This window comes from Pimelobacter sp. 30-1 (assembly GCF_018831735.1).
GTDB lineage: Bacteria > Actinomycetota > Actinomycetes > Propionibacteriales > Nocardioidaceae > Nocardioides.
The window spans coordinates 110,478-221,947 of sequence record NZ_NHTS01000007.1 but is presented as its reverse complement, the minus strand read 5'-3'; the positions used below and the strand labels follow the sequence as shown (position 1 = coordinate 221,947).

The following is a 111,470-nucleotide window of genomic DNA, read 5'->3' as shown; positions in this document are numbered from 1 at the left end:
GTCTATTTATGTTTCGTTCCGCAACGCAATGTGAAGCGGATCACCCAGGAGCACGCGTGACACCTTCGTTCCCCCACGGCTCGGTCGCGGAGCTGCTGCTCGCGCGCGCCGAGGACGACCATCCTGCCCTCCTGTTCGGCGACGACACCCTGACGTGGCGGGATTTCGTCGCCGCGGCACAGGTCCGGGCCGGAGCCCTCACCGCGCTGCGGCGCCCCGGTCCCTGGCACGTCGGCGTGCTCATGGACAACGACCCGGAGTACCTCCTGCTCATCGCCGGCGCCGCGCTGTGCGGCGCCACCGTCGTCGGGGTCAACCCGACCCGGCGCGGGGCCGAGCTCGCCGCGGACATCCGCGCCACCGACTGCCAGACCCTCCTCGTCGGGCCCGAGCACCGCGCCCTCCTCGACGGTGTGGACACCGCCGGGGTCGACGTCCTCGACCTGCACGGCGAGCGCTACCGGGACGCGATCGCCGCAGCGGAGGAGCACCCCGTCGCCACCACCGCTCCCCCGGGCACCGAGCACGTGCTGCTCCTGCTCTTCACGTCCGGCTCGACGGGCGCGCCCAAGGCGGTCGTCTGCTCGTCGTTCCGGCTCGCGGTGATCGGTCAGCTCAACCGGCACGGGCTGACCCGCGAGGACGTCGCGTACAACGCGATGCCGCTCTTCCACGGCAACGCCCTCATGGCCGCATGGGCGCCGATCCTCGTCGTCGGCGGCACGCTGGCCATGCGCGATCGGTTCTCCGCCTCGGGCTTCCTGCCCGACGTCGAGCGCTTCGGGGCGACGTTCTTCAACTACGTCGGCCGGGCGCTGTCCTACGTCCTCGCCCAGCCCGAGGACCCGCGCGAGGGCCGCACCCGGCTCCGCTACGGCTTCGGGACCGAGGCGTCGACGCGGGACCGCGAGGAGTTCGTCCGGCGCTTCGGCTGCCGCGTCGTCGAGTCCTACGGCTCGTCCGAGGGCGTCTGCGCGATCCTGCGCAGCCCCGACACTCCCCCGGGTGCGCTCGGCCGGCCCGATCCCCAGATGGGCCTGGAGATCGTCGGCGCGTCCGGGACGGTGTGCCCGCCCGCCGCCTTCGGCCCGGACGGCCGGCTCCTCAACGCCGCCGAGGCGATCGGCGAGATCGTGGTGCGCGGCGGCGCGGCCCGCTTCGAGGGCTACTACAACAACCCCGCGGCCATGGCCGCCAAGGTGCGCGACGGCGACTTCTGGACCGGCGACCTCGCCTACGCCGATGCCGAGGGGCACTTCTGGTTCGCCGGGCGCAGCTCGGACTGGATCCGGGTCGACAGCGAGAACTTCGCGACCGCGCCGATCGAGCGGATCCTCGCTCGGCACCCGGCTGTCGCCACCGCGGTCGTGTACGGCGTACCGGACCCGCGCACGGGCGACGAGGTGATGGCGTCCCTCCTGCTCGTGCCCGGCGAGAGCCTGGAGGCCGCCGCGCTCGACCGCTTCCTCGACGAGCAGCCCGACCTCGGCACCAAGTGGCGTCCGCGCCTGGTGCGCGTGGTCGAGGACCTGCCCCTGACCGGCACCGGCAAGCTCGACAAGCAGGTGCTGCGCGGCGAGGCCTGGCTCACCGACGACCAGGTCCTGCACGCCACCCCCGACGGCTACCGCCCCTTCACCGCGGCCGACCGCACCGCCCGGGAGGCGTCCTTCGCCGCCCACGGCCGGCTCGCGCTCCACCCCACCGAAAGGCAGCACCCATGATCGAGCTCAACCGCAACCACCTCGTCGACCTCATCACCGAGCGGCTCGCGGCCACCGAGTCCCCGCGCCAGCGCACGATGCTGGAGCGGATGCGGGTCCACGCGGCCGCCGAGCGCGACGGCGACCTGGAGACGCTGGTCGGGACGCTCGGCGAGGCCACGAACTACCACTTCTGGGAGCTCTCGGGCGATGTCGGGCCCAAGACCCGCGAGGGCGTCGCGGCGTACTACCGCAACCTGGTCGAGCACAACGGCCACGTCCTGGAGTTCTTCTGCGAGCGGATGGTCGTCGACGACCACTGCATCGTCATCGAGGGCAACCTGACGATGATCCAGCCGGGCGCGCTCATGGTGCAGCACCCGATGGCGGGCGACTTCGCCGAGGCCGACAAGAACTACCTGATCCGGATGCGCAACGTGATCTTCTGGTCCTTCGACGAGGAGCTCATGATCATCGGCGAGGACTCCTACAGCGGCGGCCCGATCGAGATGCGCGTCCTCGAGGACCACGAGCTGCCCGCCGACTTCGCCGCGCTGGTCGGCGCCTGACCCCCGGTCGGCGATACTGCGCTGCATGAGCCAGCGCAGTGTCGTCGTCACCGGAGCCGCGGCCGGCATCGGCCGGGCCGTCGCCGAACGCTTCCACGCCGCCGGCTACCTCGTCGGCGCGTACGACGTGGACGCCGCCGGGCTCGCCACCCTTGCCGGCGAGCTCGACGGCATCGTCACCGGCGAGCTCGACGTCCGCGACGCCACGGCCTGGGAGCAGCGCCTCGCCGAGCTGACCGAGCGCACCGGCGGCACCCTCGACGTCCTCGTCAACAACGCGGGGATCCTGCGCAGCGGCCCGTTCGCCGAGATCCCCCTCGACGCCCAGCAGCGGATCGTCGACGTCAACGTCAAGGGCGTCCTCAACGGCTGCCACGTCGCCCATCCCTACCTGCGCGCCACCCCCGGCGCCCACGTGGTCAACCTGGCCTCGGCCAGCGCGATCTACGGCCAGCCCGAGCTGGCGACGTACTCGGCGACGAAGTTCGCGGTCCGCGGCCTGACCGAGGCGCTCGACCTGGAGTGGGCCGCCGACGACATCACCGTCCGCGCGGTCTGGCCGCTCTTCGTCAGCACCGAGATGACCAGCGACATGGACATCGCCTCCACCCGCGCCCTCGGCGTCCGGCTCACCGCGGACGACGTCGCCCGCGAGGTCCTCGACGTCGTCGGCGCCCACCGGCTCCCGCAGCCCGTGCACCGCGCGGTCGGGACGCAGGCCAAGGTGCTCATGGCGTCGTCGGGGCTGGCGCCGGCCTGGGTGCTGCGCCGGATCAACGCGCGGATCGCGGGCGGGCACCGGTGAGCGCGGGTCGGGTACGAGCGGCCGAGCTGGTCGCCGCGGGCTCGCGGGGCCGCGCTGTCCGTGCTCGCAGCGGCCTGGTCGCTGCTGACCTACCGGCCCGAACGTCGCCGCCGCGCGGTGGCCGTGGCCGCGGCGCTGGCCGCCGGTTTCGGCGCCTGGTGGTGCCTGGTCGCCGGTCTCGGTCTCTTCGGCGCGGGTCGGTCCGACGTGACCGTGGCGTCCGTCCGCTGGCTGGTGCTCGCGGCGCTCGCCCTCGGCGCGGCCGTGACCGCGGTGGCCGGCGGCCGCCGGGTCACAGCTCCCTGACGCGCGGCAGGGCCTGCTCGACCAGGTCGACCGCCCATCCCTCCGGGTCGTCGGTCGGCGGCATCATCGAGGTGAGCGTGACGCCGAGCGCGGCGTACTGCTCCATCTCGCGCGCGAACCGGTCCGGCTCGGCGACCGGGTCGCCGAACCACAGGATGGTCTTGCGGATCTCGTCGTAGTCGCGCCCGGCGTCGTCGCAGTGGCGGCGCAGGACGTCGAGCTTGTGGGCGACGCCGTCGGGGCCCTCGCCGGTGAAGAGGTTGCAGGCGTCGCCGTAGTGGGCGACCAGGCGCAGCGTCTTGCGCTCCCCGGAGCCGCCGATGACCACCGGCACCCGCCCCCGTACGGCGGGCGGCACGCAGATCGTCTCGGCCAGGCGGTAGTGCTCGCCCTCGAACGGGCCGTCGTCGTCGCTCCACATCTGCCGGCAGATGCGCAGCGTCTCCTCCAGGCGCTCGAAGCGCTCGGCCATCGGCGGGAACGGTACGCCGAGCCCGGCGTGCTCCCGGTCGTACCAGGCCGCGCCGATGCCGAGCCAGGCCCGCCCGTGCGAGAGGACGTCGAGGGTGGTGACGACCTTGGCCAGCAGGCCCGGGTGCCGGTAGGTGACGCCGGTGACGAACAGGCCCAGGTCGATGCGCTCGGTCAGCGCGGCGACGTACCCGAGGGTGGTGTAGCCCTCCAGCATCGGCTCGGCGGGACCGCCGGCCATCTCCATCTGGAAGTAGTGGTCCATCACGGTGAACAGGGCGATGCCGCCCTCGTCGGCGACCTTCGCGGTGGCGGCGATCCGGTCGGCGAGCGTGGTCTGCCACTGCGGGTGGGTGAAGGTGGCGTAGTGGATGCCGAGGTCCATGGAGCCAACGTAGCCCCGGAGCACTCAGGTCCGCTGCGTACGATGCGCCCCATGCGTTCTCGCCTGCTCGCCGGAGTCCCGGCCCTGTTGCTGCTCGCCACGCTCTCCGCCTGCGGGGAGGACGACTCGCCCAAGGCCGCGAAGGACCCCGAGAAGGGCACGTCCTGCAAGTACGTCGAGTCCGGCGACCCCGCGCGCGACGTCACCCCGCCGCCGGCGACCACCGACCTCACCGGCGAGGTCCCGGCCGTCCTCCAGACGTCGGTCGGCGAGCTCAAGGTGACCCTGGACGCCGACAAGGCGCCGTGCACCGTCGCGTCGTTCGCGTCGCTGGCCGAGCAGGGCTACTACGACAACACCTCGTGCCACCGCCAGGGCAACGACCCGGGCTTCGAGTTCCTCCAGTGCGGTGACCCGTACTTCGACCCGAAGGCCGCGCAGCCCGACGAGAAGACCGGCATGGGCGGTCCCGGCTACACGATCCCCGACGAGGTCGACGGCACCGAGACCTACCCGGCAGGCACGCTCGCGATGGCCAACACCGGGCAGCCGGACTCGGGTGGCGGGCAGTTCTTCATCGTCTTCGGCGACTCGCAGTTCCCGCCGTCGTACACGGTGTGGGGCCACCTCGACGCGGCGTCCCTCGAGACGCTCAAGAAGGCCACCGCGTCGGGCAACGACGGCTTCTGGGCCCAGAGCGGCGGCGGCCGCCCGAAGACCCCGGTGACCTTCGAGAGCATCAAGGTCGGCTGAGCTCGACCGAGCGCTCCCACAGCGCCTGCGCCAGCGCGGGGTCGTCGGCCTTCGGCGACATCCGCGCGGGCGCGGGCCAGCCCCACAGCTCGGTGACCCCGTGGGGGCCGATGTAGGTCCCGCTCGGGACGTCCATCGTCGCGGCGTAGACCGTGCACAGGGCGCCGCGCCAGGCGGGCATGCCGACGAGCTTCTGGCCGTAGTAGCCGATGGCGGTGACCACGGGGTTGCCCGAGCCGCCGGTGATCTTGGTGGCGGACGCTCCCGGGTGCGCGGCGACGGCACGCAACGCCGAGCCCTCCGCGGCGAAGCGGCGGTCGAGCTCGCGCATGAAGAGCAGGTCGGCGAGCTTGGAGTCGCCGTAAGCCTGGAACGGCCGGTACGGCCGCCGCTCCCAGCCGAGGTCGTCGAGGTCGAGCGCGCCCGAGCGGTGCTCGCGCGAGCTGACCATCACGACCCGGTCGGTGAGCAGCGGAAGGAGCTCCTGGGTGAGCAGGAAGTGCCCGAGGTAGTTGGTCGCCAGGTGCATCTCGACGCCCTCCGCCGAGCGCCCCAGCGGTACGCCGAGCACCCCGGCGTTGTTGACGAGCACGTCGACAGGACGCCCGTCCTCGCGCAGCCCCGCCGCGAACGCCCGGACCGACGCCAGGTCGCTGACGTCGACCTGGCGCACCTCGACCCGCCCCTTGTCGTGGCCGGGCACCGTCCGGGCCGCCGCCTCGCCCTTGTCGACGCTGCGGCAGGCCATCACGATCTCGGCGCCGCGCGAGCCCAGGATCCGGGCGGTCTCGAGGCCGAGACCGCCGTTCGAGCCGGTGATGACGAACCGCCGGCCCGGCTGGGGCGGCACCTGGGTCCACGGACGCATGGCCCGAACCCTCCCACAACCACCAGGCCCGCGGGCGGGTTCTAGGCTGGCGGGATGAGCCTCACCCGCGCCGAAGCCGAGCACCGCGCGAGCGTCCTCGACGTCGCCTCCTACGACGTCGACCTCGACCTCAGCGGAGCCGACGACGTCTTCGTCTCCCGCACCACCATCCGGTTCCGCAGCGAGACGAGCACCACGACGTTCGTCGACGTGAAGCCCACGGCGCTGCACGCCGTACGGCTCGACGGGGCGCCGCTCGACACCGGTCTCCTCGCCGACGGCCGGGTGCCGCTCGACCTGTCCGCGGGCGAGCACGAGCTCGTGGTCGAGGCGACCATGTCCTACCGCCACGACGGCGAGGGGCTGCACCGCTCGGTCGACCCGGCCGACGGGCGCGCCTACGTCTACGGCATGTCGTTCATGGACGCCGCGCCGTCGGTGTTCGCCTGCTTCGACCAGCCCGACCTCAAGGCGCCGTACACGATGCGGGTCACCGCGCCGGCCGACTGGCTCGTCGTCGGAAACGCGCCCGCCCGCGAGATCGGCAGCGAGGGGACGACGAAGCGCTGGGAGCTCGGCCCCACGCCGCCCCTGGCGACCTACTTCGTGACCGTCGTGGCCGGGCCGTACCACGTGCTGCGCGACGAGCACGACGGCATCCCGCTCGGCCTCAGCGCCCGCCAGAGCCTCGCCGCGACGCTCGACCGCGAGGCCGGCGAGCTGTTCACGCTGACCCGGCAGTCGTTCGACGAGCTGCACCGGCTGTTCGGCATCCGCTACCCGTTCGGCGACTACCACCAGGCGTTCGTGCCGGAGTTCAACGCGGGCGCGATGGAGAATCCCGGCTGCATCACCATCCGCGACCCCCTGCTGTTCGAGTCCAGCTCGACCCGGGCCGACCGCAGCTTCCGCGCCAACCTCATCGCCCACGAGATGGCCCACCAGTGGTTCGGCAATATCGTCACCCCGGCGTGGTGGGACGACCTGTGGCTCAACGAATCGTTCGCCGAGTACATGGGCCGTCGCGTCATCACCGACGCCACCGAGTACGCCGACGCGCCGGTCCACGACTCCTACGCCCGCCGCACGTGGGGCATCACCGCCGACCAGCGCCCCACCACCCACCCGGTCGCCGGCAACGCCGCCCCCGACGCGCTCTCGGCGCTCCAGAACTTCGACGGCATCTCCTACGCCCGCGGCGCCAACGTCCTGCGCCAGCTCGCGATCCGGCTCGGCGACGACGCCTTCCTCGGCGGCGTGCGCGAGCACTTCGAGCTGCACCGCTTCGGCAACGCCACCATGCACGATCTGTTCGCGAGCTGGGAGCGGGCCGCCGGTGGCGCGACCCTCGACGGCTTCGTCAAGGACTGGCTGCTGACGCCCGGAGCCGACCGGCTCGACCTCGACCGCAGCGCGGGCGTCGTCCGGCGGACCTCGCCGGCGGCCCACCCGGCCGAGCGCCGGCACCAGCTCCAGGTCGCCGTCCACGGTCCCGACGGGTGGACCCAGCAGGCGTTCGTCGTCGACGGTGCCGAGACCCCGCTCGCGGTGGGCGAGGCCCCGGTCCTGCTCGACGCGGCCGAGACCACCTGGGCGGTCTGCCCGCCCGACGCCCTGACCATGGCCGCCCTGCCGGCGCTCGCGCCCGGGATCACCGACCCCCAGCTGCGCGCGACGATGTGGAACAGCGTCCGGCTCGGCCTCTTCGAGGGCGCGCTGACGCTCCCCCAGGTCGCCGACCTGCTGGCGGCCGCGCCGCCGGTGGAGGACACCTCCGACGGCGCCCGCAACCTGCTCCCGTGGGTGCTCGAGACCGTGCTCCCCCTGGCGCCCGACGGCACCACCGAGCGCTTCCACGCCGCCGTCCGGGCCGCGGCCGAGGCCGCGCCCGAGGGCTCTGAGCTGCAGCTCTCGGCGTTCCGGGCGACCGTGCTCTCCGCGGGTGACGCGGCCGAGCTCGAGCGCTGGGCGGCCGGCGAGGACGTGCTCCCCGGCATCGCCGCCGACGTCGACCTGCGCTGGAAGGCCCGCCGCCGCCTCGCCGAGATCGGCGCCACCGACCAGGGCGCCCTCGACGCCGCCCTGGCCACCGAGCCGACGGGCGCGGCCAAGGTCCACCACGCGCGGGCCGTGGCCTCGCTGCCCGCCACCGAGGCCAAGGAGTTCGCCTGGGCCCGCGCGACCGGCGAGATCGAGGTGCCCAACTACGAGGTCAAGGCCGCGGGGGCGGGTCTGTGGCGCGCCGACCAGCGCGCGCTGACCGAGCACTACGCGCGCGCCTACTTCACCCAGCTCGGGACCCTCATCGAGGCGCACCAGGGCTGGGTCCAGGGCGACGTGATCGAAGCGTTCTTCCCCATCACCCACCTCGACGACGCGACCGAGGCGGCCGCGCTGGCCGCGCTCGACGGCGACCTGCCGGGCGCCGTGCGCCGGCGCCTGACCGACCGCCTCGACGAGCTGCGGCGACGCCGGGCGGTGCTGGCGTGATGAAGGCCCGGCGCCCCGGACCGACCGGGCGCCTGCGCGTCGCCGAGCACCTCGCCACCGGCGTACGCCGCCACGAGGACCGGGTCCTGACCGAGGAGCCGCTCGAGATCCGTCTCGCGTGGCCGGGCGCCGCGGCCCGCCGGGTGTGGACGACGCTGCGCACCCCCGGTCACGACTTCGAGCTGGCCGCCGGCTGGGTCCACCACGAGGGCCTGGGCCGGGCCTCGGGCGTGGCCTACTGCACCGACGTCGAGCTGCGCCCCGAGCAGGAGTTCAACGTCGTCACGGTGACCCTCGACGCCGTCCCGGCGCGGGTGCCGAGCCAGCTCGACGCGCTCAGCGCCGGGTCGGCCGCCTGCGGGGTGTGCGGGACCGACGAGGTCGACGAGGTGCTGGCCCGCCGGCCCTCGCTCCCCTGGTCGGGGCCGCTGCCCGCGGACGACCTGGTGCGGACGTTGCCCGACCTGATGCGGCCCCGGCAGGAGCTCTTCGCCAAGACCGGCAGTGCGCATGCGGCCGGGCTGTTCAGCGCGGCGGGCGAGCTGGTCGTCGTACGGGAGGACGTGGGGCGGCACAACGCCGTCGACAAGGTCGTCGGCGCGCGCCTGCTCACCGGCGCACCGTCGGCCGAGGCGGTCCTCGTGATCAGCGGCCGGGCCGGGTTCGAGCTGGTCCAGAAGGCCGTCGCGAGCGGGATCGGCGCCCTCGTCGCGGTCGGGGCCCCCACCGGGCTCTCGGTGCGGATGGCCGAGGCCGGCGGACTCGCGCTCTACGGCTGGACCCGCGCCGAGCGGACCGTCCGCTACGCCTGATCGGCCGCTCACCGGCGAGCCCCTCGGGGTTCTGTCGGGCCCTGCTGTTTGACTGCTCCCATGGCCGTTCTCCTCGCCCTCCTCGTCGGACTCCTGCTCGGTGCAGGGGTCGGCTGGCTGGTGCGCCAGGCCACCGCGCCGGCCGCCCCCGACGTCGCGCCCGGCGAGGCGCCCGAGGTGGTCGCCGAGCGGCACGAGGCGGCGCTGGCCCAGGTGCGGGCGACCCACGAGTCCGCGCTCGCGGCGCTGCGCCACGAGGTCGAGCGCGCCGAGATCCAGGGCGAGGCCCAGGTCGCGCGGGCCCGGGCCGAGGAGTCCGCGGCCCGGGCCGCCGTCCAGTCCGAGCTGACCGGGGCGCTGGCCACGGTCGACGAGCTGCGGGTCGCGGTCGACGAGGCGCGCGGCCAGTACCGCGCGCTCCTCGACCAGCAGCGCCAGGCCCAGCGCGAGCGCGAGGCCAACGAGGCCGGCCAGACCCAGGTCCTCAAGACGCTGACGCCGGTCGTCGAGCACCTGCGCTCGATGCAGCAGAAGGTCGACGACCTCGAGAAGGCGCGCGTCCAGCAGCACACCGAGCTCGCCACCCAGATCAAGCACACCCAGCGCTCCGTCGAGGACTCCCGCAAGGCCGCCGACACCCTGGCCTCGGTGCTCAAGAACAACGCCGTCCGCGGTGCCTGGGGCGAGACCCAGCTGCGCACGCTGGTCGAGACCGCGGGTCTGCTCAACCGGGTCGACTTCGAGCTCCAGCACTCCGTCGAGGCCGACTCCGGCCACCGCCGTCCCGACATGGTCATCAACCTGCCCGGCGGCAAGCAGATGGCGATCGACGCCAAGGTCCCCTACAACGCGTTCATGGACGCCCAGCGCGAGGGCATCGAGCCCGAGACCCGTCAGCGGCTCCTCGAGGACCACGCCCGCAAGGTCCGCGGCCACGTCGACACCCTGGCCCGCAAGGGCTACTGGACCGGCCTCAACGTGAGCCCCGAGTTCACCGTCGCGTTCATCCCCAACGAGCAGCTGCTCAACGCCGCGATCGACGTCGACCCCTCGCTGATGGAGCACGCCTTCGCCAGCGGCATCGTGCTGGCCACGCCCACCAACCTGTGGAGCATGCTCAAGACGGTCGCCTTCACCTGGAAGCAGGAGGCGCTCACCGAGGACGCCCAGGTCCTCTTCGAGCTCGGCCAGGTGCTCTACCGCCGCATCCTCAAGCTCTCCGAGCACGTCGACAAGCTCGGCCGCTCGCTCCAGCGCAGCGTCAAGGACTACAACGCCTTCACCGGCTCCCTGGAGCGCTCGGTGCTCCCCGCGGCACGCAAGCTCAACGCCGCCGACCCGGTCGCGACCATCGAGGCGCCCAAGGAGGTCGAGGAGGTCCCGCGCGCGCTGACCTCGTCGGAGTTCTCCGCGCTCGCCGACCTCGAGCGCGACGAGCTGACGTTCGACTTCGAGGCCCTCGGCTCCGACGACGCGGTCGACGCCGAGATCGTCGACGAGCAGACCGGCTGAGTCCTGCTCAGCCGCCGATGGCCGACATCGGCCGGTCGGGCTGCAGGAAGGCCGGGTCGTCGATGCCGTGCCCGGCGGCCTTGCCCCACATGGCGGTGCGCCAGCGCTCGGCGAGCTCGGCGTCGGACGCGCCGGCCCGCAGAGCGGTACGCAGATCCGACTCGGAGCGGGCGAAGAGGCAGTTGCGGACCTGGCCGTCGGCGGTGAGCCGGACCCGGTCGCAGTCGCCGCAGAACGGGCGGGTCACCGAGGCGATGACGCCGACGGTGGCGGGACCGCCGTCGACGAGGAAGAGCTCGGCGGGGGCGCTCCCCCGCGGCTCGTGCGCGGGAGCCAACGTGAAGCGCGAGGCCAGCGAGGCGAAGATCTCGTCGGCGGTGACCATCGCGTCGCGGTCCCAGCCGTGCTGGGCGTCGAGCGGCATCTGCTCGATGAAGCGCAGGTGGTAGCCGCGCTCGATGCACCAGGCGAGCAGCTCGGGCGCCTGGTCGTCGTTGACGCCGCGCAGCAGCACGGCGTTGACCTTGACCGGCCCGAGCCCGGCGGCCTCGGCGGCCGCCAGCCCCTCGACGACGTCGGCGAACCGGTCGCGGCGGGTGATCTCGTGGAAGGTGTCGGAGCGGACGGTGTCCATGCTGACGTTGACCCGGTTGAGCCCGGCCTCGGCGAGGGCCGACGCGGTACGGGCGAGGCCGAGCGCGTTGGTGGTGATCGACATCTCGACGCCCGCGTCGAGGGCGCGCACCTGGCGCACGATGTCGACCAGTCCCCGGCGCACGAGCGGCTCGCCGCCGGTGAAGCGGACCTCGGTGACGCCGAGCTCGCGCACCGCCACCCCGATGAGCCGGACGACCTCGTCGTCGGAGAGCTGGTCGTCGAGCGGCATCCAGTCCAGGCCCTCGGCCGGCATGCAGTAGGTGCAGCGCAGGTTGCAGCGATCGGTCAGCGAGACGCGGAGGTCGGTCGCGACACGGCCGTGCTGGTCGAGGAGAGGCTGCACACACCCAGCATAGGCCGGGGTCCAGTTGGCTTCCGGTTGGTCCTACCGTTGGGGGTGTGCGTTCCCTGCTGAGCTCCTGGCGGTTCCTGCTGAGCCGTCGCTGGGTCCTCTTCTTCCTGGCCATCATCCTGCTCGGCTACGGCACCTGGTGGCTCGGCGAGTGGCAGTTCGGCCGGCTGGAGGACCGCAAGGAGCGCAACGCCGTCGTCGTCGCCAACGAGGACCGGGATCCGGTCCCGGTCGACGAGGTGCTCGCGCCCGGCCGCCCGGTCGCCGAGACCGACGAGTGGCGGCTGATCACCGCCACCGGCGAGTACGACGCCGAGAACACCGTCGTGGTCCGTTACCGCACCCGCAAGAGCGCCCCGGGGGTCGAGGTGGTCGTCCCGCTGGTGACCGCCGACGGCACCGCGGTGCTGGTCGACCGGGGGTGGTTCGCCACCGACAACCCCGAGATCGGTCCCGACGAGCTCCCGGCCCCGCCCGAGGGCGAGGTGACGATCACCGGCTGGGTCCGCGCGGACGGCACCGGGGGCAGCACCCAGGTCAGCGGCCGCTCGACGCGGGCGATCGCGAGCGGACCGATCGGCAAGGCGACCGGGCTCGACGTGTTCACCGGGTTCGTCGCGCTCAAGGCCGAGGACCCCGAGCCGGCCGAGGCGCTGGAGCCGGTCGAGCTGCCCGAGCTGGGCGAGGGACCGCACTTCTTCTACGGGCTGCAGTGGTGGTTCTTCGGCGTCCTCGGGGTCGGCGGGTTCGGCTACCTCGCGTGGGACGAGCGCCGCAACGGGCCGCGGGGCGAGCGCAAGGGCACCAAGCGGCGCCAGGGCGGCCCGTTCTCGCGCCGTGAGGACGCCCGGGTTCAGAGCGGGCGCGACATCCCGCCGTCGACGGGCAGCATCACGCCGGTCAAGAAGGACGCGGCGGGCGAGAGCACGAACGCGGCGACCCGGCCGAACTCCTCGGGCCGGCCGTAGCGGCGCAGCGGGATCTGGGCGCGGGCGGCCGCGGCGGAGGCCTCCGGGTCGCCGGTGGCCGCGTCGAGCTCGGCGACGCGCTCGGTGCCGACCCGGCCCGGGAGCAGTCCGTTGACCCGGATGCCCTGGGGCCCGAGCTCGTCGGCGAGCGTCTTGGCGGTCATCGCCAGACCGGGACGCAGCCCGTTGGAGATCGCGAGATCCGCGATCGGCTGGATCACGCTAGTCGAGAGCACGAACGCCAGCGATCCGCCCTCGCCGAGCTCGGCGGCGACCTCGCGCGCCAGGCGTACGGCGCCGAGGAAGACCGAGCCGAACGCGGTGGTCCACTGCTCGTCGGTCATCGCGGTGACGGGCCCGGACGGCGGACCGCCGACGCTGATCAGGGCGCCGTCGAGGCGGCCCCAGGTGGCGCGCGCGGCGTCGATGAGGCGGGCGGGCGCCGCCGGGTCGGCGTTGTCGGCGACCACGCCCACGGCGCAGCCCGCTCCCCCGATCGCGGTGAGCGCGGCGACCGCGCTGTCGACCGACGCCGCGGTCCGTCCGGAGAGCACCACCCGGGCACCGTCGGCGACGAGCGCCTCGGCGGTGGCGCGGCCGAGGCCGCGGGTCGCGCCCGTGAGCACGTACACCCGGTCGGTGAGCTGCAGGTCCATCAGGAAGTCTCCGTCTCCATCTCGATCTCCTCGATCTCCTCGGCGATCCGGGAGACCGGTACGACGTCCGCCGCGCCCTTGCGCGCCGCGTCGGCCGTGTGGTCGTCGGGCTGGCGCTGCGACTCGCGCTCGGCCTCGACGCGCTTGAGGTAGTGCTCGACCTCGCGCTCGCGCTGGTCGGCGTCCCAGCGCAGGTGCCCGCGGACGAGCTCGGCGACGTGGGGCGCGGCGGCGACCCCGCGGTCGAAGGTCTCGAACGAGATCCGCATCCGGCGGGTCAGGATGTCGTCGAGGTGCCGGGCGCCCTCGTGGGTGACGGCGTAGACGGCCTCGACCTTGAGGTAGTCCTCGGCCCCCGGCAGCGGCTCGCCCAGCTCGGGCTCGGCGGCGACCAGGTCGAGGACCTCGAGCACCAGCGAGCCGTAGCGCTCCAGCAGGTGCTCGACGCGGTTGATCGCGAGCCCGGACTGGGTGGCGAGCGCGCGCCGCTGGTTCCAGAGGGCCTGGTAGCCGTCGGCGCCCACCAGCGGCACGCTCTCGGTCACGCACGCGCCGGCGGTGCGGCCCTGGACCGAGGCGAGCCCGTGCACGGCCTCGTCGACGGCGTCGGCCGCCATCACCCGGTAGGTCGTGTACTTGCCGCCCGCGACGACCACCAGGCCCGGGACGCTGTGGGCCACGGCGTGCTCGCGGGAGAGCTGGGAGGTCGCGTCGGACTCGCCGGCCAGCAGCGGGCGCAGGCCGGCGTAGACGCCCTCGACGTCGTCGCGGGTGAGCGGCACCTCCAGCACCCGGTTGACGTGCTCGAGCAGGTAGTCGATGTCGCTGCTGCTCGCCGCCGGGTGGTCCTTGGAGAGCGACCAGTCGGTGTCGGTGGTGCCGATGATCCAGTGCCGCTTCCAGGGGATCACGAAGAGCACGGACTTCTCGGTGCGCAGGATCAGCCCGGTCTCGCCGCGGATCCGGTCGCGCGGGACGACGAGGTGGATGCCCTTGCTCGCGCGCACCTTGAACTGACCGCGCTCGCGCGCCATCGACTGGGTCTCATCGGTCCACACGCCGGTGGCGTTGATGACCTGGGAGGCGCGGATGTCGAAGCGGTGGCCGGTCTCGAGGTCGATCACCTCGGCGCCGACGACGCGCTCGCTCTCCTTGATCAGGCCGACGACGCGGGTGCGCGAGGCGACCGCCGCGCCGTACGTCGCCGCGGTGCGCGCCAGGAACATCGTGTGCCGGGCGTCGTCGACCTGGGCGTCGTAGTAGCGGATCGCCCCGACGAGGGCGTCCTTGCGCAGCGACGGGAACGCCTTGCGGGCGCCATGGCGGGTGAGGTGCTTGTGCAGCGGCAGGCTGCTGCCGTAGCCGCTCGCCTTGGACATCGCGTCGTACATCGCGACGCCGGTACCGGCGTACCAGCGCTCCCAGCCGCGCCCGTTGAGCGGGTAGAGGAAGGGCACCGCCCGGACCAGGTGCGGGGCGAGCCGCTCCATCAGGAGACCGCGTTCCTTGAGCGCCTCGGCGACGAGGCGGAAGTCCATCATCTCCAGGTAGCGCAGGCCGCCGTGGATGAGCTTGGAGCTGCGGCTCGACGTACCGGAGGCGAAGTCGCGGGCCTCGACGAGGCCCACGGACAGGCCGCGGGTGGCGGCGTCGAGCGCGGCGCCGGAGCCGACCACGCCGCCGCCGATGACGAGGACGTCGAGGGGCTGCTCGGCCAGGCGCTTGAGCGCGGCGCTGCGGGCTCGGGGGGACAGGGCGGCGGGACTCATCCGGGCACCTCCACCCAGTCGAGCGTACGTTGCACGGCCTTCTTCCACTGCGCGTACCCGCTCGCGCGGCGGTCGTCGTCCCACTGGGGCTCCCAGCGGGTGTCCTCGCGCCAGTTCTGGCGCAGCTCGTCGGTGTCGCGCCAGTAGCCCACCGACAGCCCGGCCGCGTACGCCGCTCCGAGCGCGGTCGTCTCGGGCACCACCGGCCGGCTCACCGGGACGCCGAGCACGTCGGCCTGGATCTGCATGCACAGGCTGTTGAGCGTGACCCCGCCGTCGACCTTGAGCACCTCGACCGCGACCCCGGAGTCGGCGCACATCGCCTCGACGACGTCGCGCGACTGGTAGCAGATCGCCTCGAGCGTGGCGCGCGCGACGTGGGCGTTGGTGTTGAACCGGGACAGCCCGACGATCGCGCCGCGGGCGTCGGAGCGCCAGTAGGGGGCGAACAGCCCCGAGAAGGCCGGCACGAAGTAGACCCCGCCGTTGTCCTCGACCTGGCGGGCGAGCGACTCGGACTCCCCCGCGCCGCTGATGATGCCGAGCTGGTCGCGCAGCCACTGGACGGCCGAGCCGGTGACCGCGATCGAGCCCTCCAGCGCGTAGACGCACGGCTGGTCGCCGAGCTGGTAGGCCGGCGTGGTGAGCAGACCCGCCTGGGAGCGGACGATCTCGGTCCCGGTGTTGAGCAGCATGAAGTTGCCGGTGCCGTAGGTGTTCTTGGCCTCGCCGGGCGCGAAGCAGACCTGGCCGACGGTCGCGGCCTGCTGGTCGCCGAGGATGCCGGTGATCGGCACCTCGCCGCCGAACGGCCCCCAGGCGCGGGTGGTCCCGTAGGGCGTGACCGCCGAGGACTCCCGGATCTCGGGGAGCATCCGCCGCGGGACGCCGAAGAAGCCGAGCAGCTCGTCGTCCCAGTCGAGGGTCTCCAGGTCCATGAGCATGGTCCGGCTGGCGTTGGTCACGTCGGTGACGTGGACGCCGCCGTCGGTACCACCGGTGAGGTTCCACAGGATCCAGGTGTCCGGCGTCCCGAAGAGAGCGTCGCCGCGCTCGGCCGCCTCGCGCACACCGGGCACGTTGTCGAGGATCCACTGCAGCTTGCCGCCGGAGAAGTACGTCGCCGGGGGCAGCCCCGCCCGGTGCCGGATCACGTCGCCACGACCGCCCGAACCGTCGCGGTCGAGGGCGGCGGCGATCGCGTCGGTGCGGGTGTCCTGCCAGACGATGGCGTTGTAGAGCGGGCGCCCGGTACGCCGGTCCCACACGATGGTGGTCTCGCGCTGGTTGGTGATGCCGACGGCGGCGAGGTCCTCGGCCCCGAGCCGGGCCTTGCCGAGCGCGGTCTGGACGACGGCCGACGTCCGCTCCCAGATCTCGACCGGGTTGTGCTCGACCCAGCCCGCCCGCGGCAGGATCTGCTGGTGCTCCAGCTGGTGCCGGGCGACCTCGGTGCCCGCGTGGTCGAAGACCATGAACCGGGTGCTCGTGGTGCCCTGGTCGATCGCCCCCACGAAGCGTGCGTCAGCAGCCATGACCCGAAGCCTACGGATCTCCGGGGGCAGGCTCGGGGACATTCCGGATGCGGGTCGTCGGACCCTCCTGGCAGGGTGGGCCCATGACCTCCGGCAGCGCCTCGGCCCCGACCGCCCCGTCCCCCACCGCCGTCGCCGCGCGGGCGGTCGACCTGCGCAAGGTCTACGGGTCCGGCGACTCCGAGGTCCGCGCCCTCGACGGCGTGACGATCGACCTCGCCGCGGGTGAGTTCACCGCGATCATGGGCCCGTCCGGCTCCGGCAAGTCCACGCTCATGCACTGCCTCGCGGCGCTCGACAGCCCGACCGGCGGCGAGGTCTGGGTCGGCGACACGGCGCTGTCCCGGCTGCGCGACAAGGCGCTGACCGCGCTGCGCCGCGAGGAGATCGGGTTCGTCTTCCAGGCGTTCAACCTGATCCCCACCCTCAGCGCCCGCGAGAACATCCTGCTCCCGCTCAGCCTGGCCGGCCGCAAGCCCGACCAGGCCTGGTTCGACACCGTCGTCGACACCGTCGGCCTGCGCGACCGCCTCGGGCACCGCCCCGCCGAGATGTCCGGCGGCCAGCAGCAGCGCGTCGCCTGTGCCCGCGCCCTGGTCAGCAAGCCGTCCATCGTGTTCGCCGACGAGCCGACCGGCAACCTCGACAGCACCTCGGGCGCCGAGGTGCTCTCGTTCCTGCGCCGCAGCGTCGACGAGTTCGGCCAGACGATCGTGATGGTCACCCACGACGCCGTCGCCGCGTCCTACTGCGACCGCGTGGTCTTCCTGGCCGACGGGCGCCTGGTCGACGAGATCCGCGACCCCGACCGCGACGCGATCCTGGCCCACATGACCTCGCTCCAGGCCGCGGCTGCCGCCGCGGCCGCTGCGCGCCGGGAGGCGTGAGCCCGTGCTCCGCATGACGCTGCGCAACCTCTTCGCCCGCAAGGTGCGGCTGCTCATGAGCGGCCTGGCCATCGTGCTCGGGGTCGCGTTCCTGTCCGGCGTGCTGGTCTTCAGCAACGGCCTGTCCACCACGTTCGACGGCATCGTGCACGGCTCGACGCCCGACGGCGTGGTCCGGGCGGCCGACACCGAGGAGTTCGGCGGCGGCGAGTCCGGCCAGTCCGCGCTCGCCCTCACCCCCGACGTCGTCCAGGCGCTCGCCGCGCTCCCCGAGGTCGACCGCGCCGACGGCGAGGTCAGCAGCGCCGGGCTGAGCCTGCTCGCCTCCGACGGCACGCTCGTCGGCGGTACGGGCGCGCCGACCCTGTCCTTCAACCACACCGGCAGCCCCAACATGGAGGGCAAGCCCACGCTCCTGCTCGACGACGGCCGCTGGCCCGAGGGCACCGACGAGATCGTGCTCGACCAGCGCGCCGCCGAGGCCGGTGACTACCGGCTCGGCGACGAGGTCAAGCTGCTCGCCCCGTTCGGGACGCTCGAGCGCACCGCCACGCTCGTCGGCACCGCCGAGTTCAACGGCGGCGGTACGGCGGGCGCGACCCTGCTGATCTTCTCGACCGCCGGCGCCCAGGACCTCTTCTTCGGCGGCAAGGACGTCTTCAACCGGATCAGCCTCACCGCCGCCGACGGCGTCACCCAGAAGCAGCTCGCCGCGGCCGCCGACAAGGTGCTGCCCGAGGGCTTCGAGGCGGTCACCGGCGACCAGGTGGCCAAGGAGTCCCAGGACGCCATCGGCACCTTCCTCGACGTGATCCAGACCTTCCTCACGGTGTTCGCGATCATCGCGGTGCTCGTCGGCGGGTTCATCATCGTCAACACCTTCTCGATCCTCGTCGCCCAGCGCACCCGCGAGCTGGCCCTGCTGCGCGCCCTCGGCGCCGGCCGCGGCCAGGTCACCCGATCGGTGCTGGTCGAGGCGTTCGTGCTCTCGATCGTCACCTCGACGCTGGCGATCGGGCTGGGCCTGCTGCTCGCGCGCGGGCTCGCGGCGCTCTTCCGGGTGGTCGGGCTCGACATCGCCGGCGACGCGCTCCAGCTCACCTCGGGCGCGGTCGTCACCAGCTACCTGGTCGGGGTGGGCGTCACGATGATCGCCGCCTACCTCCCGGCCCGGCGGGCCGGGCGGATCGCGCCCGTCGCGGCGATGCGAGCCGACGCCGCCCCCGAGCGCACGTCGCTGCGGCGACGCACGCTCATCGGGGCCGTGGTCATCGCCATCGGCGCCGCCTTCGCGGTCGCCGGGCTCCAGCGGCCCAACGCCCTGTGGGTCGGCATTGGAGCGGTGCTGTGGATCCTCACCGCCGCCGCGCTCTCCCCCGTGCTCGGCCGCCCGGTGCTCGTGGTGTGCCGGGGGCTGTTCGCCCTGCTCTTCGGCGCCACCGGGCGCCTGGCCGGCGAGAACGCGCTGCGCGACCCCCGTCGTACGGGCGCGACGGCGTCGGCACTCATGATCGGGCTCGCCCTGGTCTCGACGATCGGCGTGCTGGCCTCCTCGCTCAACAAGTCGATCGACGACGAGGTCGACCAGCAGTTCACCGCGGACCTGCTGGTGCAGAGCTCGACCTACCTGCCGTTCTCGACCGAGATCGGCGACCGGATCGCCGGCATCGACGGTGTCGGCGTGCTCAGCCGCCAGCAGTACACCTCGGCCCGCTACGACGACAAGGGCGTGTCGATCACCGGCGTCGACCCCGCGTGGCGCGAGATCTACCACCTCGACACCGTCAAGGGCACCACCGACGTCAGCGGCGCCGAGGCCTTCGTCAACGAGGACTTCGCCGACAAGCACGACCTGGCCGTCGGCGACCGGCTCGACCTCCGGTTCCAGGGCGGCAAGACGCTCACCCCGACGATCACCGGCATCACGAAGAGCTCCGACGTCACCTCCGAGGTGACCCTGCCGCTCGACCAGCTCGCCCGGGCCGGGGTGCTGCGCCAGGACACCTCGATCAGCATCCTGCTCTCCCCCGGCGCCGACGCCACCGCCGTGCGCGACCGGGTGGACGCCGCCGCCAAGCCCGCGCCCATCGTCGGGGTCTTCGACAAGGCCGAGTTCGCCGACGAGTTCCGCGGCCAGGTCAACCAGCTGCTGTTCATGATCTACGGCCTGCTGGCGCTCGCGATCGTCATCGCGGTCATCGGCATCGTCAACACGCTCGGTCTCAGCGTCATCGAGCGCACCCGCGAGGTCGGCCTCCTGCGCGCCGTCGGCATGAGCCGGGCCAAGCTCAGACGGATGATCACCCTCGAGTCGGTGACGATCGCCGTGCTCGGCGCCGTCCTGGGCATGGCCCTCGGCGTCCTCATCGGCGTCCTGCTCCAGCAGGCGCTGTCCAAGGACCTGACCAGCCTCGGGCTGCCCATCGGCAACCTGGTGACCTTCCTGGTCGTCGCCGTCGTGGTCGGCGTGCTCGCGGCCGTCGTCCCGGCGATCCGGGCCGCGCGGCTCGACGTGCTCGACGCCATCGCCAGCGAGTAGCCCGCGGCCGCAGCCGCGGGCCCTCGCTCAGGCGAGCGCGATCAGGTCGGCGTAGTCGGGGCTCCAGAGGTCCTCGACGCCGTCGGGGAGGATGAGCACCCGGTCCGGCTCGAGCGCGTGGACCGCGCCCTCGTCGTGGGTGACCAGGACGATCGCGCCCTCGTAGCGGCGGATCGCGCTGAGCACCTCCTCGCGGGAGGCGGGGTCGAGGTTGTTGGTCGGCTCGTCGAGCAGCAGCACGTTGGCCGCCGAGACGACGAGCGAGGCCAGTGCGAGCCGGGTCTTCTCGCCACCGGACAGGACGCCGGCCGGCTTGTGCACGTCGTCGCCGGTGAAGAGGAACGAGCCGAGCACCGAGCGCGCCTCGGTGTCGGTCAGCTCGGGCGCCGCGGACTGCATGTTCTCCAGCACCGAGCGGCTCACGTCGAGCGTCTCGTGCTCCTGGGCGTAGTAGCCGACCTTGAGGCCGTGCCCGGCGACGACCTCGCCGGTGTCGGCCTTGTCGACGCCGGCCAGGATCCGCAGCATCGTGGTCTTGCCGGCGCCGTTGAGGCCGAGGATGACCACGCGCGAGCCCTTGTCGATGGCCAGGTCCACGGCGGTGAAGATCTCCAGCGCCCCGTAGGACTTCGACAGGTCGTGCGCCGAGAGCGGCGTCTTGCCGCAGGCGGCCGGCGTCGGGAACTTGATCGCCGCGACCTTGTCGGACTGGCGCTCACCCTCGACCCCTTCGAGCAGCCGCTCGGCGCGCTTGAGCATCTGCTGCGCGGCGCTGGCCTTGGTCGCCTTGGCGCGCATCTTGTTGGCCTGGTCGGTGAGCGTCTTGGCCTTGTTCTGCGCGTTCATCAGCTCGCGCTTGCGGCGGGCCTCGTCGGTCTCGCGCTGGGTGAGGTAGTTCTTCCAGCCCATGTTGTAGACGTCGATGACCTCGCGGTTGGCGTCGAGGTGGAAGACCTTGTTGACCGTCTGCTCGAGCAGGTCGTTGTCGTGGGAGATGACGATGAAGCCACCCTTGTAGGTCTTCATCCAGTCGCGCAGCCAGAGGATCGAGTCCGCGTCGAGGTGGTTCGTCGGCTCGTCGAGGATCAGCACCTCGGCGCTGGAGAACAGGATCCGGGCCAGCTCGACCCGGCGTCGCTGACCACCCGAGAGCGTGCCGAGCGGCTGCTCCATCAGGCGGTCGGGGATGCCGAGGCTCTGCGCGATCTGGAGCGCCTCGGTCTCGGCGGCGTAGCCGCCGCCGGCGTCGAGCTCGTCCTGGGCCCGCTGGAACTTGCGGAACGCCTTGTCCCGCTCGTTCGGGTCGTCGGAGGCCATGGCGACCTCGGCGGCCCGCATCCGCCGTACGGCGTCGTCGAGGCCGCGCGCGGACAGGATCCGGTCGCGTACCAGCACCTCGGGATCGCCCACCCGCGGGTCCTGCGGCAGGTAGCCGAGCTCGCCGCTGTTGCTGACCGTGCCGCTGGCGGGCAGCACGTCGCCCGCGAGGACCTTGGTGAGCGTGGTCTTGCCGGCTCCGTTGCGGCCCACGAGGCCGATCTTGTCGCCGGCGCCGACACGGAAGCTGACATTGTCCATGAGGAGCCGCGCACCGACGCGAACCTCGAGCTGGTGCACAGTGATCATGACCTACTGAACGCTATCGGTCGACACGCGCTGCACGGTAATCGACCGATCCGCCGGAGACCGGCAGCCGGGCCGTCTCGTCAGGACGACCAGGTCCCCTTCTCGCCCCGCGAGTTGTAGTGATTCTTCACCACGACGTAGAAGATCTGCCGCACACCCTTGATCCCGGGGCTCACGACCTTTGCTCCGGTCTGGGCGTCGTAGGTCCGGCACCAGCGCTCACCTGACCGCATCTGGCAGTCGGCGAGCTTGTCGACCTTGCCGTACCAGGACTCAAGCTCCCACCCGCGCAGTGGGGTGTTCGAGAACCACCGCGCGTAGGTGCGCTTCTTGATGAGCCGGGTCCCGTTCGAGGTGTAGCCCTGCTGGCAGACGGACGTCGTGAGCGTCACGGAGAACAAGGTGATGCCGACGACGCTCTTCTGGACGACCTTTGTCACCAGTGACTTGTGGGTCACGCAGAAGGCCCGCTTGCCGTTGACGCGGTAGTACCCGGGTCGATCGACGCGCCGTGACGTCATCCGCACCGACTCGACGGCGACCTGCTCTGCTGCCGCTCGATCATCGAGAATCGCACGGACCTGACGCCCGGTCGCACCCTGACGGCGCAAGGCGTCCGTGACCCTCGCCTTCTGCGCGAGGGTCAGCTCGGTCGAGTGTCTCGCTTGCTTTGGGTAGTCCGAGGCGTGCGTGGGCGAGACCCCGCCCACCGCGCACGCAATGCCCAGCGCCACGACCAAAAGGGACCTTGCGACCACAGTCATGTGAACCAACTTCCGAGATTGTCTGCGCGAGAACGGAGCACGCACTGTTCACAACGTAACAGGCGGTCTGTCTCCACCTGACTGCACCGTCGACGGCCATTCGAATCACGGCGCCGATCCTCTAGTCTGACGCGGTGGTTCGATTCAATCCCAAGGCGCGCCTCGACCAGTCACGAGTGCGTGACGCGGGGGCGAGCGGTGGCCGAGGACCGGCCGGATCAGGCATGCGGATCCCCCTCCCCGGAGGCAAGGGCGGTATCGGAGGCATCGTCGTCCTCGTCATCCTGTTCCTCCTTGCCCGGTTCCTTGGACTCGACCTCGGACTCGGTGGAGGCACGAGCGGGGACAGCCCGGCTGCACAGAAGCCGACGTCCGGCCTCGTGCAGCTTCGCTACGAGGACTGCCGGTCAGGTGCGGACGCCAACACGAACCAGGACTGCGCTCGGTTGGCGATCGAGAACTCCATCACCGCCTACTGGGCCGACGCTCTCCCGGAGCTTCGCGACTATGACGGCGGCGGTGCCCGTCAGTTCCGCGCCATCGACGCGCTCTACACCTTCACGGGCTCGGTCAACACCGGCTGCGGGCCCGCAAGCTCGGACGTCGGGCCCTTCTACTGCCCGTCGGACGAGTCCATCTACCTCGACACGACCTTCTTCGATGACGTGCTCGAACGTCAGCTCGGGGGTCCCGACGGCGTCTTCGTCGAGTTCTACGTCCTTGCGCACGAGTACGGCCACCACATCTCGAACCTGATCGGCTCCATGGGCCTCGTGCGCACGCAGGAGACGGGACCGGACAGCCCCGGGGTGCGCTTGGAGCTGCAGGCCGACTGCTTCGCAGGGATGTGGGCTGCCCACGCCTCCCAGACCCGGGATGCCGACGGCAACCTCTTGATCGAGGAGCTCAGCAAGCAGGATCTTGACGAGGCCCTCGCTGCCGCGGCGGCGGTCGGCGACGACCGGATCCAGCAGACGACCCAAGGCCGTACGAACCCCGAGTCCTGGACCCACGGATCTGCCGCACAGCGCCAGTACTGGTTCACTCGCGGTTACAAGGACGGCGGCTGTGACACGTTCGCAGCGCGCACCGTCCAGGTGAGGTAGACGCCGCTCACAGGTCGAGCAGGGCCTCCATGTGCCCGAAGGTCCGCTGCAGCGCCCGCAGGTACGGCGCGACCGCGGGATGCCGGTACTTCCCGGCCAGCGCACCCTCGCCACCGGCCACCCGCGACAGCGCCCACTCCGCCCGGCTGAGGGCGGTGTAGACGGCGACGATCCGGGCGCCGAGGACGACGGCGTCCCGGTCGGCGACACCGTCCGGCAGCCCGAGCAGGTAGGCGTCGAGCAGGGGCTCGAACTCCTCGCGCGCCGAGAGCGAGAGGTAACCGAGGTCGCCGCCCACGGGACCGTGCCCGACGGTTCCCCAGTCGATGGCGAGCACCTCGTCGCCCTCGCGGCCGGGCAGGTTGCGGGGCGTCGCGTCGCCGTGCTGGGGCACCTGCGGGACGCCGTCGAGCAGGGCGAGCATCGTCTCGCGGCGGGTCCACAGGTGCTCGGCGACGTCGGCGACCGTCGTCCGGGCGAGGGTGGGCCAGCCGCCCCGGCGGGCCACCCGGGCCAGCCGGTCGCGCATCAGGTCGCGGGCCAGGAACTTCGGGTGCCCGATCTCGGCGCCGGCGTACCGGCCCAGGGCGAGGGCCAGGAACAGCCCGCTCGACGCGGCGTCCTCGACCCAGTCGCGGACGATCGTGACGCCGGCCTCGTCCTCCTCGACGGAGGCGGGGGCCGAGCGGAGCCCCGGCGTACCGCTGCACAGCCCGGTGAGCAGGACGTCGGCCTCGCGCCGCCAGTACCCGACGTGTGCACGGTCCGAGAGGACCGCCGGGTCTCCGGGACCGGGCGCGCCGATCCGCTTGATCACGACCGGCCGCCCTCCGAGTGCGGTCCGCCACACGCCGACGGTGGACGTCCCGGTACCTCCCGGGAGCGCCACCCAGTCGGGCTCCGGCTGCCACATGCGGCTGAAACTAGCCGATGTCGCGCTCGCGGAACCGCCACCACGCCACACCCAGCAGGAGCGCGGCCACGGCGCTGAGGCCGCCCGCACTCCCCCAGTCCCAGCTCGCGGCGGGCAGCGACGGCACGTGCGCGTACGGCGAGAGGCCGGTCAGCCAGCCCGGCAGGTCGAGGAGGTCGCCGAGGAGCGAGAGCGTCAGGAAGGCGGCGGGCCACACCCAGACCAGCGCGGCCCAGCGCGCGCCGAGGGCCAGCGAGAGGGCGGCGAGGGCGCCGACGACCCACGCGGCGGGCACCCAGGCGAGGGCCGCGGTGACGAGGTTGCCGATGCCGGGGCCGTCGGCGGCGGCGTACCCGATCCAGAGGCCGACGCCGGTCACGACGAGCAGCCACGCGGTGCCGGCGAGGGCCAGCACGGCCGTCGCGCCGAACCAGCGGGCTCGGCTGACCCCGGTGGCCAGCACGATCTCGACCCGCCCGTCGGTCTCGTCGTGCGCGGAGTGGCTGACCACGGTCGCGGCGAAGTAGGTGAGCACCACCGCGACGATCGAGAGGATCGCCGAGACGAGCGCGCCGCCGAGCTCGTCGATGATCGACTGCGCGGTCGCGTTGTCGAGGAGGTCCCCGATGCCGGGCGCGATCATCCCGAACACCACGCCCAGCGCGCCGGCGGCGGCACTCCACAGCAGGAGCGTCGTCGCGTGCACCTTGACCGCGAGCGAAAACGCGTCGGCGAGGCGGGGCGAGCCCGTGGCCGGACCGGGGCGGGCGGCGACCAGGCCGGCGCCGAGGTCGCGCCGCGAGCGCAGCACCACCGCGGCGGCGACGAGGACCAGCGCGAGCGCGGGATAGGCCGGCAGGAGCCACCAACGGGTCTCTCCGTAGGCGCGGACCTGGGTGTTCCAGCCCAGCGGCGAGACCCAGCTGAGCCAGCCGGGCCCGGTGTCCCCGACGGCCCGGAGCACGAAGAGCAGGCCGATGATCCCGGCCGCGAAGCCGGCGCAGGTTCGGGCGCTCGCCGAGAGCTGGGCGGTGAGCACGCCGATGCCGGCCGCGACGAGGGCGCTGCCGGCCCAGAGCAGGCCGAACGCGAGCGAGCCCCGGGCGTCGAGGCCGCCGAGGATGTTGCCGAGCGCGGTGAGCAGACCCAGGACGACGGCGAGCAGGACCGCCTCGACGCTCGCCGCCACGAGCGGCGCGTCCCGGCCGACGGCGGTGCCGCCGATCAGCTCGGTCCGGCCGCTCTCCTCCTCGACCCGGGTGTGCCGGCGGACCACGGCGACGAAGAGCACCGCGGCGAACACGGCGTACAGGACCGTCATCTTGGTCATCGCCAGCTCGCCCTCGCTGGTGACGTCGAGGATCGGACCGTAGAGCGCGACGATCGCGGGGCTGGCGTTGATCGCCTCCGCGGCGTGCACCCGCTCGGCGAGGCCGTGGTAGAGGCTCGGTGTCGCCGCCGCTGAGGCGATGCTCATCAGCACGAGCACGCCGATCCCGACGGGAGCGAGCACCCGGTCGCGCCGCAGCCCGAGGCGCAGCAGGAGGGGCCAGCCGGTGGTGCTCATCGCCGGGCGCCCGCCCGGTCGCGGTAGGCGTCGAGGAAGAGTTCCTCCAGGCTCGGCGGGGTGCTCGTCAGCGCGGTCACGCCGGCATCGGTCAGCGCACGCAGGACCTGGGGCAGCACGTCCGGCTCGACCGAGCACGTCACCTGGTCCCCCGCGACGCTGACGTCGTGGACGCCGCCGAGCGTGGACAGGTCGGGCGGCGTACCGGACACGGTGGCGACGACCTTGGTCCGGTGCAGGTGGCGCAGCGAGCCGAGGCTGCCGGACTCGACGACCCGGCCCTCGCGGATGATCGTGACCCGGTCGACCAGCCGCTCCACCTCGCTGAGGATGTGGCTCGACAGCAGCACCGTCGCGCCCCGCGCGGTCTGCTCGGCGACGCACTCGTTGAAGACCTGCTCCATGAGCGGGTCGAGTCCCGACGTGGGCTCGTCGAGGATGAGCAGGTCGGGGTCGGTCGCGAAGGCAGCGACGAGCGCGACCTTCTGCCGGTTGCCCTTGGAGTACGCGCGCCCCCGCTTGGTGGGGTCGAGCGAGAACCGCTCGATGAGCTCCTCGCGCCGCGACCCCGCGGGCTCGGCGCCGCGCATCCGGATCAGCAGGTCGACGATCTCCCCGCCGCTGAGGTTCGGCCACAGGCTCACGTCGCCCGGGACGTACGCCAGGCGCCGGTGCAGCGCCGCGGCGTCGGACCACGGGTCACCCCCGAGCAGCCGGACCTCCCCCGCGTCCTTGCGCAGCAGACCGAGCAGCACCCGGATGGTGGTCGACTTGCCGGCCCCGTTGGGGCCGAGGAAGCCGTGCACCTCGCCCGGCTGGACCACCAGGTCGAGCCCGTCGAGCGCCCGGAACGACCCGAACGTCTTCACCAGCCCACGAACCTCGATGAGGGGACTCGTCATGACTCCATCATGCACCTGTTTCAGCAATTTCTGAATCTTGTAGAATCACGCCATGGCGACCGACGAGCAGCGGGCCGCGTTCATCGAGCGGCTGGGCGGCGCCCTGACGAGCGCCGGACTGGCCCGGCTGCCCTCCCGCGCCTTCGCCGCCCTGCTCGTCGACGACGACGGACGGATGACCGCCGCCGAGCTCGGGGCGGTCCTCGACGTCAGCCCGGCCTCGGTGTCGGGGGCGGTGCGCTACCTCGACGGCGTCGGCATGATCCGCCGCGAGCGGGAGCGCGGCTCCCGGCGCGACGTCTTCGTCGTCGAGGACGACGCCTGGCACGGCACGATGACCCGCATCGACCAGCTCTACGGCCCGATGATCGCCGCGCTCGAGCGCGGCGTCGGCGACCTCGCGGACGACGACCCGGCCCGGCGCCGGCTGGTGCTGGCCCAGGCGTTCCTCTCGTTCGTCCTCGAGGAGATGTCCGACCTCGACCGCCGGTGGGCGCTGCGCCGGGCCGAGCTCGGCCTCGACGACTGACTCGGGCAGGATCGGTCCATGCAGATCGCGACCGACGACCCCCGCCGGCCCGACGTGCTGGCCCTGCTCGATGAGCACCTGGCCGACATGTACGCCACCTCGCCCGCGGAGAGCGTCCACGCCCTCGACCCCGACGCGCTGGCCGCGCCGGAGATCACCTTCTGGACCGCCCGTGACCCCGAGGCCGGCGACCTGCTGCTCGGCTGCGCCGCGCTCAAGCGGATCGATGCCGGCCACGCCGAGCTCAAGTCGATGCGGACCGCCACGGTCGCCCGCCGCCGCGGCGTCGCCGGACGCCTGCTCGACCACGTGCTCGCCGCGGCCCGGGCCACCGGCCACCACCGGGTCAGCCTGGAGACCGGCACCGAGGACTACTTCGCCCCGGCCCGCGCGCTCTACGTCACCCGCGGGTTCACCGTCTGCGGCCCGTTCGAGGGCTACTCCCCCGACCCGAACAGCACCTTCCTCACCCTGGACCTGTCGGCGCGTTGACCACCTCGACCACGAGCGCCTGCGCATCGCGCACCGCCTGGTCGAGGATCGTCCGCCGCGGATCCGGTACGGCGAGCCACGGACCCACCGCCCCCACCCCGGCCAGTCGCGGGTCGGCGAGCACCTCGGCCACCGCCGACCGGTCCCCACCCGCCACCACCGTCGTCGCCCCACCCAGCACCCGCACCGCGTGGTCGGCCGCGGCCGCATAGGCATCGCGGGCCTGGTTCGCCCGGCGCCGCGCGAACCGCTGCTGGGACTGCCCGCCCGCCTTGGTCCGCCCCTGCACGTGGCGCTGCCCGACCTTGCTCTCGGTCATCCGCTCCCCCTCCAGGCGCGCCACGGCGAAGCCGCCCTTGCGCACCAGCAGCAGCCCCCACACCTCGGGCGCCACCGCGGCCTCGGCGAGGGCGGCGGCCTCGGGCGGGCCGTCGTACGGGAGGGAGAAGGGGAGCCGCGCGGCGAACCAGGAGCCGTCGGCCGCCGTACCGGCGAGGGCGCCGGCGCTCACCGCGAGGTCGGGAGCGCCGTGCGAGACGGCGAAGTTGGCGATCCAGCGCGCCCAGCGCGACGGGGGGACGAGGACCTCGGGCACAGGACGACCCTACTGACGAGAACGTGTTCTAGTCTGCAACCATGGCCTCGACCGCGACCCTGCACCCGTGCGACCTCGTCGATCTGGCCTGGATCGACACCGCACCCCACCGCTTCGCCAACAGCGTCGACCTCGCGATCACCCCGGCCCAGCTCTTCGAGGTCCTCGCCGACGCCACCGCCTGGCCGCGCTGGGCCAAGGCCATCACGAACGTCACCTGGACCACCCCGGAGCCCCGCGGCGTCGGCACGATGCGCACCGTGACCATGCACGGCGGCCTGGTCGGCGCCGAGGAGTTCATCGCCTGGGAGGAGCACGCGCTCCTCGCCTTCCGCTTCAACGAGGCCTCGGAGAAGCGCATCAAGGCGTTCGGCGAGCGCTACGACGTGGTCGCGACCGCGACCGGCTGCCGGCTCACCTGGACGATGGCCATGGAGGTCTCCGGCGCGGCCCGCTACACACTGGCGCCGAGCAAGCCGCTCCTGAACGCGGGCTTCCGCTGGTTCCTGCGGAACCTGCGGCGCTACACCGACGAGCGCTTCGGCTCACCGTCGTCCTGATCGTGCTGCTCCACGGCACCCGGCTGGCGCCCCCTGACGATCGCCGGTGCTGACCGGGAGCCTAGCCGCGCCCGAGCACCTGGGGTGGTCCCCCGGCGCACCGGGACGTACTTCGGCCCCTTTGTTGTCACCGGAGTGAGCAGGCGCGCGCCGGCGCTCGGCCGGCGGCGTGCGCGGCCGGCTCGGGGCCTCGGCGCGGACGGCGTCAGCACGGACTTTCTTGTCACGTACGTCACAACATCCCGGCCGTCGACGGCCTCACCCAGCCGGGAGCCTTGGCCGGGTGCGGTCGCTGTGGCTGAATCGAGGTGGTCGCCCCCTACGACCCGACGGTGCGTTCTGTTGGAGACGAAGGGAGGACCCGATGACCGCGACGACCATGCCGAGCATGTCGACCCTGCCGGTCCCGTTCCTGTCGATCGAGTCGGCGGGCCGCACGTCCACCGTGCGGCTGCAGCCCGACCGGCTGGCGCTCCTGTGCCAGCGGATGGTGCGAGCGGTCAGCTCCTCGCTCGGGACGCCGCCCGACGATCCGCAGGTCCGCGGAGCGATCACCGGCGTCGTCCAGTGCTTCATCTCCGCCGGCGGCCGCGCCGAGGACGCCGCGCACGACGCCGAGCGCCTGGTCCGCACCCTGGCGGTCGACCTCAGCCACGCCGGCCTGGTGGCCGTCGACGTCCACCGCCTCTTCCGGGCGGTGCACCCCGTCGTGGTGAGCGCGCTCGGCCAGGTCGTCGGCGACACGGTGCGCGGCGACGCGATGCTGGCGCTGCGCCGCGCGGCCCAGCGCTACCTCCACCTGGTCTGCGCGACGATGACCGTCGAGCTCCGCCGCGAGAGCGCACGCCGCGCGCACCGGCACGCCCACTGGCGCGCCGAGGTCGGCGGCGTCGACGAGCCTCCGCACCACGCAGGCCGCCTCGGTCAGATCCGGGCGCTGGTGTCGGTCCACGACGAGCTGCCCCTGGCGCTGCGCACGGACCCGCGCCTCATCGCCCGCCCGTCGGCGTACGAGCTGCTGGTGCCGGAGGACGTCGCGCTGCACACCCTGGTCCCCGCGCTGACCGGGCAGGTCGTCGTCGGTCCGCCCACGCCGTGGGCCGACCTGGGCGACAGCCTCCAGCTCGTGTGGCGCGCGACCCGGCTCCTCAGCGACGGCCTGGCCGCCGACGACCGGCTCCTGGTGCCGTGCACCGAGATGCTCGGCCCGCTGCTCGTGGCGGGCAACCCGCTCCTGACCGGGATGCTGGTCAGCAAGCACCTCGCCGTCTTCGACGGGATCCGGACCCTGCGCCGCAACGACCTCGCGCTCACGCTCCTGCGCTGGCTCGAGACGGCCGTCCCCACGAACCAGCTGGCCCGCGACATGGGCCTGCCGCCCCAGACCCTGCACAGCCGGCTGTCCAAGCTGCGCGAGATGTTCGGCGCCAAGCTGGAGGACCCGCCCACGCGCCTCGAGCTCATCGTGGCGCTGCGCTCGGTCCTCCCGAGCTGGGACATCGCCGTCTGACGTACGTGACGACACGATGGCCCCCGAGCAGGGTTCGGGGGCCATCGTGCACATCTCCTGCGGCTACTTCTTGATCTTCAGGGTCGTGACCGCCGACGCGAGCGGGTTGTAGCTGCGGTCGCCCAGGTAGGAGACCTGCACCCGCCACTTGCCCTTGGCCAGCTTGGGCAGCTTGATCGCCCGCTGTCCCGCGCTGAGCGTGACCGTCACGATCCGCTTGGTCTTGCCCTTGGTCAGGGTGACCCGCACGGTCCCCGTCGGCACCGGCGTCGCCGCGCTCGCCCGCGCCACGACGACCGTCGCCTTGCCGGCCTTCTTCGAGGTCGGCGCCTTGGTGACCTTGATCGTCGGCCGCTTGGGGTTGACCTTGACGATCGGCGCCGCCGTCACCGGTCCCCGCGCCGCGGAGGCCGAGGTCAGCGTGTCCGCGCCACGGGTGGCAGTGGACTCGAAGGTGATCGACTTCGACAGCTGCGCCGAGGTGAGCGCGAGCGTGGTGCCCGTGGCCCCGCTGATCGCGACGCCGTTGGCCTTCCACTGGTTCGTCACCGTGGCCGAGCCGTCGTTGAACGCCGCGGGCGTCCCGGTCAGCGTCTTGCCCACCTGAGCCGTGCCGCTGATGCTGGGCGCGGTCGTGACCGCCAGCGGCGCCTGCTCCGCCGTCACCGGCCCCACCGCCGCCGAGGCCGACGCCAGGGTGTCCGAGCCCCGCGTCGCGGTGGACTCGAACGTGATGGTCTGGCCCTGCTGAGCAGCGGTCAGCGCGAGCGTGGTGCCCGTGGCACCGTCGATCGCCGTACCGTTGGCCTTCCACTGGTTGGCCACCGTGGCCGAGCCGTCGTTGAACACCGCCGGGGTCCCGGTCAGCGTCTTGCCCACCTGCGGCGTACCGGTGATGCTCGGGGCGGTCGTGACCTCCAGCGGCGCGGTCGCCTCGGCGGTCACCACGGCGTAGGCGCCGTCCGCGATGTCGAGCACACCACCGCCGGCCATGGAGGCAGGCAGGGGCACTGCGGGAGCGGAGCCGCCGCCGGTCTGGGGCTCGGAGGACCACGCCACGACATTGCCCTGCTGGGTCAGCAGGAACTGGGGGCTGCCCGCGGCGGTGTCACCGGTGCTGTTGATCTCCTTGACGGTCTGACCCGCAGGGACGCCCGGGAAGTTGTCGTCCTGCCAGGTCTGGAGGTCCCACAGGACGAGCCCGTTCTGCTTCACCAGACGGAATCCGTAGCTCTTGCCGCTCTGGGTCAGGAAGGTACCTGTCGCGGCCGTCACGACCTCCTCGGTCGGCGTCCCGAGCTGGCTGCTGAACGCCACCACGGGGTCTGCACCGGCCGGTCGCACCTCGTACAGGCCTTGGCCGTCGGAGAGGACGACGAGCGAACCGTCGGAGCGCAGCGCGATGACATTGGTGTCGAACGAGCCCAGGACGCTCCGGTGAAGGGCGCTGAGCGCCACCACTCCGGTGACCGGCTGACCACCGGACATCACCGTGGACACACCCTCCTCGGTGCCGACCCGGTCGGGCCCGTAGGCGATGACCACCACGCGACGCTCGCCGCCGTCGGTCTCGACGATGGCGTAGGCGCGGTAGACACCTCCGCTGACCGCGATGGCCTTGCCGCCGAGCTGTTGCGTCGTCCAGCCCTGGTCCGCGAACGAACCCCGGGAGCCGCCCCACTTGGTGACGGTGCCGTCAGCGGAAGCGGCCCAGATGGACCGCGGACCGCCGACGCTCAGTGACAGCGTCCGCTGTCCGCTCACGTTGGCCGGTACCGACAGGGCGCTCGTCTGACCAGCGGCCAGCATGTCCACGGTGCCGTCCGAGCGAATGGCACCGACGCCGTTGAGGCCCATGCCGTTGTCGCCCAGCTGGGCCCATGGCCCCGCCGGTCCTCCGCCGGACGGATAGCTGACCGTCTCCGCCCCGTCGGCCCAGCCGATCACGTGTCCCGTCGTGGGGGCGTCGCCCGGCTCAGCCTGAGCCGGTGCCGCGAGCGCGGACGCGGTGCCCATCACCAGGGCCGCCGCGCTGAGCGCGCCGACCTTGGATCGCCAGTGATTCATGCCCTGCCTCCTGAGATGTCATGACCGCCGGCACCCACCGCGTCGACGGTAAAGGGCACCCTAGGTCTGACCGGCCAGCGGTAGCGGGGCTCAGGAGGAAACGGTCGACAACTCGGACGGACATCCGACGGCGACCGGGCGGGGCGAGAGGCTCAGACGTTGAAGCCGAGCGCGCGCAGCTGCTCGCGACCGTCGGGCGTGATCTTGTCGGGGCCCCACGGCGGCATCCAGACCCAGTTGATCGCGACGTCGTTGACCAGGCCTTCGAGGGCGGACTCGGTCTGGTCGGTGATGACGTCGGTCAGCGGGCAGGCCGCGGAGGTGAGCGTCATGTCGAGGACGACGTTGGTGCTCTCGTCGACGTGGATGCCGTAGACGAGGCCCAGGTCGACGACGTTGATGCCGAGCTCGGGGTCGACGACGTCGCGCATGGCCTCCTCGATGTCGGCGAGGGCGACGTTGGACGACGCGTTGGTGCCGGCCAGGGCCGCTTCGGGCACCTCGGGCAGGTCGCTGTGGTCGATGGACTCGGTCATCGCTTGTCTCCGTCTCCGACTGCTTCGTTCGTGGCGACGACCTGGGAGGTCGCGTCCTTCCAGGCCATCCAGGACAGCAGGGCGCACTTGACGCGGGCCGGGAACTTGGCGACGCCGGCGAAGGCGATGCCGTCCTCGAGCACGTCCTCGTCGGGCTCGACCGTGCCCTTGCCCTGCATGAGGGTCAGGAACTCCTGGTGGATGGCCATCGCCTCGTCGACGCTCTTGCCGACCAGGAGGTCGTAGAGCACCGAGGCGGAGGCCTGCGAGATCGAGCAGCCGAGCGCGTCGTAGGACACGTCGTCGACCACGCCGTCGGCCAGGTGGACCCGGAGGGTCACCTCGTCGCCGCAGGTGGGGTTGACGTGGTGCACCTCGGCGGTGTGGTCGGCGTGCTCGCGCAGCCCCTTGCCGTGGGGGTTCTTGTAGTGGTCGAGGATGATCTCCTGATAGAGGGCATCCAGATCCTGGGCAGTCATCCTCAGTCCAACTTGAAGTAGGAACGGGTGTATTCCAGCGCCTCGACCAGGGCGTCGATCTCGCGCGGCTCCGTGTAGAGGTACGACGACATGCGCGTCGAGCTCTGCACGCCGAACCGCGCGTGGGCCGGCTTGGCGCAGTGGTGCCCCGCGCGCACGGCGATGCCACGGCTGTCGAGCACCTGGGCGATGTCGTGCGGGTGGACGCCGTCGAGCTCGAACGAGATCGCGCCACCGCGCAGGGCCGCGTCGAGCGGGCCGAGCACGGTGAGGCCGCGGACCGTCTGCAGCCCCTCGAGCGCGTAGGCCGTGATGGCCTGCTCGTGGGCGTGGATCGCGTCGAGGCCCACGTGGCCGAGGTACTCCACCGCGGCGCCGAGACCGACGGCCTCGACGATCGGGGGCGTGCCGGCCTCGAACTTGTGCGGGATCCCGGCGTAGGTCGAGGACTCCATGCGCACGGTCTCGATCATCTCGCCGCCACCGAGGAACGGCGGCAGCTGGTCGAGCACGGCGCGGGCGCCCCACAGGACACCGATGCCGGTCGGGCCGACGACCTTGTGGCCGGTGAAGGCGACGAGGTCGGGGCGCTCCTCGGCCGGCATGGCGGCGAGGTCGATCGGCAGCTGGGGCGCGGCCTGGGAGGCGTCGATGACGACCAGCGCGCCCACGGCGTGCGCGCGCTTGGTGATGGCGGCGACGGGGTTGATCGTGCCGAGCATGTTGGACACCCAGGTCAGCGAGACGACCTTGGTGCGCTCGGTGATCAGGTCGTCGATCGCCGACAGGTCGAGCTGACCGTCGTCGGTGATCCCGAACCAGCGCAGCGTCGCGCCGGTGCGCTGGGTGAGCAGCTGCCACGGCACGATGTTGGAGTGGTGCTCCATCTCGGTGATGACGACCTCGTCACCGGGGCCCACCTGGCGCTCCCCCGCCCAGGCGAGGGTGTTGGCGACCAGGTTGAGCGCCTCGGAGGCGTTCTTGGTGAAGATCACCTCGTCGCGCTCGGGCGCGCCGATGAAGGCCGCCACCTTGTCGCGCGCCGCCTCGAAGGCCTCCGTCGACTCCGCGCCGAGCTGGTGCATGGCGCGGGCGATGTTGGCGTTGTGCCGCTCGAGGTGGTCGACCATCGTGTCGATCACCACCTGCGGCTTCTGCGAGGTGTTGGCGCTGTCGAGGTAGACCAGCGGCAGCCCGCCCGCGAGCGTGCGCTCGAGGATCGGGAAGTCCTTGCGGATGACCGCCAGCTCCGGGAGGAGCCCCTCCAGGGCCATGATCAGACCGCCGCGGTGAGGAAGCGCTCGTAACCGTTGGCCTCGAGCTCCTCGGCCAGCTCGGCACCGCCGGACTCGGCGACCTTGCCGGCCACGAAGACGTGGACGTGGTCGGGCTTGATGTAGCGCAGGATCCGCGTGTAGTGCGTGATGAGCAGGACGCCCTTGCCCTCGCGCTCGCGGAACCGGTTGACGCCCTCGGAGACGACCTTGAGCGCGTCGATGTCGAGGCCGGAGTCGGTCTCGTCGAGGATCGCGACCTTGGGGTCGAGCAGGTCGAGCTGGGCGATCTCGTGGCGCTTCTTCTCGCCACCGGAGAAGCCCTCGTTGACCGAGCGCTGGGAGAAGGTGTTGTCGAGGTTCATCCGGTCCAGGGCGCCGTTGACGTCCTTGACCCAGGTACGCAGCTTGGGCGCCTCGCCGTCGATGGCGGTCTTGGCGGTGCGCAGGAAGTTCGACACCGAGACGCCGGGGACCTCGACCGGGTACTGCATGGCGAGGAAGAGGCCGGCGCGGGCGCGCTCGTCGACCGACATCGCGAGGACGTCCTCGCCGTCGAGGGTCACCGTGCCGCCGGTGATCTCGTAGCGCGGGTGGCCCGCGATCGAGTAGGCCAGCGTGGACTTGCCCGAGCCGTTGGGGCCCATGATCGCGTGGGTCTCGCCGTCCTTGATGGTCAGCGTGACGCCCTTGAGGATCTCCTTGGGGCCGTCCTCGGTCTGCACCTGGACCTGCAGGTCCTTGATCTCGAGGGTGCTCATGATGGGGTGACTCCGTTCAGCGTGGTGGTGACGTCGATGTAGACGTCGACAGCGCCCGAATCAGTGGGGCGCAGCTCGACAGGGAAGGTGGCGACCGGCTCGGTCGCCGGGAGCCCGGTGGGCTTGCCGGTGCGCAGGTCGAAGCGCGAGCCGTGGAGCCAGCACTCGACGGTGCAGTCCTCCACCTCGCCCTCGCTCAGCGCGACCGCGGCGTGGGAGCAGAGATCCTGCAGGGCGAAGACCTCGTCTCCGTCGCGGGCCACGGCGACCTCGTACCGGTCGACGGTGACGGCGAGCGCCTCGTCGGTCGGTACGTCGGCCAGCGCGCAGGCCCGCTCGAAGCTCATCCGAGCTCCTTGAGCACGTTCTTGGCCAGCTCGGCCTCGACGGTCTTGAGCAGCTGCTCCTCGATCGAGGGGATGCCGACCTTGCGGATGAGGTCGTTGAAGAAGCCGTGCACCACCAGGCGCTGCGCCTCCTTCTCCGAGACTCCGCGCGAGCGCAGGTAGAACAGCTGCTCGTCGTCGAAGCGGGCGGTCGCCGAGGCGTGCCCGGCGCCCTCGATCTCGCCGGTCTCGATCTCCAGGTTGGGGACCGAGTCGGCCTGGCAGCCGTCGGTGAGGACGAGGTTGCGGTTCTCCTCGTAGGTCTCGATGCCCTCGGCGACCTTGCGGATCAAGACGTTGCCGATCCAGACCGTGTGGGCGCCCTTGCCCTGGAGCGCGCCCTTGTAGACGACGTGGCTCTTGGTCTTGGGCGCGTTGTGGTCGGCGAAGAGCCGGTGCTCGAGGTGCTGGCCCTCGTCGGCGAAGTAGAGGCCGAGCAGCTCGGCCTCGCCGCCGGGGCCGGCGTACTCGACGTTGGCGTGCATCCGGACCAGGTCGCCGCCGAAGGAGATCGAGGTGTGCTTGACGAACGCGTCGCGGCCGACCCGGATCGCGTCGCGACCGAGGTGGACGGCGTCGTCGGCCCAGTCCTGCAGGCTCAGCACGTTGACCTTGGCGCCGTCGCCGACCAAGAAGGTCGAGATCGCCGAGTAGCGCGCCGAGCCGCCGTGCACGAGCACGATGGTGACCTCGGCGTGCGCGCCGATCCGGTAGACCAGCCGGCTCCAGACCAGGTCGTCGACCGACTCGCCGGTGAGCCGGATGACGACCGGCTCGGCGATGACGGCCTCGGCCGGGACGTCGAGCAGCACCGTGGCGCCGGCGTTGGCCGCGGCCAGCGCGGCCGGGCGCTCGTTGGGGCCGAGCTCACCGAGCGCGACCGCCTCGTCGGCGGAGATCTCGGTGAGCGTGACGCCCTCGGGCAGCGTGGTCTCGCGGGTCAGCGTGGCCGCGGAGGCCTCGCCGTCGAGGATCCCGCGCAGCCGCTTGATCGGCGTGAACCGCCAGACCTCCTCGCGCCCGGTGGGCACGGGGTGGTCGGCCAGGTCGTACGACGCGGGCGGGTTCAGGTGGCTCTCGATGCGCTTCTCATGGCCCATCTCGACAGCCTCAGCCATGACATCTTGCAAGGCCGTCATCAGCCGACGGCTCCTTCCATCTGCAGTTCGATCAGTCGGTTGAGCTCGAGCGCGTACTCCATGGGCAGCTCCTTGGCGATCGGCTCGACGAAGCCGCGCACGATCATCGCCATCGCCTCGTCCTGCTCCATGCCGCGCGACATGAGGTAGAAGAGCTGGTCGTCGGAGACCTTCGAGACCGACGCCTCGTGACCCATCGACACGTCGTCCTCGCGGATGTCGACGTAGGGGTAGGTGTCGGAGCGGCTGATCTGGTCGACCAGCAGCGCGTCGCACAGCACGTTGGACTTGGAGCCGTGCGCGCCCTCGTTGACCTGGATCAGCCCGCGGTAGGACGTACGCCCGCCGCCGCGCGCTACCGACTTCGACAGGATCGAGGACGAGGTGTGCGGGGCCGCGTGGACCATCTTGGCGCCGGCGTCCTGGTGCTGGCCCTCGCCCGCGAAGGCGATCGACAGCGTCTCGCCCTTGGCGTGCTCGCCCATCAGGTAGACGGCCGGGTACTTCATCGTCACCTTGGAGCCGATGTTGCCGTCGACCCACTCCATCGTCGCGCCGGCCTCGCAGACCGCGCGCTTGGTGACGAGGTTGTAGACGTTGTTCGACCAGTTCTGGATGGTCGTGTAGCGGCAGCGGCCGCCCTTCTTGACGATGATCTCGACGACCGCGGAGTGCAGCGAGTCCGACGAGTAGATCGGCGCGGTGCAGCCCTCGACGTAGTGCACGTAGGCGTCCTCGTCGACGATGATCAGCGTCCGCTCGAACTGGCCCATGTTCTCGGTGTTGATCCGGAAGTAGGCCTGGAGCGGGATGTCGACGTGGACACCCTTGGGGACGTAGATGAACGAGCCACCCGACCACACGGCGGTGTTGAGCGCGGAGAACTTGTTGTCACCGACGGGGATGACGGTGCCGAAGTACTCCTTGAAGAGCTCCGGCTGCTCCTTGAGCGCGGTGTCGGTGTCGAGGAAGAGCACGCCCTGGGCCTCGAGGTCCTCGCGGATCGAGTGGTAGACGACCTCGGACTCGTACTGCGCGGCGACACCGGCGACGAGGCGCTGCTTCTCCGCCTCCGGGATGCCGAGCTTGTCGTAGGTGTTCTTGATGTCCTCGGGCAGGTCCTCCCAGCTGGCGGCCTGCTTCTCGGAGGAGCGCACGAAGTACTTGATGTTGTCGAAGTCGATCGCGCTGAGGTCGGAGCCCCAGGTCGGCATCGGCTTGCGGTCGAAGAGCTTGAGGCCCTTGAGCCGCAGGTCGAGCATCCAGTCGGGCTCGCTCTTCTTGCCGGAGATGTCGCGGACGACGTCCTCGTTGAGGCCGCGCTTGGCGTTGGCACCGACGTCGTTCTTGTCGGACCAGCCGAAGTCGTAGCGACCGATCCCCTTGAGCTCGGGGTTCAGCTCTTCGATCGAGGTCATGACGTGACCTGCTCCTTCTGTGTTGAGGGGATGCACGTGGTGCACACCCCGTCGCCGTGGGCGATGGTGGCCAGGCGCTGGACGTGGGTACCGAGGACGCGACCGATGGCCTCGGTCTCGGCCTCGCACAGCTGGGGGAACTCGTGAGCGACGTGGGAGACCGGGCAGTGCTGCTGGCACAGCTGCTCCCCCACGACCGGCAGCTCGCGGACGGACGCCGCGTAGCCCTCGTCGGAGAACACCAGGGCCAGCACCTCGGCCGGCGAGGCGCCCGGGTTGGCGGCCGCGACCGCGGGGAACCTCTTCTCGATGAACGCCGCGCGCCGCTCGGCGAACGCGCGGACCGCGTCCTCCCCCGCCGTCTCGGCGAGGAAGCGCAGCGCCTCGGTGGCGAGGTCGTCGTACTGCTGGTCGAAGGCGTCGCGGCCGTGCTCGGTCAGGGCGAACACCTTGGCCGGGCGACCCCGGCCGCGGGTGCCGGCCGGACGCGGGTCACGAGCGTCGACGGCCCCGTCAGCGAGGAGCTGGTCGAGGTGGCGCCGGACGGCCGCGGGCGTCAGGTCGAGGCGCTCGGCGAGTGCCGCCGCGGTGGAGGGACCGTTGACCAGGATCGACCGCGCGACGCGCTGACGCGTCGGCTCGTCGGTCTCGGTCACCATTTCCACAACATCAGTGTGCCGATATTGCGGACCGTCCTTCAAGCAAGGTCAGCCTTAGTTACCTGGGTCACGTGCGCACGGGGCGGGTGTGGCGCAGCCAGGCCAGTCCCGCGAAGGGCAGCACGAGCGGCAGGAAGCCGTAGCCCTGGCCGAAGTGCGACCACACCGTCTTGTCCGGGAACAGGTCGGTCGCGAGGTAGCTGAGGGTGCCCACCGAGAGCACGCCGAGCAGCTCGATCGTCACCGCGGCACCCGCGATGCGCCAGCCGGTGCGCCCGCCGAGCAGCAGGCAGGTGGTGGCGACGAGGTAGAGCACCGCGGCGACCAGGGACAGCGAGTACGCCAGCGGCGCGCGGTCCGGCTCCATGCCGAGCTGGACGGCGGAGCGCCCGGTCGCGGCCACCGCGAAGAGTCCGTAGACGAAGACCAGGGCGCGGCCCCAGCCCTGGGACAGCACGTTGACGTCGCCCACGCCGGCCTCAGGCACCACGACCACCCCAGATGTCCCAGAGCCGGACCTCGAGCCCGGCGACGGTCGCGACGGCGAGCAGCAGGATCGTCGTACCGACCCGGGAGCGCTCGGCGAGCGAGAAGAAGGCGCCGACCACGAGGACCAGCGCGTTGGTGACCAGGTAGCTGACGAAGACCGCGCCCTCGATGTCGCGCTCGGTGCGGGCCAGCGCCACGACGCCGATCACGAGCTGGACCAGCAGCGCGACCTCCAGCACCGCGAGGGCGATGAAGTGGGAGTCCTGCGCGGCGCGGTCGCGGACGAGGTCGACCACGAGCAGCACGGCGGTGGCGCCCGCGAGCACGAGCAGCACGCCGTAGAGCCAGGGAGTCACGGCGGCCAGCGTAGGGCGGAGGCTCCGCTCGAACATAATGAGCCCCATGCAGCCCGACCAGCTCGACCGCCAGATCATCGGCGTCCTCCTGGAGGACGGCCGGGCGACCTACGCCCAGATCGGCGACCGGGTCGGGCTGTCGGCGCCGGCGGTCAAGCGCCGCGTCGACCGGCTGGTCGCCGCGGGCGCGATCACCGGCTTCACCGTGCGGGTCGACCCGGCGGTCGTCGGCTGGTCCACCGAGGGGTACGTCGAGATCTACTGCCGCGGCTCGACGTCGCCCGACCAGATCCTCGCCGCGGTCGAGAAGCTGCCCGAGGTGGTCTCGGCCTCGACGGTCACCGGCGAGGCGGACGCCATCCTGCACATCCTGGCCGCCGACGTGCGCCACTTCGAGCAGGTCGTCGAGCGGATCGCGCGCGAGGACTTCATGGTGCGCACGAAGAGCGAGCTCGTGATGTCTCCCCTGCTCCGCCGCGAGCAGGGCAGCCTGCCGTCCTGAACGCGCCTGGCGCAATGGATCGCTGTCGCAGCGGGTCCTGACGCAACGGATCGACGCCGACCGGCAACGCGCACCTCTCGATCCTGCGCCGCCGCGGCAATAGCGTGAGCCCGTGACCGCACCTACCGATGCGCCCGGCCTGGTCGTCGCCGCCTGGCAGGCCGACGGCCCGCTGCGCGACGTCCCCGCCGCGCTCCGCGCGCTCGACGCCGCAGCCGCCGATGCCGCGGCGCGCGGCGTCCGCCTGCTCGTGTGCCCCGAGCTCACGCTCACCGGCTACGACATCGGCCCCTACGCCGCCGAGCTCGCCGAGCCCCCGGGCGGCCCGATGGCCCAGGCCGTCGCCGGCATCGCCCGCGACCACGGTCTCGCGATCGCCTGGAGCTGGCCGGAGCGCGACGGCGAGGTCGTGCACATCTCCGCCGAGCTCGTCGACCGCGACGGCGCCGTGCTCGCCCGGCACCGCAAGGCGCACCTCTACGGGCCCGACGAGGCCGCGGCGTACGTGCCGGGCGACGGGCACCCCGTCGTCGCCACCCTCGACGGGTACCGGGTGGGACTGCTGGTCTGCTACGACATCGAGTTCCCCGAGCAGGTCCGGCTCGTCGCGCTCGAGGGCGCCGACGTGCTCGCCTGCCCCACCGCGCTGATGGAGCCCTACGAGACGGTCAGCAGCCTGCTCGTGCGCGCCCGTGCCTACGAGAACCAGATGGCCGTCGTCTACGCCAACCGGGCGGGCACCGAGAACGACCTGACCTACTGCGGCAGCAGCTGCATCGTCGGCGCCGACGGCACCGACCTGGCCCGGGCCGGTGACCAGGCGGCGCTCGTCGTCGGCACCGTCACGCCCGCCGCGCTCGCCGACGCGCGCCGCGCCAACACCCACCTGGCCGACCGCCGGCCCGACGTCTACGGAGGCCTGAACCGATGACCACCGCGCAGACCACCCCGGACGCCGTCCCCGCCGGCGGGCAGCCCGGCGGCGTCACCATGCTCGGCCCCGACTTCCCCTTCTCGTACGACGAGCAGCTGGCCCACCCCGCCGGCCTCGGCGCCGTCCCGGCCGAGCACCACGGACGCGAGGTCGCGGTCGTCGGCGGCGGCCTGTCCGGCATCGTGACGGCCTACGAGCTGATGCGTCTGGGCCTGCGCCCGGTGATCTACGAGGCCGACCAGATCGGCGGCCGGCTGCGGTCCCAGCCGTTCGGCGGCGCCGACGGCCCGATCGCCGAGCTCGGCGGCATGCGCTTCCCGCTGTCCTCGCGGGCGCTCTTCCACTACATCGACAAGGTCGGGCTGCGCACCTCGCCGTTCCCGAACCCGCTCTCCGAGGCGACCCCGAGCACGGTCATCGAGCTCGGCGCCGAGTCCCACTACGCGCGCACCTACGACGACCTGCCGCCGTTCCTCAAGGACGTCGCCGACGCCTGGCACGAGGCGCTCGGCGAGGTCGGCTTCGCCGAGATGCAGCAGGCGCTCACCGACCGCGACGTCCCCCGCATCCGCGAGCTGTGGGAGCGCCTGGTGCTCGAGCTGGACGAGGAGCCGTTCTCGGGCTTCCTCGCCAACAGCAAGGCGTTCCAGGCGCGCAGCCACCGCCACCGCGAGGCCTTCGGCCAGGTCGGCTTCGGCACCGGCGGCTGGGACACCGACTTCCCGAACTCGATGCTCGAGATCCTCCGCGTGATCTTCACCAACGCCGACGAGGAGCACCAGATGATCCACGGCGGCGCCCAGCAGCTGCCGGTCGGGCTCTGGAACGAGGCCCCGGACTGCGTGCACTGGCCCGCCGGCACCACCCTGGCGAGCCTGCACGGCGGCGCCCCGCTGCCCGGCGTGGCCCGGATCGCGCCCGGCACGGACCGGCAGTTCGAGCTGACCGACCGCTGGGGCACCGCCCGCCAGTACGACGCCGTCGTGGTCACCTGCCAGGTCTGGCTGCTCTCGGCGCGCATCGACGTCGACGAGTCGCTGTTCTCGCCGGCGCTGTGGATGGCGATGGAGCGGACGCACTACATGCAGTCGTCCAAGACGTTCGTGCGCGTGGACCGGCCGTTCTGGAAGGACACCGACCCCACGACCGGCCGGGACCTGATGAGCATGACGCTCACCGACCGGCTCAACCGGGCGACGTACCTCCTGGAGGACGACGGCGCCGCATCGATCTGCCTGTCCTACACCTGGAACGACGACGCCCTGAAGTGGCTCGCGCTGCCGGTCGAGGAGCGGGTGCGCCTCCAGCTCCACTCGCTGCGCAAGATCTACCCGGACGTCGACGTCGCCTCGCACATCGTGGGTGACCCGATCACCGTCTCGTGGGAGTCCGACCCCAACTTCATGGGAGCCTTCAAGGCCAACCTGCCGGGTCACTACCGCTACCAGCGGCGGCTCTTCACCCACTTCGTGCAGGACGCGCTCCCGGCCCACCAGCGCGGGATCTTCCTCGCCGGCGACGACATCTCGTGGACCGCCGGATGGGCCGAGGGAGCGGTCACCACGGCGCTCAACGCGGTGTGGGGTGTCGTGCATCACTTCGGTGGTGCGAGCGCTCCGGGGAACCCGGGCCCGGGCGACCGGTTCGACGAGCTCGCACCCCTGGCCCTGCCCGACGGCGTCTGAGACGGCGTTCCTAGACTGTCGCCGTGTCTCTCGCTGCTGACCATGCTGTCGAGGTCGACGGACTGGTGATGCGGTACGGCGACACCGTCGCCGTCGACGGCCTCTCGTTGACCGTCGAGCGGGGCACGATCACCGCCGTGCTCGGGCCCAACGGCGCCGGCAAGACCACCACGCTCGAGACCTGCGAGGGCTACCGCCGCCCCCAGGCCGGCACCGTGCGGGTGCTCGGTCTCGACCCGGTGCGTGAGCGGCGCGAGCTGCTCCCCCGGATCGGCGTCATGCTCCAGTCCGGCGGCGCGTGGAGCGGTGCGCGCGCCGACGAGATGCTCCGGCACTTCGCCCGGCTCCACGCCCACCCGCTCGACACGGGCGTGCTCATGGAGCGGCTCGCGCTCCACGAGTGCGGGCGGACGCCGTACCGGCGGCTGTCGGGGGGCCAGCAGCAGCGGCTCGGCCTGGCGCTCGCGCTGATCGGGCGCCCGGAGCTGGTCTTCGTCGACGAGCCGACCGCCGGCATGGACCCCCAGATCCGCCGGGCGGTCTGGGAGCTTCTCGACGAGCTGCGCACCGACGGCGTCACGGTGGTGCTCACCACGCACTACCTCGAGGAGGCCGAGCGCCTCGCCGACAAGGTGCACATCGTCGACCGCGGCCGGCTCGTGGCCAGCGGCACGCCCCTCGAGCTCACCCGCGGTGGCACTGTCGCGACCCTGCGCATCGTCGTCACCCAGCCGTTCCCGCCGGGTGCGCCCGCCGCCCTCGCGACCCAGCTCGGCCCGGCCACCGAGCTCGTCGAGCTCGACCCGCTGAGCATCCAGCTCTCCGGACCGGCCGACAGCACCACGCTCGCCACCGTCGCGGCCTGGTGCGCCGCCCACGACGTGCTCCCCGAGTCGCTCTCGCTGGGGCAGCGCAACCTCGAGGACGTCTTCCTCGAGCTGACCGGCCGGGAGACCCTGTCATGAGCACGTTCGCGCCCGCCCCCGGCGCCGCGCCCGTCGTCCGCCAGCTCGTCACGCAGGCGGGCATGGAGGCGCGCCTGATGCTGCGCAACGGCGAGCAGCTCCTGCTCGCCGTGGTGATCCCCGTGATCGTGCTCGTCGGCGCGGTCCGCGGCTCCGAGAAGGTCGGTCTCGACCTCGGCGGCAAGCCCATCGACGTGCTCACCCCGGGCGTCCTCGCCCTGGCCGTCATGTCGACCGCGTTCACCTCGCTGGCGATCGCGACCGGCTTCGAGCGGCGCTACGGGGTGCTCAAGCGGCTCGGCACCGCTCCCCTGTCGCGCTCCACGCTGCTCGGCGGCAAGGTCGTCGCCCTCCTCGTCGTCGAGGTGTTCCAGTTCGTCGTCATCGGCGGCGTCGGGCTCGCGCTCGGCTGGTCCGGACCCTCCGGCGTCGTCGGCGTCCTCGCGGTCCTGCTGACCGCGCTGTGCGGGACCGCCGCCTTCGCCGCCCTCGGCATGCTCCTGGCCGGCTCGCTGCGGGCCGAGGCCACCCTCGCCGCGGCCAACCTCGTCTACCTGCTGCTGCTCGCCGGCGGTGCCGTCGTCCTCCCCGCCGACCAGTACGGCGGCCTCGGCGACGTCGTGCGCTGGCTGCCCTCGGGGGCGCTCGGCGAGGCCATGCGCAGCGCGTGCGACGGCGTGGTCGCCGTACGCGACCTCGTCGTTCTCGTGGCCTGGGCCGTCGCCGGCTCCGCGCTGACCGCCCGAACCTTCAAGTGGGAGTGAACGTGACCACCACGTCCCGGCTCGCCGACCTCCAGCGCACCCTGGCCGCCCGCCTGGTGCCGCTGGCCTGGGCCAACCTCGTCGCCAACATCCTGATCGTCGTCACCGGCGGTGCCGTCCGCCTGACCGGGTCGGGCCTCGGCTGCCCGACCTGGCCCAAGTGCACCGACGAGTCCTACACCGCCCACGGTGCCCTCGGCATCCACGGCGTGATCGAGTTCGGCAACCGGCTGCTGACCTACGTGCTGCTCTTCATCGCGCTCGCCTTCGTGATCGCCGCCTGGCAGCGCGCCGGCCGGGTGCGCACGCTGGCCCTCGTCGTCCTCGCCGGCATCCCCGCCCAGGCGATCGTCGGCGGCATCACCGTGCTGACCGACCTCAACCCCTGGGTGGTCGCCGGGCACCTGCTCGTCTCGATGGCGATGGTCGGCGTCTGCGTCTGGATCCTCGACGAGCTCACCGGCCCGGTCCGCCCGGTGGCCTCGGTCGTCTCCACGCGCCTGGCCTGGGCGACCTTCGCCGTCGGCTGGGTCGTGCTCTGGCTCGGCACCGTCGTGACCGGCTCGGGCCCCCACTCCGGCGACCTCGACTCGCGCCGTACCGGGCTCGACCCGGCGACCGTCTCCCACATCCACGGCTACTCGGTGTGGCTGCTCGTCGTCCTCACCGTCGCCCTCGCGCTGGTCGCCCGCCGGCGCGGCGACGAGCGGCTCGCGATGTTCGCCGCCGTGCTGCTCGTGGTCGAGCTGGCCCAGGGGCTGCTGGGCTACGTGCAGTACTTCACCGACCTGCCCGAGATCCTCGTCGGGCTGCACATGCTCGGCGCCGCGGTGATCGCCGCGGGCCTCGCCCGGGTCGTGGTCACCACCCGCCCCCGCGGCTGATCAAGGTCGGCTGCGGACTTCGCTCAGGTTGCTGCGCGCGCGCTCAGCGGAGTGTGGGCGCTGCGGTTTGGGACCAAACCGCAAGATTCGGGGCGACTCTGTGCGGTTCGTGCCCAATTGCAACACGTCCCACCACCACCCCCGCGCCGCCCGGACCAGCCGCCGCAAGCACCGATCAGTGCAGTAGCGGGTCGATGGCCACCGCGACGAAGAGCAGCGACAGGTACAGGTTCGACGAGTGGAACAGCCGCATCGGCTGGAGCACGCTCAGCTCGTCGGACGTCTTGGCCCGCCGGTGCAGACCGTGCGCCTGCACCAGGAACACCGCACCGAGCACCGCGGCCACGATCGGGTAGACCAGACCGGTCTCGGCGACGGGCCACAGCAGCAGCGACGTCGCGACCATGACCCAGCTGTAGAGCACGATCTGGAGCGCAACGGTGCGGGCCGGCTTGACCACCGGCAGCATCGGTACGTCGACCTGCGCGTAGTCCTCGCGGTAGCGCAGCGCCAGCGCCCAGGTGTGCGGCGGCGTCCAGAAGAACACCACCGCGAACAGCACGATCGGCACCCAGGAGAGCTCGCCGGTCACGGCGGTCCAGCCGATGAGGGCCGGGAAGCAGCCGGCGATACCGCCCCAGACGATGTTCTGGGTCGTGCGCCGCTTGAGCAGCATCGTGTAGATGAAGACGTAGAACGCGTTGGCGCTGACCGAGAGCACCGCGGACAGCGGGTTGACCCACACCGCCAGCACCACGGTCGAGAGCACGCCGAGCACCACGCCGAAGACCAGCGCGGCCCTCGGGGTGACGATGTGGCGCGGCAGCGCCCGGCGGCGGGTACGCCGCATCTGCTCGTCGATGTCGCGGTCGTAGACGCAGTTGAAGACCGACGCGGACCCGGCGGAGAGCGTGCCGCCCACGACGGTGGCCACGACCAGCCCCAGCGGGGGCACGCCGCGCGCGGCGAAGAACATCACCGGCACGGTGGTCAGCAGCAGCAGCTCGATGACGCGCGGCTTGGTCAGCCCGACGTACGCCATCACCACGTCGCGGAAGGTCGCCTTGTGCGGTCCCTCGTCGTCAGCCAGCAGCTCGGGGCCGGTCGGGTCGACGTAGGTCACGGAAGTCCTCGCAAACAAGGGGTAGAAGCGCTCCGAGTGTAGCCCGAGCGCTTCTCGGGGGAGAAAGCGGACACGGGGTCAGTGCTGTGGGAAGAATCTCGCGACCAGCGGCCGCAACCGGGTCTCCTCGAAGTCGTCGACCGGCAGCGCCAGGTGCTCGAGCACGAGACCGTTGACCGCGGTGAGCAGGTCGGCGGCCGCGGCGTCGGGCTCGGCGACGCCCGCACCGCGCAGCTCGCCGGCGAACGCGGCGCGCTGGGTGGTGCCCCAGGCGTCGAGCGTGGCGCGGAGCGCGGGCCGGCGGGCCACCGCGAGGAAGAGCTCGTAGCGGGCGATCGCGGCGTCGCGGTCGTCGCTCAGCGCCCCCATCAGGTACGACGTCAGCCGGTCCACGCGCTGCCCCACCCCCGCCGAGGGCAGCTCGGAGAAGACCGCGCGCACCTCGTCGATCTGGCGGGTCGCCAGCCGGCGCAGCGCCTCGTCGAGCAGCTGGTCGAGCGTCCCGAAGTAGTAGCGCGCATTGCCGTGGGTGGTGCCCGCCTCGGTCGCGACCGAGCGGTGGGTCAGGGCACCGACGCCGTCGCGGGCCACGAGCCGGATCGCGGCGTCGAGGAGGGCCTCGCGACGCGCCACGCCGCGGGCCATCCGGGGCTCGCGCACGGAGGGGGTCGAGCTCATGGCCGCATCGTATCCGCGCCGATTTCGGAATCCGTCTTCTCCAAACGGAGAAAACAGGGCTACGGTGGCGCACGTCACTGTCGACCACGCCGAAAGGGCCTCCTATGACCAACACACTCATCACCGGTGGGCGGGTGCTCACCCTCGACCCGGACCGCCCCGAGGCCGAGGCCGTCGTCCTCTCCGGAGGGCGGGTGCTCGCCGTGGGCGAGCGACGCGCGATGGAGGACCTCGCCGGAGCGGGCGCCGAGCGCGTCGACGCCGGCGGCGGGGTCGTCATGCCGGGCCTGGTGGACACCCACCCGCACGTCATGCACTTCGGGATCCTTTCCGGCGGCATGGTCGACCTGACCGACGCCGTCGACCACGCCGACATCGTCGCCCGGATCCGGGCCAAGGCCGCCACGACGCCGGCCGGCGAGTGGATCATGTGCACGCCGGTGGGCGAGCCGCACTACTTCATCCGGCGCAACGAGAAGGACCTGCTGGAGCGGCACCTCCCCGACCGCTGGACCCTCGACGCGGCCACCGCCGAGCACCCCGTGATGATCCAGGCCTGGGCACCGCGGATGCCCAACGTCGTCGCCTTCAACAGCGCCGGGCTGCGCGCCGTCGGGCTCAGCGCGTTCATCCCCGACAAGGTCTGTGACGTCGAGATCGAGAAGACCGACGCGGGCGACCTGACCGGCATCCTGCGCGGACCGGTCACGAACTACTACACCTACGACCCGTTCTGGGGGCAGATCCTCACCAAGCTCCCCCCGCCGAGCATGGAGTCGGCGGCCGCCGGGACGCTCGCCGAGATGGCGCGGTTCACCGCCCAGGGCGTCACCACGGGCTACGAGGGCCACGCCATGGAGCCCGAGCACGTCGGGCTCTACCAGCACCTGCGGGCCGCGGGCGCTCTCACGATGCGGATCCAGGCCACCCTGGACGTCGAGTCGGTGATCTTCTACCCGTTCGACCCGCTCTCAGAGGCGGAGTTCGCCGCCCGGCTCCCCCGGCTCGCGGCGCAGGTCGGCGACCTCTCCGACGACCTGCTGCGCCTCGACGGGCTCACCATGAGCCCCGGTGGGCCGTGCTTCTCGGGCTACTTCGCGACGTACGAGCCGGCCCTGGACCCGTTCGGGCGTCCCACCCGCGGCACCCGGTTCCTCTCGGTCGAGAAGGAGGAGGCGTTCGTCCGGTACTGCGCGACCGAGGGCATCCGGGCCAACATGTGCCTGGGTGCGTTCCGCGAGCACGACGACTTCCTCGACATCGCCGAGCGGGTCGTGCAGGAGCACGACTTCCGCGACCGGCACTGGATCCTCCAGCACGCGATCACCATCACCCCCGCGCAGGCCCGCCGCTACAAGGACCTGGGCTTCCAGGTCACCACCAGCGCCGGCTTCGCGTGGGGCAAGGGCGCCATGTACGGCGAGCGGATCGGCGAGCACGCCTGGCGCGACCTCGAGCCCCTCCAGCGCCTCACCGACCAGGGCCTCGAGCTGGCCGGCGGCTCCGACTGGGGGCCGAAGAACCCCTGGGAGCAGATCGAGCTGGCCCAGACCCACCGGTTCGCGGGCAGCGACCACCGCAACGACGGTCCCGACCAGAGCCTCTCGCGCCTCGACGCGCTGCGGATGTGGACCTCCGGCGCCGCGAGCGTCCTCGGCTGGGACGACATCGGCACCCTCGCACCCGGCAAGCACGCCGACGTGATCATCGTCGACCGCGACCCGCTGGCCTGCGACATCGACGACCTGCGGGGCACCCGGGTGCTGCGCACCTACCTGGGCGGCGAGATCGTCCACGACACCGAGGAGGTGACGGCATGACCGCCGCCACGGACAAGACCCTGGCCCGTCTCGACGGGATGCGCGACGAGATGGTCAGCACGCTCCAGGAGGCGATCGCCATCCAGAGCATCAACCCGACCTACCCCGACCAGGACTACGACGACCTGGTCGGCGGCGAGACGGCGGTCTCCCAGCTGCTCGCCGGGCACTACCGGGAGGCCGGCGCGGAGACCCAGCTGTTCGGCGACGCGGCCGGGCGCGACAACGTCGTCGGTGTCGTGCGCGGCACCGGAGGCGGCCGCTCGCTGATCTTCAACGGCCACGTGGACGTCGTACCGGCGGGTGATGCGGGGGCCTGGACCCACGACCCGTTCGCCGGGCACGTCGACGGCACCCACATCTGGGGCCGCGGCGCGGTCGACATGAAGAGCGGGCTCGTGGCGCAGGCCTTCGCGGCCCGGGCGCTGCACGAGTCCGGCGTCCGCCTGCGCGGCGACCTGATCCTCCAGGGCGTCGCCGGCGAGGAGAACCTCGAGCACCACCTGGGCACCTCGCTCGTCCTCGGCAACGGCTTCGTCGCCCACGGCGCGATCATCGCCGAGCCGACCGGTGCCGTCGGCCCCTTGAGCGTCATGCCGGCCACGCCGGGCGTGCTCGTCATGCGGATCACCGTCACCGGCAAGACCGGGCACGCCTCCGCGCGCTCGCTGATGCGCGCCCAGCTGCGCAGCAGCCCGGACGAGGAGCCGATCGCCGCCAGCGCCCTCGACAGCGCGCTGCGGGTGCACGACGCGCTGCGCCGGCTCGAGGACGAGTGGGAGGTGACGTTGACCGACCCGCTGTTCGAGCCCGGGCAGTTCACCATCGGCCTGGACGTCATCGACGGCGGCGCCCGCGCGGCGCGCAACGTCGCGTTCATCCCGGACGAGACCACGCTGGACTACGCGATCTTCTACCCCCCGTCGGTCGACGTCGCGACCATCCAGTCCGAGATCACCGCGACGGTCGCGCGAGCCGCCGAGGCCGACCCGTGGCTGCGGCGCAACCTGCCCAAGGTCGAGTGGCCGATGCACTACCCCGGTGGGCGCACCGACCGCAGCGACCCGCTGTGCCAGACCGTCGTCGCGGCGCGCGAGCAGGCCGCCGCCGGTACGGCGTACGCCGGGGCGCCCGACGTGCGCCCGTTCCCGAGCGCCACCGACCTCACCTGGTTCACCGCCGCGGGCATCCCCGCGGTCGGCCTGGGGCCGGGCTCGCTGTCGATGGCGCACGCCGTCGACGAGCGGTGCGCCATCGACGAGATCGTCGTCGCCGCCAAGGCCTACGCGGCCGCGGCGATCCGCTGGTGCGGTGCGGTGTGACGGGGCCCGCCACGCCTGCCGCGCCCGTCGCGCCGTACCTCGCGGTCGGGCTGTCGACGTACGTCCACGGCATCGGGGCGCGCGAGCACATCGCCCGCAACCTCGACACGATCGAGGAGGCCTTCCATGCCGCGGTCTCGATCGTCGGGATCAACATGCCGGTCAAGCTCGTGGCGCTCTCCGAGGGCGCGCTCACCGGCTTCACCGACGAGATCTACGACCTCCCGCACGTCCGCAGCGCGCGCGACCTGTTCATCGACATCCCCGGCCCCGAGACCGAGCGGATCGCCGAGCTGGCGCGCATGTACGACACCTACGTCATCGTGCAGTGCAAGGCGCGCTGGCCCGAGGTGATCGAGGACCGGTTCTTCAACGTCATGGTGGTGATCTCACCGAGCGGCGAGATCGTGCACCGCGCCGCGAAGAACCACGTGTGGTGCCGCGAGCACTCGTGCACGCCGCACGACGTCTACGACCGCTGGGTCGAGCTGTTCGGCGACGGGATCGACGCCTTCTACCCGGTGCTGCGCACGCCGGACATCGGCAACATCGGCACGATCTGCTGCAGCGACGGCGAGTACCCCGAGGCCGTGCGGGCGCTCGCCCTCAACGGTGCCGAGGTCGTCTACCGGCCCAGCGAGGCGGTGCCGATGACCACCGCGGGCCCGGACGACGGCGGCACGTGGCTCCTGCAGAACCGGGCGCACGCGCACTTCAACAGCCTCTACATGCTGTGCCCGAACACCGGTCCGGTGTACTCCTCCCCCGCGGCGGAGCACCCCGTCGACATCGCCGGCGGCAACGGGCACATCGTCGACTACAACGGGCACGTGGTCGCCCGCGCCTCCTCCGGCGCCAACGCGATCATCACCGCCCCGGTCGACATCGAGGCGCTGCGCCAGTTCCGGATGATGAACCTCAACTCCAACTGGCTCAAGGACGTCCGGACCGAGCTGTTCCGCCGGATGTACGACCGGCCGATCCACCCGGCCAACCTCTGGCTCGAAAGCGAGCCGGGGCGGCACGCGGAGGTCGACGAGATCTACCGCGCCAACATCGCGCGGCTCGTCGCGTCGGGGGCCTGGACCGAGCCGGCGGTGCGGTTCCCGGGTGCGCGCCACTTCCCCACCCCGGCCGACGGCGACCTGGACGCGATCGCGTCCGACTGGTCCTAGCCGGGGCCTGTCGTGGTGTCCGGCCGGCAGCACACCGGCCGGGCACCACGCGAATGTCTCTCTCCCCGCGGCGCTCGGTAGGCTCGGAGCCATGATCCCGGAGCTCGAGTGGACCGACCTCGACCGCAAGGCAGTTGACACCGCCCGCGTCCTCGCCATGGACGCCGTCCAGAAGGTGGGCAACGGTCACCCGGGCACGGCCATGAGCCTCGCGCCGGCCGCGTACCTGCTGTTCCAGAAGGTCATGCGCCACGACCCGGCCGACCCGGCCTGGATCGCCCGCGACCGGTTCATCCTGTCCTGCGGCCACTCCTCGATCACCCTCTACACCCAGCTCTTCCTCGGCGGCTTCGGCCTCGAGCTCGGCGACCTCGAGGCGCTGCGCACCTGGGGCAGCAAGACCCCCGGCCACCCCGAGTACGGCCACACCGCCGGCGTCGAGGTCACCACCGGCCCGCTCGGCCAGGGCGTGGCCAACGCGGTCGGCATGGCGATGGCGGCCCGCCGCGAGAAGGGCCTGCTCGACCCCGAGGCCCGCGAGAGCGCGTCGCTGTTCGACCACCACATCTACGTGCTCGCCTCCGACGGTGACCTCGAGGAGGGCGTCAGCAGCGAGGCGTCGTCCATCGCGGGCACCCAGGAGCTCGGCAACCTCACCGTCATCTACGACGCCAACCGGATCTCGATCGAGGGCGACACCCACATCGCCTTCAACGAGGACGTCGCGAAGCGCTACGAGGCCTACGGGTGGCACGTCCAGACCGTCGACTGGACCGGCACCGACCACTCCGACCTCGCGAGCTACGAGGAGGACGTCCCGGCCCTGCACGCCGCGATCAAGGCCGCCGACGAGGTCACCGACAAGCCCTCGCTGATCGTGCTCAAGACGGTCATCGCCTGGCCGGCCCCCAACGCCCAGAACACCGAGGCCGCCCACGGCTCGGCCCTCGGCGCCGACGAGGTCGCCGCGACCAAGAAGGTCCTCGGCTTCGACCCGGACAAGACCTTCGAGGTCCCCGCCGACGTCCTGGCCCACACCCGCTCGCTCGTCGAGCGCGGCAAGGCCTGGGGCGCCGCCTGGGACAAGGAGTACGACGCCTGGGCCGAGGCCAACCCCGAGGGCGCCGCCCTGCTCCACCGGCTCAAGGACCGCCGCCTGCCCGACGGCATCGAGGCCGTCCTGCCGGTCTTCGAGGCCGACGCCAAGGGCGTCGCCACCCGCGCGGCGTCCGGCAAGGTCATCAACGCCGTCGCCGGTGTCATGCCCGAGCTGTGGGGCGGCTCGGCCGACCTCGCCGGCTCCAACAACACCACGATCAAGGACGCGCCGTCGTTCCTGCCGGTCGACCGCTCCGTCGAGGAGTGGACGGGCGACCCCTACCAGGGCCGCGTCCTGCACTTCGGCATCCGCGAGCACGGCATGGGCGCGATCATGAACGGCATCGCCGTCCACGGCGGCACCCGCGTCTTCGGCGGCACCTTCCTCACGTTCTCCGACTACATGCGCGGCGCGGTCCGCGTCGGCGCGCTGATGAAGGCGCCGGTCGTCTACGTCTGGACCCACGACTCCATCGGCCTCGGCGAGGACGGCCCCACCCACCAGCCGATCGAGCACCTGGCGGCGCTGCGCGCCATCCCCGGCCTCGACGTCATCCGCCCGGCCGACGCCAACGAGACCGCCGCCGCCTGGCTCCAGGTCCTGCGCAACAACGACCGGCCCGCCGGCCTGATCCTCAGCCGCCAGAACGTCCCGACGTTCCCCCGCGGCACCGACGGCTACGCCACCACCGACGACGTCGCCAAGGGCGGCTACGTCCTGCTCGACGCCGAGGGCGGCCAGCCCGACGTCGTCCTGCTGGCGACCGGCTCCGAGGTCCAGCACGCCGTCGCCGCGCGCGACAAGCTCGCCGCCGAGGGCATCGGCGCCCGCGTCGTCTCGCTCCCCTGCCTCGAGTGGTTCGACGCCCAGACCCAGGCCTACCGCGACGCGGTCATCCCGCCCACCGTCAAGGCGCGCGTCTCCGTCGAGGCCGGCGTCAAGCAGGGCTGGCGCGACTACGTCGGCGACGCCGGGCGCATCGTCAGCATCGACCACTACGGCGCCAGTGCCGACGCCGGCACGCTCTTCCGCGAGTTCGGGTTCACGCCCGAGGCCGTCGTCCAGGCCGCCAAGGAGAGCATCGCGGCGGCTGCTCGCGACTGACCTCACGACTCCCGCACCACCACCGCACGAGGAGGATCCATGAGTGAACGACTGAAGGCCCTCGCTGACGCGGGGGTGTCCATCTGGCTCGACGACCTGTCCCGCGAGCGGATCGAGACCGGCAACCTCGCCGCGCTCGTCGCCGACAAGTCGGTGGTCGGCGTGACCACCAACCCGACGATCTTCGCCGGGGCGATCTCCGACGGCGAGCGCTACGACGCCCAGGTGCGCGGGCTCGTCGCCGACGGTGCCGACGCCGACAAGGTGATCTTCGCGCTCACCACCGACGACGTCCGCAACGCGTGCGACGTGCTCGCTCCCGTGGCGGCCGCGCACCACGCCGACGGCCGGGTCTCGATCGAGGTGGAGCCCACGCTCGCCAACGACACCGACGCCACGGTCGCCTCGGCCAAGGCGCTGTGGGCGGCGGTCGACCGGCCCAACGCGCTCATCAAGATCCCGGCGACCCTCGAGGGCCTGCCGGCGATCACCTCGGTGATCGCGGCCGGCATCAGCGTCAACGTCACGCTGATCTTCTCCGTCGAGCGCTACCGCGGCGTCATGGACGCCTACCTCGCCGGCCTGGAGCAGGCCCAGGCGGCCGGCATCGACCTGGCCACCATCCAGTCCGTGGCGTCCTTCTTCGTCTCCCGCGTCGACACCGAGATCGACGCGCGGCTCGACAAGATCGGCTCCGACGAGGCGCTCGCGCTGCGCGGCCAGGCCGCCGTGGCCAATGCCCGCCTCGCCTACGCCGCCTTCGAGGAGGTCCTCGCCTCCGACCGGTGGCAGGCGCTCGCGGCCGCCGGCGCCCACCCGCAGCGCCCGCTCTGGGCCTCCACGGGCGTCAAGAACCCGGCGTACCCCGACACGCTCTACGTCACCGACCTCGTCGTCGCCGACACGGTCAACACGATGCCCGAGAAGACCCTCCTCGCCTTCGCCGACCACGGCGAGGTCGAGGGTGACCAGGTCACCGGCCAGGGCGCCGCCGCCCAGCAGGTCTTCGACCGCCTCACCGCGGCCGGCATCGACCTCGACGACGTGTTCGCCGTGCTCGAGACCGAGGGTGTCGACAAGTTCAAGACCTCCTGGACGGAGCTCGTCGCCACCGTCGAGGCGCAGATGGCCCAGGCCGGAGGCTGAAACCGGTGGGCGCGGCTCCCGTCGACCCCCGGTCGACCGCTGCCTGGGCGAGCCTGACCCGGCTCGCCGACGGTTTCACTCCCGACCTGCGTCGTTGGTTCGCCGACGACCCCGACCGCACCGACCGCCTCTCGTACGACGCGGGCGACCTCCACGTCGACCTGTCCCGCAACCTGCTCTCGGCCGAGGTCCTCGACGCGCTCGTCGCGCTGGGGGCCGAGGTCGGGCTGCCGGCGCGCCGGGACGCGATGTTCCGCGGTGACCAGATCAACGTCAGCGAGAACCGCGCCGTGCTCCACACGGCGCTGCGGCGCGCGGCCGACTCCAACCTCGTGGTCGGAGGCGCCGACGTCGTCGAGGAGGTCCAGACCGTCCTGCGCCGGATCTACGCCTTCGCCGACGACGTCCGCTCCGGCACCTGGCGCGGCTTCACTGGCGAGGCGATCCGCACGGTCGTCAACATCGGCATCGGCGGCTCCGACCTCGGCCCGGTGATGGCCTACGAGGCGCTCAAGCCCTACGCCCAGGCGGGCCTGGAGTGCCGGTTCGTCAGCAACATCGACCCGACCGACGCGGCCGAGACCCTCGCCGGGCTCGACCCGGCGACCACCCTCTTCATCGTGTCGAGCAAGACCTTCGGGACCCTCGAGACCCTCACCAACGCGCGCCTGTGCCGGGCCTGGCTCGTCGACGGGGTCCGCGCGGTCGCCGACGGCGCCCCCGCCGACGCCGACATCGTCGCCCGCCACTTCGTCGCGGTCTCCACCGCGCTCGACAAGGTCGCCGAGTTCGGCATCGACCCGGCCAACGCCTTCGGCTTCTGGGACTGGGTCGGCGGGCGCTACTCCGTCGACTCCGCCATCGGCACCTCGCTCGCCGTCGCCATCGGCCCCGAGCGCTTCGAGGAGTTCCTGGCCGGCTTCCGCACCATCGACGAGCACTTCCAGAGCGCCCCGCTGGAGCGCAACGTGCCCGCGCTGATGGGCCTGCTCAACGTCTGGTACACCAACTTCCTCGGTGCCCAGACCCACGCGGTGCTGCCCTACGCCCAGTCGCTGCACCGCTTCCCGGCGTACCTGCAGCAGCTGACGATGGAGTCCAACGGCAAGCGCGTCCGCTGGGACGGCACGCCCGTCACCACCGACACCGGCGAGGTCTTCTGGGGCGAGCCGGGCACCAACGGCCAGCACGCCTTCTACCAGCTGATCCACCAGGGCACCCGGCTCGTCCCGGCCGACTTCATCGCCTTCGCCACGCCCACCTACCCGCTCGCCGACGGCGCCACCGACGTCCACGAGCTGCTGCTCGCCAACTTCCTGGCCCAGACCCGGGCCCTGGCCTTCGGCAAGACCGCCGACGAGGTCCGCGCCGAAGGCACCGCCGAGGCGATCGTCCCGGCCCGGGTCTTCCCCGGCAACCGGCCCACGACCTCGATCATGGCGCCCGCGCTCACGCCGTCCGTCCTCGGCCAGCTCATCGCGCTCTACGAGCACATCACGTTCACCCAGGGCGTCGTCTGGGGCATCGACAGCTTCGACCAGTGGGGCGTCGAGCTCGGCAAGCAGCTCGCCGTCCAGATCGCCCCGGCACTCGCCGGCGACGCCGACGTGCTGGCCGCCCAGGACACCTCGACCCAGGCCTTCGTCCGCTACTACCGGGAGCACCGTCAGCGATGACCACGCCCACCCCCGACCGACCCGCCCCCCTCGTCGAGGTCCACCCGGACCCGCCCGCCCTGGCCACCGCCATCGCCGGCGAGCTCCTCAACCGGATCGCCGACGCCCAGGCCGCCGGCCACGTCCCCGACATCGGCCTCACCGGCGGCACCATCGCCGACGCGGTCCACCGCGAGATCGCCCGCCTGGCCCCCGCCTCCGGCGTCGACTGGGGCGCGGTGAGCTTCTGGTTCGGAGACGAGCGCTACGTCCCCGCCGACTCCCCCGACCGCAACCTGGTCCAGGCCCGCGCGGCCTTCCTCGACGAGGTCGGCGCCTTCCGGGTCCACACCGCCCCCGCCTCCGACGAGTCCGACGACCTCGCCGCCTCGGCCGCCTCCTACGCCGCCACGATCCGCTCCGAGGGCGGCGGGGACTTCGACGTCCTCATGCTCGGCGTCGGCCCCGACGGCCACGTCGCCTCCCTCTTCCCCCACCACCCCGGACTCGACGTCGTCGACGCCATCACCGCCCCCGTCGAGGACTCCCCCAAGCCCCCACCGGCCCGCGTCACCCTCACCTTCGAGGCCCTCAACCGCGCCCAGTCGGTCTGGTTCCTGGTCAGCGGCGACGCCAAGGCCGACGTGGTACGCCGCGCGCTCGCCGAGGAGGGCTCCGTCCAGGACACCCCCGCCCGCGGGGTGTCCGGCAAGGCCGAGACGGTGTGGTTCCTGGACAGCGGGGCGGCCAGCGCGCTCTGAGCTCGCCGGTCGCTCGCGGGTGCGGTGTGTGCGCTGGCGCCGTGCGCGGGCGAGTGCGGTGAGGTGCCGGTCTGCTCGTCTCGCCCGCCGCTCTGGTCCCTGGAGCGTCCACCTGTTGTCCCCAGGCGGCTGATCGCGGGAGGTCATCCCCAGGCTCCGGCCCACCGGATGCCTCCGCGCCACCCCGCTGCCGAAGATCGCTCGCATGCGATCCTCCCTGCTCCGGCTCCCCCTCGTCCTCGTCCTCGCGCTGGTCCTCGCGCTGGTCACCGCTCCCCTCGGACCGGGCCGCCTCAGCTCCGCCGCGCCGCCTCCCGCGCCCGATCCCGACCCCGGCGCCGCGTCGAGCAGCGCCCGGCCCAGCCCCAGCAGCGCCCGGCTCACCGGCGCCAGGCCCAGCGCTGCCGAGCACGGCGCGCCCGCGGCCGCCCGCAGCCCCGGCTTCGCCGGCCTCACCACCCCCAGCGGACACGAGCTCGGCGTCGCCCGCCTCCCCGACGGCACCACCGGACTCTGCCTCGACACCGGCCCCCGCCCCTGGCCCACCCACGCCTCCGGACACCGCCGCGCCACCACCGTCACCGACCCCGTCGTCGGCTACCTCCTCTCGGTCCGCCTCCCCCGCGCCCGACGCGACCCCGCGCACGCTGCGGCGCTGTGGTGGGCGATCGGGCTGCTGCGCGGCCGGAACTCCGGGCCCGCCGCCATGCGCGCCTACCTCGCCGAGCTCGGGCGGGTCGACGCCGGGCTCGCGGCGCGCGTGCGTCGTACGGGTGGCAGGTGGGTGCGCGACGCAGTCCGCCACGCCGCCCCGCGCCACGGCTACCGCGCGGCGACGCCCGTGCTCGCCCCGGACGGGCTCACCGGCCTGGGCCTGCGGTCGGCCCGCGGACTCCCGGTGCCCGGCGTCCGCGTCCACCTGCGCCTGACCGGTGGGGCGACCTTCGCCGACGGCAGCGCCACCCGTGCCTTCACCACCACGACCACCGCCCCCGCGCCCGTGACCTGGCGTCGTGGCCCCGAGCCCGCCCGCGCCGTCGGGGTCCAGGTCACCTACGCCCAGGTCCCCGAGCACCGCTTCCGGCTCCACCGGTCGGGTCCACGCGTCCAGCGGGTCGCGACCTCCTCCGGCCTCCGGATCCTCCGCACCCATGCAAGCGCACCGGCCCTCCGGATCCCCGTCATCCGGACCCAGGTCAACCTCCAGCACGCTCAGGTCGGCGCCCGCCTGGTCGACGCCGTCACCGTCTCCGGCCTCGGTACCCGCCGGCTGCCCAGCCCGCTCCTCGGCGAGTGGCAGCTCCTCGGCCCGGTCGCGCCGGCACCCGCGCCGGCACCCGCATCCGCGTCGTCCCCGGCGGCCTGCCGGGACCGCGACTGGTCCGGGGCACCGCTCGCCGGCCACGGACGGTTCACGGTCCCCCACGACGGCACCTTCTCCGTCGGCGCCACCCAGGTCACCGTGACCGGCTGCTACACCTACCGCGAACGTCTCGCCGGCTCCGCCACCACCGCCCCCGCACCGTGGACGCCGGCCGGTCTGGTCGAGGAGACCACCCTGGTCACCAGCGCTCCCCACATCCGGACCCTCGTCAACCACCAACGAGCCACCGAAGGCGACACGCTCGTCGACAAGGTGGTCGTCACCGGTCTGCCGACCGGCCCGGGTACGAGCGACGCCTCCGAGACATCCGGCAGCTCCCTGACCGGCCAGTGGCAGCTCCTCGGTCCGGTCGCGCCGGACCGGACCGGCCGCTGCGCCCGCGCGTCGTGGACGGGCGCTCCCGTGGCCGGTGCCGGCACCTTCGCGGTCCCGCTCACCGGTGCCACCAGCGCGACCGTCGCGGTCGGCCGGACCCGGATCACCCGTGGCGGCTGCTACACCTACCGCGAGGCCCTCGCCGGCTCACCGCACAGCGCGCCGGTGTCCTGGACGGCCGCAGGCATCGCCGAGGAGACCTCCCTCGTCGGGCCGCGCCCGGTCCCCGTGCCGCACCACCCGCGCGTCGACACGGGAGGTTCCCGCAAGGGCGCCCCGCAGCACGGCCGGACACGGGGGCGTGCGACGGTCGCGCTGCCTCGCCTCGGGCTGACCGCGACCCTCAGCGGGATCGCCTTCCGGGGGTCGGTGCTCCCCGCGCCCCGCGGCGCCCGCCATGCCGGGCAGTGGACCCACGGCGCGTCCCTCGACGCACTCGTCGGCACCACAGTGCTCACCGGACACGTCGCGGACGACCGTGGCCGGCCCGGCGCGTTCGCCGGGTTGAGGTCGGCGCGCCGAGGTGACGTCGTACGGGTGGCGGAGGGCGGGACCGTCCGCCGTTGGCGCGTCATCCGCACCTGGTCAGCCGACCGCAGTCGGCTGCCCCGCAGCGTCTTCACCCAGGACGTCGCCCGCCGCCTCGTGCTCATCACGTGCACGGACCGCGTGGCCACGCCGGGTGGAGGCTTCCACTACCGGCGCAACCTCGTCGTCGAGGCCGTCCCGTGGTGACCCACGGGCGAAGGCTCAGCTCAGAAGATGATCTCGCCGGACTTGCGCCGCGAGCGCAGCAGCTGGATCGCCTCGTCGAGGATGACCTCGGCCTCCTTGTCGGAGCGGCGCTCCTTCACGTAGGCCAGGTGCGTCTTGTACGGCTCGATCTTCGGAGCCGGCGGCGCGTTCTCCGAGTCGAGACCGGCGGGCAGGCCGCACTTGGGGCAGTCCCACGACTCCGGGACCGACGCCTCGACGGAGAAGGTGATCACGGCTCGGTGACCATTCGCGCAGAAGTACGTCACCGCCTGCCGGGGAGCCGCCTCGCCGCGCTCGGCCTCTCCCATCGGACCCGCGCCGACACGACTGCCACGGATCGCGTTTCCACCACCACCAGCCAACGGACTATCTCCTCAAAGCCTCGGACGGCCGCGGTTCTCCCGCAGGCCGGATGCAGTAGATCAGTTCTGGTACGCGAGCAGGAGGCCCAGCGCGATGACGCAGGCGAACCAGATCACGCCGATCCCGACCGTGAACCGGTCGAGGTTCCGCTCGGCCACGGAGGAGCCGCCGAGCGAGCTCGACACTCCGCCACCGAACATGTCCGAGAGGCCGCCGCCCCGACCCTTGTGCAGCAGCACGAGCAGGATCAGGATCAGGCTCGTGATCACGAGCAGCACAGTCAGAAGCGTCGACACGCGAGGAATCCTACGTCAGGTCCGGTACTAGGACAGCACCGGCATGTCGTAGAAGCGGCAGATTCCCCCGAACTCGTCCGCCTCGAGGCTCGCGCCGCCCACGAGGGCGCCGTCGACGTCGGTCTTGGCCATGATGCCGGCGACGTTCGCGGCCTTCACCGAGCCGCCGTAGAGGATCCGTACGGCGTCCGCCGCCTCGTCGCCGAACAGCTCGCGCACCTTGCCCCGGATGGCCGCACAGACCTCCTGCGCGTCGTCCGGGGTCGCCACCTCACCGGTGCCGATCGCCCAGACCGGCTCGTAGGCGATGACCAGCCCGCCGACCTGCTTCTTCGACAGCCCCGCGAGGGAGCCCTCGACCTGGGCGTTCGTGTACGCGACGTGCTCGCCCGCCTGGCGTACGTCGAGCCCCTCGCCGACACAGACGATCGGCGTGATCTTCTCCCCCAGCGCCGCCTTCGCCTTGGCGTTGACGACCGCGTCGGTCTCGTCGTGGTACTGGCGCCGCTCGGAGTGGCCGACCACGATGTAGGAGCAGCCGAGCTTGGCGAGCATCGCCGCCGAGATCTCGCCGGTGTAGGCACCCGCCGCGTGCGCGGAGACGTCCTGCGCGCCGTAGCGGATCGAGAGCCGGTCGCCGTCGATCAGCGTCTGCACCGACCGGATGTCGGTGAACGGCGGGATGACCGCGACCTCGACCTTGCCGTAGTCGTGGCGCTTGTCCGACAGCGTCCAGGCGAGCTTCTGCACGAGCACCACGGCCTCGGCGTGGTTGAGGTTCATCTTCCAGTTGCCCGCCATCAGGGGCGTGCGCGTCGTGCTGGCCATTCAGTCCTCCAGAACCGTGATGCCGGGGAGTTCCTTGCCCTCGAGGTACTCGAGGCTCGCGCCGCCGCCGGTCGAGATGTGACCGAAGGCGGCCTCGTCGAATCCGAGGGTCCGTACGGCGGCCGCGGAGTCGCCGCCGCCGACGACGGAGAGCCCGTCCACCTCGGTGAGCGCCGCGGCGACCGCGCGGGTCCCCTCGGCGAAGGCGGCCTGCTCGAAGACGCCCATCGGACCGTTCCAGAAGACGGTCCTGGCGTCCGCGAGGGCCGCCGCGAAGGCGACGCCCGACTCGGGACCGATGTCCAGGCCGAGCGCGTCGGCCGGGATCGCGGTGGCGGCGACCACACGCGCCGAGGCCTCGTCGCCGAAGCTGTCGGCCACGACGATGTCGGTGGGCAGCACGATCTCGACGCCGAGCTCCTTGGCGCGGGCCTGGTAGGCGCGGACCGTGTCGAGCTGGTCCTCCTCGAGCAGGCTCTTGCCGACCTCCAGGCCGTCGGCCTTGAGGAAGGTGAAGACCATGCCGCCGCCGATGAGCAGCTTGTCGGCCTTGCCGAGCAGGTTGTCGATGACGCCGAGCTTGTCCGAGACCTTGGAGCCGCCGAGGACGACGACATAGGGCCGGGCCGGGTCGACGGTGAGCCGGCGCAGCACGTCGATCTCGGCGGCGACGAGGCCGCCCATCGCGTGCGGCAGGCGCTCGGCGACGTCGTAGACGCTGGCCTGCTTGCGGTGCACGACGCCGAAGCCGTCGGAGACGAAGACGTCGGCGAGGGCGGCGAGCTGGTCGGCGAAGGCGCCGCGCTCGGCGTCGTCCTTGCTGGTCTCGCCGGCGTTGAAGCGGACGTTCTCGAGCAGCGCGACCTCACCGTCGGCGAGCGCGGCGACGGTCTCCTGGGCGGAGGCTCCGACGGTGTCGGTGGCGAACGCGACCCGCCCGCCGAGCAGCTCGCCGAGGCGGGCGGCGACGGGAGCGAGCGAGTAGGCCGGGTCCGGCTCGCCCTTCGGGCGGCCGAGGTGGGCGGCGACGACCACGCGGGCACCCGCGCCGGCGAGCGCCTGGATGGTCGGGACGCTGGCCCGGATCCGCCCGTCGTCGGTGATGGTCGACCCGTCGAGGGGGACGTTCAGGTCCGACCGGACGAGCACGCGCTTGCCCGCGACACCCTGGAGGAACGACTCGTCGAGCCCGTTGATTGCTGTCACAAGCGTCAGAGCCTAGACGATGCGTCTCAGGCGCCGACGTGCGTGATGAGGTCCGCGAGCCGGTTGGAGTATCCCCACTCGTTGTCGTACCAGCCGGCCACCTTGACCTGGTTGCCGATGACCTTGGTCAGCGGCGCGTCGAAGATGCACGACGCGGGGTTGGTCACGATGTCGGAGGAGACGATCGGGTCGGTCGAGTAGACGAGGTAGCGGCCGTCGGCGGCGGCCTTGACGATCTCGTTGACCTCGTCGACCGACGTCTCGCGCGGCGCTGCGAACGAGAGGTCGGTGAGCGATCCGGTGGGGGTCGGGACGCGCAGGGCGTAGCCGTCGAGCTTGCCCTTGAGCTCGGGCAGCACCAGGCCGATCGCCTTGGCGGCACCGGTCGAGGTGGGCACGATGTTGAGGGCGGCGGCGCGGGCGCGGCGCAGGTCCTTGTGGATGTTGTCCTGCAGGTTCTGGTCGGCGGTGTAGGCGTGCACGGTGGTCATCAGGCCCGAGACGATCCCGAGGCCGTCGTTGAGCGCCTTGGCCATCGGCGCCAGGCAGTTGGTGGTGCACGAGGCGTTGGAGATGACGGTGTGCCGGGCCGGGTCGTAGAGCTCGTGGTTGACGCCCATCACGATGGTGATGTCCTCGTTGGAGGCGGGCGCCGAGATGATGACCTTCTTGGCGCCGCCGCCGTCGACGTGGGCGCGGGCCTTGGTGGCGTCGGTGAAGAAGCCGGTGGACTCGACGACGACGTCGACGCCCAGGTCGCCCCAGCCCAGGGCAGCGGGGTCGCGCTCGGCGAAGGCCTTGATCTCGGTGCCGCCGACGACGATCGCGTCGTCCGTCGCCTCGACGGTGGCGTCGAGGGGGCCGAGGATCGAGTCGTACTTCAGCAGGTGGGCCAGCGTCGCGTTGTCCGTGAGGTCGTTGACGCCGACGATCTCGATGTCGGCCCCGCCGGCTCGGACGGCGCGGAAGAAGTTGCGGCCGATCCGGCCGAATCCATTGATTCCTACACGAACAGTCACTGCGATCCTCCTGGGAGAGCGGGACGTTGCCGGTGTTCCCGACCCTATCCCCCAGGTGTGCGTCCGCGGCAGGTTCAGCGCCGGGGACCGATCGCGGCGCTCAGGCGTCGCCGGCGAGCATCTCCGGGGTGAGCGACGCCTCGGTGTCCGGGATGCCGAGGTCCTCGGCACGCTTGTCGGCCATGGCGAGCAGGCGGCGGATCCGGCCGGCGATGGCGTCCTTGGTGAGGACCGGGTCGTGCAGCTGGCCGAGCTCCTCGAGCGAGGCCTGCTTGTGCTCCAGGCGCAGCTCGCCGGCCATCTTGAGGTGGTCGGGGACCTCCTCGCCGAGGATCTCCATGGCCCGGTGCACCCGGGCGCCGGCGGTGACGGCGGCGCGCGCGGAGCGGCGCAGGTTCGCGTCGTCGAAGTTGGCGAGGCGGTTGGCGGTGGCGCGGACCTCGCGCCGCATCCGCCGCTCTTCCCACGCCATGAGCGTCTCGTGGGCGCCGAGGCGGGCGAGCAGCTGGCCGATGGCGTCGCCGTCGCGGATCACGACGCGATCGACGCCGCGGACCTCGCGGGCCTTGGCCTGGATGCCCAGGCGGCGCGAGACGCCGACCAGGGCGAGGGCGGCCTCGGAGCCGGGGCAGGTGACCTCGAGGGATGACGAGCGGCCCGGCTCGGTGAGCGATCCGTGGGCGAGGAAGGCGCCCCGCCAGGCGGCGACCGCGTCGCACGCGCCGCCGGAGACGACGGCCGGCGGGAGCCCGCGGACCGGGCGGCCACGCTGGTCGAGCAGTCCGGTCTGGCGGGCGAGCGCCTCGCCGTCCTTGACCACCCGGACGATGTAGCGGCTGCCCTTGCGCAGGCCGTTGCCCTGGACCATGACGACCTCGGAGCCCTGGCCGTAGATCTCGGAGATGTCCTTGCGCAGCCGACGCGCGGCGGCGCCGGTGTCGAGCTCGGCCTCGACGACGATCCGGCCGCCCACGATGTGGAGCCCGCCGGCGAAGCGCAGCATCGAGGCCACCTCGGCCTTGCGGCAGCAGACCTTCGTGACCGGGGTGCTGGCCAGCTCCGCCTTGACCTGTGCCGTCATCGCCATGGGAGCGATCTTTCCACGCGGGTCAACCACCCTCGCCGCCCAGGCGGTACGACGGCCCGCGGGCGAGCGACCCGCGCCACACCGGGGCGTGCAGGAGGCTCCGCGCTCAGCCCGCCGCGAAGATCCGCGCGTAGGCCTCGGCGAGCCGGACCGGGTCGTGGCGCGGGGTTCCGTCCTCGGCGGCGATGTCGTCGACGACGAGCCGGGCGCCGAGGGCGGCGACGGTCTCCTCGAGCTCGGCGAGCTCCGCGGCCGGTACGTCGGACAGCGAGTGCCGGTCCGCGAGGACGGTGTGGATCGCGAGGTCCGGCGCGTGCTCCGAGAGCACCGCGAGGTGGTCGGCCGGTCCGAAGCCCGGGGTCTCGCCGGCCTGCTCCTCGAGGTTGAGCACGACGATGAGCCGGGCGTCTGTGGCGACGAGCGCCGAGCGAAGCCGCGGGACGATCAGGTGCGGGAGGACGCTGGTGAACCAGGAGCCGGGGCCGAGCACGGCCCAGTCCGCCGCGGCGATGGCGTCGATGACGGCGGGACTGACGCCGGGGTCGGCGGGGTCCAGCGCGATCGCGGCGATGACGCCGTCGGTGGTGGCGACCTCGACCTGACCGTGCACCGAGGTCAGGCCGTCGGGGTCGGCGGGGTCGAGGCCGCGGACGGAGGCGGTGATGTCCATGGGCTCGGTGGCCATGGGCAGGACGCGGCCCTTGGCGCCGAGCAGGCGGCCGACCCAGTCGAGCGCGTCGACGTGGTCGCCGAGGAGCTCCCAGAGCCCCACGATGAGGAGGTTGCCGACGACGTGGCCGCGCATCTCGCCGTCCCCCTCGAACCGGTGCTGCAGCACGCGGGCCCAGGTGTCGCCCCACTCGTCGTCGCCGCAGAGGGCGGCGAGCGCCATCCGCAGGTCGCCGGGCGGCAGGACGCCGAACTCGCCGCGCAGCCGGCCCGAGGAGCCGCCGTTGTCGGCGACGGTGACGACGGCGGTCAGCTCGTCGACGGTCAGGTCGTCGACGAGGTGGCGCAGCGCGCTCAGCGAGGCGTGCAGGCCGTGCCCGCCGCCGAGCGCGACCACGGCCTGGGCGCGCTGGTCGCTCCCGAGGAAGTCCGAGCTCATCCGGTCGATCACTCCCGGCCCAGGTCGCGGTGGATCGCGCGGGCGACGTGGCCCTGCTCGCCGAGCCGGCGGGCGATCTCCTCGCTCATCGCGACGCTGCGGTGCTTGCCGCCGGTGCAGCCGATGGCCACGCGCATGAACCGCTTGCCCTCGCGGATGTAGCCCTCGGCCACCCCGGTCAGCAGCGGCACGTAGGCGTCGACGAAGTCCTCGGCGCCCGGCCGGCCCAGGACGTACGCCGCGACCTCCGGGTCCTGCCCGGTGCGGGGACGCAGCTCGGGCACCCAGTGGGGGTTGGGCAGGAAGCGCATGTCGGCGACGTAGTCGGCGTCGACGGGGATGCCGTACTTGAACCCGAAGCTGATGACCGAGACGCGCAGCCGGGTGGTCTGGATGGTGCCGAAGGCGTCGGCGATCCGGTCGGTGAGCTGGTGCACGTTGAGGTTCGAGGTGTCGATGACGAGGTCGGCCTCGGAGCGCAGGTCGGCGAGGACGACGCGCTCGCGCTCGAGTCCGTCGAGCAGCCGGCCGCCGGCCTGGAGCGGGTGCGGACGGCGGGCCGCCTCCTGGCGGCGCACGAGCACCTCGTCGATCGCGTCGAGGAAGACCAGGCTGGTCTCGCGTCCGGCGACGCCGTGGGCGAGCGCGCTGCGCAGGCCCTGGAAGAACGATCCGGACCGGACGTCGACCACCACGGCGACCGACTGCGCCGGGCCGTGGCTCTCGTCGACCAGCCGGACGACGTCCGGCAGCAGGCTGGGCGGCAGGTTGTCGACGACGTAGAAGCCGAGGTCCTCCAGCTCCTTGGCGGCCGTGCTGCGGCCGGCGCCGGTCATGCCGGTCACGACCACGAGCTGGCCGGGGGTGCTCTCGCTCATGGGGTCATTGTGGTGCAGGACCGGTGGACGACGGGGATCGCGTCGCGTCCTCGGTCGCGATGGCCTCCTTGATCGCGGCGGCGGTGCGCGGCCCCACCCCGGGGACGGCGGCGATCTCGTCGAGCGACGCCAGGCGCAGCTTGCGCAGCGAGCCGAAGTGGCGCAGCAGGGTCTTGCGACGCACCTCGCCGAGCCCGGGCACCCCGTCGAGCATGCTCTCGACCATCGACTTCGAGCGCCGGTTGCGGTGGTGGGTGATCGCGAACCGGTGGGCCTCGTCGCGCACGCGCTGGAGCAGGTAGAGCCCCTCGGAGGTCCGCGGCAGGATGACCGGGTCCTCCTCGCCGGGCACCCAGACCTCCTCGAGCCGCTTGGCCAGGCCGCAGATCGGGATGTCGTCGATGCCGAGCTCGTCGAGGGCGCGCTGCGCGGCCGCGACCTGGGGCGCGCCACCGTCGACGACGACGAGTCCGGGCGCGTAGGCGAACTTGCGCGGGCGCCCGGTGTCCGGGTCGACCAGCATCGGACCGGTGCCGGCCGAGGGGTCGCCCGGGCGCAGCTCGGAGCGCGCCTGCTCGTCGAGGAGCCGGCGGAACCGCCGGGTGATCACCTCGTGCATCGCCTTGACGTCGTCGGAGCCGTCCTGGTCCTTGATCACGAAGCGGCGGTACTCGCCCTTGCGCGCCAGGCCGTCCTCGAAGACGACCATCGACGCGACGATCTCGGTGCCCTGGATGTGGGAGACGTCGTAGCACTCGATGCGCAGCGGCGCCTCGTCGAGCTCGAGCGCCTCGGCGATCTCGGCGAGCGCGCGGTTGCGGGTGGTCAGGTCGCTGGCCCGCTTGGTCTTGTGGAGGGCGAGGGACTCGACGGCGTTGCGGGCGACGGTCTCCTGGAGCGTCTTCTTGTCCCCTCGCTGGGGCACCCGGATCTCGACCTTGGCCCCGCGCAGGTCGGAGAGCAGGCGCTCGAACGTCGCGTGCTCGGGCGGCAGCTCGGGCACCAGGATCTCGCGCGGTACGGCGTCGCGCGCGTCCTCCTGGGCGACCCCGGCGTAGAGCTGGAGCAGGAAGTCCTCGACCAGCGCCGAGGTGTCGCCCTCGTCGGTACGGTCGGCGACCCAGCCGCGCTGACCGCGGATCCGCCCGCCGCGCACGTAGAACACCTGGACCGCGACCTCGAGCGGGTCCTCGGCCAGGGCGATGACGTCGGCGTCGGAGCCGTCGCCGAAGACGACGGCCTGCTTCTCGAGCGCCTTGTTCATCGCGCCGAGGTCGTCGCGCAGGCGCGCGGCCTTCTCGAAGTCGAGGTCGTCGGAGGCGGCGTACATCTGCTGCTCGATGCGCTTCATGAACGGCCGCGTGCGGCCCGCCATGAACTCGCAGAAGTCGTCGACGATCGCGCGGTGGTCCTCGGGCGAGACGTTGCCGACGCAGGGCGCCGCGCACTTGTCGATGTAGCCGAGCAGGCAGGGCCGGCCGATCTGGCTGGACCGCTTGAAGACGCCGTTGCTGCACGAGCGCATCGGGAACACCCGGAGCAGGATGTCGACCGTCTCGCGGATCGCCCAGGCGTGGCTGTAGGGCCCGAAGTAGCGCGTCCCGCGGCGCTTGGCCCCGCGCCCCACCATCACCCGCGGGAACTCGTCGGAGACGGTCACCGCGAGCCAGGGGTAGGACTTGTCGTCGCGGTACTTCACGTTGAACCGCGGGTCGTACTCCTTGATCCAGGAGTACTCGAGCTGGAGGGCCTCGACCTCGGTCCCGACGACCGTCCACTCGACCGACGTCGCGGTGGTCACCATCGTCGCGGTGCGCGGGTGCAGGTTGCCGATCGGCTGGAAGTACGACGACAGCCGGGCCCGCAGGTTCTTGGCCTTGCCGACGTAGATCACCCGCTGGGTGCGGTCGCGGAACCGGTAGACCCCGGGCTGGGTCGGGATCGAGCCGGGCGCCGGCCGGTAGCTCAGAGCAGGTGACACGCCGTCAACCCTACGGAGATCCACCGACATGTCTTTAAAAGACTTTGTCTGGTGGTTTACTTGACTTATGTCTGCACGCACCCGATGTCGCGACGCCTACGGATACGACCTCACCACCGGCCCCCTGGCCGCCGAGGCCTATGTCGACGGTGTGCGCGACCTGTTGCGGCTCCGCTCGGGAGCGGCCGGCCGGATCGCCACCGCGATCGCCCTCGACCCGACGTTCGCCCTCGGCCACGCGGCCCTGGCCCTGCTGGGCCACGAGATGTGCGTCGAGGTCGACGTCGCCGCCCGCCTGGCCGACGCCCGGCTCCACGCCGGCCGCGCGACCGAGCGCGAGCGCAGCCACGTCCACGCGATCGACCGGCACCTCCAGGGCGACCCCGCTCCCCTGATCACCCACCTGGCGGCGTACCCGCGGGACGCGCTGCTGCTGTCGGTCGCGATGCCGACCATCGCCTTCGCGGGCGTCACCGACGTCCCGGAGCAGGCCTGGCGGATCGTCGAGGGTGCCGCGCCGTCGTACGGCGACGACCCGTGGATCGCCGGCATCCTCGCGTTCGTGCGCCAGGAGCAGCGCCGCTTCGACGAGGCGATGGACCTCTCGTGCCACTCGCTCTCCCTCGACCCGGCCGGCGGGCACGCGGCGCACGCGCGCGCCCACGCGCACTACGAGACCGGCGACCACGCGGCCGGCCTGGCCTGGATGGACGGCTGGATCCTCGGCGACGGCGCCGCCACCGACAGCCTCACGCACTTCTCGTGGCACGCGGCGCTCCACGAGCTCTCGATCGGCGACCTCGGCGCGGTCCGGACGCGCTACGAGAACCAGCTCCGGCCCCAGCACGCGGTCGGCTGCCGCGCCCTCGTGGACACCGGGGCCCTGCTGTTCCGCTGGGCGATCACCCCGGACGCGTACGACGTGCCGTCGCTCGACGAGGTCGCCGCCGTCACCGGCCGCTCGGTCCTGGAGCAGCCCGCGACGGCGTTCCTCGCGCTGCACGCGGCCGTCGTCCTGCTCGCGACCGACGACCGCACCGGCCTGCGCCGGCTCGCCGAGTGGAGCGCGGGCCACACCAGCCCGACCCACCGCGAGGTCGTCGCTCCCCTGGCCCGGGCGCTCGACCTGCTCGCCGCCGGCAGCAGCTCGCTGGCGGCCGACCGGCTCGCCGCGCTGAGCCCGCAGGTGTGGCGCCTCGGCGGCTCCGACGCCCAGCGCGAGATCGTCGAGGAGGCCCGGATCGCAGCCCTGCTCCGCGCCGGACGGTACGACGACGCCCGCGAGGTGCTCGACGCCCGGCTCGACCGCCGTCCCGCGATGCGCGACCTGCGCTGGAAGGAGACGGCGACGGCGCCGACCGGCATGCTGGTGCGGTGACCGCCGAGGACGCCGCCTGGACCGCGATCGACGCCGCTGCTGCCGAGGCGCGCAGCGGGGCCCGGGTCGTCCGCTACGGCGACCACCCCGACCAGATCGCTGAGGTGCACGGGTCGGGCGCGGCGATGGTCGTGCTGCTGCACGGCGGCTACTTCCGGCCCTCGATCGACCGGACCCACGCCCGCGGCCTGGCTGCAGACCTCGCGGCCGCGACCGGGCACCAGGTGTGGCTGGCGGAGTACCGCCGCGTCCCCGGCGACCCGGAGGCGACGCTCGACGACCTGCGCGCCCTCGACCGCGCCGCGGGCGCGGCCGGGGACGTGATCGCCTGGGCGGGTCACTCCGCGGGCGGGACGCTGGCGCTCTGGCGGGCCTGCGCGGCCGACCTCGGACCGGTCCCGGTGGTCGCGCTCGCGCCCGTCGTCGACCTGCGCTGGGCCGCGGAGGACCTCCTCGGCGACGGCGCGGTCGTCGACTGGATGGGCGGGACCCCGGCCGAGGTCCCCGCCCGATACGCCGGCATCGACCCGCTGCCCCGGCTGCGCGCGGGCGCCGCGGACCGGCCGGGCGGCGGCGTGACGGTGCTGCACGGCGACCGGGACGCGACCGTACCGGTGAGCCAGTCGACGGCGCTCACGGATCCCCCGGCGCCCGGCGTGCGGGTCGAGGTGCTGGCCGGCGCGCACCACTTCGACGCGTTCGACCTGCGTACCGCGGCGGGCGCCGCCCTGGTCACAGCGCTCAGGCCGCGAGGATCTTCTGACCGTCGACCGTGATCTCGACCTTGGCCAGCGCCGACGGTGCCGGTCCGCCCTCGACGTCCCCCGTCGAGATCGAGTACGACGACCCGTGGTGCGCGCACTGGATCCGGCCGTCGGCCACCGTGGTCACGGTCAGCCCCTGGTGCGTGCACACCGCGGTGAACGCCTCGAACTTCCCGGCGGTCGGCTGGGTGACGACGACCTTCTGGTCGGTGAGCACGACGCCCCCGCCCACCGGCACCTGGTCGGTGGTGGTCAGCTCGTCGCCGGTCGCGACCTTGGGCTTGCCGCTGCTGCCGCTGTCGCCGCCCGCGCACCCGGCGAGCGCCACGGCCACGCCGAGGGCCCCGAGGCCGGAGAAGACGATCCGCCGCTGGACGCGCAGCTCAGGCACGCGTGACCTCGTCGCCGGCCACCGTCACGGCGACCTCCGAGAGCGGGCTCTGCGCCGGACCACCCTGGGGCGAGCCGTCGGAGATCGAGAACGAGCTGCCGTGGCACGGGCACTGGATCCGGCCGTCGGACACGCCGCTGACCAGGCACCCCTGGTGGGTGCAGATCGCGGAGAACGCCTTGTACTGGCCCGCCTCGGGCTGGGTGACGACGAGCTCCTGGTCCTTGACGACCACTCCGCCACCGACCGGTACGTCGCCCGCCGCCACGAGGCCGCCGCCCGAGCCACCACCGCTGCTCGGCGTACCGGAGGCGGTCGCGGTGGCCGTCGGCGAGGACGCCGTGCTCGGCGGGTCGGTCGCCGGCGTGGTCGCGGGGTCCTTGGCCGCGCCGTCGTCGCCACCGCCGCAGGCGGCGAGCAGCGGGACGCCCACCCCCAGCGTGGCCGCTCCGCTCAGGGCACGTCTCCTGCTCAGGGAGGAAGTCATGGGGCTCAGGCTACGGGCCGTGGCTGAGAACAGGCTGTGCGTACGCCTCGTGTCGCCGGCTCAGCCGAGCCGCGGCCAGGTCCAGCCACCGGGCCGGACCCGGGTCGGCGCGGCGAGCGTGCCGCCCGTGCGCGCGTCCGGCCGGAGCACGCGCTGGACCCGGGCCACGCCGGTGCTGCGGTCGACGACGAGCAGCGGGACCGGCGCGGTCGCCCCGGTGTAGCGGTCGTCGATGCAGGTGCCGGAACGCAGCGCGGTCACCGCGGCGTACCCGGAGGCCCGCAGCACGGTGTCCGTGGACTCCGCGCCCTCGTCCTGCACGACGTGGAGCGCGCCGGCCCGGTCGGTGTAGTAGACCCGGGTGCCGCGCTCGGTCATCGCGGCGGTCAGGGTGGTCGCCTGGCTGATCGGCACCGGGAGGATCGTCGGCCGGACGAGACGGCGGCCGTTCCAGGTCGCCCGGTGCAGGAAGCCGTCGGTGCCCACCCAGTACAGCGAGCGGTCGTCGAACGCGATCAGCCGGCTCGGGTAGCCCGAGCCCAGCACCTTGAGCACGCGGAGCTTCAGGCTGCCGCGGGCGTTCCACTCCGTGCGGACCAGCCGGACCTTGCCGTCGGTCGCGGCCACCACCTGGTGGGTCTCCTCGTGCCCGGGCCACTGGTTGAGCATCACCAGGCCCCAGGCGACCGGACGCCAGGACACCGGACGGCTCGTGGACTTGGCGACGGTCACCCGGTTGCCGGTGACGTGGCGCAGCGTGACCTTGCCGCTGCGGGCCTGACCGTAGGCGTCGATCTCGCAGCGGAACCGCGGCGCTTGCTTCGCGGCGACCGCGGTGGTCGGGGTCGCCGCGGCGACCGGCGCCGGCGCCGCCGCCGCCGAGCCGAGCACCGGCAGCACCGGGAGCACGAGGGCGAGCAGGGCGGTCGGCAGGGCGCGCGCCAGGGCCACGGATCGTTTCGTCACGCGGTCACCGTAGTGGCACCCCGGCCGGGACCTCGGCCGGGACCTCGGCGGGGACTAGGCCTAGCGCTTGCGCGCCGCTGCGGTCTTGGCCGTCCCGGTCGTCGCCTTCTTGACCGCGGCGGCCTTGCGGGCCGCAGTCTTCTTGGCGGTGGTCGCCTTCTTGGCTGCCGGACCCTTGGCGTCGGCGGCCGCCTTGGGCGCGCGCTGGGGCGCGCCGGGCTGGGTGGCCCCGCGGCCGTCGAGCAGCGGGCGCAGGAAGTGGCCGGTGTGGCTCTCGGGTACTGCGGCGATCTCCTCGGGCGTGCCCTCGGCGACGACGGTGCCGCCGCGGGAGCCGCCCTCGGGGCCCATGTCGATGATCCAGTCGGCAGTCTTGATCACGTCGAGGTTGTGCTCGATGACCAGGACCGTGTTGCCCTTGTCGACCAGGCCGGACAGAACGCCGAGGAGCTTGCGGATGTCCTCGAAGTGCAGGCCGGTGGTCGGCTCGTCGAGGACGTAGACGGTGCGGCCGGTCGAGCGCTTCTGGAGCTCGGCGGCCAGCTTGACCCGCTGGGCCTCGCCGCCGGAGAGCGTGGTCGCGGGCTGGCCGAGGCGGACGTAGCCCAGGCCGACCTCGGTCAGGGTCTTCATGTGCCGGGCGATGGGCGGCACCGCGGCGAAGAAGTCCTGGGCCTCCTCGATCGGCATGTCGAGGACCTCGGCGATGGTCTTGCCCTTGTAGTGGACCTCGAGCGTCTCGCGGTTGTAGCGGGCGCCGTGGCAGACCTCGCACGGGACGTAGACGTCGGGCAGGAAGTTCATCTCGATCTTGATCGTGCCGTCGCCGGCGCACGCCTCGCAGCGGCCGCCCTTGACGTTGAACGAGAAACGGCCCTGCTGGTAGCCGCGCATCTTGGCCTCGGGCGTCTGCGCGAACAGCTTGCGGACATGGTCGAAGACGCCGGTGTAGGTGGCCGGGTTGGAGCGTGGGGTGCGGCCGATCGGCGACTGGTCGACGTGGATGACCTTGTCGACGTGCTCGAGGCCGGTGATCTTCTGGTGCCGGCCGGGGATGGCGCGGGCGTTGTAGATCTGCTTGGCCAGCGAGGTGTAGAGGATGTCGTTGACCAGGGTCGACTTGCCCGAGCCGGAGACACCGGTGACCGCGCTGAAGACGCCCAGCGGGAAGGCGACGTCGACGTTCTTGAGGTTGTGCTCGCGGGCGCCGAGGACCTTGAGCTCGCGGCCGACCGTGCGCGGACGGCGTACGGCGGGCACGGGGATCTCGCGGCGGCCGGAGAGGTACTGCCCGGTCATCGAGTCGGGGTGCTCGAGGAGCTCCTTGACCGTGCCGGAGTGGACCACCTGGCCGCCGTGCTCGCCGGCACCGGGGCCGATGTCGACGATCCAGTCGGCGACCCGGATGGTGTCCTCGTCGTGCTCGACGACGATGAGGGTGTTGCCGAGGTCCTTGAGCCGGACCAGGGTCTCGATGAGCTTCTGGTTGTCACGCTGGTGCAGGCCGATGGACGGCTCGTCGAGCACGTAGAGGACGCCGACCAGGCCGGCGCCGATCTGGGTGGCGAGCCGGATCCGCTGGGCCTCGCCGCCCGAGAGCGAGCCCGAGGGCCGGTCGAGCGAGAGGTAGTCGAGGCCGACGTCGAGCAGGAAGTTGAGCCGCTCCTGGATCTCCTTGAGCACCCGCTCGCCGATCTGGCGCTCGCGGGCCGAGAGGTCGAGGTCGGCGAGGTAGGCCGCGGTCTCGTTGATCGGCAGCGCGCAGACCTCGGCGATGTTCTTGCCGCCCTTGTCCTTGGCGCCGAGGGTGACCGCCATCGAGACCGGCTTGAGCCGGCTGCCGGAGCACACCGGGCAGGGCACCTCGCGCATGAAGCCCTCGAACCGCTCGCGGCTCGTGTCGCTCTCGGCCTCGCGGTGGCGGCGCTCGACGTACTTGCGCACACCCTCGAAGTCGGCGTAGTAGGAGCGCTCGCGGCCGTAGCGGTTGCGGGTGACGACGTGGACCTTGGTCGCGTGGCCGTCGAGGATCGCGCGCTGGGCGCGGGTGGTGAGCTGCTCCCAGGGGGTGTCGACGTCGAAGCCCAGCTCGTCGCCCAGCGCGACCAGGAGCCGGCCGAAGTAGTCGGCGACGTGGGCGTGGCTCCACGGCTGGAGCGCGCCCTCGGCGAGCGTCGCGGTGGGGTCGGGGACGACGAGCTCGGGGTCGACCTCCATGCGGGTGCCCAGACCCGAGCAGGACGGGCAGGCGCCGAACGGGGAGTTGAACGAGAACGAGCGCGGCTCGAGGTCGTCGGTCTCGATCGGGTGCTCGTTGGGGCAGGCCATCTTCTCGGAGAACTTCAGCTCCTGGCCGGTGTCGACCAGGTCGAAGACGACCAGTCCACCGGCCAGCCCGAGCGCGGTCTCGACCGAGTCGGTCAGCCGGCGCTTGGCCGAGGCCTTGACCGCGAGCCGGTCGACGACGACCTCGATGGTGTGCTTGAGCTTCTTGTCGAGCGTCGGCGGGCTGTCGAGGTTGTGGGTCTCGCCGTCGACCCGGGCCCGGGAGAAGCCCTGGGCCTGGAGCTGCTTGAACAGCTCGACGTACTCCCCCTTGCGGCCGCGCACGACGGGCGCGAGCACCTGGAAGCGGGTGCCCTCGTCGAGGTCGAGCATCCGGTCGACGATCTGCTGGGGCGTCTGCTGCTCGATCGGCGCGCCACAGGTCGGGCAGTGGGCCCGCCCGGCGCGCGCGTAGAGCAGGCGCAGGTAGTCGTAGACCTCGGTGATCGTGCCGACCGTCGAGCGCGGGTTCTTGGAGGTCGACTTCTGGTCGATGGAGACCGCGGGCGAGAGACCCTCGATGAAGTCGACGTCGGGCTTGTCCATCTGACCGAGGAACTGCCGGGCGTACGCCGAGAGCGACTCGACGTAGCGGCGCTGGCCCTCGGCGAAGATCGTGTCGAACGCCAGGCTCGACTTGCCCGACCCGGACAGGCCGGTGAAGACGATGAGCGAGTCGCGCGGGAGGTCGATCGAGACGTCCTTGAGGTTGTGCTCACGGGCGCCGCGGATGATCAGCTGATCGGTCACTACCGGTCCTCTTGCAGGGTCGCTGGGTGGGTCGGGGATCTTCGAACAAGTGTTCGCCATGGTACGTCGCACAGGCAAGCCAGCGCGCCGGGAACCACCCTCTCACCCGGCACCGACAACGCCTCCCCGCGGGCGCCGCCGCCGCGGTGCATGATGGCCCGGTGACCACTCTCTCCGCCGCGTCCGAGCGCCTCCTCGCCACCGCCGCGTCCCTCTCCGACGCCGAGTGGGCCGCACCCAGCCTGTGCGCCGGCTGGACCCGGGCCCACGTCCTCGCCCACCTCGCGCTCAACGCCGAGGGCCTGGGCGGGATCCTGCGCGGGCTCCGCGACGGCGTGCCGCGCACGATGTACGTCTCCGAGGAGCGTCGCGACGGCGACATCGACGACCTCGTCGCCGTGGCCGGACCGGCCGCCATCCTCGAGCGCCTGCGCGCCGCGGTCGCCGGGCTCGACCAGGTGCACGACGTGGCCACGGTGCTGCCCGAGGGCACCATGTTCGAGCGGACCCCCGGCGGGCGGCAGATGTCGGCCAACAACGTGCCCTTCCTGCGCCTGCGCGAGGTCGAGATCCACCACGCCGACCTCGGCGCCGGCTACACCGCCTCCGACTGGCCGCCGACCACCGCGCTTGCGTTCCTGACCCACTCCACCCGCCAGTACGCCGGCCCGGCCGGCACCGGCTTCCACGCCGTCGCGACCGACGAGCCCGCCCGGTGGACCTTCGGCACCCCCGCCGACGGTGCCGCGACCGTCGCCGGCCCCGTCGGCCCGCTCGCCTGGTGGGCCACCGGCCGCGACGCCGGTGACGCCGTGGTCAGCAGCACCGGGGCGCTCCCGGACCCCACCGGCGCCTGAGCCTGCACCTAGGATCGGCACGTGACCTACACCGGAGAAGTGACCGTCGGCGGCGCCCCCGCGGTCCGGCAGCTGGCGAACCTGACCATCACCAAGGTCGCTGTCGACGAGAAGATGTCGAACAACTGCTACCTGCTGCGCTGCCACGACACGGGCTCCCAGGTGCTCATCGACGCGGCCGCCGCGCCCGAGACCCTGCTCCCGCTGATCGGGGACGAGGGCGTGACCACCGTGATCACCACGCACCAGCACTGGGACCACCACCGCGCCCTGGCGGACGTCGTACGGGCGTCGGGGGCGGGGGTCGTCGCGGGTGACCCCGACGCGGACGCCATCACCGAGCAGACCGGCGTCAGCGTCGACCGCAGGGTCAGCGACGGCGACGAGGTCATGGTCGGCACCTGCGCCCTCCAGGTCATCCGGATCACCGGCCACACGCCCGGCTCGATCTGCCTGCTCTACCGCGACCCGGCCGGTCACCCGCACCTGTTCACCGGCGACTCGCTGTTCCCCGGCGGCGTCGGCGGCACCTTCGGCGACACGGACGCCTTCCGCAGCCTCATCGACGACGTCGAGACCAAGATCTTCGGCACCCTGCCCGACGACACCTGGTTCTACCCGGGCCACGGCGGCGACTCGACGCTCGGCGAGCAGCGCCCGCACCTCGCGGAGTGGCGCGAGCGCGGCTGGTGAGCCGGTGACCCCGGCGGACGAGCCCGTCGCCCTCTACGGCGCCGACGGCCGGCCGACCGGCGAGGTCGCCCCGCGCGCCGAGGTCCGGGCGCGCAACCTGCGCCACGCCGCGACACTCGTCGTGGTGCGCAACAGCCGGGGCGAGATCTACGTGCACCGGCGCACCGACACCAAGGACGTCTTCCCCGGCCGCCACGACTTCGCGGCGGGCGGGGTGCTCCAGGCCGGCGAGATCCCGTACGACGCCGCAGTGCGCGAGGCCTTCGAGGAGCTCGGCGTGCACGGGGTCGAGCTGACCCCGCTCGGCGAGGCGGACTACGCCGACGAGCACACGGCGTACCACGCGTTCGCCTACACCTGCGTGTACGACGGCCCGATCACCTGGCAGCCCGAGGAGGTCGCGTGGGGTGCGTGGGTGAGCGTGGCGCGCCTGCGCGAGATGCTCGGCGAGGAGGAGTTCGTGCCCGACACCGTGGCACTGCTGGCCGACTGGCTCAGCGCGGCGGGGTGAAGGCGGCCCGCGCCGCGGCCACCTCGGCCCGGACGACGCAGCCGGTGACGTGGTCGTTGACCAGGCCCATCGCCTGCATGAAGGCGAAGATCGTGGTGGGTCCGACGAACTTCCAGCCGCGCTTCTTGAGGTCCTTGGACAGCGCGATCGCGGCCGGTGACGTGGTGAGGGTCTGGGGCTCGCCCAGGTCGGCGGCGGCCGGCTCGAACCCCCAGAGGTAGGCCGCGAGCGAGCCGTGCTCGGCCGCGGTCTCGATCGCGCGGGCCGCGTTGTTGATGGTGGCCTCGATCTTGCCGCGATGGCGGACGATGCCGGCGTCCGCAAGCAGGCGGGCGACGTCGCCGTCGTCGAAGGCCGCGACCGCCTGGGGGTCGAAGCCCGCGAACGCGGTCCGGAACGCAGGGCGCTTGACCAGGATCGTGCGCCAGCTCAGCCCGGACTGGAACGCCTCGAGGCTGACCTTCTCGAAGAGCCGCTGGTCGTCGGCGACGGGGAAGCCCCACTCGGCGTCGTGGTAGGGCAGCTCGTCGGGCGAGAGCGACCACGGGCAGCGGGGCAGTCCGTCGGGGCCGGGGGCGGCGGCGTTCATGGGGCGACCCTCCCACGGGCCGCCGACACTGTCCCCGGTCGCCGCTACGTTCGTCCCCATGACCCTCTCCCCCGCCATGATCACCGTCGACACCACCGACGCCCTCACCCTCGGCCGCTGGTGGGCCGAACACACCGGCGGCGAGATCGTCGAGGAGAACGACGGCTGGTTCGTCATGGTCGCGCTGCCGAGCGGCCTGCGCCTCGGCTTCCAGAAGGTCGAGGACCCCACCCCGGGCAAGAACCGGGTGCACGTCGACTTCGTCGCCGAGGACCTCGACGCGACCGTCGCCGCCCTGCGCGCGGCGGGCGCCGGGCACGTCGGGGACCACGAGATGCCGGGCTTCCGCTGGGTCACGCTGAGCGATCCGGACGGCAACCTGTTCTGCGTGTCCGGCAGCCACTGACGCGGGCGGAGGTAACAACCGCGCTCCGCGGAGACATGTACTCGGTGACAGCAGTCCCCGATCTCCCAGGAGCCCCGCATGAACCTCAGGAAGCACGCCGCCGTCACGGTGGCCGCGCTGGCCCTCGGCCTGAGCGCCGCGCCCGTCGCCACGGCGGTCGCCGCCGACGCGCCGGCCAAGGCACCCTGCGCCACCCAGCAGACCCAGCTCGACCGGGCCGAGGCCAAGCTCGATGCCCTGACCGCGAGGTTCGCGGCCAAGCAGGCCAAGGTCCGCGAGGCCAGGGGCGCGGTCAAGGCGGCCGACACGGCCAAGGAGAAGCGCTCGGCCAAGGCCACGCTGGCGCTGGCCAAGGAGAAGAAGGCGACCGTCAAGAAGGCCAAGAAGGCGCAGGCCCAGCGGGTCCTGCACGCCCAGGCGCGCCTTGACAAGTGCCTGGCGGCCCACCCCGCCTGATCCGGGTGTTGCATTGCGGTTTGGGACCAAACCGCACGTTCTGAGGCCCGCCGGTTCCACCTGGCGGGCCTCAGGCGGTCAGCTGTAGGTGATCTTGACCGTGTCCGTCAGCGGCACCGACTGGCAACCCAGCCGGATGCCGTCGTCGAGGTCGTCCTTGTCGAGCACGTCGTTGTAGAGCATCTTGACGTCGCCCTCGAGCAGCCGGATCGCGCAGGCCGAGCACTCCCCCTCGCGGCAAGAGTACGGCGCCTTGACGCCCTTGCTCTCGAGGAAGTCGAGCAGCTTGGTGCGCGGGTCCCAGTCGTCGAAGGTGAACTCCTCGCCGTCGAGCTCGACCTCCACCTTGACCGGCCCGGCCGGCGCGTCGGAGAAGACGTCGGCCCCGGGGCCGTCGTCGTCCGACTCGGCGAGGGCGATCTCGGCCTCGGCCTCCTGGAGCTCGGCGAGGTCGCCGAACGGGTTGCCGCCGAGGGAGACGAACTTCTCCTGGTGGCGCAGGCTGCGCGGCACCTCGAGCTCCTTGAGCACGGTGGTGACCATCTTCATGAACGGCGCCGGGCCGCACACGAACGAGTCGTAGCCGCCGTACGTCGCCGCGAAGGCCCGCATCTGCGCCTCGGTCGGCAGTCCCTGGACGGACTCGAGCCAGTGGATGACCTGGAGCCGGTCGGGGTGCTCGGCCGCGAGCCGGGTGAGCTCGGCGGCGAAGATGACCGACGTCTCGTCACGGTTGGCGTAGAACACGACGATCCGGCCGGAGCCGTGCGCCAGCGCGGTGCGGGTGATCGACATGATCGGCGTGACGCCGGAGCCACCCGCGAAGAGCAGCAGGTCGGCGTCGAGCGAGGCCGGCGTGAAGATGCCGGACGGCGGCAGCACGCGCAGCGTGTCGCCCACGGCGAGGTTGTCGCAGATCCAGTTGGACGCGTAGCCCTCGGCGGTGCGCTTGACGGTGACCGTGAGCGGGCCTCCGTCGTGCGGGCTGCTCGAGAGCGAGTAGCAGCGCGCGGCGATACCGGTCTGGTCGCTCGGCACGGCCACGGTCAGGAACTGACCGGGCTTGTAGTCGAACTTCTCCTCCGCGCCCGCGGGCACGGCGAAGCTGATGGACTTCGCGTCGGCGGTCTCCTCGACCACTCCGACGACGTCCAGCACGAAGGACTCGATGTCCACGGAACTCCCCTACTAAAAGATGGCTCAGTAGCCGTCGTACGCACCGATCGGGACAGCTCCGGCCCGAACGGCGTCGTCGATGCTAGCCATCAACCGAGCACAGGGCTTGTGCACGTCCCGCCCTCCGGGCGCCTGGCCTCGTCGCTGGAACTCTTGACAATCGGCCCGGGCTTCCGCATTCCACTGCACCGAGGTCTGGTGGTCGCTGTTCTTCTTGACCCGGACCTTGGCCAGGCAGTCGAGGCACGCGACGTCGACGAGGCGGTCCTCGGTGTAGCGGCGCAGGTCGTCGAGGGTCTCGCCACGGGTCGGGACGAAGGAGGCCACGAGGATCGACCCGCTCTCAGGCGTCCGCGGGCGCGGCGGCCTCCGCGGCCGCCCGCCGGGCGAGGTTGTCGGCGACCTCGGCGTGCCAGTACTCGTTGGCCTTGGTGGTGTCGACCTCGAACTCGAAGCGGTCGGTCATCTCGGGCGCGATGTCGGCGACGTCGACGTAGAACTGCTCGTACCACCGGCGCAGCTGGTAGACGGGGCCGTCCTCCTCGCACAGCAGCGGGTTCTGGACGGCGACCTTGTTCTCCCAGATCGCGACGTCCTGGAGGAAGCCGTCGCCGAACGACTCGGTGTAGCGCTCGGCGATGTAGGCGCAGGTCTTCTCGTCGAGGCCCTCGGGCTTGCGCACGCTGATGCCGTACTGGAGCGTGAACGACTCCGGGCCGGTCGGGATGTGGCAGTTGATGAGGATGACCTCGGTGATGAAGCCCTTGTAGTCGACCTCGAGCCAGTTGATCATGTACGACGGCCCGTAGTACGTCGCGACCGACTTCAGCGTGGAGTTCTCGTCGCCGTAGCCGCCGCCCATCGTGTCGGGCCGGCCCTTCGACTCCATGAACTGCGTGGCGGTGTGCCCGTCGAAGATGTTGCGGAAGCTCGTCGGGAAGGCGAAGTGCACGTAGTAGAAGTGCGCCATGTCCGCGACGTTGTCGATCAGCTCGCGGCAGTGCGAGCCGTTGATCTCCTTGGTGTGCCACGACCAGGGCGTGTACTTGTCCGACATCACGTCCGGCAGCTCGGGCGGCAGGATCGCATGGTCGGGCGCCGAGCCCTCCGGGTCGTGCCAGATGAGCAGCTGGCCGTTGCGCACGACGGTCTCGTAGCGCTGGGTCCGCGCCCGCAGCGGCACGCGCCGCGCGTAGGGGATCTCCTTGCACTTGCCGTCGCCGCCCCAGCGCCAGTCGTGGAACGGGCAGGCGATGTGGTCGCCCTTGACCTCACCCTGGGTCAGGTCGCCGCCCATGTGCCGGCAGTAGCCGTCGAGCACGTTGAGCTCGCCGTTGCCGCCCTGCCAGACCACGAGCTTGGTCCCGAACCCGTGGACGGAGTGCGGCTTGCCGTCGGCGAAGTCCGAGGCCAGGCCCAGGCAGTGCCATCCGCGCGCGAAGCGGATCGGCGTGGTCCCCTGATCGAGCATGCGGGTGTCGGTCATATAGAACACGTTACAGTTTTGCCGTTAGGCTGACAACAACCGGCCGTCCCGAGCACCCGTCACAGGAGACCCGATGCACATCGACCTGGAGCCGCAGCAGGTAGCCCTGCGCGAGGAGCTCCGCGAGTACTTCGCCCAGCTCGTCACTCCCGAGATCCGCGCCGGTCTGGCGTCGGCCACCGGCGAGTTCGGCGAGGCCGGCGTCTACAAGGACGTCATCCGCCAGATCGGCAAGGACGGCTGGCTCGGGATCGGCTGGCCCAAGGAGTACGGCGGCCAGGCGCGCTCCATGGTGGAGCAGCTGATCTTCACCGACGTCGCCGCCATCGCCGGCGTCCCGATCCCGTACCTGACCCTCAACACGGTCGGCCCGACGATCATGCGCTTCGGCAGCGACGAGCAGAAGGAGTTCTTCCTCCCGAAGATCCTCGCCGGCGAGCTGCACTTCTCGATCGGCTACTCCGAGCCCGGCTCGGGCACCGACCTGGCGTCGCTGCAGACCAAGGCGACGCTCGAGGGCGACGAGTGGGTCATCAACGGCCAGAAGATGTGGACCTCCCTCATCCAGTACGCCGACTGGCTCTGGATGGCGTGCCGCACCGAGCCCGACGCCCCGCGCCACAAGGGCCTGTCGATGATCCTCGTCCCGGCCGACGCGCCCGGCGTGACCTACACGCCCGTGCACACCGTCGCGGGCGTGGGCACGTCGGCGACGTACTACTCGGACGTGCGGGTGCCGGCGTCCAACCTGATCAGCGAGCGCGGCGGCGGCTGGGCGCTGATGACCAACCAGCTCAACCACGAGCGCGTCGCCCTCACCTCGGCCGCTCCCCTCCAGCACTCGCTCACGCTGGTCAAGGACTGGGCCGCCGAGACCCGCAACCCCGACGGCACGCGTGTCATCGACACCGAGTGGGTGCAGATCGCGCTCGGCCGCGCGCACGCCCGGATCGAGGCGCTCACGCTGGTCAACTGGAAGCTCGCCGCGGACGCCGACCACGGCGTCGCGCTGTCGCCCGCCGAGGCGTCGGCGACCAAGATCTACGGCTCCGAGCTGGCCACCGAGGTCTACCGCTCGCTGATGGAGGTCGTCGGCCCCCACGCCGGCGTGACCGTCGACTCCCCCGGTGCCGTGCTCGCCGGGCGCCTGGAGCGGTTCCACCGCTCGTCGCTGGTGATGACCTTCGGCGGCGGCACCAACGAGATCCAGCGCGACATCATCGGCTACATCGGCCTCGGCCTCCCGGCCGCGAAGCGATAGGGACCCCGACATGGACTTCCTCTTCACCCCCGAGCAGGACGAGGCCGCCGAGCTGGCGGCCCGGATCATCGGCGACCAGACCGCCAACGAGCGCCTCAAGCAGGTCGAGGCCGGCGGCGACCGCTTCGACCGCGCCCTGTGGAAGGACCTGGACGACGCGGGCCTGCTGACCCTGCACCTCCCCGAGGAGCACGGCGGCGCCGGCCTCGGCCTGATCGAGCTCGCCCGCGTGCTCGTCGAGGCCGGCCAGCGCGTCGCCCCGGTGCCGCTCGCGGTCCACGGCGCCTGCACGGCCCTGCTCTCCGGCGCCGGCGTCGCGCCCGGTGACCGGCTCTACACGGCTGCCGTCGCCGAGGAGCGGGCCCACCTGCCCGCCGCGCCGACGGTGACCGCGGACGCCGAGGGCGCCCTGACCGGCACCAAGACCCTGGTCCGGGCCGGGATGGCGGCCGACGCCTTCCTGGTCACCGCGACCGGACCGTCGGGCGTGGGCGTCTACCTGGTCGAGGCCGGTGGGGCCGGCGTCGAGCGGGCCGCGCAGAAGACCAGCGACGGCGACACCGCCGCGCTCGTCACGCTGTCGGGCGCGCCCGCCACCCTCGTCGGCGGCGCCGACACGGCCGAGCGGCTGGGCCAGCTGCTCGTCGCGCTCGCCGCGGCGGAGCAGCTCGGCGTGACCGAGGGCGCGCTGCGCCTGACCGCGGAGTACGCCAAGACCCGCGAGCAGTTCGGCCGCCCGATCGGCACCTTCCAGGCGGTCTCGCAGCGCCTGGCCGACGGCTTCATCGACGTCCTGGGCCAGCGACTGACGCTGTGGCAGGCGATCTGGCGGCTCCAGGAGGGCCTGCCGGCCGCGACCGAGGTCGCGACCGCCAAGCTCTGGGCCGCGGACGCCGGGCACCGCATCGCCCACACCACCGTGCACGTCCACGGCGGCGTCGGCATCGACCTCGACGGCGAGGCGCACCGCTACTTCACCAGCGGCAAGCGGTTCGAGTTCCTCTTCGGGGGCGCGACCGAGCAGGCGCTGGCGATCGGCCGCTCCTTCGCATGACCGTCCGGGACCTGCTTCTCGCCCGCGCTGACGACGATCGTCCGGCGCTGCGCTGGCGGGAAGCAGGTTCGGTCCGCGAGCTCTCCTGGCGCCAGTACGTCGCCACGGCGGCCCGCCTCGCGGCCGCGCTCGAGCGGCGCCTGGACCCCGCGCTGCCGCCGCACGTCGGCGTCCTGCTGCCCAACGGACCCGCCTTCGCGCTGCACCTGGCCGCGGCGGGTCTCGGCGGGCACGTGCTGGTGGGCCTCAACACGACCCGGCGCGGAGCCGCGCTCGACGCCGACGTGGCACTCGCCGACTGCCAGGTCGTCGTGGACGCGGACGAGCCCGCGCTCGCCGCCCTGGCCGACCCGGCCGAGGTGCCCCTCCCGGACGCGGCACCGACGGCCGCGTCGCTCTTCATGCTGATCTTCACCAGCGGCACGAGCGGGTCGCCCAAGGCCGTGCGGGTCACCCACGACAAGATCACCGGGCCCGGCACCCACCTCGTCGGACGCCTCGGGCTCAGCGCCGACGACGTGCACTACGTGTCGATGCCGATGTTCCACTCCAACGCGGTCATGGCGGGCTGGGCGCCGGCGCTGACCACCGGCGCGGCCTTCGCGGTCGCCGGGTTCTCGGCACGGGGCTTCCTGCCCGACGTGCGCGACTTCGGGGCGACGTACGCGAACTACGTCGGCAAGCCGCTGACCTACGTCCTGGCCACACCCGCGCTCCCCGACGACGCCGCCAACCCGTTGCGCCTGGTGTTCGGCAACGAGGCCAACGAGGCGGACATCGCCGCCTTCGCGGCCCGCTTCGGCTGCGAGGTGATCGACTCCTACTCCTCGACCGAGAACGCCGTCATCGTCCAGCGCCGCGCCGGGATGCCGTCCGGCGCGCTCGGCATGCCGCTGCCCGGTGTCGCGGTCCTCTCCCCCGAGACCAGCGAGGTCGTCCCCGACGCCCGCTTCGACGATGCGGGACGTCTCGTCAACGCCGACGAGGCGATCGGCGAGCTGGTCAACACGACCGGCTCGGGCGCCTTCGCCGGCTACTACAACGACGCCGCGGCCGAGGCCGAGCGGATGCGCGGCGGCATGTACTGGTCCGGCGACCTCGCCTACCGCGACGCCGACGGCTGGATCTACTTCGCCGGCCGCTCCGGCGAGTGGCTGCGGGTGGACGGCGAGAACCTCGCCGCCGCACCGATCGAGCGGATCCTGCTGCGCCACCCGGCGATCGGCGAGGCGGCGGTCTACGCCGTACCGGACGCCAAGGTGGGCGACCAGGTCGCGTGCGCGCTGATCCTGCGCTCCGCGCTGGCACCGGGCGCCTTCGAGGAGTTCCTGGCCGCGCAGGCCGACCTGTCGGGCAAGGCGTGGCCGCGCTACGTGCGGGTCGTCGACGCGCTCCCCCGGACCGCGACCAACAAGGTGCTCAAGCGGACACTGGCGGCCGACGGCGTACCGATGGCGGGCGACGGGGTGTGGGTGCGCGAGGAGCGCGGGACGTCGTACGCCTAGGACTCGCCCTAGCGGGCGAGGCCGAGGTGACGCGCGAAGAAGCGCGTCGCGTCCTCGCCGGCGTGCGCAGGGACGCCGGTGTGCCCGCCCAGGTTGGCCAGCAGCGTCTTCTCCGAGGAGCCGAAGGCGTCGAACAGGTCGAGTGCCGCCTGCCGGTCGTTGCCCTGGTCGTCCCACTGGAGCAGGACGTGCAGCGGGATCGTCACCTCGCGGGCCTCGTCCAGGATCGCCGCAGGCACGAAGCTGCCGGCGAAGAGTCCCGCGGCGGCCAGGCGCGGCTCGACCCGGGCGAGGCGCACGCCGATCGAGATCACGCCACCGGCGCAGGCGACCGGTCCGGTGATCCCGGGCAGCGCGAGGAGCGCGTCGATGGCCGCGCGCAGCTCGGGGACCGCCTGGTCGACGAGCGGCAGGATCAGCCGGTCGATGACGTCGGCGGGAACGGGCTCGCCCGCGGCGAGGGCGGTGCGGAGGTCGGCACGGGCGCCGTCCACGACCGGCAGCCGGGGCCGCTCACCGCTGCCGGGGAGCTCCAGCGTCGCCGCGGCGGCGCCGATCCGGGAGAGTGCCTGGGCCCGGCCCAGCAGGCGCGGGTACATCGCCTCGACGCCGCCCGGGTGCCCCAGGAGCACGAGCGGACCCGGCCCGGCCGGGGTCCACAGGATCCCGGGCACGTCGCCCAGGGTGAACCGGCGCTCCAGGAGACCCTCGTCGAGGTGCTGCTCGGAGGTGATCCGCAGGTCCACGTCGCTCCTCAGCGCTCGTCCAGCAGGGCCGCCGCCGGACCGCGCAGGCCGACGGTGAAGAAGCCCTCGTCGGTGTCGGTGTACCAGACCTGGCGGCGGGCGACGTCCCACGCGGGCTGCGACATCGCGGCGCCGCCGTCGGGACCGGGCCGGTTGAAGTAGCCGACCTCGCGGGGCCGGGCGAGGTCGGAGATGTCGAACAGCCGCAGACCGGAGCCGATCATCGAGCAGGCCGCGATGCGCGGCTCGGCGCGGGTCGGCAGGGAGCAGTAGTGGCCGGTGTAGCTGCGCACGATCGTGCGACCGCCAGGATCGTCCATGATCTTGCTCCGGACGGCCGGGTCGTGGACCTCGAGCCGCACATTAGAGACGACGTACGGCGCCCGCGGGTCGGTCACGTCGATGATCCGCGCCGCGCCGACGGGGCTGCGGGGCGAGTTGATCCGGCGCAGGTCACCGAACAGGTCGCTGAACTCGTCGACCTCGAAGACGTACTGGCGCCCGTCGCGGGTGAACGGCTCGGCGACCTGCGGGATCGATCCCTCGTCCCAGGTGAGCCGCGAGAGGGTGCGGATCTGCGGCCGGGGCCGCCGGTCCTGGACGTCCGACACGTCGAGGATGTCGAGCCCGGCGCCGTCGATGATCGAGGCGTTGCGCCCGCTCGGGCTGCCGATGTTGGCGACGTACATGGTGCGACCGTCGTCGGAGAGCCGGAGCCCGTGGTAGACGACGCCCGTCTTGGTGTGGACGATCCGCGGGCGGCGCGGCTCGGTCAGGTCGACCGCGGTGAGCGTGAACCCCGCGGCCCCCGCGGTCCAGAACGTCTTGCCGTCGGGAGCGAACCCGCTCTCGTGCCCCATCACCCCGGACAGGGTCGTCGACATCAGGCGCGGCCGGCGGCAGTCCCGGCTGACGTCGTAGACGTCGAGGACACCGGGCGCGGTGCCCAGCGTGCCCATCACCGCCGCGAGCAGCCCCCGCCCCTGGTTGACCAGGAGCGACTCGTGCGGCTGGAGCATCGCGGGCGTGATCAGGTTGGCCGTCTTGACCGGCTTGGCCGGGTCCGTCATGTCGAGCACGACGACGCCGAGGCCGGCGCGACCGGTGAGCAGGCCGGGCACGTTCAGCCCGACCATCAGGGCCGAGTCGTAGTAGGCGCAGGTCCGGCCGGTGACGTCGGTGTAGCGCTGGACCTTGAAGCCGCCCGACCCCAGGAACGAGCGCCGGCCGTGGTGACCCACCTCCGTGGTGTTGCACCGGTAGCCCTGCGCCGCCCGGCCCGAGCGGTAGTCCGCGGCCGGCACCCGGCCCTGGATCGACGTCTCGGGCAGGTCACCCGGCGCGCACGTCGCGCGCGGCACCCCCGCGAGCGGCAGGTCCGCCTGCGAGGTTCCTGCGGTGAGCACCGCGCTGATCACCAGTACCGCTGCCACCGCGAACGCCGGCACCAGCCGTCGTCCGGTCGTCCGGTCCGCCATCATCCGACCCCCATGTCGATTCCGCGTCGGGCCACCCTGGCACGGTCGCGGTGGTCGCGTCGACCATCGACGGCCCGGCACGAGACCATGGCTAGCCTGCTGGCATGGACCACGCCTCCTTCGTCGACGCCGCCCGGATCGCCCTGGACCTCGCGCGCACCACGGAGGTCAAGGACGCCTGGTCGCTAGAGAGCTCGTGCGCCGGCATGACCGTCGGCGGCCTCGCCCACCACCTCGTCCAGCAGGCCGGTCACACCGTGCGCCTGCTCTCGCTGGAGCCGGTCGCAGAGCCGCCGATCCCGCTGCTGGAGCACTACGCCCGCGCGGCCTGGGTCGAGGCAGGTCCCGACGACGAGGCGAACGTGTCCGTGCGCGAGGGCGCCGATGCCGCGGCCGCGGCCGGTCCTGACGACGTCGTCGCGCATGGTGCCGCCGCGCTCGAGCGGCTCCCCGCCGTCCTGCACGAGCACCACACCCGGATCCCGGACCAGGTCCGGATCCCCTGGCAGGGATGGTCGCTCACGACCGGCGACTTCCTGGTGACCCGGGCGATGGAGATCGTGGTCCACGCCGACGACCTCGCCAGCAGCGTCGGCCTCGCCACGCCCGAGTTCCCCGAGGACCTCGTCACCGACGTCCTCGGCCTCCTCGGCGCCATCGCCCTTCGCCGGCACGGCCAGGCGGCCGTCGTACGGACGCTGAGCCGGCCGCAGCGCGCGCCGGCGAACGTCTCCGCGTTCTGAGCGCCGAGTCGCTCGACCCGCAGCGACCTCAGCCGGAGTAGGGCACCTCGGCCTGCCACGAGTCCTCGTCCTGGTCGATCGCCGCCCGCAGCGCCGCCGCCACGTTGTCCGGCGCGAACGGCCCCTCCTTGGCCAGCAGCCCGCGCACCGTCACCGACACGGCGCGGATGCCGTCGCCGGCGAGCGTCCGGTCGAGACTGCGGACGAGGTTCTGCAGCCCCGCCTTCTGCACCCCCAGCGACGCCGCCCCGTGCCACGGGGTGTCCGCGGCCATGCTGCCGGTCGCGCTCACCCGGCCACCGGGGCCCATGAAGGGCCGCGCCGCCTGGACGACGGTGAGCAGGGCGCCGACCCCGAGACGGACGTCGTCCAGGAGCTCGTCGGGGGTGAGGCTGAGCGGGTCCTTCTCGCGGTAGGCCGACGGGTTGAAGTGGACGACGTCCAGGTGCCCCACCTGCTCGGCCAGCCGGGTCACCGCAGCACGCGTCGCCGCGTCGTCGGTGAGGTCGACCACCGCGGTCAGCGCCTCGGCGCCGGCCGCCTCGACATCGGCGCGCAGGTCGGCGAGCACCTGCTCGTCGGCACCGAGCAGGGCCACCCGGCCGCCCTCGGCGGCGTACAGGCGGGCGAGGGAGCCGCTCACCCCGGGACCGGCACCGGCGATCAGGACGTTGCGCGTCATGACGTCAGCCTAGGACGTGGGGGTGCTCGGCCGCCCGAGCGCGCTCAGATCCCCGCGATGCCACCCAGCTTCTTGGTCGTCGCCTCGAACTCGGCCACCAGGTCGGCGACCACCTCGGCGACCGGCCGGACCTCGTTCATCCGCCCGACGATCTGGCCGATCGGCATCGAGATGACGTCCGGGTCGCCGGAGGAGTTGATCCGGTTGTGGGCGTCGGCGACGAGGAGGTTCTGCAGGGGCATCGGGAGCGGGGCCGGGGCGCCGTCCTCGCTCCAGGCCTCGGTCCACTTGGTCTTGAGCAGGCGGGCGGGCTTGCCGGTGTAGATCCGGGTGCGGACGGTGTCGGACGAGGTGGCGCGCAGGAAGGCGGTCTCCCAGCCCTTGTTGCCGGCCAGGTTCCGGTACTCCTCGGTGCCGAGCCAGATCGAGCCGGTCCACACGCCCTGGGCGCCGAGCGCGAGCGAGGCGGCGATCTGGCGGCCCGAGCCGATGCCCCCCGCACCGAGCACCGGTACGTCGGGCCCGACGGCGTCGACGATGTCCGGGGTGAGCACCATGCTGGCGATCTCGCCGGTGTGGCCGCCGGCCTCGTAGCCCTGGGCGATGATGATGTCGACGCCGTTGGCGACGTGGCTCAGCGCGTGCTTGGGGGCGCCGGCGAGCGCGGCGACCTTGAGGCCGGCCTCGTGGCACTGCTCGATGACGTCGACCGGCGGCGAGCCGAGCGCGTTGGCGATGAGGACGGGGCGGTGCTGGAGGGCGACGTCGACGTGCGAGCGGGCCACCGAGTGCAGCCAGCCGAGGACGCCCTCGCGGCCCTCGCCCTCGGGCAGCGGCGGGACGCCGAGCTTGAGGAGGGTCTCGTCGACGAACTTGCGGTGCTCCTCCGGGATGTACGTCGACAGGTCGGCCGACGTCCCCTCGGTGGGGATCTTCATCGGCATCACGACGTCGACGCCGTAGGGCTTGCCGTCGGTGTTCTCGTCCATCCAGGTCAGCACCCGGTCGAGCTCGTCGGTGTCGTTGAACCGGACGCAGCCCAGGACGCCGAGGCCGCCGGCCCGCGAGACCGCGGCCGCGACGTGCTCGGAGGGCGTGAAGGCGAAGATCGGGTACTCGATGCCGAAGGCATCGCAGAGCGCGGTGTGCATCAGGCGTTCGCCTCCACGGAGTCGGTGCGGTCGTCGGTGCTGTCGTCGGTGCGGGACGCGAGCGCGAGCTCCTTGGCCCGGGGGTACTGCGCCTTGCCGGTGGCGTTGCGCGGGATCTCGGGGACGATCGTCAGCGCGCGCGGCAGCTTGTAGCCGGACAGGTGGGCGCGCAGGAAGGTCCGCAGCTCGTCGAGCTCGACGGTGGCGTCGGGGCGGGGCTCGACGACGGCGGCCACGGTCTGGCCGTACTTCTCGTCGGGCAGGCCGACCACGAGGACGTCGTAGACGCCGGGGTGGGCCTTGATCGCCTGCTCGACCTCCTCGGGGTAGACCTTCTCGCCGCCGGTGTTGATGCAGTTGGAGCCACGGCCGAGCAGCGTGATCCGGTTGCCCTCCTCGATCCGGGCGTTGTCGCCGGGGATCGAGTAGCGGACGCCGTCGATCTCGACGAAGGTCTTGGCCGACTTCTCGGGGTCCTTGTAGTAGCCGACCGGCACGTTGCCCGAGCGGGCGGTGCGGCCGATCTTGCCGACGTCGGTGGCCGGGTCGAGCGGGCGGTCGTCGTCGCCGAGGATCACCGTGGTGGGCGGCAGCGAGATGACCGGGCCGTCGGTCGAGAGCGCGCTGGCGTCCTGCAGGCCGGTGCCCTGGAAGCCGGTCTCGGAGGAGCCGACGGAGTCGGTGAAGACGGCGTTCGGGAACGCCTTCATCCAGCGCTCCTTGACGGACTTGGAGAAGATCGCGGCGCTGGAGGCGATCGCGAAGAGCGTCTGGCCGTCGTACCCGCCGGCCTCGTAGGCGTCGATGAGCGGCACCGCCATCGCGTCGCCGGTCATGAACAGCATCTGGACGCCGTGCTGGTCGACGAGCTCCCAGGTGCGGACCGGGTCGAACTTCGGCTCCAGGATGGTGACCTGGCCGGCGAACAGGTGCATGAGCAGCGACGCCTGGGCGCCACCGTGCATGAGCGGGCTGAGCGGCAGCGTGACCAGGCTGTCCTGGAGGGCCTTCTTGGACTGGTCGTACTCCTCGAGCGGCTCCGACGTCATGAAGTCGATGCCGCCGCCGAGCACCCGCCAGAAGTCCTCGTGGCGCCACATGACGCCCTTGGGGAAGCCGGTGGTGCCGCCGGTGTAGATGATGTGGATGTCGTCGGGGCTGCGCTCGCCGAAGTCGCGCGCGTCGGACTGGCCGGCGACCGCCTCCTCCAGCGTGATCCCGCCGAAGGCGGACAGGTCGCTGGCGTCGTCGGGCTCGAGCGAGTTCGGGACGGCGATGATCGCCTTCATCGGCGCGACCTTCGGCACCACCTCGGCCACCAGGTCGGCGTACACCCGGTCGTGGACGAGGCCGGCCAGGTCGGCGTTGTCGAAGAGGTACTCCAGCTCGCCGGCGACGTAGCGGTAGTTCACGTTGATCGCGACCGCGCGCACCTTGAGGATCGCGATGAGCGCGATGACGTGCTCGATGCTGTTCTTGGCGTAGAGACCGATGTGGTCGCCGGTGCCGATCCCCTGCGCCTGCAGGTAGTGGGCGAGCTTGTTGGACTCCGCCTCCAGCTCGGCGAAGGAGATGACGCGGTCCCCCACCTGGACGGCAGGCTTGTCCGGGACGGCGTCGACGGCGTGTTCGAAGAGGTCGGCGATGTTCAGGGCCACGAGGCCGACACTAGAACACGTTTCACTTTTTCGCTAGCGTTGTTCACATGAGCGATTGCCTCGTCGAGCAGGACGGCCACAAGCTGGTTGTCACCATGAACCGTCCCGAGCGCCGCAACGCGCTGTCCGGGCCGATGCTCCGGATCATGGAGGAGGCCTGGGACCGGGTCAACGAGGACCCGGAGATCCGGGTCTGCATCCTGACCGGCGCGGGCGGCTACTTCTGCGCCGGCATGGACCTCAAGGCCGCCGACGAGAAGCCGCCGTCGGAGAGCTTCGAGTCCGGCGAGTACGACCCGACCGTGATCAAGGGCCTGCTCAAGGGCTTCCGGCTGACCAAGCCGCTCATCGCCGCGGTCGAGGGCCCGGCCATCGCTGGCGGCACCGAGATCCTCCAGGGCACTGACATCCGGGTCGCCGGAGAGTCCGCCAAGTTCGGCGTCGCCGAGGCACGCTGGTCGCTGTACCCGATGGGCGGCTCCGCGGTGCGGCTCCCCCGCCAGATCCCCTACACGGTGGCCGCCGAGCTGCTGCTGACCGGGCGCACGCTCAAGGCCCCCGAGGCCAAGGAGCTCGGCCTGATCGGGCACGTCGTCCCCGACGGCCAGGCGCTCGCCAAGGCGCACGAGCTCGCCGACATGATCGCCGCCAACGGCCCGCTCGCCGTGCAGGCGATCCTCAAGACGATGCGCGACTCCGAGGGCAAGCACGAGGAGGAGTGCTGGGCCGACGACGCCAAGGTCGGCGCCGCGGTGTTCTCCTCCGACGACGCCAAGGAGGGCCCGCGGGCGTTCCTGGAGAAGCGCGCCCCTCAGTTCAAGGGCCGCTGACGGCCGCTGCGCCGAGGCCGCCGTCGAGGTGCTCGTCGAGCCAGGCGGGGAACGCCGCCAGGCCGTCGAGGACGACGTGCGTCCCGGCGTCGCGGAGCTCGTCGGCGGTGCAGCCGCCGGTCAGCACCGAGACGCTGGTGACGCCGGCGGCGAGCGCACCCTCGACGTCGTGGACGTGGTCGCCGACGTAGACCGACGCGGCCTCGCGGCGCAGCACGTCGGCCTTGCCGACGCCCCAGACCCAGCCCTCGAGCACATCGACGTCGAGACCGGTGTGGTCGAGGTGGAGGCGGGCGTTGGGGGCGTACTTGCCGGTGACCACGACGATCCGCCCGCCCCGACGCCGTACGGCGGCCAGGGCCTCGTGCGCCCCCGGCAGCACCGGCACGCTGGCGATCGCGTGCTCCGGGTAGAGCGCCCGGAACCGGTCCCCCGCAGCCGGGATCCGCTCCGCCGGCAGGTAGGGCTCGAGCAGCAGGTCGAGCGGCGGGCCGAGCCGGCGGGTCATCTCCTCGACGGGGAACTCCACGTCGAGCTCGGCGCCGAGCGCGCGCAGCACGTCCCGGAACCCGGGCGCGGTGTCGATGAGGGTCATGTCGAGGTCGAACCCGACGACGAGATCCGGCATGGGGCCCACGTTATCCAGGGCGCCACCGGGGCAGGATGGCGCCATGGACGCCGTCGCCCTCGTGCTCTTCGGACTCATCGGACTCGTCTTCGTCGCGGTGTTCGCGTTGCTCATCGTGGCGATCGTGGTCGGCTCGAAGCGCGCGGCCGAGCGGCGCCAGGGGCTCGCCGCCTTCGCGCACGACCGCGAGTGGGAGTACCGGCCCGTCGACCCCGCGCTGGTCGACCGGTTCCAGGGCGCGCCGTTCGGCCGGGGTCACGGCCGGCACGCGGGCAACGTCCTCATCGGCCAGTACGACGGCCGCCCGTTCACCGCGTTCGACTACACGTTCACGACCGGGACCGGTGAGGACTCCAGCCGGCACACCTACTCGGTGGTCGCGCTCAACCTCGGCGTCCGCGCCCCCGACCTCGCGGTCGGCCCGACGACGACCCTGCGCCGCTGGGCCGACTCGCTGACCGGGCGCGACATCCTCATCGGCGACCCGGCGTTCGACGCGGCGTTCACGATCCACTCCCCGGCACCGGAGTTCGCGGCCGACGTGCTGCTCTCGGACGTGCGCGACGTGATGCGCCACCACCCGGGCCTGTCGTGGCGGATCACCGGCGACTCGCTGCTGGTGATCCGCCCGGGCGCGCACGCGCCCGCCGAGGTGGACGGCAAGCTCCAGGTGATGGACGCCCTGCTCGACCGGATCCCGGACCTGGTCTGGGACCGGCTGCGGGGCGAGGCCCCCCGCTAGCGGTTCTCGGCCCGCGGCGCCCCGATGCCGGGGTCGACCTGGAAGGGACCGGAGGCCGAGGGCCGGACGTCGAAGTCGAAGATCGACGTGGGGATGTAGACCGTCGAGCACGAGTTCGGGATGTCGACGACGCCCGAGAGCCGGCCCTCGATCGGCGCGGCACCGAGCAGCAGGTAGGCCTGCTCGGGCGCGTAGCCGAACTTGGTGAGGTAGTCGATCGCGTGCAGGCAGGCGCGCTGGTACGACAGGTGCGAGTCGAGGTAGCGCTGCTCGCCGTCCAGGGTGACCGACGTGCCGGAGAACGCGATCCACTCGCTGAAGCGCGGGTCCACCCGGCCGGGCATGAAGATGGCGTTCTCGCTCACGCCGTAGGTCTCCATGCCGCCCTTGATGATGTCCACGCGCAGGTCGATGAAGCCGCCCATCTCGATGGCGCCGCAGAACGTGATCTCACCGTCGCCCTGCGAGAAGTGCAGGTCGCCGACCGAGAGGTTCGCGCCGTCGACGAAGACCGGGTAGAAGATCCGGGTGCCCTTGGACAGGTTCTTGATGTCCTGGTTGCCACCGTTCTCGCGGGCGGGCGCCGTACGCGCGGCCTCGGCGCCGACCCGGCCCCACTGGTCGCGGGCCAGGCCGCCGAGCACGGCGTGCTCACCCTCGGGCGGGAGGGCCAGCGGCGGGACCCGGTGCGGGTCGGTGGCGATGAGGGCGCCCTCGCGGCGGTTCCAGGTGGCGAGGAGCTCGGCGGACGGGGCGGTGCCCATGAGGCCCGGGTGGATCAGGCCCTCGAAGCTGACGTGCGGCACGTGCCGGCTGGTCGCGACCTGGCCGTTGAAGTCCCAGATCGCCTTGTAGGCGTCGGGGAACTGGTCGGTGAGGAAGCCGCCGCCGTTGTTGCGGGCGAAGATGCCGGTGTAGCCCCAGCCCTGGCCGGCGAGCGGACCGGAGTCCTCCTGGGGGATCGGCCCGACGTCGAGGATGTCGACCACGAGCAGGTCGCCGGGACGGGCGCCCTCGACCGCGAACGGGCCGGAGAGCTTGTGCACGGTCAGCAGCGGGGCGTTGAGGATGTCCTCGGCCGAGTCGTCGTTGACGATCGCGCCGTCGAACCACTCGCGGCAGTCGACCCGGAACGAGTCGCCGGGCTTGACGGTCGCGACCGGCGGGATCTCGGGGTGCCACCGGTTGTGGCCGAGCTTCTGCTGGTCCTCGAACTTCTTGCTGCTGTCGAGGGGGAAGATCACTTCAGGCATGGGGCGTGCTCCTCGGGTGATGGGGTGGCGGGACTGCTCGGGACTGCTCGGGACTGCTGGGACGGAACGGTCAGGGGCGCGGCAGCTTCTGGTGCAGCGGGTTGCGGGTGATGCGGGCGCCACCGCCACCACCGCCGCTGCCGGGCAGCGAGGTGACGACCGGGGGCTCGTGGGCGGTGGCCGCCGTGGCGTCCATCAGCCGGTACGCCGTGCTGCCGGCGACCGAGAGGCGCGGCGCGCTCATCCGGCGCCGAGCCGCACCACCGCACTCCGGGCAGTCCACGGCCGCGGGGACCTCGCTCATCGGGTAGGTCCGGTCGAACTCGGTGCCCTCGGGGCACCGGAAGGCGTAGAGCGGCATGACTTCCTCTCAGGCAGCGGGAGTGGGGGTGGGCGCGGCCGCGGGCGCCGTACGGCCCAGCACGCCGGCCAGCCCCACCACGACGACGGCGAGGACCAGGGCGAGCACGCCGAAGCCGGTCGACGTGGGCCAGTTGTCGTGGAGGCCGAGCAGGGCCGGGACCGTGCAGGTCAGGTGGCTCCCGAGGACGAGCACCCACCCGGCGAAGCGGGTCAGCTCGTCACGACCGAGCGCCAGGACCAGGAAGAAGAGCAGCCACATGACGGCCCAGGTCAGCCAGATCGCGGTGAACGCGAGGTCGTCCTCGATCGAGAGCACCGCCTGGACCACCGCCATCACCGCGACGAACAGCGAGAACCAGCCCAGGCCGGAGCCGTCCAGCCCGGCCAGTGCGTTGATGCCGACGTAGAGGTAGGTGAAGCCGAACAGGTAGATCGGCGCCCACGCGGCCGCCGTGGCGAGGTCGGGCGCCTGGATCAGCGCGATGGTCGGCAGCACCACCTGGAGCGTGCCGACGAACAGGTTGAGCGGCGCGCCGCCACGGGCGGTGACGAGCCCGAGCAGCCCGAGGCCGTTGACGAACAGCACCGCTCCGACGAACAGCAGTCCCACATTGGACACCGGGCGCCTCCGGATAATCGTACCGATCTGGAACTATTGCAGATCGGAACCATAAAGCGCCCAGACGGACCCGTCAACGACCCTCGCGGAGGTGGCTCAGGCGTCGAGGTCGGCGACGAGCGCACGCCACAGGTCGCGCCCCGCGTCGGAGGCGACGACCAGGACCCGGCGCCGGTCGGTGGCGTCGGCGCGGCGGTAGGCCAGGCCCTCGGTGACCAGGCGGTCGACGACGCGCGTGGTCGCAGGCGGCGTCGACGAGATCAGCCGGCCGAACTCGCCGACGGTGAGGCCGTCGGGCGCGTCGGAGAGCCTGCGCAGCGCCCGGTAGACGTCGAGCCCGATCCCGTGCTCGTCAAGCACCGGGAGCAGCCGGGCCACGACCAGGTCGTCGGCCGCGACGACGGCAGCCGCCGCGACGCGCGCGTCCGGTCCGGTCGTCGTCACCTGTCCCCTGGGCATGGGACCACGCTAACCGACCCCGTCGCCCGGTTCCGCGTCCTGGACGTCGGCGCTAGTGTCCCGAGCAGCGAAGGTCCCGTTCCCCCAGGAGTGCCGATGCCAGCCACGACGGACGACTACGTCGTCGGCCTGCTCTACCCGCAGTCCGGTCCGGCCGGGCTGTTCGGCCCCTCCTGCCTGACCTCGGCCCGGCTCGCGGTCGACGACGTCAACGCCCGCGGCGGGATCCTCGGGCGCCAGGTCCGGATCGAGGCGATCGACGCCTCGGTCGCGGCGCCCGGGGCGGCGGACTCGGTGGCCGGCCTCGTCGCCTCCGACCGCATCCAGGCGGTCGTCGGCTGGCACCGCTCCGACGTACGGCGGGCGGTGGCGCAGCGCCTCGACCGCCGGGTCCCCTATGTCTACACCGCGCTCTACGAGGGCGGTGAGCACACCGACGGGCTGTGGCTCACCGGCGAGACGCCGCCCCAGCAGGTGCTGCCGGCGCTGCGCTGGATGCGTGACGAGCTCGCGCTGCGCCGCTGGTTCATCGTCGGCAGCGAGTACGTCTGGCCGCGCCGGACCGCCGAGGCGTGCCGGGCCTATGCCCGCCGGCTGGACCTGGAGATCTGCGGCGAGGCCTACCGTCCCGTCGGCACCGAGCAGTACGACGACGTGCTCACCCGGATCGAGGCCTCCGGCGCGACGGGGGTGATCCAGCTCCAGCTCGGCCAGGACGCCGTGCACTTCAACCGGCAGTTCGCCGCGGCCGGGCTGCCCACCGGCGTGGTCCGGTTCTCGCCACTGATGGACGAGAGCATGCTGCTCGCCTCCGGCCCCGACGCGACGGCCAACCTCTTCGCGGCCTCCGGCTTCTTCGGCTCGCTGGTGACCGACGCGGCGATGGACTTCGGCAGCCGCTACTTCGGCGCGTTCGGACCCGGCGCGTGCCCGCCGTCCGCGATGGGCGAGTCGTGCATGGAGGGGCTGCTCCTGCTCGAGTCGCTCGTCAACGGCGCGGGCTCCTCGGTGGTCGAGGACCTGCTGTCCTGCGCCCACCCCACCCGGTACGACGGCCCGCGCGGCAGCCTCGCGCTGCGCTCGGCGCACGCCGAGCAGCCGGTCTACCTGGCCGCCGCGGCCGGGTGCGACTTCGACGTGATCACCACGCTGCCGCGCGGCTGAGGTCAGCCGACGGAGCGCTCCCCCGTCCAGAACCGCGCCCGCAGCGCCTTCTTGTCCGGCTTGCCCAGCGCGGTGAGCGGCAGCGCGTCGACCGCGATGACGTCCTTGGGGGTCTGCACGGAGCCCTTGCGCTCCTTGACCGCGTCCTTGATCTCGGCGACGACATCGTCGGTGAGCTCGTGCCCCTCGCGCAGCACGACGACCGCGGTGACCGCCTCGCCGAACTTCTCGTGCGGCGTCCCGATCACGCCGACCTGGGCGATGGCGGGGTGCTCGGCGATGACGTCCTCGACCTCCCGCGGGAAGACGTTGAACCCGCCCGTGACGATCATGTCCTTGGTGCGGTCGACGATGTACCAGAAGCCGTCCTCGTCCTCGCGCGCCACGTCGCCGGTGTGCATCCAGCCGTCGCGGAAGGTCTCGGCCGTGGCCTCCGGCAGCCGCCAGTAGCCGCCCGACAGCAGCGGTCCCGCCACGCAGATCTCGCCGGGCTCGCCCTGCGGGACCGGGTTGCCGGCCTCGTCCAGCAGCGCCGCGCGCAGGTACGCCGACGGGCGCCCGCACGACGTCAGCCGCGCCTCGATCGGCGTACCGGAGGCGTCGACGTGGTCGCCCTTGGGGAAGTAGCTGATCACCATCGGGGCCTCGGACTGGCCGTAGTACTGCGCGAAGATCGGCCCGAACCGCTCGATGGCCTCCTTGAGCCGGACCGGGTTGATCGCGGACGCGCCGTAGTAGACGGTCTCGAGCGACGACAGGTCGCGGGTGCGCGAGTCGGGGTGGTCCATGAGCGCGTAGAGCATGGTCGGCACGAGCATCAGCGAGTTGATCCGCTTCTCCTCGATCGTGCGGAGCACCTCGGCCGGGTCGAAGCGCGCGGACACGAAGAGCGTGCCGCCCTGCAGCACGACCGGGACGAAGAACGCCGCGCCGGCGTGCGAGAGCGGCGTGCACATGAGGAAGCGCGGCTCGGCCGGCCACTCCCACTCCGCCATCTGGATCTGCGCCATCGTCGAGAACGCGCGCACGTTGCCGATCACGCCCTTGGGCTTGCCGGTCGTGCCGCCGGTGTAGGTGATCGAGGTGATGTGCTCGGGCTCCAGCACGGCCGCGGTCAGCGGCTGGGCCTCGAAGGTCGCCGCGACCGCGGTGAGGTCGGTGCCGACGTCGGCGAGCGCGTCCGGGACGGGGCCGATGGTGAGGACCTGCTTGAGCCCGGGGCACTTCCCGAGCAGCTCGACCGCCCGGTCGGCGAAGTAGGGGTCGATGACGAGCGTGGTGATCCCCGCGTCGTTGATGACGTAGGCGTGGTCGTCGGCCGAGCCGAGCGGGTGCAGCGAGGTCCGCTGGAAGCCCTGCGTCTGGCCGGCACCGAGGATGAAGAGCACCTCGGGCCGGTTGAGGGCGAGCAGCGCGCCCGGCGTACCGCGTCCGGCACCGAGGGATTCGAAGGCCTGGATGTACTGCGAGATCCGCTCCGCCGTCTCGCGGCCGGTCAGCGTCACGTCGCCGAGGTGCACGATCGGGCGGTTCGCGTGCCGCTTGAGGGCCGCGACCATGAGGTGGCCGTTGTGGGCAGGGGTGCGGAGCGTGTCGGTCACCCCGGCAGACTAGAACGTGTTCTATTCCGCAGGCAAGGACCCCTACCTTGGTCGGGGATCTCCCTACCTCCGACCGATGCCCCTCGCGAGTGCCGGACCCTAGCCTCGACACCATGCAGTACGACGAGCTCGGCTCCACGCGCGAGGACAAGGTCTGGACCTACATCATCTTCGCCGTCGGCGGGGTCCTCGTGCTCACGGTCGGTCCGCTGCTCGCCCGCTGGCTCGCCGACGTGCCGTTCGTGCCCTTCAAGGACATCCTGCGCTGGGTCGGCGACTTCGACCAGCCGTGGGCCTGGGTCGCGCGCCCCGCGATCGGCCTGCTCGCCGGCCTGGTCGTCGCCTTCCTGGTGCTCGTGGACGAGTGGCGCCTGGAGGTCCACGACGACGCGATCGTCGTCGTTCACGACCAGGACCGCCGCCGGCTCGCCCGCGAGGCGATCATCGGCATCCACTTCGAGGGCAAGAAGGTCGTCATCGAGGGCACCGACGGGCGCCGGCTCTTCGACAAGCCCGTCGAGGCCAAGCGCGCCACGGTCAAGCAGGCGTTCTCCTCGCGGGAGTACCCGCTCGAGTCGGAGTAGCCGCGCGGGAGCTCACCCGGCCCGGCGCTCGACCGGCGCGATCAGCGGCCGCACGCCGCCCAGCCGCCGGTGGAAGCGCACCTGGTCGGCATGGGCGTCCAGGACGTCCCACAGCGCCCGGTGCGCCGCCCAGGGCAGGGGGTCGTCGCCGCGCACCCAGCGCTCACCGAAGCTGATCCACACCGGCGTCCAGCCGGCCGCGCAGTCCCACCGGCCGCGCTGGGCCTCGACGAGGCGCCGGCGTACCTGGAAGGCGGTGCGCGGACCGTCGGCGCACACCGGCGCGGTGTGGACCGGCCAGACCCACAGGTCGAGCTCCATCAGTGCCAGCTCGAGGTCGCGCAGCAGCGCGGGATCGACCAGCACCGTGGCGACGTTCTCGTGCGGCTCACGCCTCATGCCCTGAGACGGTAGCCCGGACCTCCGACAGCGACCAGGCCCTCAGGTGAACATCGTCAGGCGAGCAGCTCGGCCACCTGGCGGATCTCGTCGGCGCTGCGGCACGAGAGCAGCAGCGTGGTCACACCGGTCTCCTCCCACTGCGCGACGCGCTCCTGGACCTCGCCGGGCGTGCCGATGATGTGCATGTCGTCGACGAGCTCGTCGGGGATGAGCGCGGTCGCCTTGTCCTTCTCGCCCGACAGGTAGAGCGACTGCACCTCGTCGGCGAGCTCGCCGTAGCCCATCCGGGTGAAGACCTGGTGGTGGAAGTTCTGCTCCTTGGCGCCCATGCCGCCCATGTAGAGCGAGACGAACGGCTTCATGCCGTCGATCACGAGCTGCTTCTGCTCGGCGTTCTCGACCACCTGGAGGTGACAGGTGGCGGCGATCTCGAAGTCCGCCCGGGTACGACGAGCGCCCGGCCGCGCGAAACCCTCGTCGAGCCACGGCTGGTACATCCCCGCGCTCTTGGGCGTGTAGAAGATCGGGATCCAGCCGTCGGCGATCTCGGCGGTCTGCGCGACGTTCTTGGGGCCCTCGGCGCCGAGCCAGATCGGCAGGTCGGCGCGCAGTGGGTGCACGATCGGCTTGAGCGGCTTGCCGAGGCCGACCGCGCCGGGGCCGTGGTAGGGCAGCGGGTGGTGCGGGCCGTCGTTGGTCACCGGCGCCTCGCGGGCCAGCACCTGGCGGATGATCGAGACCACCTCGCGGGTCCGGGCGAGCGGCTTGGAGAACGGTACGCCGTACCAGCCCTCGACGACCTGGGGACCGCTGACGCCCATGCCGAGGATGACCCGGCCACCGGTGAGGTGGTCGAGGGTGAGCGCGTGCATCGCGATCGAGGCCGGCGTCCGGCCCGACATCTGCACGATCGAGGTGCCCAGGCGCACCCGGGAGGTCTCCCGGCCCCACCAGGCCAGGGGCGTGAACGCGTCGCTCCCCCAGGCCTCGGCGGTGAAGATCGCGTCGAACCCGGCGTCCTCCGCGGCCGCGACGAGCTCGCCGACACCCTGCGGCGGCTGCGCCGACCAGTACCCCAGCTGCAGTCCCAGTTTCATGGACCGCATCATGACGGATGAGCCCGATCCATTTCTAGAACATGTTTCACTTTTGGGCAGAACATGTTTCACTTTGGCTCATGAGTCGCACCCTCTCGGCACCGGTGACGGTGTCCTTCGACTACACGCGATCGGTCGGCCCGGTGATCGGCCGCTTCCTCACCGGTCTCCGCGACGGCCAGCTCGTCGGCGCCCGTCTCAGCGACGGCCGCGTCGTCGTCCCGCCGCCCGAGTTCGACCCGGTGACCCACCAGGCGACGGCCGACTTCGTCGAGCTCCCCGAGACCGGCACGGTCACGTCCTGGACCTGGGTCAGCGAGCCCGTCGCCGGCCAGCCGTTCGAACGCCCGTTCGCGTTCGCCCTGGTCACCATCGACGGCGCCGACGCCCCGCTGCTGCACGCGGTCGACGTCGCGAGCCCCGACCAGATCAGTACCGGCATGAAGGTCCGCGCCCGCTGGGCCGCGGAGCGCACCGGCGCGATCACCGACCTCGTCTTCGAGCCCGACACCGGCACCGCGAGCGCGGCCGCCCCGGCTGCCGGCGAGGGCGCCGTGACCGGGATCGTCACGCCGGTCAGCCTCGACTACACCTACGCCGCCTCCCCCGAGGAGTCCGCCTTCTTCCGCGGTCTCTCGGAGGGCCGGATCGTCGGCCAGCGCTGCCCCACGTGCGAGAAGGTCTACGTCCCGCCGCGTCCGGCCTGCCCGACCGACGGCGTGCCGACCGTCGAGGAGATCGAGCTCTCCCACACCGGCACGGTGACGACCTTCTGCATCGTCAACGTGCCCTTCCTGGGCCAGAAGATCGCGCCGCCGTACGTGTCGGCGTACATCCTGCTCGACGGCGCGGACATCGCGCTGCAGCACCTGATCCTCGACATCCCCGTCGAGGAGATCCGGATGGGCCTGCGGGTCAAGGCGGTCTGGAAGCCCCGCGACGAGTGGGGCACCACGATCGAGAACATCAGCCACTTCGCGCCGGCCGACGAGCCCGACGCGGACTTCGACACCTACAAGCACCACCTCTGAGCGGCGGGAAGGACAAGACATGCGTGACGTTGCCGTCGTCGGGTTCGCGCAGCGACAGCTGCAGGACTACGACGGATCCCCCCAGTGCGCCGAGCTCCTGGTGCCGCTGTTCGCGGAGTGCTACGAGCAGACCGGGTGGACCAAGAAGGACATCGGCTTCTGGTGCTCCGGCTCCTCGGACTACCTGGCCGGCCGCTCGTTCTCGTTCGTGAGCGCGATCGACGCGATCGGCGTGCTGCCGCCGGTCAACGAGTCCCACGTCGAGATGGACGCCGCCTGGGCGCTCTACGAGGCGTGGCTCAAGATCCAGACCGGCGAGGTCGACACCGCGCTGGTGTTCGGCTTCGGCAAGGCCTCGGCCGGCGTCCTGCGCCGTACCCTCGCGCTGCAGTTGGACCCCTACACGCTCACTCCCCTGTGGCCCGACACCGTCTCCATCGCCGCGCTGCAGGCCCGGCTCGGCATCGACGCCGGCGCCTGGGACGAGACCGCGATGGCCGAGGTCGTCAACCGCTCCCTCTCCGACGCCGAGAAGAACGAGTACGCCGTGCGCGCGGGCGGCTCGTCCGTCGCCGACCTGCTCGCCCGGCCGATGTTCGCCGACCCGCTGCGCAAGCACGACGCCGCCCCGGTGACCGACGGCGCGGCCGCGATCGTCCTCGCCGCCGGCGACAAGGCCCGCGAGGTCCGCGACCGCCCGGCCTGGATCACCGGTCTCGCGCACTTCGCCGACGGCCTCCAGCTCGGTACCCGCGACCTGACCCGTTCGGAGTCGGCGTACCGCGCCGGGGCCGCGGTGGGCGGCACCGCCGGCGTCGAGATCGCCGAGCTGCACGCGCCGTTCAGCCACCAGGAGCTCATCCTGCGCCGCGAGCTCGGCCTGGCCGACGACGTCCGGATCAACCCGTCGGGCGGTCCGCTCGCCGGCAACCCGATGTTCACCGGCGGCGCCATCCGGATCGGCGAGGCCGCCCGCCGGATCTGGGACGGCACCGCCGACAAGGTGCTGGCCCACGCGACCAGCGGCCCGGCACTGCAGCAGAACCTCGTCTGCGTCATGGAGGGAACGAACTGATGGGCAAGACTCCTGCCGCCGTCGTCGGCGTCGGCCAGACCCACCACCGGGCCAAGCGCGAGGACGTCTCGATGGCCGGCCTGTGCCGCGAGGCGATGGACCGCGCGCTCGAGGACGCCGGGATGACCCTCGACGAGATCGACGCGATCGTCGTCGGCAAGGCGCCCGACCTGTTCGAGGGCGTGATGATGCCCGAGCTCTACCTCGCCGAGGCGCTCGGCGCGGCGGGCAAGCCGCTCCTGCGCGTGCACACGGCCGGCTCCGTCGGCGGGTCGACCGCGATCGTGGCCGCCTCGCTCGTGCAGTCGGGCGTGCACAAGAAGGTCCTCACCGTCGCGTTCGAGAAGCAGTCGGAGTCCAACGCGATGTGGGCGCTCTCGGTGCCCGTCCCGTTCGTGATGCCGGTCCACGCCGGTGCAGGCGGCTACTTCGCCCCGCACGTGCGCTCCTACATCCGCCGCTCCGAGGCGCCCACCCACATCGGCGCGATCGTCGCCGCCAAGGACCGCACCAACGCGCTCAAGAACCCCTATGCGCACCTGCGCGAGGAGAAGACCGTCGACCAGGTCCTCGCCTCCCAGATGCTCTGGGACCCGATCCGCTACGAGGAGACCTGCCCCTCCTCCGACGGTGCCTGCGCGCTCGTCATCGCGGCCGAGGACGTCGCCGCGTCCTCGCCGAACCCGGCGTGGATCCACGGCACCGTGATGCGCTCGGAGCCGACCACGGCCGCCGAGCGCGACCAGGTCAACCCGCAGGCCGGCCGCGACGCCGCGGCCGCGCTGTGGAAGCAGGCCGGCATCACCAGCCCGATCGACGAGATCGACGCGGCCGAGATCTACGTGCCGTTCTCGTGGTTCGAGCCGATGTGGCTCGAGAACCTCGGCTTCGCGGCCGAGGGCGACGGCTGGAAGCTCACCGAGGCCGGCGAGACCGCGATGGGCGGCCGGATCCCGGTCAACTGCTCCGGCGGCGTGCTCTCCTCCAACCCCATCGGCGCCTCCGGCATGCTCCGCTTCGGCGAGGCGGCCCTGCAGGTGCGCGGCGCGGCCGGCGAGCACCAGGTCGACGGCGCCCGCAAGGCGCTCGGCCACGCCTACGGCGGCGGCTCGCAGTTCTTCGCGATGTGGGTCGTGGGAGCGGACAAGCCCACCAACTGACGACGCGGTTTGCGGGCGGGGATCGGCGGTTAGGGTCCGTGGGGTGAGTGAGCCCCCGGCGTCCTACCCGCCTCCCCCGCCCTCCTACGGCGGCGGGCCCCCTCCCCTGGCGCCACGCCCACCCGGCAACGGCACGGCCGTCGCCTCGCTCGTCCTGGGCATCGTCGCGCTCTGCTTCTCGCCGATCCCGCTCGTCAACCTGCTCGGCGCGGTCTGTGCCCTGATCGGGCTCGTCCTCGGCATCGTCGCCCTCCTGCGGGCGCGGCGGCTCGGCCGCCGGGTGATGGCCGGCTGGGGCACCGGCCTCAACGCGGTCGCGCTCGTCATCTCGGTCGTGGTCGGCTTCCTGGTGCTGCGCTACCTCGGCGACCTGCTCGACTTCGTCGACCCGCCCGAGCCCAGCGCCGAGGTCGGCGAGCGCTTCACCACCGACGACGGCGACCTGTCCATCGAGGTCACCTCCATCACCTGCGGCCCCTCGGAGTACTCCGCGGGCGCCGAGACCTGCACCTTCGCGTTCGACGTCACCAACAAGAGCGACCGCACGATCTACCTCGACCACATCCGGGTCAAGGCGGTCGTCGACGGCCAGTGGCGCGACCCGAGCCTCGAGGGCGTCAGCACGCTCGAACCGGGCGCCTCGGCCACCAGGACCGGCGACGTCACCCTGCGCGACGAGCGGCTCGACGGTCTCGCCTTCGACGCCGACGACGCGTCCAGCCACAGTGCCGTCGTGGTTGCCGCGCCGGGCCCGTAGTCTTGACCTCGTGATGGAGCTGCGTACCCCCACCCAGATCGAGCAGATGCGACCCGCGGGTCGTTTCGTCGCCTCGGTGATCAAGGCGCTCGGCGAGAAGGCCGACGTCGGGGTCAACCTGCTCGAGCTCGACGAGCTGGCGCACCGGATGATCAAGGACGCCGGCGCCGAGTCCTGCTACATCGACTACCACCCGTCGTTCGGCGCGAGCCCGTTCGGCAAGGTCCTCTGCACCTCGGTCAACGACGCGGTGCTGCACGGGCTCCCCCACGACTACGTCCTCCAGGACGGCGACCTGCTCTCCGTGGACTTCGCGGCCTCGGTCGACAACTGGGTCTCCGACTCCGCGCTCTCCGTCGTCGTCGGCACCCCGCGCGAGGAGGACCTGCGCCTGATCGAGGTCACCGAGCGCGCCCTCGCCGCCGGCATCGACGCCGCCCGGGCCGGCAACCGCCTCGGCGACATCTCTTTCGCCATCGGCAGCGTCGCCCACGAGGCCGATCTCAAGGTCAACCTCCAGTTCGGCGGCCACGGTGTCGGCCGGACCATGCACGGCGAGCCCCACGTCGCCAACGACGGCCGCGCCGGCCGCGGTCCCAAGCTGCGCCCGGGGCTGGTCATCGCCATCGAGCCGTGGTTCCTGCACACCACCGACGAGATCGTCTTCGACCCCGACGGCTGGACGATCCGCAGCGCCGACGGCTCGCGCGGCGCCCACGCCGAGCACACCGTCGCGATCACCGACGGCGACCCGATCGTCCTCACCGCCCGCGACTGAGCCGGCCGGCCAGGGACGCGCTGCGGTGGGCATCTTCCGGCGCCGGCGGCGCGACGACGAAGAGCCCACCCCCGCCGGGCCCGACGTGCCCTCCGAGCCCGCCGGGCCCGCGGTGCCCGGCACGGACGCCGAGCCCGACGAGGCCCTGCCCTTCCTCGGCGTCGCCGAGGCCCGGCACCTGCGCGCCCTGGTCCGCACGGCGTTCGCCGAGCGCGGCATCGAGGTGAGCGTCCACGCCGGCCACGTCGCCGACGACGCCGGCCGCCAGTTCGGCCTCTGGAACGTCGCGGCCGCCTGCCACCAGGACGACCGCGGTCGCGCCGCCTGGCCCTTCCTCGTCGGCTCCCACGTCGAGCGGGTGCTGGCCAGCATGGACGCACCCGACCCGTTCGGCGAGCTCAGCCCCGACGAGGCGGCCGCCCGGACGTTCGTCCGGCTCTACGAGCGCGAGGCGATCCCCCGCCTCGACGGCTTCCCCTTCCGCGAGTTCGCCCCGGGGCTGGTCGAGATGCTGGCGCTCGACCTCCCCGACACCGTCGCCGTGTACGACGACGCCCGCGCCGAGCGCCTCGGCGGCGTCGACGCCCTGCGCGCCCACGGACTCACCAACCTGGACCGCCAGCCCGTCGAGCAGCTCGAGCGACTCGACCTGCCCGACGGCGGCGGCGCCTTCCACGTCCTGCTCGGCGAGTCGGTCCACACCGCGAGCCGGGCGCTCCTGCTGCCCCGGCTCGCGACCGAGCTCACCGGACACGAGAGCGGCCGGCACGGCTGGCTGCTCTGCGTCCCCAACCGGCACCAGGTCGCCTGGCACCTGGTCCGCGACGCGACCGTCATCCCCGTGGTCCAGGCGATGGCCCGGTTCGCGGCGCTCGGCTTCGGCGACGCACCCGGGCCGCTCAGCCCGCACCTGTTCTGGTGGGACGGCGGCGGCTACCAGCAGCTCAGCCGGCTCGACGAGGACGGCGCCCTGTCGATCGTCGTGAGCCCGGACTTCCAGCGGGTGCTCGAAGAGCTCACCGGCGGGTCCTGAGCACCCCCGCGAGCAGCACCAGCGCCGCGACCTGGGCGAGCGCGACCACCACGGCGAGGACCGTCGCGTGGTCGGTGACCAGCGCCCCGGCGACCACGCCACCGGCGATCGCGCCGAGGCCCTGGACGGCCGCGAACACGCCGTACCCGGTCGCGCGGCGGGATCCGGGCACCACCGCCGCCACCTGGGCCTTGACCGTCGAGTCGAGGATCCCCGTCGCCACGCCCCACAGGGCCACCCCGGCGAGCACCGGCGCGAGCCGGTCGGCGAACACGAGCGGCGGCAGCACCGCCACCAGCACCGGTACGACGAGCAGCACCCGCGGCCCCCAGCGGTCGAACACGACCCCGGTCCCGAGCGCCGCCACCGCCGCCGTGGCCATGGCGAGCGCGTAGACCACCGGCGCCGCCGCGAGCGGCACCAGCCCGGTCTCGACGAACCGGAAGGAGATGATCCCGAACGTCATCAGGCCCGCCGTGGCCAGCGCCGCCGCGGCCGAGAAGACGTGGAACCGGGCCGGCAGGTCGACGCCCAGCGCCGCCCCCAGCCCCCGTCGCACGGGGGGATTCGTTGGCTCGGACGCGGTGGCGACCACCGACTCGTCCGGTACGACGGCGGCGGTGAGCACCGGGGCCCGGCGGGCGAGCTGGGCGAGGACGAGGAGCGAGAGCGCCCCCGGCACCGCCAGCACCGCGAAGCCCGGCCACAGCACACCGGTCAGCGCGGCGACCCCGGCGACGACGAGCGGTCCGGCGAAGGCGCCGACCTGGTCGAGCGCCTTGTGCACCCCGAAGGCCCGGCCCAGGCTGCCGCCGGCCGCCACCCGCGCGAGGAGCGCCGACTTGGCGGGACTGCGGATCGCCTTGCCCGCCCGCTCGGCGAGGATGAGCGCCGCGGCGACCGCGACGCCCGCCGTACCGAGGGCGGGAGCGAGGGCCAGGAGCGGCACGCACACCGCGGTCAGCGCGTACCCGACGACCGTCAGCCGCCAGTGCCGCCCGCTGCGGTCGGCCCACGGACCGGTCCCGAGGCGGAGCAGCAGCGCCATCGCCTCACCGGCACCGGTGACCAGACCGACCACGACGGCCGACGCACCCAGCGTCCCGAGGTAGGGGCCGGCGACCGAGCGCATCCCCTCGTAGACCATGTCGGCCAGCAGGCTGACGAGGCCGAAGGCGACGACCGTGCGCCAGGGGGACCAACCGGTCCCGGCCGACGGCCCGGCCGTCGCGGAGGTCAGTGGCTGATCCCCCACAGGAAGCCGAAGATGCCGGCGGCGACGCCGAGGCCGACGATGATCCACAGCGAGATCCAGGCCAGGCTGTGCATCCCGTGCTGGTAGTGGTTCTCGGCGAATCCGGGGAACTGGTCGGCGTTGAGCTCGCTCATCTCACCCTCCTGGTGGTCGTCAGCCTGCGTCACAGGCAGACGCTACTGCACTCCGGCCGGGGACGTCAGCGGTCCTGCACCCGGGCCACGACGGCGAACGCGGCGTCCAGGTCGACGTCCCACTCGGCGCCGGAGCGGTCACGCACCTCGACCTCGTAGGCCACCCCGGGGTCGTCGCTGGGGTCGACGTCGACCACGGTGCCGCCGCCGACGGCGGCCAGGGCGGCCTTCTCGGCGGCGGTGCGCTCGGCGGTGCTGAGGAGCCGGTCGTCGGCGTCGGGGCGCTCGACGGCGCCACCGGTGCTGCCGGTGCCCGCGAGGTCGTCGGCGTCGTCGGCGTCGCGCTCGACCACCCGCAGGTCGGCGTCCAGCGTGATGTCGACCTCGCGGCCGTCCTCCAGCCGGACCTCGACCTCGTAGGCCTCACCCCGGTCGTCGCTCTTCTCGACTTCGACGGCCTTGCCGCCGCCGGCCGCGGTCACGGCGGCGGTCTCGACCCGGTCCCGCTCGTCGCCGCGGACCTCGTCGGCGGACGCCGCCCACAGCGTCCCGCCGACGGCCAGGACGGCGACGGTGGCGACGGCGGGGATGACGATGCGCTTGCGGCGCAGGATGGTGGTCTTCATGGGAGTTCCTCTCTCGGCTGCTTCTGCTCTCGGTGTGGTGCCGAGCCTGCCGGGAGGTCGCTGAACCCTTCCTGAAGCCGTCTGAAGGCCTCTTCAGGAAGGCAGCCGGACGACGAACCGGGCGCCGCCCAGGGCCGAGCCCTCGGCGCTCACCGTGCCGCCGTGGGCCCGGACCAGCTCGCGGACGATCGCCAGGCCGAGCCCGCTGCCGCCGGCGTCGCGGGCCCGGGCGTCGTCGAGGCGCACGAACCGCTCGAAGACGCGCTCCCGGTCGGCCTCCGGGATCCCGGGGCCGTCGTCCTCGACGCTCACCCGTACGCCGGCACCGTCCTCGACGACGCCGAGCGCGATCCGGGTGCGGGCATGGCGCAGGGCGTTGTCGACGAGGTTGCGCACGACCTGCCCGAGGGCGACCGGGTCGCCCTGGACCCGGCCGGGGCCGACGGCGGTGGTGTCCGCGGCGATCCCGCTCCGGGCGGCCCGGCGGGCCTCGGTGAGCACCAGGTCGTCGACGTCGACGTCGACGCGCGTGGCCTGACCGCGCCCCTCGCCGGCCCGGGTCAGCACCAGGAGCTGGTCGACGAGGACCTGCATCCGGACCGACTCCTCGAGGACCGTCGCGGCGAGCTCGCCCTCGTCGAGCGCGCCCGGGTGGGCCTGGGCGACCTCGGCCGCCTGGCGCAGGCTGGCCAGCGGCGAGCGCAGCTCGTGGGAGGCGTCGCCGACGAACTCCTCCTGGCGCCGCGCGGAGTCCTGGAGCCGGCCGAGCATGCCGTTCATCGTCCGGGCCAGCCGGCCGATCTCGTCGCGGGCCGGCGGCTCGGGCACCCGGCGGTCGAGCCGGCTGCCGGTGATCTGCTCGACCTCGCGGCGGATCCGCTCGACCGGACCGAGCGCGCGCGAGACGACCAGCCAGGTGGTCGCGCCGACCACCAGGAGCAGCACCGGCAGGCCCACCAGCAGCGGTGTCAGCAGCGCCGCGGTGGTCTCGTCGACGTCCTCGAGCGAGACCCCCACCACGACGACGTACGCCGTACCGGCGTGCTCGGCCTCCTCGCTCGCCACGACATAGGGATGGTCGGCGCCGGCCAGGTCGACGACGTCCTCGTCGTCGGCCGGCAGCGCGCCGGTGAGCGGCTGCGAGGCGCTGACCACGGCACCGCCGGGTCCGAGCACCTGCCAGACGACCTCCTCAGGGTCCTCGGGGTCCTCGTCGTCGTCCTCGGGGTCCGCTGCGCCCGGCGACGCCGGCGGTCCCCCGGCCTCGACCTGCGCCGCGAGGTCGGCGGCCCGGTGCTCGGCG

General features: G+C 72.4%; 110 protein-coding genes (1 of these 110 only partly in view). 51 read left to right on the top strand and 59 right to left on the bottom strand.

What is annotated here, in order from left to right:
• Window positions 1–56: 56 nt before the first annotated feature.
• From CCO04_RS19795 to CCO04_RS19780, 4 genes are read left to right on the top strand one after another with little or no spacing between them, the layout of a single operon-like run.
• Window positions 57–1,724 carry an AMP-binding protein gene (locus CCO04_RS19795; RefSeq protein ID WP_215815881.1) on the top strand — a complete coding sequence of 556 codons (1,668 nt, stop codon included), beginning with the start codon at window positions 57–59 and terminating at the stop codon, window positions 1,722–1,724.
• Window positions 1,721–2,272, top strand: coding sequence for a hypothetical protein (locus tag CCO04_RS19790; RefSeq protein ID WP_215815880.1), 552 nt, complete (start codon window positions 1,721–1,723; stop codon window positions 2,270–2,272). The genes CCO04_RS19795 and CCO04_RS19790 overlap by 4 nt, the downstream gene beginning before the upstream one ends.
• Before the next feature lie 25 nt (window positions 2,273–2,297).
• A complete protein-coding gene (locus CCO04_RS19785; protein ID WP_215815879.1) occupies window positions 2,298–3,077 on the top strand; it encodes an SDR family oxidoreductase in 780 nt (259 codons plus the stop codon).
• A gap of 60 nt (window positions 3,078–3,137) precedes the next feature.
• The gene (locus tag CCO04_RS19780; protein WP_215815878.1) at window positions 3,138–3,383 is read left to right on the top strand and encodes a hypothetical protein; all 246 of its coding nucleotides are present in this window, start codon (window positions 3,138–3,140) and stop codon (window positions 3,381–3,383) included.
• On the opposite strand, the gene CCO04_RS19775 is transcribed toward CCO04_RS19780, so the two are convergent.
• Window positions 3,370–4,239, bottom strand: coding sequence for an LLM class F420-dependent oxidoreductase (locus CCO04_RS19775; RefSeq protein WP_215815877.1), 870 nt, complete (start codon window positions 4,237–4,239; stop codon window positions 3,370–3,372). The two genes, CCO04_RS19780 and CCO04_RS19775, sit on opposite strands and share 14 nt — an antisense overlap.
• 51 nt (window positions 4,240–4,290) lie before the next feature.
• Between CCO04_RS19775 and CCO04_RS19770 the strand changes: the two genes are divergently transcribed.
• Window positions 4,291–4,992: a peptidylprolyl isomerase gene (locus CCO04_RS19770; RefSeq protein WP_215815876.1), complete on the top strand. Its 702-nt coding sequence runs from the start codon at window positions 4,291–4,293 to the stop codon at window positions 4,990–4,992.
• Here CCO04_RS19770 and CCO04_RS19765 read toward each other — a convergent pair.
• Window positions 4,979–5,860, bottom strand: a complete 882-nt coding sequence (locus tag CCO04_RS19765) for an SDR family NAD(P)-dependent oxidoreductase (protein ID WP_215815875.1) — start codon at window positions 5,858–5,860, stop codon at window positions 4,979–4,981. The two genes, CCO04_RS19770 and CCO04_RS19765, sit on opposite strands and share 14 nt — an antisense overlap.
• A 54-nt stretch (window positions 5,861–5,914) precedes the next feature.
• Between CCO04_RS19765 and pepN the strand changes: the two genes are divergently transcribed.
• From pepN to CCO04_RS19750, 3 genes are read left to right on the top strand one after another with little or no spacing between them, the layout of a single operon-like run.
• Entirely contained in the window at window positions 5,915–8,350 is a 2,436-nt protein-coding gene (gene pepN, locus CCO04_RS19760) for an aminopeptidase N (RefSeq protein WP_215815874.1), read from the top strand.
• Window positions 8,350–9,162, top strand: a complete 813-nt coding sequence (locus CCO04_RS19755) for a formate dehydrogenase accessory sulfurtransferase FdhD (protein ID WP_215815873.1) — start codon at window positions 8,350–8,352, stop codon at window positions 9,160–9,162. Before pepN ends, CCO04_RS19755 begins: the two co-directional genes overlap by 1 nt.
• 60 nt (window positions 9,163–9,222) lie before the next feature.
• Window positions 9,223–10,674, top strand: a complete 1,452-nt coding sequence (locus CCO04_RS19750) for a DNA recombination protein RmuC (RefSeq protein ID WP_215815872.1) — start codon at window positions 9,223–9,225, stop codon at window positions 10,672–10,674.
• Window positions 10,675–10,681: 7 nt separating this feature from the next.
• Here CCO04_RS19750 and moaA read toward each other — a convergent pair whose 3' ends face one another.
• Window positions 10,682–11,674: a GTP 3',8-cyclase MoaA gene (gene moaA / locus CCO04_RS19745; RefSeq protein WP_215815871.1), complete on the bottom strand. Its 993-nt coding sequence runs from the start codon at window positions 11,672–11,674 to the stop codon at window positions 10,682–10,684.
• Window positions 11,675–11,730: 56 nt separating this feature from the next.
• Here moaA and CCO04_RS19740 point away from each other — a divergent pair, with 56 nt between their 5' ends.
• The gene (locus CCO04_RS19740; RefSeq protein WP_308281375.1) at window positions 11,731–12,651 is read left to right on the top strand and encodes an SURF1 family protein; all 921 of its coding nucleotides are present in this window, start codon (window positions 11,731–11,733) and stop codon (window positions 12,649–12,651) included.
• Here the strand turns inward: CCO04_RS19740 and CCO04_RS19735 are convergent.
• The 3 genes from CCO04_RS19735 to glpK are packed head-to-tail and all read right to left on the bottom strand — an operon-like array spanning window position 12,537 to window position 16,611.
• Window positions 12,537–13,307: an SDR family oxidoreductase gene (locus CCO04_RS19735; protein WP_215815870.1), complete on the bottom strand. Its 771-nt coding sequence runs from the start codon at window positions 13,305–13,307 to the stop codon at window positions 12,537–12,539. The genes CCO04_RS19740 and CCO04_RS19735 overlap by 115 nt on opposite strands.
• The gene (locus tag CCO04_RS19730) at window positions 13,307–15,076 is read right to left on the bottom strand and encodes a glycerol-3-phosphate dehydrogenase/oxidase (protein WP_215815869.1); all 1,770 of its coding nucleotides are present in this window, start codon (window positions 15,074–15,076) and stop codon (window positions 13,307–13,309) included. Before CCO04_RS19730 ends, CCO04_RS19735 begins: the two co-directional genes overlap by 1 nt.
• Complete coding sequence (glpK, locus tag CCO04_RS19725) at window positions 15,073–16,611, bottom strand: glycerol kinase GlpK (RefSeq protein WP_215815868.1); 1,539 nt, start codon at window positions 16,609–16,611, stop codon at window positions 15,073–15,075. Before glpK ends, CCO04_RS19730 begins: the two co-directional genes overlap by 4 nt.
• 83 nt (window positions 16,612–16,694) lie before the next feature.
• Here glpK and CCO04_RS19720 point away from each other — a divergent pair, with 83 nt between their 5' ends.
• Together CCO04_RS19720 and CCO04_RS19715 are read left to right on the top strand one after the other, a co-directional pair.
• Entirely contained in the window at window positions 16,695–17,498 is an 804-nt protein-coding gene (locus CCO04_RS19720) for an ABC transporter ATP-binding protein (protein WP_215815867.1), read from the top strand.
• Window positions 17,499–17,511: 13 nt separating this feature from the next.
• A complete protein-coding gene (locus CCO04_RS19715) occupies window positions 17,512–20,037 on the top strand; it encodes an ABC transporter permease (protein WP_252373621.1) in 2,526 nt (841 codons plus the stop codon).
• Between the two features lie 27 nt (window positions 20,038–20,064).
• Here the strand turns inward: CCO04_RS19715 and abc-f are convergent, their stop codons facing one another.
• Window positions 20,065–21,663, bottom strand: a complete 1,599-nt coding sequence (gene abc-f, locus CCO04_RS19710; protein WP_215815865.1) for a ribosomal protection-like ABC-F family protein — start codon at window positions 21,661–21,663, stop codon at window positions 20,065–20,067.
• Between the two features lie 80 nt (window positions 21,664–21,743).
• On the bottom strand, window positions 21,744–22,397 hold the full coding sequence (locus CCO04_RS19705) for a hypothetical protein (protein ID WP_215815864.1): 654 nt from the start codon (window positions 22,395–22,397) through the stop codon (window positions 21,744–21,746).
• A 164-nt stretch (window positions 22,398–22,561) separates the two neighbouring features.
• On the opposite strand from CCO04_RS19705, the gene CCO04_RS19700 reads away from it, so the two are divergent.
• Window positions 22,562–23,533 (top strand): neutral zinc metallopeptidase, encoded by a 972-nt coding sequence (locus CCO04_RS19700; protein WP_215815863.1) that lies wholly within the window; start codon window positions 22,562–22,564, stop codon window positions 23,531–23,533.
• A gap of 7 nt (window positions 23,534–23,540) precedes the next feature.
• On the opposite strand, the gene CCO04_RS19695 is transcribed toward CCO04_RS19700, so the two are convergent.
• From CCO04_RS19695 to CCO04_RS19685, 3 genes are read right to left on the bottom strand one after another with little or no spacing between them, the layout of a single operon-like run.
• Window positions 23,541–24,446, bottom strand: a complete 906-nt coding sequence (locus tag CCO04_RS19695) for a phosphotransferase family protein (protein WP_215815862.1) — start codon at window positions 24,444–24,446, stop codon at window positions 23,541–23,543.
• A gap of 10 nt (window positions 24,447–24,456) precedes the next feature.
• Window positions 24,457–26,013 (bottom strand): ABC transporter permease, encoded by a 1,557-nt coding sequence (locus CCO04_RS19690; protein ID WP_215815861.1) that lies wholly within the window; start codon window positions 26,011–26,013, stop codon window positions 24,457–24,459.
• Complete coding sequence (locus tag CCO04_RS19685; RefSeq protein ID WP_215815860.1) at window positions 26,010–26,915, bottom strand: ABC transporter ATP-binding protein; 906 nt, start codon at window positions 26,913–26,915, stop codon at window positions 26,010–26,012. The genes CCO04_RS19690 and CCO04_RS19685 overlap by 4 nt, the downstream gene beginning before the upstream one ends.
• 52 nt (window positions 26,916–26,967) lie before the next feature.
• Between CCO04_RS19685 and CCO04_RS19680 the strand changes: the two genes are divergently transcribed.
• Both CCO04_RS19680 and CCO04_RS19675 read left to right on the top strand, forming a co-directional pair.
• Window positions 26,968–27,444, top strand: coding sequence for a GbsR/MarR family transcriptional regulator (locus CCO04_RS19680; RefSeq protein ID WP_215815859.1), 477 nt, complete (start codon window positions 26,968–26,970; stop codon window positions 27,442–27,444).
• Window positions 27,445–27,462: 18 nt separating this feature from the next.
• Complete coding sequence (locus CCO04_RS19675) at window positions 27,463–27,936, top strand: GNAT family N-acetyltransferase (RefSeq protein WP_215815858.1); 474 nt, start codon at window positions 27,463–27,465, stop codon at window positions 27,934–27,936.
• On the opposite strand, the gene CCO04_RS28725 is transcribed toward CCO04_RS19675, so the two are convergent.
• On the bottom strand, window positions 27,911–28,531 hold the full coding sequence (locus CCO04_RS28725) for an acVLRF1 family peptidyl-tRNA hydrolase (RefSeq protein WP_215815857.1): 621 nt from the start codon (window positions 28,529–28,531) through the stop codon (window positions 27,911–27,913). The two genes, CCO04_RS19675 and CCO04_RS28725, sit on opposite strands and share 26 nt — an antisense overlap.
• 41 nt (window positions 28,532–28,572) lie before the next feature.
• Between CCO04_RS28725 and CCO04_RS19665 the strand changes: the two genes are divergently transcribed.
• Window positions 28,573–29,091, top strand: coding sequence for an SRPBCC family protein (locus CCO04_RS19665; protein WP_215815856.1), 519 nt, complete (start codon window positions 28,573–28,575; stop codon window positions 29,089–29,091).
• 364 nt (window positions 29,092–29,455) lie between these two features.
• The gene (locus CCO04_RS19660) at window positions 29,456–30,601 is read left to right on the top strand and encodes a helix-turn-helix domain-containing protein (RefSeq protein ID WP_215815855.1); all 1,146 of its coding nucleotides are present in this window, start codon (window positions 29,456–29,458) and stop codon (window positions 30,599–30,601) included.
• Between the two features lie 63 nt (window positions 30,602–30,664).
• Here the strand turns inward: CCO04_RS19660 and CCO04_RS19655 are convergent, their stop codons facing one another.
• From CCO04_RS19655 to CCO04_RS19605, 11 genes are all read right to left on the bottom strand, one after another.
• Complete coding sequence (locus CCO04_RS19655) at window positions 30,665–32,668, bottom strand: Ig-like domain repeat protein (protein ID WP_215815854.1); 2,004 nt, start codon at window positions 32,666–32,668, stop codon at window positions 30,665–30,667.
• A gap of 152 nt (window positions 32,669–32,820) precedes the next feature.
• Window positions 32,821–33,204 (bottom strand): metal-sulfur cluster assembly factor, encoded by a 384-nt coding sequence (locus CCO04_RS19650; protein ID WP_215815853.1) that lies wholly within the window; start codon window positions 33,202–33,204, stop codon window positions 32,821–32,823.
• On the bottom strand, window positions 33,201–33,683 hold the full coding sequence (sufU, locus tag CCO04_RS19645) for a Fe-S cluster assembly sulfur transfer protein SufU (protein ID WP_215815852.1): 483 nt from the start codon (window positions 33,681–33,683) through the stop codon (window positions 33,201–33,203). Before sufU ends, CCO04_RS19650 begins: the two co-directional genes overlap by 4 nt.
• A 2-nt stretch (window positions 33,684–33,685) precedes the next feature.
• A complete protein-coding gene (locus tag CCO04_RS19640) occupies window positions 33,686–34,957 on the bottom strand; it encodes a cysteine desulfurase (protein WP_215815851.1) in 1,272 nt (423 codons plus the stop codon).
• A gap of 2 nt (window positions 34,958–34,959) precedes the next feature.
• Window positions 34,960–35,718 (bottom strand): Fe-S cluster assembly ATPase SufC, encoded by a 759-nt coding sequence (gene sufC, locus CCO04_RS19635; protein WP_215815850.1) that lies wholly within the window; start codon window positions 35,716–35,718, stop codon window positions 34,960–34,962.
• The gene (locus tag CCO04_RS19630; RefSeq protein WP_215815849.1) at window positions 35,715–36,065 is read right to left on the bottom strand and encodes a non-heme iron oxygenase ferredoxin subunit; all 351 of its coding nucleotides are present in this window, start codon (window positions 36,063–36,065) and stop codon (window positions 35,715–35,717) included. Before CCO04_RS19630 ends, sufC begins: the two co-directional genes overlap by 4 nt.
• Window positions 36,062–37,222, bottom strand: coding sequence for a Fe-S cluster assembly protein SufD (gene sufD, locus CCO04_RS19625; RefSeq protein ID WP_252373567.1), 1,161 nt, complete (start codon window positions 37,220–37,222; stop codon window positions 36,062–36,064). The genes CCO04_RS19630 and sufD overlap by 4 nt, the downstream gene beginning before the upstream one ends.
• 20 nt (window positions 37,223–37,242) lie before the next feature.
• Complete coding sequence (gene sufB, locus CCO04_RS19620; RefSeq protein ID WP_215815847.1) at window positions 37,243–38,661, bottom strand: Fe-S cluster assembly protein SufB; 1,419 nt, start codon at window positions 38,659–38,661, stop codon at window positions 37,243–37,245.
• On the bottom strand, window positions 38,658–39,320 hold the full coding sequence (locus CCO04_RS19615) for a metalloregulator ArsR/SmtB family transcription factor (protein ID WP_215815846.1): 663 nt from the start codon (window positions 39,318–39,320) through the stop codon (window positions 38,658–38,660). The genes sufB and CCO04_RS19615 overlap by 4 nt, the downstream gene beginning before the upstream one ends.
• A 67-nt stretch (window positions 39,321–39,387) precedes the next feature.
• Window positions 39,388–39,807 (bottom strand): hypothetical protein, encoded by a 420-nt coding sequence (locus tag CCO04_RS19610; protein ID WP_257750922.1) that lies wholly within the window; start codon window positions 39,805–39,807, stop codon window positions 39,388–39,390.
• The gene (locus CCO04_RS19605) at window positions 39,800–40,165 is read right to left on the bottom strand and encodes a hypothetical protein (RefSeq protein ID WP_215815845.1); all 366 of its coding nucleotides are present in this window, start codon (window positions 40,163–40,165) and stop codon (window positions 39,800–39,802) included. Before CCO04_RS19605 ends, CCO04_RS19610 begins: the two co-directional genes overlap by 8 nt.
• A gap of 46 nt (window positions 40,166–40,211) precedes the next feature.
• Between CCO04_RS19605 and CCO04_RS19600 the strand changes: the two genes are divergently transcribed.
• From CCO04_RS19600 to CCO04_RS19575, 6 genes are all read left to right on the top strand, one after another.
• Entirely contained in the window at window positions 40,212–40,667 is a 456-nt protein-coding gene (locus CCO04_RS19600; protein WP_215815844.1) for an Lrp/AsnC family transcriptional regulator, read from the top strand.
• Window positions 40,668–40,779: 112 nt separating this feature from the next.
• Window positions 40,780–41,598 (top strand): carbon-nitrogen hydrolase family protein, encoded by an 819-nt coding sequence (locus CCO04_RS19595; protein WP_215815843.1) that lies wholly within the window; start codon window positions 40,780–40,782, stop codon window positions 41,596–41,598.
• The gene (locus CCO04_RS19590; protein ID WP_215815842.1) at window positions 41,595–43,286 is read left to right on the top strand and encodes an NAD(P)/FAD-dependent oxidoreductase; all 1,692 of its coding nucleotides are present in this window, start codon (window positions 41,595–41,597) and stop codon (window positions 43,284–43,286) included. Before CCO04_RS19595 ends, CCO04_RS19590 begins: the two co-directional genes overlap by 4 nt.
• A gap of 68 nt (window positions 43,287–43,354) precedes the next feature.
• Window positions 43,355–44,251, top strand: a complete 897-nt coding sequence (locus CCO04_RS19585) for an ABC transporter ATP-binding protein (protein WP_215816088.1) — start codon at window positions 43,355–43,357, stop codon at window positions 44,249–44,251.
• Window positions 44,248–45,015 (top strand): ABC transporter permease, encoded by a 768-nt coding sequence (locus CCO04_RS19580; RefSeq protein ID WP_215815841.1) that lies wholly within the window; start codon window positions 44,248–44,250, stop codon window positions 45,013–45,015. Before CCO04_RS19585 ends, CCO04_RS19580 begins: the two co-directional genes overlap by 4 nt.
• Before the next feature lie 2 nt (window positions 45,016–45,017).
• Window positions 45,018–45,899 carry a COX15/CtaA family protein gene (locus CCO04_RS19575; RefSeq protein WP_308281371.1) on the top strand — a complete coding sequence of 294 codons (882 nt, stop codon included), beginning with the start codon at window positions 45,018–45,020 and terminating at the stop codon, window positions 45,897–45,899.
• 175 nt (window positions 45,900–46,074) lie between these two features.
• Here CCO04_RS19575 and CCO04_RS19570 read toward each other — a convergent pair whose 3' ends face one another.
• Together CCO04_RS19570 and CCO04_RS19565 are read right to left on the bottom strand one after the other, a co-directional pair.
• Window positions 46,075–46,992, bottom strand: coding sequence for a heme o synthase (locus tag CCO04_RS19570; RefSeq protein ID WP_252373615.1), 918 nt, complete (start codon window positions 46,990–46,992; stop codon window positions 46,075–46,077).
• Between the two features lie 108 nt (window positions 46,993–47,100).
• Complete coding sequence (locus CCO04_RS19565; protein WP_215815838.1) at window positions 47,101–47,700, bottom strand: TetR/AcrR family transcriptional regulator; 600 nt, start codon at window positions 47,698–47,700, stop codon at window positions 47,101–47,103.
• A gap of 104 nt (window positions 47,701–47,804) precedes the next feature.
• On the opposite strand from CCO04_RS19565, the gene CCO04_RS19560 reads away from it, so the two are divergent.
• The 8 genes from CCO04_RS19560 (at window position 47,805) to CCO04_RS19525 (ending at window position 60,276) form a co-directional block, all read left to right on the top strand.
• The gene (locus CCO04_RS19560) at window positions 47,805–49,520 is read left to right on the top strand and encodes an amidohydrolase (protein ID WP_215815837.1); all 1,716 of its coding nucleotides are present in this window, start codon (window positions 47,805–47,807) and stop codon (window positions 49,518–49,520) included.
• Window positions 49,517–50,842 carry a M20 family metallopeptidase gene (locus tag CCO04_RS19555; RefSeq protein ID WP_215815836.1) on the top strand — a complete coding sequence of 442 codons (1,326 nt, stop codon included), beginning with the start codon at window positions 49,517–49,519 and terminating at the stop codon, window positions 50,840–50,842. Before CCO04_RS19560 ends, CCO04_RS19555 begins: the two co-directional genes overlap by 4 nt.
• On the top strand, window positions 50,839–52,017 hold the full coding sequence (locus tag CCO04_RS19550; protein ID WP_215815835.1) for a nitrilase-related carbon-nitrogen hydrolase: 1,179 nt from the start codon (window positions 50,839–50,841) through the stop codon (window positions 52,015–52,017). The genes CCO04_RS19555 and CCO04_RS19550 overlap by 4 nt, the downstream gene beginning before the upstream one ends.
• A 91-nt stretch (window positions 52,018–52,108) precedes the next feature.
• Window positions 52,109–54,220 (top strand): transketolase, encoded by a 2,112-nt coding sequence (gene tkt, locus CCO04_RS19545; RefSeq protein WP_215815834.1) that lies wholly within the window; start codon window positions 52,109–52,111, stop codon window positions 54,218–54,220.
• Window positions 54,221–54,259: 39 nt separating this feature from the next.
• Window positions 54,260–55,366 carry a transaldolase gene (tal, locus tag CCO04_RS19540; RefSeq protein WP_215815833.1) on the top strand — a complete coding sequence of 369 codons (1,107 nt, stop codon included), beginning with the start codon at window positions 54,260–54,262 and terminating at the stop codon, window positions 55,364–55,366.
• A 5-nt stretch (window positions 55,367–55,371) separates the two neighbouring features.
• Entirely contained in the window at window positions 55,372–57,042 is a 1,671-nt protein-coding gene (pgi, locus tag CCO04_RS19535) for a glucose-6-phosphate isomerase (protein WP_215815832.1), read from the top strand.
• Window positions 57,039–57,782, top strand: coding sequence for a 6-phosphogluconolactonase (gene pgl / locus CCO04_RS19530; RefSeq protein ID WP_215815831.1), 744 nt, complete (start codon window positions 57,039–57,041; stop codon window positions 57,780–57,782). The genes pgi and pgl overlap by 4 nt, the downstream gene beginning before the upstream one ends.
• Window positions 57,783–57,987: 205 nt before the next feature.
• Window positions 57,988–60,276, top strand: a complete 2,289-nt coding sequence (locus CCO04_RS19525) for a class F sortase (protein ID WP_215815830.1) — start codon at window positions 57,988–57,990, stop codon at window positions 60,274–60,276.
• 20 nt (window positions 60,277–60,296) lie between these two features.
• Here the strand turns inward: CCO04_RS19525 and CCO04_RS19520 are convergent, their stop codons facing one another.
• From CCO04_RS19520 to uvrC, 9 genes are all read right to left on the bottom strand, one after another.
• Window positions 60,297–60,659 carry an RNA polymerase-binding protein RbpA gene (locus CCO04_RS19520; RefSeq protein ID WP_038679084.1) on the bottom strand — a complete coding sequence of 121 codons (363 nt, stop codon included), beginning with the start codon at window positions 60,657–60,659 and terminating at the stop codon, window positions 60,297–60,299.
• A 60-nt stretch (window positions 60,660–60,719) separates the two neighbouring features.
• Window positions 60,720–60,956, bottom strand: a complete 237-nt coding sequence (gene secG / locus CCO04_RS19515; protein ID WP_052138671.1) for a preprotein translocase subunit SecG — start codon at window positions 60,954–60,956, stop codon at window positions 60,720–60,722.
• 27 nt (window positions 60,957–60,983) lie between these two features.
• Window positions 60,984–61,784, bottom strand: coding sequence for a triose-phosphate isomerase (gene tpiA / locus CCO04_RS19510; protein ID WP_252373566.1), 801 nt, complete (start codon window positions 61,782–61,784; stop codon window positions 60,984–60,986).
• Window positions 61,785–62,990 (bottom strand): phosphoglycerate kinase, encoded by a 1,206-nt coding sequence (gene pgk, locus CCO04_RS19505; protein ID WP_374197016.1) that lies wholly within the window; start codon window positions 62,988–62,990, stop codon window positions 61,785–61,787.
• A 26-nt stretch (window positions 62,991–63,016) separates the two neighbouring features.
• Complete coding sequence (gene gap, locus CCO04_RS19500) at window positions 63,017–64,009, bottom strand: type I glyceraldehyde-3-phosphate dehydrogenase (RefSeq protein ID WP_215815829.1); 993 nt, start codon at window positions 64,007–64,009, stop codon at window positions 63,017–63,019.
• Window positions 64,010–64,109: 100 nt separating this feature from the next.
• On the bottom strand, window positions 64,110–65,096 hold the full coding sequence (gene whiA / locus CCO04_RS19495) for a DNA-binding protein WhiA (protein WP_215815828.1): 987 nt from the start codon (window positions 65,094–65,096) through the stop codon (window positions 64,110–64,112).
• Window positions 65,097–65,202: 106 nt separating this feature from the next.
• On the bottom strand, window positions 65,203–66,204 hold the full coding sequence (yvcK, locus tag CCO04_RS19490; RefSeq protein ID WP_215815827.1) for a uridine diphosphate-N-acetylglucosamine-binding protein YvcK: 1,002 nt from the start codon (window positions 66,202–66,204) through the stop codon (window positions 65,203–65,205).
• A gap of 8 nt (window positions 66,205–66,212) precedes the next feature.
• The gene (gene rapZ, locus CCO04_RS19485; RefSeq protein ID WP_215815826.1) at window positions 66,213–67,082 is read right to left on the bottom strand and encodes an RNase adapter RapZ; all 870 of its coding nucleotides are present in this window, start codon (window positions 67,080–67,082) and stop codon (window positions 66,213–66,215) included.
• Between the two features lie 4 nt (window positions 67,083–67,086).
• Window positions 67,087–69,093: an excinuclease ABC subunit UvrC gene (gene uvrC / locus CCO04_RS19480; RefSeq protein WP_374197015.1), complete on the bottom strand. Its 2,007-nt coding sequence runs from the start codon at window positions 69,091–69,093 to the stop codon at window positions 67,087–67,089.
• 37 nt (window positions 69,094–69,130) lie between these two features.
• Between uvrC and CCO04_RS19475 the strand changes: the two genes are divergently transcribed.
• The gene (locus tag CCO04_RS19475; RefSeq protein WP_215815824.1) at window positions 69,131–70,441 is read left to right on the top strand and encodes a pyridine nucleotide-disulfide oxidoreductase; all 1,311 of its coding nucleotides are present in this window, start codon (window positions 69,131–69,133) and stop codon (window positions 70,439–70,441) included.
• Window positions 70,438–71,217 (top strand): alpha/beta hydrolase fold domain-containing protein, encoded by a 780-nt coding sequence (locus CCO04_RS19470; RefSeq protein ID WP_215815823.1) that lies wholly within the window; start codon window positions 70,438–70,440, stop codon window positions 71,215–71,217. The genes CCO04_RS19475 and CCO04_RS19470 overlap by 4 nt, the downstream gene beginning before the upstream one ends.
• Here CCO04_RS19470 and CCO04_RS19465 read toward each other — a convergent pair.
• The 4 genes from CCO04_RS19465 to uvrA are packed head-to-tail and all read right to left on the bottom strand — an operon-like array spanning window position 71,183 to window position 76,124.
• Window positions 71,183–71,596, bottom strand: a complete 414-nt coding sequence (locus CCO04_RS19465; RefSeq protein WP_215815822.1) for a Rieske (2Fe-2S) protein — start codon at window positions 71,594–71,596, stop codon at window positions 71,183–71,185. The genes CCO04_RS19470 and CCO04_RS19465 overlap by 35 nt on opposite strands.
• Window positions 71,589–72,083, bottom strand: coding sequence for a Rieske (2Fe-2S) protein (locus CCO04_RS19460; RefSeq protein ID WP_215815821.1), 495 nt, complete (start codon window positions 72,081–72,083; stop codon window positions 71,589–71,591). The genes CCO04_RS19465 and CCO04_RS19460 overlap by 8 nt, the downstream gene beginning before the upstream one ends.
• Window positions 72,084–72,143: 60 nt before the next feature.
• Window positions 72,144–73,049: a hypothetical protein gene (locus tag CCO04_RS19455; RefSeq protein WP_215815820.1), complete on the bottom strand. Its 906-nt coding sequence runs from the start codon at window positions 73,047–73,049 to the stop codon at window positions 72,144–72,146.
• 60 nt (window positions 73,050–73,109) lie between these two features.
• Entirely contained in the window at window positions 73,110–76,124 is a 3,015-nt protein-coding gene (gene uvrA, locus CCO04_RS19450; RefSeq protein WP_215815819.1) for an excinuclease ABC subunit UvrA, read from the bottom strand.
• Between the two features lie 161 nt (window positions 76,125–76,285).
• Here uvrA and CCO04_RS19445 point away from each other — a divergent pair, with 161 nt between their 5' ends.
• The 3 genes from CCO04_RS19445 to CCO04_RS19435 are packed head-to-tail and all read left to right on the top strand — an operon-like array spanning window position 76,286 to window position 78,185.
• Window positions 76,286–76,981: a maleylpyruvate isomerase family mycothiol-dependent enzyme gene (locus CCO04_RS19445; RefSeq protein WP_215815818.1), complete on the top strand. Its 696-nt coding sequence runs from the start codon at window positions 76,286–76,288 to the stop codon at window positions 76,979–76,981.
• Window positions 76,982–77,002: 21 nt separating this feature from the next.
• On the top strand, window positions 77,003–77,674 hold the full coding sequence (locus CCO04_RS19440) for an MBL fold metallo-hydrolase (RefSeq protein WP_308281366.1): 672 nt from the start codon (window positions 77,003–77,005) through the stop codon (window positions 77,672–77,674).
• Between the two features lie 4 nt (window positions 77,675–77,678).
• Window positions 77,679–78,185: an NUDIX hydrolase gene (locus tag CCO04_RS19435; protein WP_215815817.1), complete on the top strand. Its 507-nt coding sequence runs from the start codon at window positions 77,679–77,681 to the stop codon at window positions 78,183–78,185.
• Here CCO04_RS19435 and CCO04_RS19430 read toward each other — a convergent pair.
• Window positions 78,169–78,774, bottom strand: a complete 606-nt coding sequence (locus CCO04_RS19430) for a DNA-3-methyladenine glycosylase I (RefSeq protein ID WP_215815816.1) — start codon at window positions 78,772–78,774, stop codon at window positions 78,169–78,171. The two genes, CCO04_RS19435 and CCO04_RS19430, sit on opposite strands and share 17 nt — an antisense overlap.
• A 58-nt stretch (window positions 78,775–78,832) precedes the next feature.
• Between CCO04_RS19430 and CCO04_RS19425 the strand changes: the two genes are divergently transcribed.
• Window positions 78,833–79,180: a VOC family protein gene (locus tag CCO04_RS19425; protein ID WP_215815815.1), complete on the top strand. Its 348-nt coding sequence runs from the start codon at window positions 78,833–78,835 to the stop codon at window positions 79,178–79,180.
• 78 nt (window positions 79,181–79,258) lie between these two features.
• The gene (locus CCO04_RS19420) at window positions 79,259–79,636 is read left to right on the top strand and encodes a hypothetical protein (protein WP_215815814.1); all 378 of its coding nucleotides are present in this window, start codon (window positions 79,259–79,261) and stop codon (window positions 79,634–79,636) included.
• 78 nt (window positions 79,637–79,714) lie between these two features.
• Here CCO04_RS19420 and CCO04_RS19415 read toward each other — a convergent pair whose 3' ends face one another.
• Genes CCO04_RS19415 through CCO04_RS19405 form a run of 3 tightly spaced genes read right to left on the bottom strand, consistent with a single transcriptional unit; the run spans window position 79,715 to window position 82,298 of the window.
• Window positions 79,715–80,812 carry a ferredoxin--NADP reductase gene (locus tag CCO04_RS19415; protein ID WP_215815813.1) on the bottom strand — a complete coding sequence of 366 codons (1,098 nt, stop codon included), beginning with the start codon at window positions 80,810–80,812 and terminating at the stop codon, window positions 79,715–79,717.
• 24 nt (window positions 80,813–80,836) lie between these two features.
• Window positions 80,837–81,139 (bottom strand): hypothetical protein, encoded by a 303-nt coding sequence (locus CCO04_RS19410; RefSeq protein WP_215815812.1) that lies wholly within the window; start codon window positions 81,137–81,139, stop codon window positions 80,837–80,839.
• A gap of 16 nt (window positions 81,140–81,155) precedes the next feature.
• Complete coding sequence (locus CCO04_RS19405; protein WP_215815811.1) at window positions 81,156–82,298, bottom strand: Rieske 2Fe-2S domain-containing protein; 1,143 nt, start codon at window positions 82,296–82,298, stop codon at window positions 81,156–81,158.
• Window positions 82,299–82,371: 73 nt separating this feature from the next.
• Here CCO04_RS19405 and CCO04_RS19400 point away from each other — a divergent pair, with 73 nt between their 5' ends.
• Genes CCO04_RS19400 through CCO04_RS19390 form a run of 3 tightly spaced genes read left to right on the top strand, consistent with a single transcriptional unit; the run spans window position 82,372 to window position 86,118 of the window.
• Window positions 82,372–83,559 carry an acyl-CoA dehydrogenase family protein gene (locus tag CCO04_RS19400; RefSeq protein ID WP_215815810.1) on the top strand — a complete coding sequence of 396 codons (1,188 nt, stop codon included), beginning with the start codon at window positions 82,372–82,374 and terminating at the stop codon, window positions 83,557–83,559.
• A 10-nt stretch (window positions 83,560–83,569) separates the two neighbouring features.
• Window positions 83,570–84,613, top strand: a complete 1,044-nt coding sequence (locus CCO04_RS19395) for an acyl-CoA dehydrogenase family protein (RefSeq protein WP_215815809.1) — start codon at window positions 83,570–83,572, stop codon at window positions 84,611–84,613.
• Window positions 84,610–86,118: an AMP-binding protein gene (locus tag CCO04_RS19390; RefSeq protein ID WP_215815808.1), complete on the top strand. Its 1,509-nt coding sequence runs from the start codon at window positions 84,610–84,612 to the stop codon at window positions 86,116–86,118. Before CCO04_RS19395 ends, CCO04_RS19390 begins: the two co-directional genes overlap by 4 nt.
• Before the next feature lie 8 nt (window positions 86,119–86,126).
• Here the strand turns inward: CCO04_RS19390 and CCO04_RS19385 are convergent, their stop codons facing one another.
• Together CCO04_RS19385 and CCO04_RS19380 are read right to left on the bottom strand one after the other, a co-directional pair.
• The gene (locus tag CCO04_RS19385) at window positions 86,127–86,864 is read right to left on the bottom strand and encodes an alpha/beta hydrolase (RefSeq protein ID WP_215815807.1); all 738 of its coding nucleotides are present in this window, start codon (window positions 86,862–86,864) and stop codon (window positions 86,127–86,129) included.
• Window positions 86,865–86,872: 8 nt separating this feature from the next.
• Window positions 86,873–88,342: an LVIVD repeat-containing protein gene (locus tag CCO04_RS19380; protein ID WP_215815806.1), complete on the bottom strand. Its 1,470-nt coding sequence runs from the start codon at window positions 88,340–88,342 to the stop codon at window positions 86,873–86,875.
• Window positions 88,343–88,446: 104 nt separating this feature from the next.
• On the opposite strand from CCO04_RS19380, the gene CCO04_RS19375 reads away from it, so the two are divergent.
• A complete protein-coding gene (locus tag CCO04_RS19375) occupies window positions 88,447–89,085 on the top strand; it encodes a maleylpyruvate isomerase N-terminal domain-containing protein (RefSeq protein WP_215815805.1) in 639 nt (212 codons plus the stop codon).
• A gap of 28 nt (window positions 89,086–89,113) precedes the next feature.
• On the opposite strand, the gene CCO04_RS19370 is transcribed toward CCO04_RS19375, so the two are convergent.
• The 3 genes from CCO04_RS19370 to CCO04_RS19360 are packed head-to-tail and all read right to left on the bottom strand — an operon-like array spanning window position 89,114 to window position 92,576.
• Window positions 89,114–89,767: an SDR family oxidoreductase gene (locus tag CCO04_RS19370; protein WP_215815804.1), complete on the bottom strand. Its 654-nt coding sequence runs from the start codon at window positions 89,765–89,767 to the stop codon at window positions 89,114–89,116.
• 44 nt (window positions 89,768–89,811) lie between these two features.
• Window positions 89,812–90,918 (bottom strand): nitronate monooxygenase family protein, encoded by a 1,107-nt coding sequence (locus CCO04_RS19365; protein ID WP_215815803.1) that lies wholly within the window; start codon window positions 90,916–90,918, stop codon window positions 89,812–89,814.
• Complete coding sequence (locus CCO04_RS19360; protein ID WP_215815802.1) at window positions 90,918–92,576, bottom strand: acyl-CoA synthetase; 1,659 nt, start codon at window positions 92,574–92,576, stop codon at window positions 90,918–90,920. The genes CCO04_RS19365 and CCO04_RS19360 overlap by 1 nt, the downstream gene beginning before the upstream one ends.
• Window positions 92,577–92,623: 47 nt before the next feature.
• On the opposite strand from CCO04_RS19360, the gene CCO04_RS19355 reads away from it, so the two are divergent.
• Entirely contained in the window at window positions 92,624–93,406 is a 783-nt protein-coding gene (locus CCO04_RS19355; protein WP_215815801.1) for a crotonase/enoyl-CoA hydratase family protein, read from the top strand.
• Here CCO04_RS19355 and CCO04_RS19350 read toward each other — a convergent pair.
• Window positions 93,393–94,034, bottom strand: a complete 642-nt coding sequence (locus CCO04_RS19350; RefSeq protein WP_252373563.1) for an HAD family hydrolase — start codon at window positions 94,032–94,034, stop codon at window positions 93,393–93,395. The genes CCO04_RS19355 and CCO04_RS19350 overlap by 14 nt on opposite strands.
• 43 nt (window positions 94,035–94,077) lie before the next feature.
• Between CCO04_RS19350 and CCO04_RS19345 the strand changes: the two genes are divergently transcribed.
• Complete coding sequence (locus CCO04_RS19345; protein ID WP_215815799.1) at window positions 94,078–94,776, top strand: hypothetical protein; 699 nt, start codon at window positions 94,078–94,080, stop codon at window positions 94,774–94,776.
• Here the strand turns inward: CCO04_RS19345 and fmdA are convergent.
• From fmdA to CCO04_RS19325, 4 genes are all read right to left on the bottom strand, one after another.
• Window positions 94,773–96,029: a formamidase gene (gene fmdA, locus CCO04_RS19340; RefSeq protein ID WP_215815798.1), complete on the bottom strand. Its 1,257-nt coding sequence runs from the start codon at window positions 96,027–96,029 to the stop codon at window positions 94,773–94,775. The genes CCO04_RS19345 and fmdA overlap by 4 nt on opposite strands.
• A 70-nt stretch (window positions 96,030–96,099) precedes the next feature.
• On the bottom strand, window positions 96,100–96,390 hold the full coding sequence (locus tag CCO04_RS19335) for an FmdB family zinc ribbon protein (protein WP_215815797.1): 291 nt from the start codon (window positions 96,388–96,390) through the stop codon (window positions 96,100–96,102).
• Between the two features lie 9 nt (window positions 96,391–96,399).
• A complete protein-coding gene (locus CCO04_RS19330; RefSeq protein WP_215815796.1) occupies window positions 96,400–97,011 on the bottom strand; it encodes an AmiS/UreI family transporter in 612 nt (203 codons plus the stop codon).
• Between the two features lie 96 nt (window positions 97,012–97,107).
• Complete coding sequence (locus CCO04_RS19325; RefSeq protein WP_215815795.1) at window positions 97,108–97,470, bottom strand: MarR family transcriptional regulator; 363 nt, start codon at window positions 97,468–97,470, stop codon at window positions 97,108–97,110.
• Between the two features lie 96 nt (window positions 97,471–97,566).
• Here CCO04_RS19325 and CCO04_RS19320 point away from each other — a divergent pair, with 96 nt between their 5' ends.
• Window positions 97,567–98,634, top strand: coding sequence for a substrate-binding domain-containing protein (locus CCO04_RS19320; RefSeq protein WP_215815794.1), 1,068 nt, complete (start codon window positions 97,567–97,569; stop codon window positions 98,632–98,634).
• Between the two features lie 2 nt (window positions 98,635–98,636).
• Here CCO04_RS19320 and fadD8 read toward each other — a convergent pair whose 3' ends face one another.
• Window positions 98,637–100,235, bottom strand: coding sequence for a fatty-acid--CoA ligase FadD8 (gene fadD8 / locus CCO04_RS19315; RefSeq protein WP_308281362.1), 1,599 nt, complete (start codon window positions 100,233–100,235; stop codon window positions 98,637–98,639).
• A gap of 113 nt (window positions 100,236–100,348) precedes the next feature.
• Here fadD8 and CCO04_RS19310 point away from each other — a divergent pair, with 113 nt between their 5' ends.
• Window positions 100,349–100,819 (top strand): hypothetical protein, encoded by a 471-nt coding sequence (locus CCO04_RS19310; RefSeq protein WP_215815793.1) that lies wholly within the window; start codon window positions 100,349–100,351, stop codon window positions 100,817–100,819.
• Between the two features lie 12 nt (window positions 100,820–100,831).
• Here the strand turns inward: CCO04_RS19310 and CCO04_RS19305 are convergent, their stop codons facing one another.
• Window positions 100,832–101,218 carry a hypothetical protein gene (locus CCO04_RS19305; RefSeq protein WP_215815792.1) on the bottom strand — a complete coding sequence of 129 codons (387 nt, stop codon included), beginning with the start codon at window positions 101,216–101,218 and terminating at the stop codon, window positions 100,832–100,834.
• Between the two features lie 56 nt (window positions 101,219–101,274).
• Window positions 101,275–102,318 carry an LLM class F420-dependent oxidoreductase gene (locus CCO04_RS19300; RefSeq protein ID WP_215815791.1) on the bottom strand — a complete coding sequence of 348 codons (1,044 nt, stop codon included), beginning with the start codon at window positions 102,316–102,318 and terminating at the stop codon, window positions 101,275–101,277.
• Between the two features lie 80 nt (window positions 102,319–102,398).
• Between CCO04_RS19300 and CCO04_RS19295 the strand changes: the two genes are divergently transcribed.
• The 6 genes from CCO04_RS19295 to CCO04_RS19270 are packed head-to-tail and all read left to right on the top strand — an operon-like array spanning window position 102,399 to window position 108,152.
• On the top strand, window positions 102,399–103,349 hold the full coding sequence (locus CCO04_RS19295; protein WP_215815790.1) for a Zn-ribbon domain-containing OB-fold protein: 951 nt from the start codon (window positions 102,399–102,401) through the stop codon (window positions 103,347–103,349).
• 19 nt (window positions 103,350–103,368) lie between these two features.
• The gene (locus CCO04_RS19290; RefSeq protein ID WP_215815789.1) at window positions 103,369–104,424 is read left to right on the top strand and encodes a thiolase domain-containing protein; all 1,056 of its coding nucleotides are present in this window, start codon (window positions 103,369–103,371) and stop codon (window positions 104,422–104,424) included.
• A complete protein-coding gene (locus CCO04_RS19285; protein ID WP_215815788.1) occupies window positions 104,424–105,584 on the top strand; it encodes a thiolase domain-containing protein in 1,161 nt (386 codons plus the stop codon). The genes CCO04_RS19290 and CCO04_RS19285 overlap by 1 nt, the downstream gene beginning before the upstream one ends.
• Window positions 105,585–105,627: 43 nt before the next feature.
• Window positions 105,628–106,341: a hypothetical protein gene (locus CCO04_RS19280; RefSeq protein ID WP_215815787.1), complete on the top strand. Its 714-nt coding sequence runs from the start codon at window positions 105,628–105,630 to the stop codon at window positions 106,339–106,341.
• Between the two features lie 10 nt (window positions 106,342–106,351).
• Complete coding sequence (gene map, locus CCO04_RS19275; RefSeq protein WP_215815786.1) at window positions 106,352–107,119, top strand: type I methionyl aminopeptidase; 768 nt, start codon at window positions 106,352–106,354, stop codon at window positions 107,117–107,119.
• A 25-nt stretch (window positions 107,120–107,144) separates the two neighbouring features.
• Window positions 107,145–108,152 (top strand): hypothetical protein, encoded by a 1,008-nt coding sequence (locus CCO04_RS19270; RefSeq protein ID WP_215815785.1) that lies wholly within the window; start codon window positions 107,145–107,147, stop codon window positions 108,150–108,152.
• Here CCO04_RS19270 and CCO04_RS19265 read toward each other — a convergent pair.
• The 4 genes from CCO04_RS19265 to CCO04_RS29885 all read right to left on the bottom strand — a co-directional run.
• Complete coding sequence (locus CCO04_RS19265; RefSeq protein WP_215815784.1) at window positions 108,136–109,407, bottom strand: MFS transporter; 1,272 nt, start codon at window positions 109,405–109,407, stop codon at window positions 108,136–108,138. The two genes, CCO04_RS19270 and CCO04_RS19265, sit on opposite strands and share 17 nt — an antisense overlap.
• On the bottom strand, window positions 109,389–109,574 hold the full coding sequence (locus CCO04_RS19260) for a hypothetical protein (RefSeq protein ID WP_215815783.1): 186 nt from the start codon (window positions 109,572–109,574) through the stop codon (window positions 109,389–109,391). Before CCO04_RS19260 ends, CCO04_RS19265 begins: the two co-directional genes overlap by 19 nt.
• A gap of 32 nt (window positions 109,575–109,606) precedes the next feature.
• Complete coding sequence (locus tag CCO04_RS19255; protein WP_215815782.1) at window positions 109,607–110,167, bottom strand: PepSY domain-containing protein; 561 nt, start codon at window positions 110,165–110,167, stop codon at window positions 109,607–109,609.
• A 93-nt stretch (window positions 110,168–110,260) separates the two neighbouring features.
• Window positions 110,261–111,470, bottom strand: the 3' portion of a protein-coding gene (locus tag CCO04_RS29885) for a cell wall metabolism sensor histidine kinase WalK (RefSeq protein ID WP_215815781.1). The gene runs 122 nt beyond the window's last position; only the last 1,210 of its 1,332 coding nucleotides appear in the window; the start codon falls outside the window, past its right edge — the gene reads right to left on this strand; its stop codon occupies window positions 110,261–110,263.

Coding starts and splice junctions, on each gene's coding strand:
- CCO04_RS19475 (WP_215815824.1), top strand. CDS start 69,131: ATGTCTGCACGCACCCGATGTCGCGACGCCTACGGATACGACCTCACC.
- CCO04_RS19720 (WP_215815867.1), top strand. CDS start 16,695: ATGACCTCCGGCAGCGCCTCGGCCCCGACCGCCCCGTCCCCCACCGCC.
- CCO04_RS19655 (WP_215815854.1), bottom strand. CDS start 32,668: ATGAATCACTGGCGATCCAAGGTCGGCGCGCTCAGCGCGGCGGCCCTG.
- CCO04_RS19395 (WP_215815809.1), top strand. CDS start 83,570: ATGGACTTCCTCTTCACCCCCGAGCAGGACGAGGCCGCCGAGCTGGCG.
- CCO04_RS19690 (WP_215815861.1), bottom strand. CDS start 26,013: ATGAGCACCACCGGCTGGCCCCTCCTGCTGCGCCTCGGGCTGCGGCGC.
- CCO04_RS19735 (WP_215815870.1), bottom strand. CDS start 13,307: ATGGACCTGCAGCTCACCGACCGGGTGTACGTGCTCACGGGCGCGACC.
- pgl (WP_215815831.1), top strand. CDS start 57,039: ATGACCACGCCCACCCCCGACCGACCCGCCCCCCTCGTCGAGGTCCAC.
- CCO04_RS19420 (WP_215815814.1), top strand. CDS start 79,259: ATGAACCTCAGGAAGCACGCCGCCGTCACGGTGGCCGCGCTGGCCCTC.
- CCO04_RS19295 (WP_215815790.1), top strand. CDS start 102,399: ATGAGTCGCACCCTCTCGGCACCGGTGACGGTGTCCTTCGACTACACG.
- CCO04_RS19380 (WP_215815806.1), bottom strand. CDS start 88,342: ATGGCGGACCGGACGACCGGACGACGGCTGGTGCCGGCGTTCGCGGTG.
- CCO04_RS19585 (WP_215816088.1), top strand. CDS start 43,355: ATGCGGTACGGCGACACCGTCGCCGTCGACGGCCTCTCGTTGACCGTC.
- CCO04_RS19695 (WP_215815862.1), bottom strand. CDS start 24,446: ATGTGGCAGCCGGAGCCCGACTGGGTGGCGCTCCCGGGAGGTACCGGG.
- CCO04_RS19290 (WP_215815789.1), top strand. CDS start 103,369: ATGCGTGACGTTGCCGTCGTCGGGTTCGCGCAGCGACAGCTGCAGGAC.
- CCO04_RS19600 (WP_215815844.1), top strand. CDS start 40,212: ATGCAGCCCGACCAGCTCGACCGCCAGATCATCGGCGTCCTCCTGGAG.
- CCO04_RS19685 (WP_215815860.1), bottom strand. CDS start 26,915: ATGACGAGTCCCCTCATCGAGGTTCGTGGGCTGGTGAAGACGTTCGGG.
- CCO04_RS19660 (WP_215815855.1), top strand. CDS start 29,456: ATGACCGCGACGACCATGCCGAGCATGTCGACCCTGCCGGTCCCGTTC.
- fmdA (WP_215815798.1), bottom strand. CDS start 96,029: ATGCCTGAAGTGATCTTCCCCCTCGACAGCAGCAAGAAGTTCGAGGAC.
- CCO04_RS19255 (WP_215815782.1), bottom strand. CDS start 110,167: ATGAAGACCACCATCCTGCGCCGCAAGCGCATCGTCATCCCCGCCGTC.
- whiA (WP_215815828.1), bottom strand. CDS start 65,096: ATGGCGATGACGGCACAGGTCAAGGCGGAGCTGGCCAGCACCCCGGTC.
- CCO04_RS19370 (WP_215815804.1), bottom strand. CDS start 89,767: ATGACGCGCAACGTCCTGATCGCCGGTGCCGGTCCCGGGGTGAGCGGC.
- sufU (WP_215815852.1), bottom strand. CDS start 33,683: ATGACTGCCCAGGATCTGGATGCCCTCTATCAGGAGATCATCCTCGAC.
- CCO04_RS19430 (WP_215815816.1), bottom strand. CDS start 78,774: ATGAACGCCGCCGCCCCCGGCCCCGACGGACTGCCCCGCTGCCCGTGG.
- CCO04_RS19565 (WP_215815838.1), bottom strand. CDS start 47,700: ATGAGCTCGACCCCCTCCGTGCGCGAGCCCCGGATGGCCCGCGGCGTG.
- CCO04_RS19355 (WP_215815801.1), top strand. CDS start 92,624: ATGAGCGATTGCCTCGTCGAGCAGGACGGCCACAAGCTGGTTGTCACC.
- CCO04_RS19665 (WP_215815856.1), top strand. CDS start 28,573: ATGGCCTCGACCGCGACCCTGCACCCGTGCGACCTCGTCGATCTGGCC.
- CCO04_RS19715 (WP_252373621.1), top strand. CDS start 17,512: ATGACGCTGCGCAACCTCTTCGCCCGCAAGGTGCGGCTGCTCATGAGC.
- CCO04_RS19555 (WP_215815836.1), top strand. CDS start 49,517: ATGACCGCCGCCACGGACAAGACCCTGGCCCGTCTCGACGGGATGCGC.
- CCO04_RS19405 (WP_215815811.1), bottom strand. CDS start 82,298: ATGACCGACACCCGCATGCTCGATCAGGGGACCACGCCGATCCGCTTC.
- CCO04_RS19750 (WP_215815872.1), top strand. CDS start 9,223: ATGGCCGTTCTCCTCGCCCTCCTCGTCGGACTCCTGCTCGGTGCAGGG.
- rapZ (WP_215815826.1), bottom strand. CDS start 67,082: ATGAGCGAGAGCACCCCCGGCCAGCTCGTGGTCGTGACCGGCATGACC.
- CCO04_RS19325 (WP_215815795.1), bottom strand. CDS start 97,470: ATGCCCAGGGGACAGGTGACGACGACCGGACCGGACGCGCGCGTCGCG.
- CCO04_RS19615 (WP_215815846.1), bottom strand. CDS start 39,320: ATGGTGACCGAGACCGACGAGCCGACGCGTCAGCGCGTCGCGCGGTCG.
- CCO04_RS19790 (WP_215815880.1), top strand. CDS start 1,721: ATGATCGAGCTCAACCGCAACCACCTCGTCGACCTCATCACCGAGCGG.
- CCO04_RS19305 (WP_215815792.1), bottom strand. CDS start 101,218: ATGAGGCGTGAGCCGCACGAGAACGTCGCCACGGTGCTGGTCGATCCC.
- CCO04_RS19350 (WP_252373563.1), bottom strand. CDS start 94,034: ATGCCGGATCTCGTCGTCGGGTTCGACCTCGACATGACCCTCATCGAC.
- CCO04_RS19675 (WP_215815858.1), top strand. CDS start 27,463: ATGCAGATCGCGACCGACGACCCCCGCCGGCCCGACGTGCTGGCCCTG.
- tkt (WP_215815834.1), top strand. CDS start 52,109: ATGATCCCGGAGCTCGAGTGGACCGACCTCGACCGCAAGGCAGTTGAC.
- CCO04_RS19650 (WP_215815853.1), bottom strand. CDS start 33,204: ATGACCGAGTCCATCGACCACAGCGACCTGCCCGAGGTGCCCGAAGCG.
- CCO04_RS19590 (WP_215815842.1), top strand. CDS start 41,595: ATGACCACCGCGCAGACCACCCCGGACGCCGTCCCCGCCGGCGGGCAG.
- CCO04_RS19560 (WP_215815837.1), top strand. CDS start 47,805: ATGACCAACACACTCATCACCGGTGGGCGGGTGCTCACCCTCGACCCG.
- CCO04_RS19680 (WP_215815859.1), top strand. CDS start 26,968: ATGGCGACCGACGAGCAGCGGGCCGCGTTCATCGAGCGGCTGGGCGGC.
- CCO04_RS19300 (WP_215815791.1), bottom strand. CDS start 102,318: ATGAAACTGGGACTGCAGCTGGGGTACTGGTCGGCGCAGCCGCCGCAG.
- uvrC (WP_374197015.1), bottom strand. CDS start 69,093: ATGTCGGTGGATCTCCGTAGGGTTGACGGCGTGTCACCTGCTCTGAGC.
- CCO04_RS19345 (WP_215815799.1), top strand. CDS start 94,078: ATGGACGCCGTCGCCCTCGTGCTCTTCGGACTCATCGGACTCGTCTTC.
- abc-f (WP_215815865.1), bottom strand. CDS start 21,663: ATGATCACTGTGCACCAGCTCGAGGTTCGCGTCGGTGCGCGGCTCCTC.
- tal (WP_215815833.1), top strand. CDS start 54,260: ATGAGTGAACGACTGAAGGCCCTCGCTGACGCGGGGGTGTCCATCTGG.
- CCO04_RS19365 (WP_215815803.1), bottom strand. CDS start 90,918: ATGCACACCGCGCTCTGCGATGCCTTCGGCATCGAGTACCCGATCTTC.
- CCO04_RS19640 (WP_215815851.1), bottom strand. CDS start 34,957: ATGGCCCTGGAGGGGCTCCTCCCGGAGCTGGCGGTCATCCGCAAGGAC.
- glpK (WP_215815868.1), bottom strand. CDS start 16,611: ATGGCTGCTGACGCACGCTTCGTGGGGGCGATCGACCAGGGCACCACG.
- tpiA (WP_252373566.1), bottom strand. CDS start 61,784: ATGGCCAGCACGACGCGCACGCCCCTGATGGCGGGCAACTGGAAGATG.
- CCO04_RS19770 (WP_215815876.1), top strand. CDS start 4,291: ATGCGTTCTCGCCTGCTCGCCGGAGTCCCGGCCCTGTTGCTGCTCGCC.
- CCO04_RS19785 (WP_215815879.1), top strand. CDS start 2,298: ATGAGCCAGCGCAGTGTCGTCGTCACCGGAGCCGCGGCCGGCATCGGC.
- CCO04_RS19730 (WP_215815869.1), bottom strand. CDS start 15,076: ATGAGTCCCGCCGCCCTGTCCCCCCGAGCCCGCAGCGCCGCGCTCAAG.
- CCO04_RS19580 (WP_215815841.1), top strand. CDS start 44,248: ATGAGCACGTTCGCGCCCGCCCCCGGCGCCGCGCCCGTCGTCCGCCAG.
- CCO04_RS19310 (WP_215815793.1), top strand. CDS start 100,349: ATGCAGTACGACGAGCTCGGCTCCACGCGCGAGGACAAGGTCTGGACC.
- CCO04_RS19390 (WP_215815808.1), top strand. CDS start 84,610: ATGACCGTCCGGGACCTGCTTCTCGCCCGCGCTGACGACGATCGTCCG.
- CCO04_RS19460 (WP_215815821.1), bottom strand. CDS start 72,083: ATGACTTCCTCCCTGAGCAGGAGACGTGCCCTGAGCGGAGCGGCCACG.
- sufB (WP_215815847.1), bottom strand. CDS start 38,661: ATGACCTCGATCGAAGAGCTGAACCCCGAGCTCAAGGGGATCGGTCGC.
- CCO04_RS19755 (WP_215815873.1), top strand. CDS start 8,350: ATGAAGGCCCGGCGCCCCGGACCGACCGGGCGCCTGCGCGTCGCCGAG.
- pepN (WP_215815874.1), top strand. CDS start 5,915: ATGAGCCTCACCCGCGCCGAAGCCGAGCACCGCGCGAGCGTCCTCGAC.
- sufD (WP_252373567.1), bottom strand. CDS start 37,222: ATGGCTGAGGCTGTCGAGATGGGCCATGAGAAGCGCATCGAGAGCCAC.
- CCO04_RS19320 (WP_215815794.1), top strand. CDS start 97,567: ATGCCAGCCACGACGGACGACTACGTCGTCGGCCTGCTCTACCCGCAG.
- sufC (WP_215815850.1), bottom strand. CDS start 35,718: ATGAGCACCCTCGAGATCAAGGACCTGCAGGTCCAGGTGCAGACCGAG.
- CCO04_RS19425 (WP_215815815.1), top strand. CDS start 78,833: ATGACCCTCTCCCCCGCCATGATCACCGTCGACACCACCGACGCCCTC.
- CCO04_RS19400 (WP_215815810.1), top strand. CDS start 82,372: ATGCACATCGACCTGGAGCCGCAGCAGGTAGCCCTGCGCGAGGAGCTC.
- CCO04_RS19775 (WP_215815877.1), bottom strand. CDS start 4,239: ATGGACCTCGGCATCCACTACGCCACCTTCACCCACCCGCAGTGGCAG.
- CCO04_RS19765 (WP_215815875.1), bottom strand. CDS start 5,860: ATGCGTCCGTGGACCCAGGTGCCGCCCCAGCCGGGCCGGCGGTTCGTC.
- CCO04_RS19525 (WP_215815830.1), top strand. CDS start 57,988: ATGCGATCCTCCCTGCTCCGGCTCCCCCTCGTCCTCGTCCTCGCGCTG.
- yvcK (WP_215815827.1), bottom strand. CDS start 66,204: ATGAGCTCGGACTTCCTCGGGAGCGACCAGCGCGCCCAGGCCGTGGTC.
- CCO04_RS19335 (WP_215815797.1), bottom strand. CDS start 96,390: ATGCCGCTCTACGCCTTCCGGTGCCCCGAGGGCACCGAGTTCGACCGG.
- CCO04_RS19630 (WP_215815849.1), bottom strand. CDS start 36,065: ATGAGCTTCGAGCGGGCCTGCGCGCTGGCCGACGTACCGACCGACGAG.
- CCO04_RS19285 (WP_215815788.1), top strand. CDS start 104,424: ATGGGCAAGACTCCTGCCGCCGTCGTCGGCGTCGGCCAGACCCACCAC.
- CCO04_RS19375 (WP_215815805.1), top strand. CDS start 88,447: ATGGACCACGCCTCCTTCGTCGACGCCGCCCGGATCGCCCTGGACCTC.